94 protein-coding genes, 2 tRNA genes and 1 pseudogene (1 of these 97 running past the window's edge) are annotated in these 109,707 nt (G+C 66.9%); 32 read left to right on the forward strand and 65 right to left on the reverse strand.

What is annotated here, in order from left to right; translation table 11 throughout:
- Window positions 1-686, reverse strand: the 5' portion of a protein-coding gene (locus AC5P5R_RS10635; RefSeq protein WP_044570754.1) for an alpha/beta hydrolase. The gene continues 163 nt to the left of window position 1, outside the view; the window shows 686 of its 849 coding nt (coding positions 1-686); it begins with the start codon at window positions 684-686; the stop codon falls past the left edge of the window.
- 174 nt (window positions 687-860) lie between these two features.
- On the opposite strand from AC5P5R_RS10635, the gene AC5P5R_RS10640 reads away from it, so the two are divergent.
- The gene (locus tag AC5P5R_RS10640) at window positions 861-1,199 is read left to right on the forward strand and encodes a hypothetical protein (RefSeq protein WP_012481065.1); all 339 of its coding nucleotides are present in this window, start codon (window positions 861-863) and stop codon (window positions 1,197-1,199) included.
- 75 nt (window positions 1,200-1,274) lie between these two features.
- On the opposite strand, the gene AC5P5R_RS10645 is transcribed toward AC5P5R_RS10640, so the two are convergent.
- Window positions 1,275-1,350: transfer RNA gene (locus tag AC5P5R_RS10645), tRNA-Lys, on the reverse strand.
- A 178-nt stretch (window positions 1,351-1,528) separates the two neighbouring features.
- On the opposite strand from AC5P5R_RS10645, the gene AC5P5R_RS10650 reads away from it, so the two are divergent.
- The gene (locus AC5P5R_RS10650; RefSeq protein ID WP_049396253.1) at window positions 1,529-2,485 is read left to right on the forward strand and encodes a DUF2268 domain-containing putative Zn-dependent protease; all 957 of its coding nucleotides are present in this window, start codon (window positions 1,529-1,531) and stop codon (window positions 2,483-2,485) included.
- 184 nt (window positions 2,486-2,669) lie between these two features.
- Here AC5P5R_RS10650 and queC read toward each other — a convergent pair whose 3' ends face one another.
- The 18 genes from queC to aspS form a co-directional block, all read right to left on the reverse strand.
- Window positions 2,670-3,335 (reverse strand): 7-cyano-7-deazaguanine synthase QueC, encoded by a 666-nt coding sequence (gene queC / locus AC5P5R_RS10655; protein ID WP_012481067.1) that lies wholly within the window; start codon window positions 3,333-3,335, stop codon window positions 2,670-2,672.
- 78 nt (window positions 3,336-3,413) lie between these two features.
- A complete protein-coding gene (gene queE, locus AC5P5R_RS10660) occupies window positions 3,414-4,115 on the reverse strand; it encodes a 7-carboxy-7-deazaguanine synthase QueE (protein ID WP_012481068.1) in 702 nt (233 codons plus the stop codon).
- A gap of 139 nt (window positions 4,116-4,254) precedes the next feature.
- Window positions 4,255-5,073 carry a tol-pal system protein YbgF gene (gene ybgF / locus AC5P5R_RS10665; protein ID WP_005414274.1) on the reverse strand — a complete coding sequence of 273 codons (819 nt, stop codon included), beginning with the start codon at window positions 5,071-5,073 and terminating at the stop codon, window positions 4,255-4,257.
- Between the two features lie 3 nt (window positions 5,074-5,076).
- Window positions 5,077-5,595: a peptidoglycan-associated lipoprotein Pal gene (gene pal, locus AC5P5R_RS10670; protein ID WP_005410748.1), complete on the reverse strand. Its 519-nt coding sequence runs from the start codon at window positions 5,593-5,595 to the stop codon at window positions 5,077-5,079.
- Window positions 5,596-5,659: 64 nt separating this feature from the next.
- Window positions 5,660-6,979, reverse strand: a complete 1,320-nt coding sequence (gene tolB, locus AC5P5R_RS10675; RefSeq protein ID WP_005418511.1) for a Tol-Pal system beta propeller repeat protein TolB — start codon at window positions 6,977-6,979, stop codon at window positions 5,660-5,662.
- Between the two features lie 283 nt (window positions 6,980-7,262).
- On the reverse strand, window positions 7,263-8,318 hold the full coding sequence (gene tolA, locus AC5P5R_RS10680) for a cell envelope integrity protein TolA (protein WP_005410750.1): 1,056 nt from the start codon (window positions 8,316-8,318) through the stop codon (window positions 7,263-7,265).
- The gene (gene tolR / locus AC5P5R_RS10685) at window positions 8,308-8,736 is read right to left on the reverse strand and encodes a protein TolR (RefSeq protein WP_005410751.1); all 429 of its coding nucleotides are present in this window, start codon (window positions 8,734-8,736) and stop codon (window positions 8,308-8,310) included. Before tolR ends, tolA begins: the two co-directional genes overlap by 11 nt.
- Before the next feature lie 24 nt (window positions 8,737-8,760).
- Window positions 8,761-9,540 carry a protein TolQ gene (gene tolQ, locus AC5P5R_RS10690; protein WP_005410752.1) on the reverse strand — a complete coding sequence of 260 codons (780 nt, stop codon included), beginning with the start codon at window positions 9,538-9,540 and terminating at the stop codon, window positions 8,761-8,763.
- Window positions 9,541-9,550: 10 nt separating this feature from the next.
- Window positions 9,551-9,982: a tol-pal system-associated acyl-CoA thioesterase gene (ybgC, locus tag AC5P5R_RS10695; RefSeq protein ID WP_012481069.1), complete on the reverse strand. Its 432-nt coding sequence runs from the start codon at window positions 9,980-9,982 to the stop codon at window positions 9,551-9,553.
- Window positions 9,972-11,012: a Holliday junction branch migration DNA helicase RuvB gene (gene ruvB, locus AC5P5R_RS10700; protein ID WP_005410754.1), complete on the reverse strand. Its 1,041-nt coding sequence runs from the start codon at window positions 11,010-11,012 to the stop codon at window positions 9,972-9,974. The genes ybgC and ruvB overlap by 11 nt, the downstream gene beginning before the upstream one ends.
- Before the next feature lie 546 nt (window positions 11,013-11,558).
- Window positions 11,559-13,409, reverse strand: a complete 1,851-nt coding sequence (locus AC5P5R_RS10705) for a potassium transporter Kup (protein ID WP_171956640.1) — start codon at window positions 13,407-13,409, stop codon at window positions 11,559-11,561.
- Between the two features lie 118 nt (window positions 13,410-13,527).
- Window positions 13,528-14,121, reverse strand: a complete 594-nt coding sequence (ruvA, locus tag AC5P5R_RS10710) for a Holliday junction branch migration protein RuvA (RefSeq protein ID WP_005410756.1) — start codon at window positions 14,119-14,121, stop codon at window positions 13,528-13,530.
- Between the two features lie 13 nt (window positions 14,122-14,134).
- Window positions 14,135-14,656: a crossover junction endodeoxyribonuclease RuvC gene (gene ruvC, locus AC5P5R_RS10715; protein WP_005410757.1), complete on the reverse strand. Its 522-nt coding sequence runs from the start codon at window positions 14,654-14,656 to the stop codon at window positions 14,135-14,137.
- 105 nt (window positions 14,657-14,761) lie between these two features.
- Window positions 14,762-15,493: a YebC/PmpR family DNA-binding transcriptional regulator gene (locus AC5P5R_RS10720; RefSeq protein ID WP_005410758.1), complete on the reverse strand. Its 732-nt coding sequence runs from the start codon at window positions 15,491-15,493 to the stop codon at window positions 14,762-14,764.
- A gap of 208 nt (window positions 15,494-15,701) precedes the next feature.
- Window positions 15,702-16,334 carry an esterase/lipase family protein gene (locus AC5P5R_RS10725; RefSeq protein WP_099527673.1) on the reverse strand — a complete coding sequence of 211 codons (633 nt, stop codon included), beginning with the start codon at window positions 16,332-16,334 and terminating at the stop codon, window positions 15,702-15,704.
- Between the two features lie 75 nt (window positions 16,335-16,409).
- Window positions 16,410-16,931 carry a GNAT family N-acetyltransferase gene (locus AC5P5R_RS10730; RefSeq protein WP_005410760.1) on the reverse strand — a complete coding sequence of 174 codons (522 nt, stop codon included), beginning with the start codon at window positions 16,929-16,931 and terminating at the stop codon, window positions 16,410-16,412.
- A gap of 31 nt (window positions 16,932-16,962) precedes the next feature.
- Window positions 16,963-17,280, reverse strand: coding sequence for a hypothetical protein (locus tag AC5P5R_RS10735; protein ID WP_005410761.1), 318 nt, complete (start codon window positions 17,278-17,280; stop codon window positions 16,963-16,965).
- 16 nt (window positions 17,281-17,296) lie between these two features.
- A complete protein-coding gene (aspS, locus tag AC5P5R_RS10740; protein WP_164281662.1) occupies window positions 17,297-19,048 on the reverse strand; it encodes an aspartate--tRNA ligase in 1,752 nt (583 codons plus the stop codon).
- A 158-nt stretch (window positions 19,049-19,206) separates the two neighbouring features.
- Between aspS and AC5P5R_RS10745 the strand changes: the two genes are divergently transcribed.
- Window positions 19,207-19,950, forward strand: a complete 744-nt coding sequence (locus AC5P5R_RS10745; RefSeq protein WP_043035112.1) for a DUF3011 domain-containing protein — start codon at window positions 19,207-19,209, stop codon at window positions 19,948-19,950.
- A 49-nt stretch (window positions 19,951-19,999) separates the two neighbouring features.
- Here the strand turns inward: AC5P5R_RS10745 and AC5P5R_RS10750 are convergent, their stop codons facing one another.
- The 3 genes from AC5P5R_RS10750 to blaL2 all read right to left on the reverse strand — a co-directional run bounded on the left by AC5P5R_RS10750 (window position 20,000) and on the right by blaL2 (window position 22,906).
- Window positions 20,000-20,641 carry a hypothetical protein gene (locus AC5P5R_RS10750; RefSeq protein WP_043035113.1) on the reverse strand — a complete coding sequence of 214 codons (642 nt, stop codon included), beginning with the start codon at window positions 20,639-20,641 and terminating at the stop codon, window positions 20,000-20,002.
- 53 nt (window positions 20,642-20,694) lie between these two features.
- Window positions 20,695-21,909, reverse strand: coding sequence for a cation:proton antiporter (locus tag AC5P5R_RS10755; protein WP_005410765.1), 1,215 nt, complete (start codon window positions 21,907-21,909; stop codon window positions 20,695-20,697).
- An 85-nt stretch (window positions 21,910-21,994) separates the two neighbouring features.
- Entirely contained in the window at window positions 21,995-22,906 is a 912-nt protein-coding gene (gene blaL2, locus AC5P5R_RS10760; protein WP_012481073.1) for a L2 family extended-spectrum class A beta-lactamase, read from the reverse strand.
- Window positions 22,907-23,081: 175 nt separating this feature from the next.
- Between blaL2 and ampR the strand changes: the two genes are divergently transcribed.
- Window positions 23,082-23,948 carry a LysR family transcriptional regulator AmpR gene (gene ampR, locus AC5P5R_RS10765; RefSeq protein ID WP_005410767.1) on the forward strand — a complete coding sequence of 289 codons (867 nt, stop codon included), beginning with the start codon at window positions 23,082-23,084 and terminating at the stop codon, window positions 23,946-23,948.
- Window positions 23,949-24,026: 78 nt separating this feature from the next.
- On the opposite strand, the gene AC5P5R_RS10770 is transcribed toward ampR, so the two are convergent.
- On the reverse strand, window positions 24,027-25,892 hold the full coding sequence (locus AC5P5R_RS10770) for an ABC-F family ATP-binding cassette domain-containing protein (protein WP_005414284.1): 1,866 nt from the start codon (window positions 25,890-25,892) through the stop codon (window positions 24,027-24,029).
- A gap of 335 nt (window positions 25,893-26,227) precedes the next feature.
- Here AC5P5R_RS10770 and AC5P5R_RS10775 point away from each other — a divergent pair, with 335 nt between their 5' ends.
- On the forward strand, window positions 26,228-28,615 hold the full coding sequence (locus AC5P5R_RS10775; RefSeq protein WP_100438352.1) for a TonB-dependent receptor plug domain-containing protein: 2,388 nt from the start codon (window positions 26,228-26,230) through the stop codon (window positions 28,613-28,615).
- 237 nt (window positions 28,616-28,852) lie between these two features.
- Entirely contained in the window at window positions 28,853-30,550 is a 1,698-nt protein-coding gene (gene ybaL / locus AC5P5R_RS10780) for a YbaL family putative K(+) efflux transporter (protein WP_005414286.1), read from the forward strand.
- 330 nt (window positions 30,551-30,880) lie between these two features.
- On the opposite strand, the gene AC5P5R_RS10785 is transcribed toward ybaL, so the two are convergent.
- Window positions 30,881-32,167: an O-acetylhomoserine aminocarboxypropyltransferase/cysteine synthase family protein gene (locus AC5P5R_RS10785; protein WP_005410771.1), complete on the reverse strand. Its 1,287-nt coding sequence runs from the start codon at window positions 32,165-32,167 to the stop codon at window positions 30,881-30,883.
- Window positions 32,168-32,349: 182 nt separating this feature from the next.
- On the opposite strand from AC5P5R_RS10785, the gene AC5P5R_RS10790 reads away from it, so the two are divergent.
- The 3 genes from AC5P5R_RS10790 (at window position 32,350) to AC5P5R_RS10800 (ending at window position 35,314) form a co-directional block, all read left to right on the forward strand.
- The gene (locus AC5P5R_RS10790; protein ID WP_043035115.1) at window positions 32,350-33,087 is read left to right on the forward strand and encodes a winged helix-turn-helix domain-containing protein; all 738 of its coding nucleotides are present in this window, start codon (window positions 32,350-32,352) and stop codon (window positions 33,085-33,087) included.
- Window positions 33,084-34,373, forward strand: a complete 1,290-nt coding sequence (locus AC5P5R_RS10795) for an ATP-binding protein (protein ID WP_024957833.1) — start codon at window positions 33,084-33,086, stop codon at window positions 34,371-34,373. The genes AC5P5R_RS10790 and AC5P5R_RS10795 overlap by 4 nt, the downstream gene beginning before the upstream one ends.
- Window positions 34,374-34,513: 140 nt before the next feature.
- Window positions 34,514-35,314, forward strand: a complete 801-nt coding sequence (locus AC5P5R_RS10800) for a MipA/OmpV family protein (RefSeq protein ID WP_005410774.1) — start codon at window positions 34,514-34,516, stop codon at window positions 35,312-35,314.
- A gap of 72 nt (window positions 35,315-35,386) precedes the next feature.
- Here the strand turns inward: AC5P5R_RS10800 and clpB are convergent, their stop codons facing one another.
- Both clpB and AC5P5R_RS10810 read right to left on the reverse strand, forming a co-directional pair.
- Complete coding sequence (gene clpB / locus AC5P5R_RS10805; RefSeq protein ID WP_012481080.1) at window positions 35,387-37,972, reverse strand: ATP-dependent chaperone ClpB; 2,586 nt, start codon at window positions 37,970-37,972, stop codon at window positions 35,387-35,389.
- Window positions 37,973-38,153: 181 nt separating this feature from the next.
- Window positions 38,154-38,975 carry a DUF3014 domain-containing protein gene (locus tag AC5P5R_RS10810; protein ID WP_100438354.1) on the reverse strand — a complete coding sequence of 274 codons (822 nt, stop codon included), beginning with the start codon at window positions 38,973-38,975 and terminating at the stop codon, window positions 38,154-38,156.
- A gap of 170 nt (window positions 38,976-39,145) precedes the next feature.
- Here AC5P5R_RS10810 and AC5P5R_RS10815 point away from each other — a divergent pair, with 170 nt between their 5' ends.
- Window positions 39,146-39,856, forward strand: a complete 711-nt coding sequence (locus AC5P5R_RS10815; RefSeq protein WP_100438355.1) for a glutathione S-transferase — start codon at window positions 39,146-39,148, stop codon at window positions 39,854-39,856.
- Window positions 39,857-39,935: 79 nt separating this feature from the next.
- Here AC5P5R_RS10815 and AC5P5R_RS10820 read toward each other — a convergent pair whose 3' ends face one another.
- The 4 genes from AC5P5R_RS10820 to AC5P5R_RS10835 all read right to left on the reverse strand — a co-directional run bounded on the left by AC5P5R_RS10820 (window position 39,936) and on the right by AC5P5R_RS10835 (window position 45,370).
- Complete coding sequence (locus AC5P5R_RS10820) at window positions 39,936-41,540, reverse strand: SulP family inorganic anion transporter (RefSeq protein ID WP_100438356.1); 1,605 nt, start codon at window positions 41,538-41,540, stop codon at window positions 39,936-39,938.
- A gap of 603 nt (window positions 41,541-42,143) precedes the next feature.
- The gene (locus AC5P5R_RS10825; RefSeq protein WP_100438357.1) at window positions 42,144-43,862 is read right to left on the reverse strand and encodes a thiamine pyrophosphate-dependent enzyme; all 1,719 of its coding nucleotides are present in this window, start codon (window positions 43,860-43,862) and stop codon (window positions 42,144-42,146) included.
- Window positions 43,863-43,993: 131 nt separating this feature from the next.
- Window positions 43,994-44,851: an XAC2610-related protein gene (locus AC5P5R_RS10830; protein WP_100438362.1), complete on the reverse strand. Its 858-nt coding sequence runs from the start codon at window positions 44,849-44,851 to the stop codon at window positions 43,994-43,996.
- Window positions 44,852-44,887: 36 nt separating this feature from the next.
- On the reverse strand, window positions 44,888-45,370 hold the full coding sequence (locus AC5P5R_RS10835; RefSeq protein WP_005414295.1) for a DUF3574 domain-containing protein: 483 nt from the start codon (window positions 45,368-45,370) through the stop codon (window positions 44,888-44,890).
- A 215-nt stretch (window positions 45,371-45,585) separates the two neighbouring features.
- Here AC5P5R_RS10835 and AC5P5R_RS10840 point away from each other — a divergent pair, with 215 nt between their 5' ends.
- From AC5P5R_RS10840 to otsA, 4 genes are all read left to right on the forward strand, one after another.
- Window positions 45,586-48,021, forward strand: a complete 2,436-nt coding sequence (locus tag AC5P5R_RS10840) for a TonB-dependent receptor plug domain-containing protein (RefSeq protein ID WP_100438358.1) — start codon at window positions 45,586-45,588, stop codon at window positions 48,019-48,021.
- A 235-nt stretch (window positions 48,022-48,256) separates the two neighbouring features.
- The gene (otsB, locus tag AC5P5R_RS10845) at window positions 48,257-49,015 is read left to right on the forward strand and encodes a trehalose-phosphatase (RefSeq protein ID WP_005410783.1); all 759 of its coding nucleotides are present in this window, start codon (window positions 48,257-48,259) and stop codon (window positions 49,013-49,015) included.
- Between the two features lie 41 nt (window positions 49,016-49,056).
- Complete coding sequence (locus tag AC5P5R_RS10850; RefSeq protein ID WP_164281717.1) at window positions 49,057-50,838, forward strand: glycoside hydrolase family 15 protein; 1,782 nt, start codon at window positions 49,057-49,059, stop codon at window positions 50,836-50,838.
- Window positions 50,835-52,199 carry an alpha,alpha-trehalose-phosphate synthase (UDP-forming) gene (gene otsA / locus AC5P5R_RS10855; RefSeq protein ID WP_005410785.1) on the forward strand — a complete coding sequence of 455 codons (1,365 nt, stop codon included), beginning with the start codon at window positions 50,835-50,837 and terminating at the stop codon, window positions 52,197-52,199. The genes AC5P5R_RS10850 and otsA overlap by 4 nt, the downstream gene beginning before the upstream one ends.
- 72 nt (window positions 52,200-52,271) lie before the next feature.
- Here otsA and AC5P5R_RS10860 read toward each other — a convergent pair whose 3' ends face one another.
- Genes AC5P5R_RS10860 through rluD form a run of 4 tightly spaced genes read right to left on the reverse strand, consistent with a single transcriptional unit; the run spans window position 52,272 to window position 54,970 of the window.
- Window positions 52,272-52,709 (reverse strand): thiol-disulfide oxidoreductase DCC family protein, encoded by a 438-nt coding sequence (locus AC5P5R_RS10860; protein ID WP_100438359.1) that lies wholly within the window; start codon window positions 52,707-52,709, stop codon window positions 52,272-52,274.
- The gene (locus tag AC5P5R_RS10865) at window positions 52,684-53,208 is read right to left on the reverse strand and encodes a DUF4166 domain-containing protein (protein ID WP_049452820.1); all 525 of its coding nucleotides are present in this window, start codon (window positions 53,206-53,208) and stop codon (window positions 52,684-52,686) included. Before AC5P5R_RS10865 ends, AC5P5R_RS10860 begins: the two co-directional genes overlap by 26 nt.
- Before the next feature lie 2 nt (window positions 53,209-53,210).
- The gene (gene pgeF, locus AC5P5R_RS10870; RefSeq protein ID WP_049395382.1) at window positions 53,211-53,981 is read right to left on the reverse strand and encodes a peptidoglycan editing factor PgeF; all 771 of its coding nucleotides are present in this window, start codon (window positions 53,979-53,981) and stop codon (window positions 53,211-53,213) included.
- Window positions 53,981-54,970: a 23S rRNA pseudouridine(1911/1915/1917) synthase RluD gene (rluD, locus tag AC5P5R_RS10875; protein WP_005410789.1), complete on the reverse strand. Its 990-nt coding sequence runs from the start codon at window positions 54,968-54,970 to the stop codon at window positions 53,981-53,983. The genes pgeF and rluD overlap by 1 nt, the downstream gene beginning before the upstream one ends.
- Window positions 54,971-55,083: 113 nt before the next feature.
- Here rluD and AC5P5R_RS10880 point away from each other — a divergent pair, with 113 nt between their 5' ends.
- The gene (locus AC5P5R_RS10880; protein ID WP_024956778.1) at window positions 55,084-55,971 is read left to right on the forward strand and encodes an outer membrane protein assembly factor BamD; all 888 of its coding nucleotides are present in this window, start codon (window positions 55,084-55,086) and stop codon (window positions 55,969-55,971) included.
- A gap of 190 nt (window positions 55,972-56,161) precedes the next feature.
- The gene (locus tag AC5P5R_RS10885; RefSeq protein ID WP_100438360.1) at window positions 56,162-57,364 is read left to right on the forward strand and encodes a lipase family protein; all 1,203 of its coding nucleotides are present in this window, start codon (window positions 56,162-56,164) and stop codon (window positions 57,362-57,364) included.
- A 349-nt stretch (window positions 57,365-57,713) separates the two neighbouring features.
- Here AC5P5R_RS10885 and AC5P5R_RS10890 read toward each other — a convergent pair whose 3' ends face one another.
- The 3 genes from AC5P5R_RS10890 to sucC all read right to left on the reverse strand — a co-directional run bounded on the left by AC5P5R_RS10890 (window position 57,714) and on the right by sucC (window position 61,648).
- On the reverse strand, window positions 57,714-59,348 hold the full coding sequence (locus AC5P5R_RS10890) for an NAD+ synthase (RefSeq protein WP_100438363.1): 1,635 nt from the start codon (window positions 59,346-59,348) through the stop codon (window positions 57,714-57,716).
- Window positions 59,349-59,581: 233 nt separating this feature from the next.
- Complete coding sequence (sucD, locus tag AC5P5R_RS10895) at window positions 59,582-60,457, reverse strand: succinate--CoA ligase subunit alpha (RefSeq protein WP_005410793.1); 876 nt, start codon at window positions 60,455-60,457, stop codon at window positions 59,582-59,584.
- Between the two features lie 21 nt (window positions 60,458-60,478).
- A complete protein-coding gene (gene sucC / locus AC5P5R_RS10900; protein WP_004154430.1) occupies window positions 60,479-61,648 on the reverse strand; it encodes an ADP-forming succinate--CoA ligase subunit beta in 1,170 nt (389 codons plus the stop codon).
- A gap of 357 nt (window positions 61,649-62,005) precedes the next feature.
- Here sucC and AC5P5R_RS10905 point away from each other — a divergent pair, with 357 nt between their 5' ends.
- Together AC5P5R_RS10905 and AC5P5R_RS10910 are read left to right on the forward strand one after the other, a co-directional pair.
- A complete protein-coding gene (locus tag AC5P5R_RS10905; protein ID WP_060380148.1) occupies window positions 62,006-63,619 on the forward strand; it encodes a sensor histidine kinase in 1,614 nt (537 codons plus the stop codon).
- Between the two features lie 60 nt (window positions 63,620-63,679).
- Complete coding sequence (locus AC5P5R_RS10910; protein WP_005410795.1) at window positions 63,680-65,053, forward strand: sigma-54-dependent transcriptional regulator; 1,374 nt, start codon at window positions 63,680-63,682, stop codon at window positions 65,051-65,053.
- A gap of 125 nt (window positions 65,054-65,178) precedes the next feature.
- On the opposite strand, the gene pilB is transcribed toward AC5P5R_RS10910, so the two are convergent.
- The 3 genes from pilB to AC5P5R_RS10925 form a co-directional block, all read right to left on the reverse strand.
- Window positions 65,179-66,912, reverse strand: coding sequence for a type IV-A pilus assembly ATPase PilB (pilB, locus tag AC5P5R_RS10915; protein ID WP_005414305.1), 1,734 nt, complete (start codon window positions 66,910-66,912; stop codon window positions 65,179-65,181).
- A gap of 222 nt (window positions 66,913-67,134) precedes the next feature.
- Window positions 67,135-67,542 (reverse strand): pilin, encoded by a 408-nt coding sequence (locus AC5P5R_RS10920; protein ID WP_100438364.1) that lies wholly within the window; start codon window positions 67,540-67,542, stop codon window positions 67,135-67,137.
- A 151-nt stretch (window positions 67,543-67,693) separates the two neighbouring features.
- Window positions 67,694-68,125 (reverse strand): pilin, encoded by a 432-nt coding sequence (locus AC5P5R_RS10925; protein WP_100438365.1) that lies wholly within the window; start codon window positions 68,123-68,125, stop codon window positions 67,694-67,696.
- 352 nt (window positions 68,126-68,477) lie between these two features.
- Here AC5P5R_RS10925 and AC5P5R_RS10930 point away from each other — a divergent pair, with 352 nt between their 5' ends.
- Genes AC5P5R_RS10930 through coaE form a run of 3 tightly spaced genes read left to right on the forward strand, consistent with a single transcriptional unit; the run spans window position 68,478 to window position 71,231 of the window.
- Window positions 68,478-69,737, forward strand: coding sequence for a type II secretion system F family protein (locus AC5P5R_RS10930; protein ID WP_100438366.1), 1,260 nt, complete (start codon window positions 68,478-68,480; stop codon window positions 69,735-69,737).
- Between the two features lie 7 nt (window positions 69,738-69,744).
- Window positions 69,745-70,608 (forward strand): prepilin peptidase, encoded by an 864-nt coding sequence (locus AC5P5R_RS10935; protein WP_005410800.1) that lies wholly within the window; start codon window positions 69,745-69,747, stop codon window positions 70,606-70,608.
- Window positions 70,609-70,619: 11 nt separating this feature from the next.
- Window positions 70,620-71,231, forward strand: a complete 612-nt coding sequence (gene coaE / locus AC5P5R_RS10940; protein WP_100438367.1) for a dephospho-CoA kinase — start codon at window positions 70,620-70,622, stop codon at window positions 71,229-71,231.
- Window positions 71,232-71,496: 265 nt separating this feature from the next.
- On the opposite strand, the pseudogene AC5P5R_RS10945 reads toward coaE, so the two are convergent.
- The 6 genes and pseudogenes from AC5P5R_RS10945 to rimK all read right to left on the reverse strand — a co-directional run.
- Window positions 71,497-71,808, reverse strand: a pseudogene (locus AC5P5R_RS10945) (hypothetical protein); the annotation flags it as partial.
- Window positions 71,809-72,290: 482 nt separating this feature from the next.
- Window positions 72,291-73,658, reverse strand: a complete 1,368-nt coding sequence (locus tag AC5P5R_RS10950) for a sensor histidine kinase (RefSeq protein ID WP_043034309.1) — start codon at window positions 73,656-73,658, stop codon at window positions 72,291-72,293.
- The gene (locus tag AC5P5R_RS10955) at window positions 73,621-74,298 is read right to left on the reverse strand and encodes a response regulator transcription factor (protein WP_005410804.1); all 678 of its coding nucleotides are present in this window, start codon (window positions 74,296-74,298) and stop codon (window positions 73,621-73,623) included. The genes AC5P5R_RS10950 and AC5P5R_RS10955 overlap by 38 nt, the downstream gene beginning before the upstream one ends.
- A gap of 8 nt (window positions 74,299-74,306) precedes the next feature.
- A complete protein-coding gene (locus tag AC5P5R_RS10960) occupies window positions 74,307-74,777 on the reverse strand; it encodes a hypothetical protein (protein ID WP_005410805.1) in 471 nt (156 codons plus the stop codon).
- 89 nt (window positions 74,778-74,866) lie between these two features.
- A complete protein-coding gene (locus AC5P5R_RS10965; protein WP_005410806.1) occupies window positions 74,867-75,343 on the reverse strand; it encodes a hypothetical protein in 477 nt (158 codons plus the stop codon).
- A gap of 246 nt (window positions 75,344-75,589) precedes the next feature.
- Window positions 75,590-76,468, reverse strand: a complete 879-nt coding sequence (gene rimK, locus AC5P5R_RS10970; protein ID WP_005410807.1) for a 30S ribosomal protein S6--L-glutamate ligase — start codon at window positions 76,466-76,468, stop codon at window positions 75,590-75,592.
- Between the two features lie 129 nt (window positions 76,469-76,597).
- On the opposite strand from rimK, the gene AC5P5R_RS10975 reads away from it, so the two are divergent.
- Window positions 76,598-77,035: an acyl-CoA thioesterase gene (locus tag AC5P5R_RS10975; RefSeq protein WP_100438369.1), complete on the forward strand. Its 438-nt coding sequence runs from the start codon at window positions 76,598-76,600 to the stop codon at window positions 77,033-77,035.
- Here AC5P5R_RS10975 and AC5P5R_RS10980 read toward each other — a convergent pair whose 3' ends face one another.
- The 4 genes from AC5P5R_RS10980 to AC5P5R_RS10995 all read right to left on the reverse strand — a co-directional run bounded on the left by AC5P5R_RS10980 (window position 77,036) and on the right by AC5P5R_RS10995 (window position 81,004).
- Complete coding sequence (locus AC5P5R_RS10980; protein WP_100438370.1) at window positions 77,036-78,190, reverse strand: hypothetical protein; 1,155 nt, start codon at window positions 78,188-78,190, stop codon at window positions 77,036-77,038. It lies immediately after the preceding gene.
- 74 nt (window positions 78,191-78,264) lie between these two features.
- Window positions 78,265-78,669, reverse strand: coding sequence for a DUF805 domain-containing protein (locus AC5P5R_RS10985; RefSeq protein WP_100438371.1), 405 nt, complete (start codon window positions 78,667-78,669; stop codon window positions 78,265-78,267).
- Window positions 78,670-78,979: 310 nt separating this feature from the next.
- Window positions 78,980-79,053 (reverse strand) — tRNA-Gly (locus AC5P5R_RS10990).
- 115 nt (window positions 79,054-79,168) lie between these two features.
- Window positions 79,169-81,004: an autotransporter outer membrane beta-barrel domain-containing protein gene (locus AC5P5R_RS10995; RefSeq protein WP_100438373.1), complete on the reverse strand. Its 1,836-nt coding sequence runs from the start codon at window positions 81,002-81,004 to the stop codon at window positions 79,169-79,171.
- 206 nt (window positions 81,005-81,210) lie between these two features.
- Between AC5P5R_RS10995 and thiS the strand changes: the two genes are divergently transcribed.
- The 4 genes from thiS to AC5P5R_RS11015 all read left to right on the forward strand — a co-directional run bounded on the left by thiS (window position 81,211) and on the right by AC5P5R_RS11015 (window position 84,966).
- Window positions 81,211-81,411, forward strand: a complete 201-nt coding sequence (thiS, locus tag AC5P5R_RS11000; protein ID WP_005410812.1) for a sulfur carrier protein ThiS — start codon at window positions 81,211-81,213, stop codon at window positions 81,409-81,411.
- Window positions 81,412-81,562: 151 nt separating this feature from the next.
- The gene (locus AC5P5R_RS11005) at window positions 81,563-82,357 is read left to right on the forward strand and encodes a thiazole synthase (RefSeq protein ID WP_005410813.1); all 795 of its coding nucleotides are present in this window, start codon (window positions 81,563-81,565) and stop codon (window positions 82,355-82,357) included.
- Window positions 82,357-83,091, forward strand: a complete 735-nt coding sequence (gene trmB / locus AC5P5R_RS11010; protein WP_005410814.1) for a tRNA (guanosine(46)-N7)-methyltransferase TrmB — start codon at window positions 82,357-82,359, stop codon at window positions 83,089-83,091. The genes AC5P5R_RS11005 and trmB overlap by 1 nt, the downstream gene beginning before the upstream one ends.
- A 27-nt stretch (window positions 83,092-83,118) precedes the next feature.
- A complete protein-coding gene (locus tag AC5P5R_RS11015; RefSeq protein ID WP_099561921.1) occupies window positions 83,119-84,966 on the forward strand; it encodes an SLC13 family permease in 1,848 nt (615 codons plus the stop codon).
- A 364-nt stretch (window positions 84,967-85,330) separates the two neighbouring features.
- On the opposite strand, the gene AC5P5R_RS11020 is transcribed toward AC5P5R_RS11015, so the two are convergent.
- Window positions 85,331-85,666, reverse strand: coding sequence for a Rieske (2Fe-2S) protein (locus AC5P5R_RS11020; protein WP_062605770.1), 336 nt, complete (start codon window positions 85,664-85,666; stop codon window positions 85,331-85,333).
- A 178-nt stretch (window positions 85,667-85,844) separates the two neighbouring features.
- Between AC5P5R_RS11020 and AC5P5R_RS11025 the strand changes: the two genes are divergently transcribed.
- The 4 genes from AC5P5R_RS11025 (at window position 85,845) to AC5P5R_RS11040 (ending at window position 89,023) form a co-directional block, all read left to right on the forward strand.
- The gene (locus tag AC5P5R_RS11025; protein WP_005410817.1) at window positions 85,845-86,126 is read left to right on the forward strand and encodes a hypothetical protein; all 282 of its coding nucleotides are present in this window, start codon (window positions 85,845-85,847) and stop codon (window positions 86,124-86,126) included.
- Window positions 86,127-86,201: 75 nt separating this feature from the next.
- Window positions 86,202-86,918 carry a fumarylacetoacetate hydrolase family protein gene (locus AC5P5R_RS11030; RefSeq protein ID WP_100438374.1) on the forward strand — a complete coding sequence of 239 codons (717 nt, stop codon included), beginning with the start codon at window positions 86,202-86,204 and terminating at the stop codon, window positions 86,916-86,918.
- 54 nt (window positions 86,919-86,972) lie between these two features.
- Window positions 86,973-87,377 (forward strand): large-conductance mechanosensitive channel protein MscL, encoded by a 405-nt coding sequence (gene mscL / locus AC5P5R_RS11035; protein WP_014038282.1) that lies wholly within the window; start codon window positions 86,973-86,975, stop codon window positions 87,375-87,377.
- A 224-nt stretch (window positions 87,378-87,601) separates the two neighbouring features.
- A complete protein-coding gene (locus AC5P5R_RS11040; protein WP_100438375.1) occupies window positions 87,602-89,023 on the forward strand; it encodes a M28 family peptidase in 1,422 nt (473 codons plus the stop codon).
- 161 nt (window positions 89,024-89,184) lie between these two features.
- Here the strand turns inward: AC5P5R_RS11040 and AC5P5R_RS11045 are convergent, their stop codons facing one another.
- The 8 genes from AC5P5R_RS11045 to AC5P5R_RS11080 form a co-directional block, all read right to left on the reverse strand.
- A complete protein-coding gene (locus AC5P5R_RS11045) occupies window positions 89,185-90,018 on the reverse strand; it encodes a TrmH family RNA methyltransferase (protein ID WP_062605768.1) in 834 nt (277 codons plus the stop codon).
- The gene (locus AC5P5R_RS11050; RefSeq protein ID WP_005414320.1) at window positions 90,011-91,531 is read right to left on the reverse strand and encodes an alanine/glycine:cation symporter family protein; all 1,521 of its coding nucleotides are present in this window, start codon (window positions 91,529-91,531) and stop codon (window positions 90,011-90,013) included. The genes AC5P5R_RS11045 and AC5P5R_RS11050 overlap by 8 nt, the downstream gene beginning before the upstream one ends.
- Window positions 91,532-91,699: 168 nt before the next feature.
- The gene (locus AC5P5R_RS11055) at window positions 91,700-92,284 is read right to left on the reverse strand and encodes a GNAT family N-acetyltransferase (RefSeq protein ID WP_100438376.1); all 585 of its coding nucleotides are present in this window, start codon (window positions 92,282-92,284) and stop codon (window positions 91,700-91,702) included.
- Complete coding sequence (locus AC5P5R_RS11060) at window positions 92,277-95,402, reverse strand: efflux RND transporter permease subunit (RefSeq protein WP_100438377.1); 3,126 nt, start codon at window positions 95,400-95,402, stop codon at window positions 92,277-92,279. The genes AC5P5R_RS11055 and AC5P5R_RS11060 overlap by 8 nt, the downstream gene beginning before the upstream one ends.
- Entirely contained in the window at window positions 95,399-96,505 is a 1,107-nt protein-coding gene (locus AC5P5R_RS11065; RefSeq protein WP_060380122.1) for an efflux RND transporter periplasmic adaptor subunit, read from the reverse strand. The genes AC5P5R_RS11060 and AC5P5R_RS11065 overlap by 4 nt, the downstream gene beginning before the upstream one ends.
- 274 nt (window positions 96,506-96,779) lie before the next feature.
- Window positions 96,780-98,843 (reverse strand): TonB-dependent copper receptor, encoded by a 2,064-nt coding sequence (locus tag AC5P5R_RS11070; protein WP_100438378.1) that lies wholly within the window; start codon window positions 98,841-98,843, stop codon window positions 96,780-96,782.
- 71 nt (window positions 98,844-98,914) lie between these two features.
- Window positions 98,915-99,346: a DUF2946 domain-containing protein gene (locus AC5P5R_RS11075; RefSeq protein WP_012481122.1), complete on the reverse strand. Its 432-nt coding sequence runs from the start codon at window positions 99,344-99,346 to the stop codon at window positions 98,915-98,917.
- A 600-nt stretch (window positions 99,347-99,946) separates the two neighbouring features.
- A complete protein-coding gene (locus tag AC5P5R_RS11080) occupies window positions 99,947-100,930 on the reverse strand; it encodes a LysR family transcriptional regulator (RefSeq protein WP_005410828.1) in 984 nt (327 codons plus the stop codon).
- A 207-nt stretch (window positions 100,931-101,137) separates the two neighbouring features.
- Between AC5P5R_RS11080 and cysK the strand changes: the two genes are divergently transcribed.
- Complete coding sequence (cysK, locus tag AC5P5R_RS11085; RefSeq protein WP_005410829.1) at window positions 101,138-102,097, forward strand: cysteine synthase A; 960 nt, start codon at window positions 101,138-101,140, stop codon at window positions 102,095-102,097.
- A 212-nt stretch (window positions 102,098-102,309) separates the two neighbouring features.
- A complete protein-coding gene (locus AC5P5R_RS11090) occupies window positions 102,310-102,909 on the forward strand; it encodes an O-acetyl-ADP-ribose deacetylase (protein ID WP_005410830.1) in 600 nt (199 codons plus the stop codon).
- A gap of 92 nt (window positions 102,910-103,001) precedes the next feature.
- On the opposite strand, the gene AC5P5R_RS11095 is transcribed toward AC5P5R_RS11090, so the two are convergent.
- The 5 genes from AC5P5R_RS11095 to AC5P5R_RS11115 form a co-directional block, all read right to left on the reverse strand.
- Window positions 103,002-104,147, reverse strand: a complete 1,146-nt coding sequence (locus AC5P5R_RS11095) for a hypothetical protein (RefSeq protein WP_005410831.1) — start codon at window positions 104,145-104,147, stop codon at window positions 103,002-103,004.
- Window positions 104,148-104,276: 129 nt separating this feature from the next.
- A complete protein-coding gene (locus AC5P5R_RS11100; RefSeq protein WP_005410832.1) occupies window positions 104,277-105,281 on the reverse strand; it encodes a class I fructose-bisphosphate aldolase in 1,005 nt (334 codons plus the stop codon).
- A gap of 196 nt (window positions 105,282-105,477) precedes the next feature.
- Window positions 105,478-106,944 (reverse strand): pyruvate kinase, encoded by a 1,467-nt coding sequence (pyk, locus tag AC5P5R_RS11105; protein ID WP_005410833.1) that lies wholly within the window; start codon window positions 106,942-106,944, stop codon window positions 105,478-105,480.
- Window positions 106,945-107,160: 216 nt separating this feature from the next.
- The gene (locus tag AC5P5R_RS11110) at window positions 107,161-107,814 is read right to left on the reverse strand and encodes an HAD hydrolase-like protein (RefSeq protein WP_005410834.1); all 654 of its coding nucleotides are present in this window, start codon (window positions 107,812-107,814) and stop codon (window positions 107,161-107,163) included.
- Window positions 107,811-108,986 (reverse strand): phosphoglycerate kinase, encoded by a 1,176-nt coding sequence (locus AC5P5R_RS11115; RefSeq protein WP_005414330.1) that lies wholly within the window; start codon window positions 108,984-108,986, stop codon window positions 107,811-107,813. Before AC5P5R_RS11115 ends, AC5P5R_RS11110 begins: the two co-directional genes overlap by 4 nt.
- Window positions 108,987-109,707: the final 721 nt, after the last annotated feature.

The following is a 109,707-nucleotide window of genomic DNA, read 5'->3' on the forward strand; positions in this document are numbered from 1 at the left end:
GCCAGCTCCGGCTGACCACTGCTGGCCAGGAACACGCGCGGCTGCGCACGCGTCACCGCCGGCAGCTGTCTGGCCGCCCCGGCCAGCATTGCACCACGGTTCCACCACAGGCTGGGGTCCAACGCGATATAGCTGTTGAACAGCGTAGGCTCCTGCAGCAGCGTCTCGACCACGAACAGGCCGGCCAGCGACTCGCCGATCAGCGCGCGCTCCTCGGTGGTCGGGTAACGCTGACGCACCTGCGGCATCAGTTCATCGCGCAGGAAGGTACGGTAGGCCGCCGAGCCGCCGATGCGCGGTGCGATCTTCTGGTCCTGCGGGTCCTTGCTGGGGCCGGTCATGTCGCGGCGGCGCTCGGTGTTCTCGATGCCAACCAGCAGGAACGGACGCATGCTGCCGTTGCCGCTGAGCACCTGCACCAGCCCGGCCACATGCAGGAAGTCCTCGCCGATGCCGCCGTCGGGCATGTAGAGCACCGGTAGCGGTGCCTTCGGGTCCCGCCCCCACGGCTGCGGGCGGTAGACGTTGATACGACGGGTCTCGCCCAGCGCCTTCGACTCGATGGTGAAGGTCTCGCCGATGACCAGCGGCGTGGCGGCGGCGGGCGACGCGGATTCGGCGGCCATCAGCGGCGCGGCGGAGACGACGGACAACAACAGCGACAGCGACAGCACGATCAGACGCATGGGACGGCCCATCCTGGGAAAGATGCCGAGCATAGACCGCCGGAGGCACTGTCGTTCGCGGCACTTTGCCGATCTGCCGGAACTGGAGCACCATGGAGCCGGTGATGGTCATGCAACGGGCACCTTGGCTCAAGGACTGGTCGCCGCCACGCTCATATCCACAAGGAGGTTCCCATGTTGAGTGTATTGATCGCCACCACCCTTGCCGCCGCCTCACCGCAGTCCAGCAGCACTCCGCCAGCATCCGCAGCGTATGCGGACTGCCTGCTCGCCCACCTCCAACCGGGATTGTCCGACCACGCGATCCCGCTGCTGCAGCAGGCCTGCGTCGCGAAGTATCCGGAGAGCTACGTCGCATATTCAGAACTGGAACGCCGGATCAGCGCGCAGCGCCGGGCTGACTTTGACGCGGCTCAAGCGGAAGCCGTGCGTTCCGCGAATGCGGCAGCGACGGCCGCACAGCAAGCTGCCGACGCGGCGGCCGCAAAAGCCAAGGGAATGCGGGCGAACTAGAGGCCACGGACCAGGGCAACAAAAAAGGCACCGCATTACGGTGCCTTTCTGAATGACCTGGGTCATTGGATGCAATGGTGGGCCGTGAAGGATTCGAACCTTCGACCAAAAGATTAAAAGTCTTCTGCTCTACCGACTGAGCTAACGGCCCATTGCACTGCCCCAGCCTTTCGGCGGGGTGGGCATTCTACCCTACTTTACCGGGCCGAGTGAAACCCTGGTGCGTCGAGGTTGCCGGCCAGCGGCCGGCACTACCCGATCTGGTGAGCCCGCTTAAACCTTCTGGGCCTCACGCGCATCCCAGCTGTGATTCCTGGCCGGAGCCACGGATGCGCCTGCCCTTCTGCCTCATTGCCGCCCTGTTGCTGCCCTGTGCGGCACTGGCCGCCCCATCCCAGGTCGTCACCGACGACATCGGCCGCTTCTGGGCCACTTATGACGCTGTGCGCGCCGAGCCCGACGTTGAACGCCAGGTCGCACTGGTGCAGGAGCGCTACATCGATCCAGGCAGCCCCGGCCTGCATGCGCTGATGCAGGTCCGTAACTACACCGCCCGCGAATACGCCGAGGCCATGCGTGCGTGGCCGCGCTTCTGGACGTCGGTACGCCCATTGACCGCCAACGCGCAGCAGGCCAGCGCCACACTGGAACGGGACCTGGCCGCCTTCCGCACGCTCTACCCCGCCCTGCGCCCGGCCACCATCACCTATGCCGTGGGCGTGCTGCGTACTGGCGGGACCACGCTGGGTAACAAGGTACTGATCGGTGCGGAGATGGCGCTGGGCGATGAGCGCGTGGACGTGAGCGAGTTGCCGGAGCCGATGCGCAGCCGCCTGCGGATCTTCTACGACAGCCGTCCGGGGGCGAACAACGCGCAGAACAACCTGCACGAGTACGTGCATACCCAGCAGCGCGAAACTACCGGCAGCCTGGCGCAGTACGCGGTGCGCGAAGGCGTGGCGGAGTATGTGGCCGAACGGCTGAGCGGGCGTCGGCCAGCGTTGCCGCTGTACAGCTACGGGCCCGCGCACGAAGCGGAAATCCGCACGCGTTTCGTCGCTGAAATGGACGGCGGGGATCTGGACAACTGGCTGTACAACAGCGCCCGTAATCCGTTCGGGGTGGGTGATGTGGGGTACTACGCCGGCTACCGCATCGCGCAGGAGTACATGCGCCAGCAGAAGGATGAGAAGGCTGGGATCGCGCGGATGATCGAGCTGGATTATGCCGATCCGGGGGCGGTGCGGATGTTTATTGAAGCGTCGGGGTGGCTGCGGCAGCGGTAGCGCCGGGTTGTGTCCGGCGAAGAGCGTGCGAACCAACGGTTCGCACCCACCCGAGTAAGACCTCCCCGGCGGGTCAGGGAGTGCGAACCAAGGTTCGCACCCACCGAGGAGCAGTTAGCACCCACCATCTGGGAATTCACACCCATCAGGGAAGCCGGCCAGCGGCCGGCACTACCAGGGGCGATCAGGCGTACAGCGTCGGGTCCGGCACGCCGGCTTCGGCGAAGCCCTGCGCGCGCAGGCGGCAGGCATCACAGTGGCCGCAGGCGGCGCCGTTGGCGTCGGCGTTGTAGCAGGACACGGTCAGGCCGAAGTCCACGCCCAGGCGCACGCCTTCGCTGACGATCTGGCCCTTGCTGAGGAACTGCAGCGGCGCGTGTACCTTGATGCCCGCACCTTCCACGCCCGACTTGGTGGCCAGGTTGGCCAGCGCCTGGAACGCGGCCACGAACTCGGGGCGGCAGTCCGGATAGCCGGAATAATCCACGGCGTTGACGCCGCAGAAGATGTCGTTGGCACCGAGCACTTCGGCCCAGCCGAGGGCCAGCGACAGCATGATGGTGTTGCGCGCCGGTACGTAGGTGACCGGAATGCCGGCACCGCCGGCCTCGGGCACGTCGATGTCGTCGGTCAGTGCCGAGCCGCCGATGCTGCGCAGGTCCACGTCCACGATCTTGTGCGCGACCACGCCCTGGGCCTTGGCCACGCGGGCGGCAGCATCCAGTTCGGAGGTATGGCGCTGGCCGTAGCGCACGCTCAGGGCATGCACGGCGAAGCCCTGTTCCTGGGCCATGGCGATGACGGCGGCTGAATCCATGCCGCCGGAGAGAAGCACGACTGCCTTCTTCATGGGTAGAACATCCGGTTGGGAGGGGAAAGCCAGCACGCTGTCCCGCGCCGGAGCTACATCAGGGAACGCCGCGCGGGCTCATCGGCCCGGCTCGTCGTTCCACAGGATTTTATGCAACTGCATCTGGAAGCGCACCGGCAGGCGGTCTTCGACGATCCAGTCGGCCAGCTGCCGCGCGGTGATCTCGCCCTTGCTGGGCGAGAAGAACACGGTGCAGCGCTTCACCAGCTCGTGCTCGGCGACCAGAGCCTTGGCCCAGTCGTAGTCCCCGCGGCTGCAGATGACGAACTTGATCTGGTCGCGTGCGGTCAGCAGCGGCAGGTTTTCCCAGCGGTTGCGCGCCGCTTCGGCCGACCCCGGGGTCTTGATGTCGACCACGCGCGATACACGCGGGTCCACCGCGCTGACGTCCAGCGCGCCGGAGGTTTCCAGCGAGACGTCCATGCCGGCGTCGCACAGCTTCTGCAGCAGCACCAGGCAGCGTTTCTGCGCCAGCGGCTCGCCGCCGGTCACGCAGACGTGGCGCACGCCCTGGGCCAACACCTCGGCCACGATGTCGTCGATGTCCCACCAGGTGCCGCCATGGAAGGCATAGGCCGTATCGCAGTACTGGCAGCGCAGCGGGCAGCCAGTCAGGCGCACGAACACGGTCGGCCAGCCGGCGGTATCGGCTTCGCCCTGCAGCGAGGTGAAGATCTCGGTGATCTTCAGGCGCGGCAGCGGCGACTGCACGATGTCGCTGGGGGTGGCGACGGCGTTGGACGGGGTAACGGCGGTCATGGCAAACAATTCTTCATGGGACGGGCGACCGATTTATCGGCGCCGGAAACGAAAGCAGCCGAGCATGGGCTCGGCTCTACAGGAGGCTGCCGGAAATCAGCCCGGCGCCAGGGTACGCATTGTACCCCCGGTCAGCGGATCAACGGATCTGCTTGCCGAGGCGGATGGACTGCAGCCGATCCTGGGCGGTGCGCGCGGCGTCCGAGCCCGGGTACTGCGCCACGACGCTCTCCAGCGTCTGCTGGGCCTGGTCGACCTTGCCCTCGCCATACTGCGAGAGGCCAACCTTGAGCAGGCCGCCAGCGGCCTTGTCGTGGGTCGGATAGCGCGCGAGCAGTTCACGGAACTGGGTCTCGGCCATCGGGAAATTGCGGGTGGCGTAGTAGCTCTCGCCCAACCAGTACAGCGCGTTCGGCGCGTAGACGCCGTTCGGATACAGCTGCAGGAAGCTCAGGAAAAGCTGCGCCGAATCATCGTACTTGCCGGCCTTCAGCGAGTCGAAGGCGACGTTGTAGGAGGTGCGCTCGTCGCCGGTGGCGGCAAGGCTGCCGGCATCACCATGGACGGAAGGCGGCCGCTCGGAAGTGGCCGCCGCTGCGGGTTTTGCCGGGGCCGGTGCGGCCTTCGGCGCGCTCGCCGGAACGGGCGGCAGGGCCGGGGCCGCATTGCCCCCTTCCAACCGGTTCAGGCGGCTGTCCAGATCCAGGTACTGGTCCTGGGCGGACTGCTTGAGCTGGGCGTTGTCGTGCTGCAACTGCTCGATCGAGGCCTGCAGGCTGGTGACCTGCTGCCGCAGCTGGTTGATCTGGTTCAACAGGTCCTGGTTGGCACTGTTGTTGTACATCTGCTGCTCGAGCGCGCCGACACGGTCAGCCAGGCTCTGTCGCTGTGCATGCGCCGGTGCGGCAGCCACGAGGGCTGCCGCAACGACCAGCATCAGTTTGATGCCAATGCGCATGGATTACTGCGCGGTGTAGACGATTTCGACGCGACGGTTCTGCGACCAGCAGGACTCGTTCGACTCGGTGCAGACCGGACGCTCTTCACCGTAGGAAACGACGGTCAGCTGCGAAGCCGAGCCACCGTTGGCCTGCAGGGCCGAGTTGACGCCGTTGCCACGACGCTCACCCAGGGCCTGGTTGTACGCGCGCGAACCGCGCTCGTCGGTGTGACCCTGCAGGGTGATGCGCGAGGACGGACGGTCACGCAGGTACTTGGCGTGGCACGCCATGATGGCCTGGAATTCCGGCTTCACGTCTTCCTTGTCCAGGTCGAAGTAGACAACGCGCTGGCGCAGGCAAGCGTCGGTATCCAGGTCGCCCGGGCCGTACAGGCCCGAGGTCGACGGACCGGTCGGGGTGGTGGTCGAGGTGCCGGTGTCGACCGGGGCTGCCGGCTCTTCCTTCACCTTCTTCGAGCAACCGGCCAGGACGGCCACAGACAGCAGGGAAACAAGCAGAACGCGGGTGGACTTGTTCATGGCGATACCTTTGTGGCTCCTAGGCCGATGAGGGGTTCAAGACAACGAAAATATTAACACTCTTTTAGCGCTGGGTACGGTATGGGGACCATGCCGGCTCGCGCACATCACCATCGGCCAGGACCAGGCGCTGGCGAACCCGCGCATCGGCCGAGACGGCATACAACACACCACGGCCACCTTCGCGGGCGGCGTACAACACCATGCTCGCGTTGGGCGCAAAGCTCGGCGATTCATCCAGCGAGCCCGGGGACAGCGTGCTCCAGCGCGGCGAACCCAGCGAGCTGTCCATCATCGCGATCTTGTAGCTGTTGCCCGAGCCCTGGGCGACGGCGATCTTCTTGCCGTCGTAGGACACCGAGGGCTTGGCATTGTAGTTGCCCTGGAAGGTCACGCGCTCGGCGCTGCCGCCGCCCGCGCCGACCTTGTAGACCTGCGGACGGCCGCCGCGGTCGGAGGTGAAGTACACCGCGCTGCCGTCCGGCGCCCAGGTCGGCTCGGTATCGATGGCGAAGTGGTTGGTCAGCTGGGTCAGCTGCTTGCTGCCCAGGTCCATCACGTAGATTTCCGGGTTGCCCGAACGCGACAGGGTCAGGGCCAGCTTGCGGCCGTCCGGCGAGAACGCCGGGGCGCTGTTGATGCCGCGGAAGCTGGTGACGAGCTCACGCGCGCCGGTACCGATGTTCTGGATGTAGATGGCCGAATTGCCACGCTCGAAGCTGACGTAGGCCAGCTTGCTGCCATCCGGGCTCCACGACGGCGACAGCAGCGGCTCGGCCGAACGCACGATGGTCTGCGGATTGAAGCCATCGGAGTCGGCCACCATCAGCGCGTAGCGCATGGCGTCGCCCTTGCCGCTGGCGGTCACGTAGGCGATGCGGGTCCAGAAGGCGCCGCGCACACCGGTGATCTTTTCGTAGATGGCGTCGGCCATCTGGTGGGCAACGTCGCGCATGGCGTTGCCACGGGCGGTCATCGCCAGGCCCAGCAGGCGCTCGCCCTTGGGTACGTCGAACAGTTCGTACTCGACGCGGTAGGCGCCGGCACCGGCGTCGAGCACGCGGCCGACCACGATGTAGTTCTGCTTCAGCGCGCGCCAGGTGGCGAACTGGATGTCGCCGCCGCGCACCGGCTTCTCGACGATCTGCGCTTCGGGCAGCGTACGGAACTGGCCCGAACGCTCCAGGTCGGCACGGACCACGCCGGCGACGTCGGTCTGCGGTGCAGCCGACGACCCCTGGTAAGGCATCGGCACGATGGTGATCGGCAGCGCGGAAGCATTGCCGCCGATGATGTCGATATCCAGCCCCTTCTGCTGCGCGACGGCAGCAAAGGGCAGCAACAGGGCCGCAAACACGGCAAGCCAGCGAGGCATCTTTTTCATGGAGCGCTCAATAGGGGGAAACCGGAACGAGGGATAACAAAGCGGCAGTGAACCGCTTCGCAATCATGAACCAAGGGTACGTGAATTCCGGGTCAGTTCCAGCCCGTCCTCTCACGCACCGTTAACGTCGTGGCTAACATCGCGCCCATGTGCCCCGTCACGCCGCCCTGCGGGGCGGTGTCCGACAGCAGCCCACAGCCTGCCCGGCCGAGACCTGGCCTGCCAGAGGCAAGCGCGACATCCGTGGACGCGGGCAGCGGAGAGCCACCCTGCCCTGCCCGCCTCAGCGATCCTGGGCGGTGAAGGTGAAGTTGAGCGTGCGTGCGAACACCGACTCGAAGCCGCGGTACGGCAGCGGCTGCGCGTTGAGCACGGCGGCCTCGATCGAGCGCTTGCCGGCCTCGTCGTACGGGCAGTTCGGGCTGACCTTGGCCTGCATCACCGTACCACCCGGAATCTGGGTGATGGTGATCTGGCAGCGCTGGCCCAACGGCACCGTATCCGGGCGCACCCACTGCGACAGCACCTTGGCCTGGATGGCGGCTGCGTACTTGGCCGAAAGGTCGTCGCTGTTGCCACCGCCACCGGCGGCCGGCTGCGAGGCACCACTGGAACCGGCAGCGGCACTGCCGGCGGCATTGCGCGCGGCGGCCACCTGGCGCAGCTTCTGCTCGGCCAGCTTGGCTTCCTTCTCGGCCTGCTCGCGGCGGGCACGGATCTCGGCGATCTTCTTCTGCTTCTCGGCCTCGGCCTTGTCAGCGGCCACGCGCTCCTGCTCGGCCTGCTTCTTCTTCTCGTCCGCTTCCTGCTGCTTGGCCAGGCGCAGCTTCTGCTCGGCTTCTTCCTGGCGCTTGCGTTCGGTCAGGTCGATCTGTTCCTGTCGGCGCTTGGCTTCCTGTTCCTGCTTGGCCTTCTCCTGGGAGATGGCCAGCGCACTCACCGCTTCCTGGTCCTTGGTATCCGGCTGCGCGACACGCTCCTGCGCCTGTTGCTGCTGCGGCGTGGGCGCGTCCTGCGGGCGCGGTTCCGGGATCGGCTGCGGCGGCGGAATGGTGTCTTCCGGCACCGGGATGGGCTCGGCCACCGGCGGCGGCAGGTCTTCCAGCTTTTCCGACTGGCGCAGGGCCTGGCGCGCAGCGGAAGCCTCCGACGCGGACAGCGCCAGGCTGGCCTCGACCGACGGATCACCGGCGGCGGCGTCGGTGTTGCGCTCGGGCGACCAGAACCAGGCCACGATGAAGACCAGCGCGACCAGCAGGTGCACCAGCAACGCCAATGCCAGGGGCAGGCCCCAGCCGGGTTCGCGCTGATGCGGGGGTGGCAGGGCGTCAGCGTGCATCGGTGGCCAGGCCTACCTTGTCTACCTTGGCGCGCTTGATCACATCCATCGCGGCGATGACCTTTTCATAGGCCACGGCACGGTCGGCGGCGACGATCACGCGCACGCCCTTGTCCTGGGCGGCGATGCCGGCCAGGCGGCCTTCCAGTTCCTCGGCCGACACGGCGGTCGGTTCCTTGGCATCGGGCAGCTTCAGGCTGAGCTGGCCGTCCTGCCGCACCGAGACGATCACCGGGTCCTGCTTGCTCTCCAGCGCCTTGGCGTTGGACTGCGGCAGGTCGACGTCGAAGCTCAGGGTGAGCAGCGGCGCGGTGACCATGAAGATGATCAGCAGCACCAGCATGACGTCGATGTAGGGAACGACGTTGATTTCCGATTTCAGCTTGCGGCGCTTGCGGCGACCGATGGCAGCGGACATGGCTTGGACTCCCGGGTCAGGCGCTTACTCGTCGCCAGCGCTCTGGCGCTGCAGGATGGAGCTGAACTCTTCGGCAAAGGTCTCGAACCGCACCGACATGCGCTCAACGCGCGTGGTGAAGCGGTTGTAGGCCCACACCGCCGGGATCGCCACGAACAGGCCGATGGCGGTAGCGAACAGTGCCTCGGAGATGCCCGGCGCGACGGCGGCGATGCCAGCCTGCGCACCACTGCTGATCATGTCGTGCATGGTCACCATGATGCCGAACACGGTGCCGACCAGGCCCACGTACGGCGCGGTCGAACCGATGTTGGCCAGCAGTTCCAGGTTGCGCTCGAGCTGGTCCACTTCGCGGGTATAGGTGGTGCGCATCGCACGCTGCGCGCCTTCCAGCTGGGCGCGGCCATCCAGGCGGCGCTTGTCACGCAGGCGGGTGTATTCGCGGAACCCTGCTTCGAAGATGGCTTCCAGGCCGGTCACGCTGCGGCTGCGGTCGGTGGCCGCGCTGTACAGCTTGCCCAGGTCCGCGCCGGACCAGAAGCGGTTCTCGAACTCGTCGGCTTCGCGGGTGGCCTGCTTGAACACGCGGGCCTTGCGGAAAATGATCACCCAGCTGACGAACGAGCCGACCAGCAGCAGCAGCACGATGATCTTCACCGGCAGGCTGGCCTTGGCCATCAGTTCGAGGTAGTTGATGCCGCCGCCGGTGGTGGCCTGGGCAAGGGTCTGTGTCGCGGCGTTGCTGACGTCGGCCGGCAGTGCCTCGGTGACCGTGGCCTGCAGGGCCAGGAGCGTTGCGATCATCCGTTGTTCCTCAGTGTTCGGATTCGGGGTGGAGGTGGGGTTGCAGCACGGCAAGGACGGCCTCGTCCATGCCACGCGGGCGGAAACTGGCCGCGTCCAGTGCGGCGATGCGGACCTGGGCCGACAGCAGCAATTCGCCGTCGCGCAGGATCTGCTGGTCGAAGACCATGCTGGCCTTCTTCAGCTGGACCAGGCGGGCACTCACCTGCAGGGTGTCATCCAGCCGTGCCGGCCTGATGAAATCCATCTGCATCGAGCGCACCGCGAAGATCATCCCGTGCTCGGCGCGCATGCGCTCCTGGCCGTAGCCGAGCGAACGCATCCATTCGGTCCGGGCCCGTTCCATGAAGGCCACGTAGCGGGCGTGGTAGACCACGCCGCCAGCGTCGGTATCTTCCCAGTAAATGCGTGTCGGCCAACTGAATAGTGGCTCAACCGACATCGGGAACCTCCGCGAACAGGTCCTGCGGCGGGTTCTTCGGCTTCAGACCCATGTGCCGGTAGGCCTTATGGGTGGCCATGCGGCCACGCGCGGTACGCACCAGGAAGCCCTGCTGGATCAGGTACGGCTCGACCACGTCTTCCAGCGTGCCACGCTCTTCGGACAGCGCCGCGGCCAGCGATTCGATGCCGACCGGGCCACCGTCGAAGTAGTCCACCATCGTTTTCAGCAGGCGCCGGTCAAGCTCGTCGAAGCCTTCCGGGTCGACCTTGAGCATCTTCATCGCGGCCTGGGCCACGGGCTCGTCGATGTGGCCACCGGCCTTGACCTGCGCATAGTCGCGCACGCGTCGCAGCAGGCGGTTGGCGATACGCGGGGTACCACGCGCGCGGCGCGCGATCTCCCCTGCCCCATCGGCGGTGCAGTCGATGCCGAGGATGCTGGCGGAGCGGCGCACGATACGGGTCAGTTCCTCGACGCTGTAGAACTCCAGGCGCTGGACGATGCCGAAGCGGTCGCGCAGCGGCGCGGTCAGCAGGCCGGCGCGGGTGGTGGCGCCGATCAGGGTGAATGGCGGCAGGTCGATCTTGATCGAGCGGGCGGCGGGGCCCTCGCCGATCATGATGTCGATCTGGAAATCTTCCATCGCCGGGTACAGCACTTCCTCGACCACCGGCGACAGGCGATGGATCTCGTCGATGAACAGCACGTCGTGCGGCTGCAGGTTGGTCAGCAGCGCAGCCAGGTCGCCGGCCTTTTCGATCACCGGGCCGGAGGTCACGCGCAGGGCCACGCCCAGTTCGTTGGCGATGACATGGCTGAGGGTGGTCTTGCCCAGGCCCGGCGGCCCGAAGATCAGTACGTGGTCGAGCGCGTCGCCACGCCCCTTGGCCGCCTGGATGTAGATTTCCATCTGCTCGCGCACCGGCACCTGGCCGAGGTAGTCGGCAAGGCGCTTTGGGCGGATGCTGGCGTCGGCGGCGTCATCCTCGCGGGTGGCGCCGGCGCCGATGATGCGGTCGTCGGTCATGTGCTGATTATGCGGCAAAAGTACGGGTTTCGGCCGGGCTGCGCCCGGCACCCGCAGAGGCAACGTCAACGTCAACGTCAACGTCAATTGCGAATCTACTGGGGATGGCGGGGTGGGTCCGGTCGCGGGGGACGCCGTGAACCCGTCCTTGGGGGCTTGGCCGCGGCATCCATGCCGCGGACACCCCCGCAACCGGACCCACCCCGCCTTCGACAGTTTCCTGCGGTCTGTCGGAACGGCGTTCTGCTTTGGTGGGTGCCGACCGTTGGTCGGCACGGGGTCGGATCTGGTAGGTGTCGACCTTGGTCGACACGGTAGATCCGCGCCATGCGTGGATGGGACGGTGCAGCCGAGCGATGCCCAGCTGCTGGCGCGGAACACTTCGGGAAGCCAAACCCCCTTGTTGTTCAAGGGGGCGCGCCGACTGGCGGGGGGATAAGGTGGAATGCGCGGAACGCCGGCGCCAACGGCGCCTGCGTTTCAAGGAGGCGCGCCGATAGGCGGGGAGTAAGGTGGAATGCGTGTGGGGCGTAGCGCAGGTGGAGATTAAATCTCCACCTGCGCGCCGAGTTCCACCAGGCGGTTGCCCGGAATCCGGAAGAAGCCCGTGGCCGGGGCGGCGTTGCGATGCATCAGCGCGAACAGCTTGTCGCGCCAGATCGGCATGCCGCGGTTGGCGGTGGCCACAATGGTTTCGCGGCTGGCGAAGAAGGTGGTGTCCATCGGGTCGAAGTAGATGCCGCCGTGGTCACACGAGCGCATCAGCGCCAGCGGCACGTCCGGGGTTTCCATGAAACCGAAGCGCACATAGACCCGGTAGAACTCGTCGCCCACCGACTCGATCTTCAGCCGCTGCCCTTCCATCGCATAGGGAATGGGCAGGGTTTCCACGTGCAGGAACACGTTGCGCTCGTGCAGCACCTTGTTGTGCTTGAGGTTGTGCATCAGCGCGTGCGGGGCCACGGTCGGGTCGGCGGTGAGGAACACCGCGGTGCCCGGCACGCGTACCGGCGGTGCCAGCATCAGGCCCGGCAGGAAGGTGTCCAGGCGGATGCCGTCCTTGCGGATCTCATCACGCAGCAGCTCGCGGCCACGCCGCCAGGTGCGCATCATGGTGAACAGGAAGATACCCAGCACCACCGGGAACCAGGCGCCCTGCAGCAGCTTGGCGCCGTTGGCGATGACAAAGCCGAGGTCGATGATGAAGAACACCACGCACAGCGGCAGCAGCCAGGCGCGCGCCTTCGGCCACAGCGAGCGGGCGACCAGGGCCAGCAGCAGGGTATCGATCAGCATGGTGGCCGACACCGAGATGCCGTAGGCCACGGCCAGGTTGGACGAGCTGCGGAACGCCAGCACCAGGCCGATCACCATCACCGCGATGCCCCAGTTGATGCCCGGGATGTAGATCTGGCCGATGGTGTCGTGCGAGGTGTGCTTGATGCGCATGCGCGGGATGTAGCCCAGCTGCATGGCCTGGCGCGAGACCGAGAACGCGCCGGTGATGACCGACTGCGAGGCGATCACCGCCGCCATGGTGGCCAGGATGATCATCGGGTACAGTGCCCACGACGGCACGGCCTCGAAGAACGGGTTCTTCAGCGCCTCGGGATGGTTGAGCACCAGCGCGCCCTGCCCCAGGTAATTCAGCACCAGGCACGGCAGCACGAAGAAGTACCAGGCGTGGCGGATCGGCTTGGCGCCGAAATGGCCCATATCGGCGTACAGCGCTTCGCCGCCGGTCACCGCCAGTACCACCGCACCCAGGATGAAGATGCCGTGCCAGCCGTGCTCCATGAAGAAGCGGATCGCCCACCACGGGTTGAAGGCTTTCAGCACTTCCGGCGCGTCGACGATGTTGTAGATGCCGATCGCCGCCAGCGAAATGAACCAGACCGACGTGATCGGGCCGAACGCCTTGCCGATCTTCTCGGTGCCGAAGCGCTGCGCGGCGAACACCATCAACAGCACCACCACCGTGATCGGCACGATGAAGGCATGCAGGCCGGGGGCCGCCACCTCCAGGCCCTCAACCGCGCCCAGCACTGAAATGGCCGGGGTGATCACGCCGTCGCCGAAGAACAGCGAGGCGCCGAAGATGCCGAGGATGCCCACCACATAGGCCGAGCGCGACCCGTTGCGCAGGGTGCGCTGGGTCAGTGCCATCAGCGCCATGATGCCGCCCTCGCCGTCATTGTCGGCGCGCATGATGATGGTCACGTACTTCAGCGTGACCACGATGTTCAGCGCCCAGAACGCCAGCGACAGCACGCCCAGCACGGTGTCGTGGTCGCTGTTGAGCCCATAGTGCGGCGAGAACGCCTCCTTCAGGGTGTACAGCGGGCTGGTACCGATATCGCCGAAGACCACGCCGATCGCACCGATGATCAGCGCCATGCCTCCGGCTGGAGGAGCGTGACCGTGGCCGCCGGGGGCGGCTGCGTGCGGGGTTTGACTGCTGGACATGGGACTCCTGGCGAAGCTCAGGCGGTTTGTTGAAGGAAAGGAAGGCGGATCAACGCAGCGCCGACTGCAGCGCCTTGCGGATCACGGTGGCCACTTCGTCGCCTTCATTGAAGGCATCACGGGCCATGCGCGCGGCTTCGGCCGGCTTGTAGCCCAGCTGCTGCAGGGCCACGGTGGCGTCGGACAGCGGATCGGCCGGGGCCGGGCCGCTGCCGGTGGGCAGCGCGCCGCCGGCACCGAACTGGGCCGCGCGGTCACGCAGCTCCAGCACCATGCGCTCGGCGGTCTTCTTGCCGATGCCCGGAATGCGGGTCAGCGCGGTGATGTCACCGGCCTGGACCATGCGCGCGAACTCCTCGACGGTGACGCCGGACAGCACGGCCAGCGCGATCTTCGCGCCGATGCCGCTGACCTTCTGCACATCGCGGAACAGGCGCCGCTCGCCCTCGCGCAGGAAGCCGTACAGCGAGACGCTGTCTTCCTTCTGCGAGTAGTGGGTATACAGGGTGACCTCGCGGCCGAGCTCGGGCAGGTCGTAGAAGGTGCTCATCGGCGCCTCCAGTTCGTAGCCCACTCCGTTCACGTCCACCACCAGCCACGGCGGCGCCTTGTAGGCGACGATGCCGCGCAGTCGACCGATCATTGCGTGCAGCTCCTCATTTGCGGCCCCATGCCTGGCGGGCACTGAGCCCCAGGCGGTTGGCCGTCGCCCTTACGTGGGCATGGGTGATCGCCACCGCCAACGCGTCGGCCGCGTCGGCCTGCAGCTTGATTTTCAGGTTGAGCATGAGCCCGACCATGTGTTGAACCTGTTGCTTTTCGGCGCCACCGCGCCCGACAACCGCCAGCTTGATCTCGCTGGCAGCATATTCGTGCACCGGCAGGTCGCGCAGCACCACCGCCGAGATCGCCGCGCCACGGGCCTGGCCCAGCTTCAATGCCGAATCGGGGTTGCGGGCCATGAACACGCGTTCGATGGCCACTTCCTGCGGCTCATACTCGCGGCACAGGTCGGCCAGGCCCAGCACCAGCAGCTTCATGCGCTGCGGGAAGTCGTCAGCGCCCAGCAGCACCAGCGGCTGGTGGTGCACGTAGCTGACGCGGCCGGTGGCATCGACATCAATGATGCCGACCCCGGTCCGCTGCGAACCGGGGTCGATGCCGAGGATGCGGGTCATGCTGCACTCCTGGCGGGGCGGAACGGAATGCGCTGGCAGGCGTATGGGCTCATGACTGTCCGCGGTGACCGTTCAACGGCCCGCGCCCAGGCCGTCGAAGACGGCTCAGGCGTAGGCGTCGGCGCCGAGTTCGGCGTTGGAATACACGTCCTGCACGTCGTCCAGGTCTTCCAGCATGTCCAGCAGCTTCTTGACCTGCAGGGCGACCTCGCCCTCGACCTTGATGTCGTTGTCGGCGCGGAAGGTGATCTCGGCGTGGTCGGCGACATGGCCAGCGGCGGCCATCGCGTCCTTGACTGCGCTGAACGCGTCAGGGCTGGTGACCACATCGATCGAGCCATCGTCCGGATAGACCACGATGTCATCAGCGCCGGCCTCGATGGCCGCCTCGGTGATGGCTTCCTCGTCGGCACCCGGGGCGAAGCTGAGCACGCCCAGGCGCTTGAACATGAAGGCCACCGAGCCTTCGGTGCCCATGTTGCCGCCGCACTTGCTGAACGCATGGCGGACATCGGCCACGGTGCGCACGCGGTTGTCGGTCAGGCAGTCGACGATCACGGCCACGCCACCTGGGGCGTAGCCTTCGTAGCGGATTTCCTCGTAGTCGACGCCTTCCAGTTCACCGGTGGCCTTCTTGATGGCGCGCTCGATCACGTCCTTGGACATGTTCACGGCCAGACCCTTGTCCACCGCCACGCGCAGGCGCGGGTTGTTGTTGGGGTCGCCTCCACCGCCGCGCGCGGCAACGCCGATCTCGCGGATGATCTTGGTGAAAATCTTGCCGCGCTTCGCGTCGGACGCGTTCTTGCGGGCTTCGATGGAGGGGCCTCTACCCATGGGTGCTACCGTCTGGCTGCTTCAGGATCAAGGCGCGGATTCTACCTGATCGGGGGCGGCAACCGTGTCTAGGGCGGAGAGATGCCGTCGGGCATGGCCCGGCGAAGCGCGTGCGAACCAACGGTTCGCACCCACCGAGGTAGGCCGGTCGCACCCACCAGGGCAGGACGGTTCGCACCCACCAAGGCAGCCCGGTCGCCCAACCAGATTACGCGGCGGCGGCGTCGCGGCTGTGGTCGAACTGGCCGTGGCGCAGGAAATGCGCGGTCTGCCGCGCGGCATCCGGCGACACCACGAGGCCGCTGTGGCTGGTGCGCACCACGCAATGATCGGTCAGGCCCGGCAGGTGGGTTTCGGCCAGGGCCACAGTGCCATCGGAGGCGTCGTCCATCGCGCCCAGCAGGCTGCCCAGACCGTGCGGCACCGAACCGGCGATCAGCCCGACCTCGGCCTTGCCCTGCCAGTCCGGCAGGCCGTCCAGCAGCAGCTCGCTGCTGCGCCCCAGCGCCAGGCCCCAACCATGATCGGACAACGAGCGCGCGGTGCCACTGCCGCGCAGCGGTGAGCCCAGGCAGACCACGCGCTGCACCGGCAGCTGCGGATTGCGCCGCAGCGCTTCCAGCGCCAGCAGCCCGCCCAGGCTGTGGCCGACCAAACTCAGTGGGCCGGCGTCGGCCAGCCGCTCCAGCAGCTGCGGTACGGCCACGTCCGGGCCACCGAACACCGAGGAATAACCAAACGCGTGCACCTGGAAGCCGCGCGCGCGCAGGCGCCAGGCCAGCGGCCCGACCCAGGCGCGGGCGTTCCAGATGCCATGCAGCAGCAATACGGGGGGAGTCATGCAAACAGCCTGGCGGTCAGCGGGGCAGGAACGTACGGTGATTGAACACGCGCACGCAGCAAGCGGCAGTGAACATCAGGCCGCGCGCGGTGCGCGGCGCAGGATGAATTCGAGATCGTTCGTGTCGCCCACCGGGAACAGGTATTCGCCGGCCTTCTCGAACCCGTAGCGGGCGTAGAAGCGCTGTGCGCCGAAGTTCTCCGACCACACGCCCAACCACAGGGTGCGCGGGCCCTCGTGTTCCAGCCAGGCCAGCGCGGTTTCCAGCAGGCGGCTGCCCCAGCCGCAGCTTTGCTGCGTCTTGATCAGGTACAGGCGCTTGAGTTCGCCGTCACCGGGCTTCACGTCCGGGTGCGGCAGGCCACAGGGGCCGGCAGCGGCATGGCCGACCGCCTCCCCGTCCAGCTCCAGCAGCCACACCGCGTAATCCGGGTGGGCCAGGATCACGCGCTGGCGCTCGACCGTGTAGGCCTCCTCAAGGAAGGCCTGCAGGTCCTGCGGCGGATACAGATGGCCGAAGGTTTCGGTGAACGTGCGGGCGGCCAGCGCCGACAGGGTCGGCGCGTCGTCCACGGTGGCGCGGCGGATGGAATACATGCAGCAAGTTGACGTCAGCGCGAAGGGGCGGTCAAGCCTTTTCCGACGATTCCGCTTCTTCGTCTTCCTCGTCCTCTTCCTCGTATTCCTCTTCGTCCTCGTCTTCCTCGCCTTCCTCGTCCTCGTCGTACTCTTCCTCTTCGTCGTCCTCGTAATCCTCGACGCCGAAGTCTTCTCCATCCCAACGGCCTTCGCCGTCGGCGACGAAGGTCAGGGCCATCGCGGCCGGGTTGGTACCGACGCGGACCAGCCAACCGCCGAACACGCGTGCACGCTCGGTGACCAGGTTGGCCTCGGAGCCTTCATTGCCCAGCTTTTCCCACTCCAGCGAAAACGCAAACTCGGTCATTGCCTGGATCTCCTGATCAGTTGGTCTTGGGGCGAACCTGGATGTGCACTTCGGCCAGCTGCGCGTCGACGATCGGCGACGGCGCGTCGGTCATCAGATCCTGTGCACCAGTGGTCTTCGGGAACGGGATGACGTCGCGGATCGACTCGGTGCCGGCCATCAGCGCGGCGATGCGGTCGATGCCGAAGGCGATGCCACCGTGCGGCGGCGCGCCGTAGTTCAGCGCGTCGAGCAGGAAGCCGAACTTGGCACGGGCTTCTTCGGCACCGATGCCCAGCAGCTCGAACACCGCGCTCTGCATGTCCGGACGGTGGATACGGATCGAACCGCCGCCGATCTCATTGCCGTTGAGCACCATGTCGTAGCCGCGCGAAACGGCGGTACGGGCATTGGCGCGCAGGTCGGCGATGTCGTCCACGGCCGGTGCGGTGAAGGGGTGATGCAGGGCGACGTAGCGCTGTTCTTCCTCGTCCCACTCGAACATCGGGAAGTCGGTGACCCACAGCGGCGCCCAGCCGTCGGCGACCAGGCCGAAGTCCTTGCCGGCCTTCAGGCGCAGCGCGCCCATGAAGTCGGAGACCTTGTTGTAGCCGCCGGCACCGAAGAACACGATGTCGCCGTTGCCGGCGCCGACGTGGGCGACCAGCGCGGCGAACGACGCTTCGCTGAAGAACTTCTGGATCGGCGAGCTGATTTCGCCGTTGTCGGCGATCTTGATGTAGGCCAGGCCCTTGGCGCCGTACTTGGCGGCATGCGCGGCGTATTCGTCGATCTGCTTGCGCGACAGCGACGCACCGCCCGGGATGCGCAGCGCAGCGACGCGGCCCTCGGCATCATTGGCCGGGCCGGTGAACACCGGGAACTCGCTGTCCTTGACCAGTTCGGCCACGTCCACCAGCTCCAGCGCGATGCGCAGGTCCGGCTTGTCCGAGCCGTAGCGGCGCATGGCCTCGGCCCAGGTCATGCGCGGGAAGCTGGCGTCCAGCTGCACGTCCACCACTTCCTTGAAGATGGCGCGGATCATGTCCTCGACGAAATCCTGCACGTCGCGCTCGCGGACGAAGGCGAATTCCATGTCCAGCTGGGTGAACTCCAGCTGGCGATCGGCACGCAGGGCCTCGTCGCGGAAGCAGCGCGCGATCTGGTAGTAGCGGTCGAAGCCGGCCACCATCAGGATCTGCTTGAACAGCTGCGGGCTCTGCGGCAGTGCGTAGAACTCGCCTGGGTGCATGCGCGCCGGCACCAGGAAGTCGCGTGCGCCTTCCGGGGTGGCCTTGGTCAGGATCGGGGTTTCGATCTCCTGGAAGCCCTTTTCGTCCAGGTGGCGGCGCAGCGCCTGCACCAGCTTGATGCGGGTGCGCTGCATGCGCTGCATTTCCGGGCGGCGCAGGTCCAGGTAGCGGTACTTCAGGCGGGTTTCCTCGCCCGGGTTCTCGTGGGCGTGGAACGGCAGCGGCGCAGCCTTGTTCAGCACGGTGATGGCGGTGGCGATCACTTCCACCTTGCCGGTGCGCATCTTGTCGTTCACCGCGTGGCGGGCACGCACGACGCCTTCCACCTGCAGCACATCCTCGTAGCCCAACGACGCGGCCACCGCGAACACTTCGGCATTGTCGACCTCCACCGTCACCTGCACGATGCCTTCATGATCGCGGAGATCGATGAAGCAGACGCCGCCCTGGTTACGGGCCACGTCGGTCCAGCCGGCGAGGGTGACAGTCTGGCCAATCAGGGTCTCGTCGACCAGGCCGCAGAAGTGGGTACGCATGGGGGGAAGCTCCGCTGGAGAACGCCGGCACCGGATGGGGGCCGGAAAGCCTCGTATTCTGCGGCCGAGGCCCCGGCTGGGGCAAATCCGGCCAGTCACACCGGCTTGATCGTCCCCCTCCCTATAGTCGGGCACCTGCCACCGTATGGGATGCCGACATGAAACCGCTGTCCCTGGCCAGCCTGGCCGTGACCCTCAGCCTGGGTGCGCTGGGGACCCTTGCCCTGCCCGCCCCGTCCGCCTCTGCGCAGAACGGGGTGATCCGCTGCGAAAGCCAGAGCAACCGCGAACGGGTCTGCAACACCGGCTGGCGCGGCGCGCAGCTGGTCCGTCAGTTGTCTGGCAGCCCCTGCGAGGAAGGGCGCTCCTGGGGCAGCCGCAATGGCAGCATCTGGGTCACCAATGGTTGCCGCGCCGAGTTCGTCGAGGCCCGTGGTGGCTGGGGCGGCGGCAATGGCGGTGGCTGGGGAGGCAACAACGGTCGGCCCGGCGAGACCATCCGCTGCGAAAGCCAGAACAACCGCGAGCGCAGCTGCCCGGTCGGCTGGCGCAATGCCCGCCTGGTCCGCCAGTTGTCCGGCAGCCCTTGCGACGAAGGCCGCACCTGGGGCGTGCGCAACGGCGCGGTGTGGGTCAGCAGCGGCTGCCGCGCGGAGTTCGCCGAAGCCCGCGGCTGGGGCGGTGGTGGCGGTGGCTGGGGAGGCGGCAACAGCAACTATTCGATCACCTGCAGCAGCAACAACAACCGCTCGCAGACCTGCGACTGGGACGAGCGCCAGGGCCGGCCGGTGCTGCAGCAGCAGCTGTCGGGCAGCGCCTGCCAGGAAGGCCGCAGCTGGGGCTATTCGCGTGGCCAGGTGTGGGTGAGCAACGGCTGCCGGGCGCGCTTCGGCACGCGATGAGTGCAGGGTTGGGGTCAGAGCCCTCCGCAGGAGGGATCCGACCCCGGGATCACGGCGCGGGTGCTGTGTCGTCGCCCCACGGTGCAGGCGGCAGGTCGACCGGCTTGCTCAGGTCGAACTGCACGCGGAAGCGGCGGCCATCCGGGCGCGTCAGTTCGTAGACGAACGTCTGGTCCGGATCGATCTCCATCGCCCAGGTGTTGTGCGTGGAAGCCAGCATGTCGGCACGGCGGAACATCGCCACCGAATCGGCATCGGCCGGGAACTGCTGGCGCTCGGCGGTGCCCGGCGGCGTGCTGTCGCCACCGTACAGGGTGATCGCGTCGGGGCTGCCGTCTTCGTGGCGATGGTCGTGCTTCAGCCGCAGCCCGTTCGGCGTGCGGGTCAGCACCCAGGTCCGCGAGTGGTCATCACCGACATGGAACGGGATGCGCAGCTCGTGCGCCGGGTCGGCGCAGCCGCGCACATGCATGACCAGGCGCTGCCCGGCGAACGGATCCTTGGAGGTCGGTGCAGGCGTGTCCTCCACCACCTTGCCGACGTAGGCCTGGCCGCAATGTGCGGCGACGGCGGCCATGAACGCATCGGCCGGTGCGGTCGCCAGGTCATGAGCGACTGTATCGGAGCGCTGCGTGCACGCAGCGAGGCTGAGCAGGAGGGCGGCGGTAGTGGCAACGGCAATCGGTCTCATGCCCCAACCCTAACGGCCATGGACGATGGGCGCAAACCGCGCGCCAGTCCCGCTCAGCGCTCGGCAGACGGTGCTGCCGGCAGTGCTTCGGTCGCCGCCACCGGTGCGGCCTCGCCCTCGCCGGCCGGCTCCTGCTCCACCGGATCAACGTCAAACGGTGTACGGAACACCAGCGACGGCAGCAGCGTGGTCAGCGCCGCGTACAGCAGCAGCGCACCGAACAGCACCGCCGGAATCTGGAAGCGCTCACGCATGATCGCCGCCAGCACCAGGGTGAAGATCAGCGTCGGTGCCAGCGCCAGCGAGACCCGCAAGCTGCTGCGGAAGCTCTCGCCGAACATCACCCGGCGCTGCAGCCAGACCACGCCGATGCGCAGCGGCAGCACCACCAGGGTGATCACGATGCCCAGCCCCAGCGCCTCGAAGCTCAGCGCTTCGGCGGGCACCTTGGTGCCGGCGTTGAAGAAGTAGAACGGCACGAAGAACGAGGCGAACAGGCGCAGCGCGTGCAGGTTCTCGTGCGAGGCCAGCAGCGGCATGCGCTGGTGCAGCAGGCGCGCGACCAGGCCGGCGATGAACGCGCCAACCAGGTAGTACACGCCCAGCAGGTAGGTGATGTAGGCCGCCACCATGCCGACCATCACCAGCAGCGAGAATTCCGAGCCCGGCGCGTGCGGTGCCACCCAGCGGCCCAGCGCGATGAACAGCAGCGGCAGGCCGATCATCATCGCCAGCAGTGCCAGGCTGGACAACGCCATGTGCCCTGGATCACCGGCCTGCAGCACGATGAACAACGCCGCCAGCGCCAGCAGTTCACCGGCGATGGCCTTGCTGGTCACCCAGAACCGCTCGTCTTCGCTGAGGCCCAGCCGCGACAGCGAGTCCATGATGAAGCCCGTGGACGGCGTCAGCAGCGCCAGCGCCAGCAGGCCGGCGGCCTGCCACGGCAGCCCCGCATAACGCCAGGCCAGCCAGCCCACGCCGAACAGCGTGCCGGTACGGATCACCAGGTGCGCCAGCAGCGGCCACATGCCACGGCGCAGCGCCTGCAGGTCCACTTCCAGGCCGGCGAACAGGAACAGCGAGGAAATGCCCAGCGTGGCCAGCAGGCCGATCACCGCATCATGGGCCTGGTCGCCCAGCCAGAGCATGCCGATGATGCCGAACAGCAGGCAGGTCAGCGGCGCGGGCAGGCTGAAACGCTGCAGCGCGCGCGGGATCACCAGCAGCGCGAAGATCAGCAGCAGGTAGATCAGTTCATGGCTCATGGGGGACTTCCGTGTGGTTCGAACGCGCGCAGGATGCGCGCGCCGAACCGATCCGGCAAGCCACGTTTGAATGACCCCGGTTACCTCATCCGATCAACCGGTCGGCAATCCGCCCCACCTGTGCCAGCACGCTAGCGCGTTGCTCGTAGCTGATCGCACCTGCCTGCAGATAAGCCGTCAACACCCACGGGGCGCCCCCGGCTACGGGCCACAGCACGGCGATGTCGTTGCGCGCGTCTTCACCATTGCTGCCGGTCTTGTCACCCACGCGCCAGCGCTTGCCCAGGCCCGCGCGCAGGCAGGCGTCGCCGGTTTCGTTGTCGATCAGCCAGTCGGCCAGCTGCTGCCGCGAAGCCGGTTGCAGTACCTCGCCCAACACCACGCGCTGCAGGGTCGCGGCCATCGCCGCCGGCGTGGTGGTGTCGCGCGGGTCGCCCTTGGCAAAGCTGTTCAGCTCCGGCTCCAGGCGGTCACTGCGGCTCACCGTGTCGCCGCTGGCGCGCAGGAACGCGGTCACTGCGGGCGGGCCACCGACCACGCCGAACAGCAGGTTGGCGGCGGTGTTGTCGCTGGTGATGATCGTGGCACGGCACAGATCGCGCACGGTCATGTCCTTGCCGGCGTGGCGGCGGGTGACCGGTGCATGCGAGAGCAGATCGGCCTCGCCCACCGGCACGCGCCTGTCCAGCAATGCCGGCATGCGTTCGGCCTGGCTGAGCACGGTGGCCGCCAGCATGCTCTTGAAGGTGCTGCACATCGGGAAGCGCTCGTCCTGGCGATGACCGATGCGGCGACCGCTGGCAGTGTCCAGCAGGGTCACGCCGAGGCGTCCGGCGCAGGCCTTTTCCAGCGCGGCGAAATCACTGGCGGCGGTGATGGCGGCATCGGTGGGTGCGTTGGCGGTGGCCTTGCCCGCTGCACGTGCCAGCAGCGGCAAGGCAAGCGAGGAAGCCACGGCGGCAGCACTGAACTGCAGGAATCGGCGACGGGCGAGCATGCGGGTTCTCCTGGGGGACTGCTCGATTATTGAAGCCTTGATCGGGGGCGACCAGCGCAAAAAATCTGCGAGAGACATTAGTTCAATTAATGCCTGACGCATTCAACCCCTTAATTTTCCGAAATGTCTCGTTGAAGCGTTAGGATCATCCATCACTCCAGCTCACGACTGCGCGATGTTGCACCCTACCCTGCCACTGAACGCGCTGCGCGCCTTCGAGGCCGCCGCCCGCCACCAGAACTTCACCCGTGCCGCGCTGGAGCTGTGTGTCAGCCAGGCCGCACTGAGCCACCAGATCCGTGGGCTGGAGGACCGGCTCGGCATCCGCCTGTTCCATCGCCTCCCGCGCGGCGTGGCGCTCACCGATGAAGGCGCGGCCCTGTATCCGGTGCTCAACGAATCGTTCGAGCGCATCTCCGCCAGCATCGCGCGTTACACCGGCGGACCTGCGCGTGAAGTGCTGACCCTGGGCGTGGTCGGCACCTTCGCCACCGGCTGGCTGCTGCCACGGTTGGCCGCGTTCGAGGCAGCGCACCCGGACATCGAGCTGCGCCTGCAGACCCACAACAACCGCATCGACCTGGCCGGAGAAGGGCTGGACCTGGCGATCCGCTTTGGTGATGGCGACTGGCAGGGCCAGGCGTGCACGGCGATCCTCGACGCGCCGTTTGCACCGCTGTGCGCACCGGCGCTGGCGCGGCGCCTGAAACAGCCACGCGACCTGGGCACGCTGCCGCTGCTTCGTTCCTACCGCAGCGACGAATGGCCGCGCTGGCTGCAGGCGGCCGGGGTCAGCGGCGTGGAAGCGCGCGGGCCGGTATTCGATTCCTCGTTGACGGTCGCGATGGCGGCCGCCGGTGGCGCCGGTGTGGCCTTGCTGCCGCTGCGCATGTTCGAGCAGGAACTGGCCGAGGGTCGCCTGCTGCAGCCGTTCAGCACCACGCTGGAGCTGGGGCGCTACTGGCTGACGCGGCTGCGATCGCGTGCCGAACGTGAGCCGGCCAGGCGCTTCCGCGAATGGCTGCAGGCACAGGGCGGGTAGGCAGTGCCGGCCGCTGGCCGGCAATCCCTTGATCGTTGTGGGCGCATCGCGCTGCCGGCCAGCGGCCGGCACTACCGGTCAGGACTCGAGCAGTTCCATCCAGGCGGCTTCGGCCTTTTCCAGCTGCGCGGCGGCGGTTTCGCGATCGCGGCCAAGCACGGCCATGCGCGTGGCATCGGCGTAGTTGGCCGGGTCGGCCAGCTGGCGGTCCAGCTCGGCCAGGGCACCTTCCAGCTCGGCCACCTTGGCTTCAGCGGCGGCCAGCTTGTGCGGGTTCACCGGCTTCTTCTGCACCACCTGCGCCACCGGGGCGGTCTTGACCACCACCGGCTCTTCCACCTGTTCCATGCGCGCCTTGGTGCCCTGCGCCTGCGGGCGGGTACGCAGCCACGCGGCGTAGGCATCCAGGTCGCCATCGAACGGCTCGACCACGCCATCGGCCACGCGCCAGTAGGTATCGCAGACCAGGCCGATCAGATGGCGGTCGTGCGAGACCATCACGATCGCGCCTTCGAAGGTGGCCAATGCTTCGGCCAGCGCTTCGCGCATTTCCAGGTCAAGGTGGTTGGTCGGTTCGTCCAGCAGCAGCACGTTCGGCTGCTGCCAGGCGATCAGCGCCAGCGCCAGGCGTGCGCGCTCGCCACCGGAGAAGCCATCGACCGGCTCGAACGCGCGGTCACCCGGGAAGTTCCACTTGCCGAGGAAGTCGCGGAACGACTGGTTCGGTGCGTCCGGGGCGATCTCGCGGAAGTGCTCCATCGGCGACTGGCCTTCGTGCAGCGACTCCACCGTGTGCTGGGCGAAGTAGCCGATCTTCAGGTCCGGGTGCGCCATGCGCTCGCCGACGATCGGCGCCAGCTCGCCCACCAGGGTCTTCACCAGGGTGGTCTTGCCGGCACCGTTCGGGCCGAGCAGGCCAATGCGCTGGCCCGCTTCCAGACCAAAGCCGACGTTGTGCAGGATCACTGCATCCTTGCCGTAGCCGGCCTCGACATGGTTCAGGCGGATCAGCGAGAACGGCAGCTTGGCCGGCGGCGCGAACTCGATGCGGAACTCGCGCTCGGCGCGCACTGCTTCGGTGCCGGCCAGCTTGGCCAGGCGCTTCATGCGGCTCTGCGCCTGCGCGGCCTTGCTGGCCTGTGCCTTGAAGCGGTCGATGAAGCTCTGCAGGTGGGCGCGCTCGGCCTGTTCCTTCTCGTGCGCGATCTGCTGCTGGCGCAGCTGTTCGGCGCGCTGGCGCTCGAAATCGGTATAACCGCCCGGGTAGAGCTTGGCGCCGCCGCCGTGCAGGTGCAGGGTGTGGGTGGCCACGTTGTCGAGGAACTCGCGGTCATGCGAGATCAACAGCAGGGTGCCGGGGTACTTCAGCAGCCACTGCTCCAGCCAGTACACCGCGTCCAGGTCCAGGTGGTTGGTCGGTTCGTCCAGCAGCAACAGGTCGCTGGGCATCATCAGCGCGCGGGCCAGGTTCAGGCGTACGCGCCAGCCGCCGGAGAACGAGGACACCGCGCGGTGGTGGGTCTCGGCCGGGAAACCGAGGCCGTGCAGCAGCTTGCCGGCGCGCGCTTCGGCGTCGTAGGCCCCCATCTCGGCCATCTTCGTGTGCGCGTTGGCCACCGCCTCCCAATCTTCGCGCGCGGTTGCTTCAGCCTCTTCAGCCAGCACCGCAGCCACATCGGTATCCCCGCCCAGCACAAAGCTCAGCGCCGGGTCCGGCAGCGACGGGGTTTCCTGGGCCACGCTGGCGATACGGACCTTGCCGGGCAGGTCGACGTCACCCTTGTCGGCCTCCAGCTCGCCCTTCACCGCCGCGAACAGGCTGGACTTGCCAGCACCGTTGCGGCCGACCACGCCCACCCGGTAACCGGCGTGCAGGGTCAGGTCGACATTGGACAACAGCAGCCGCTCGCCGCGGCGCAAGGCGAAATTACGAAGGGAGATCATCGGGGGAGGGGTCCATATAACCGGATGGAATGTGCTGGTGAGCACTGTTCCTGCGACGTAATTCTAGCGTTAACGAATACTTGACGCGCCCCGGGATGCGCGGCGGCAGGCCAACTCTCTCCCTCGTCGGCCCCGCGCAGCCCCCGGGCCCCACCTCCCGCCGCTGCCCTCTGCCGCTAAATGGTTGCTGCTGCAACGTTTTTTCCTGTTGCAACCATTTGACAGGCACTGAATATCCCGTTAATTCCTGCCTTGCGCACCGCAACAACCGCCGTCCGCCTCACCCCCGTGATGTCGATTCCGGTGCCACCCCCGCCAACCGGAGCCCCATCCCGATGACCCGCAAGACCAGCCTGATCGCCGCCGCCGTCGCTGTCGCACTCGGTGGCTCTCCGTTCGTTGCCGATGCCCAGCAGGCCGGCACCGCCGCCAACACCCTGGACACGGTGATCGTCACCGGCACCCGCGTGGCCGACCGCACCGTCGCCGAATCGCAGTCGCCGATCGACATCATCACCCCTGAAGTGCTGCAGTCCACCGGCACCGGTGAACTGGCCACCGCACTGTCACGCGCCCTGCCCTCGCTGAACTTCCCGCGCCCGGCCTTGACCGACGGCACCAGTGGCGTGCGCCCGGCGCAGCTGCGCGGCCTGTCGCCGGACCAGGTGCTGGTGCTGGTCAACGGCAAGCGCCGCCATACCTCGGCGATGATCAACGTCAACGGCAGCATCGGCCGTGGCTCGTCGGCGGTGGACATCAATGCGATCCCGATCGCCGCCATCGAGCGCGTGGAAGTGCTGCGCGACGGTGCGTCGGCACAGTACGGCTCGGACGCCATTGCAGGCGTCATCAACATCGTGCTCAAGGGCAGCGGCCGTGGCGGCAGCCTGGCCGTGGACTACGGCCAGTACTCGGCCGGTGACGGCAACAAGTACCAGCTCTCCGGCGATACCGGCGTCGAGTTCGGCAACGGCCGTGGTCGCGTTCACGTGGCTGGCCAGATCAGCCAGCAGGACGAGAGCAACCGCGCCGGCCCGTACCGCGGCACCACCCCGAACACCGGCAACTTCCCCAGCATCGGCCAGAAGACCTTCATCGTCGGCGACCCGCGCGTGGATGCCACCGCCGCGTCGGCCAACGCCAGCTTCGACTTCAGCGACCACGTGACCGGCTACGCCAGCGCGCTGCTCAGCAACCGCGACATCACCTCGTTCGCGTTCTACCGTTCGCGCAACCACAGCGGGCAGAGCGCGCTGCTGGCACAGACCTACCCCGACGGCTTCGTGCCGGAGATCAACCAGTATTCGAAGGACCGCTCGCTGGTGGCCGGGGTCAAGGGCAACACCGACAACGGCTGGACCTGGGACCTGAGCCTGAACCACGGTGAGAACACCCTCGACTTCCACACCCGCAACAGCATCAACTACAGCCTCGGCGCAACCGGCCCGCGCTCGTTCTACGACGGCACGCTGAAGTACCAGCAGGACATCTTCAATGCCGACCTGACCAAGTCGCTGGACTGGGGCCTGGCCTACCCGGTCACGCTGTCCTTCGGTGGTGAGTACCGCAAGGAAAAGTGGGACCAGAACCCGGGCGAACTGAACTCGTACACCGGCAGCGGCGCGCAGGGCTTCGCGGGCTTCACCCCGACCAATGAAGTGCATGCCGACCGCCACAACTACGCGGTCTATGCTGGCCTGGAAGCGGACCTGACCGAGAAGTTCTCGGCCGGCATCACCGGCCGCTACGAGGACTACTCGGACTTCGGCGACCGCTTCTCCGGCAAGCTGTCGGCGCGCTATGCATTCACCGACAAGGTCGCGCTGCGGGCCACCGCCTCCAGTGGCTTCCGTGCACCGTCGCTGGCGCAGCAGGGCTACCAGGCGGTCACCAGCCAGTTCCTCAATGGCGTATTCGTCGAGCGTGGCACCTTCCCGACCACCAGCCCGGCCGCGCAGGCGCTGGGCGCCTCGCCGTTGAAGGCCGAAACCTCCACCTCCTACAGCCTGGGCCTGGTGCTGCAGCCGGCCGACCGCCTGTATATCACCGTCGACGCCTACCAGATCGACATCGATGACCGCATCGCATTGTCGTCCAGCATCACCACCAACGCGGCCACCAGCGCGCTGCTGGGCACCCTGGGCCTGCCGCAGGTGACCGCGTTCTCCTACTTCACCAACGGCCTGGATACGCGCACCCGTGGCGTCGACTTCGTGTCCAGCTATACGGTGCCGTTCAACGCCAGCAGCCTGGAGCTGACCGCTGCATACAGCTACAACGACACCGAAGTGCGCCGCGTTGGCGGCACCCCGGCGGTGTTCGGAACGCTGGGCCTGACCCAGTCGCTGATCGGTCGCGACGAAATTGGCCGCATCGAGGACAGCTACCCGCGCGACAAGGCGATCCTGAGCGGCACCTGGCGTTCGGACCACTGGGAACTGGGCCTGGCCGCCACCCGCTACGGCAAATTCACCGTGCGCAACTCGGCCACCGCGCTGCGTGACCAGACCTACGGCGACGCCTGGGTGGTGGATGCCTCGGCCAGCTACAAGCCGAGCAGCAACTGGACCCTGACCGTGGGCGCCGACAACCTGCTGGACAAGTACCCGGACCGCACCGAAGACCTGCAGAACTCGACCTTCGGCATGCTGCCGTACAGCAACTACTCGCCGTTCGGCTTCAACGGCGCGTATGTGTACGGGCGGATCAAGTACACCTGGTAAGCGGTAACGGGCGTGCCGGGCCCTGCCCGGCGCCGCTCTGGTAGTGCCGGCCGCTGGCCGGCATCCCCTCGCCGCATCTGGAGGAGAGCCCCTTCTTGTTGAAGGGGCGCTCCGAAGGCGGGGGTAGAAGAGAAATGCGTGGGCAAACCCTCCGGCCACGGCACGTGGACGGCGGGTTTGCCGTATCTGGCCGCTTCGGTGAAAATCGGGGTATCCCCCTGCTTTCTGCGAGTGCCGATGCACCATGACACCGACCTGATCAACATCGTGGCCGTTGGCCTGGGGCTCGCCTTCATCTTCGGCGCGCTGGCCAACAAGCTCCGCTTGTCTCCCCTGGTCGGTTACCTGGTTGCTGGCATCTGCGTAGGTCCGTTCACCCCCGGCTTCGTCGCCGACCAGGCGCTGGCCAACCAGCTGGCCGAACTGGGCGTGATGCTGCTGATGTTCGGTGTCGGCCTGCACTTCTCGCTGAAGGACCTGATGGCGGTCAAGGCCATCGCCATTCCCGGTGCCATTGGGCAGATCGCAGTGGCCACCCTGCTCGGCTGGGGCGTGGCCTCGCTGATGGGCTGGCCGGCCATCCATGGCGTCATCTTCGGTTTCTCGCTGGCCACCGCCAGCACCGTGGTGCTGCTACGGGCGATGGAAGAACGCCGCCTGCTGGAGACGATGCGCGGCAAGATCGCGGTCGGCTGGCTGATCGTCGAAGACCTGGCCTGCGTGCTGGCACTGGTGATGATGCCGGTGATGGCCGGCGTGTTCGGCCCCGACGCGGCCAAGGAATCGCACTCGCTGGGCAGCGTGCTGGCCGACATCGGCTGGACCTTCGTGCAGCTGGGCCTGTTCGTGGCGGTGATGCTGGTGGTCGGGCGCCGGGTCATCCCGTGGATCCTGGAACGCATCGCCGGTACCGGTTCGCGTGAGCTGTTCACCCTGTCCGTGCTGGCGATCGCGCTGGGCGTGGCGTTCGGCTCGGCGATGCTGTTCGGCGTCTCGTTCGCGCTGGGCGCGTTCTTTGCCGGCATGCTGCTCAACGAATCGGAGCTGAGCCACAAGGCCGCGCATGATTCGCTGCCGCTGCGCGATGCGTTCGCGGTGTTGTTCTTTGTGTCGGTCGGCATGCTGTTCGACCCCAACATCATCGTGCAGCACCCGTGGCAGGTGCTGGCCACGGTGCTGATCATCATGTTCGGCAAGTCGGCCGCCGCGTTCTTCATCGTGCGTGCGTTCGGCCACCCGACCAGCACCGCGCTGACCATCTCGGCCAGCCTGGCGCAGATCGGCGAGTTCGCCTTCATCATCGCCGGCCTCGGCGTGGCGCTGCAGATCCTGCCGAAGGAAGGCCAGTCGCTGGTGCTGGCCGGGGCACTGGTGTCGATCATGCTCAACCCGCTGGTGTTCGGCCTGCTCGACCGTTGGCAGGCCAAGCAGGAGCAGTCTCCGCAGGTACCCGAGCCGCCCGAAGCGATCGGCCCGTCGCGCGACCTGCATGACCACGCCATCGTGATCGGCTATGGCCGGGTGGGCAGCGAACTGGCGCAGGTGCTGCGCGACCGTGGCGTGCCGGTGCTGGTGATCGATGACAACAAGGAACACGTCGAGCAGGCGCACGCCAAGGGCCTGGCGGCGATCCGCGGCAGTGCCGCTGCCGACCGGGTGCTGGCCGAGGCCCATCCGGAGCGGGCCAAGATCGCGGTGCTGGCGATTCCGCAGCCGCTGGAAGCCGGTGAGGCGCTGGCCAAGCTGCGGGCGATCAACCCGGACCTGACCCTGCTGGCGCGTGCGCACAGCGACGCCGAGGTGAAGCATCTGCTGGAGCATGGCGCCGATGGCACGGTGATGGCCGAGCGCGAGCTGGCGTATTCGCTGGCGGAGATGGTGATGGCCACGCCGCCGTATCGCGGGTTGGGCCAGCACAGTATTCCGGTGGTGTGAGGGGTGTGCGTGCGGCAGGGCTTGCAGCCCTGCACCTGCCGAATCAACGTCAACGGCAACGGCAAAAGCTCACTCTCCGTTGGATGGCGGGGCGCGTCCCGGCTGCTGTTGGTGGGTGTCGACCTTGGTCGACACGGCGGCGCATGGGGTCAGATCCGTTTTCCACAGGAAAACGGATCTGACCCCGGAAACAAAAAAATCCCCGGTCGACCCGCATCGACCGGGGATCTGGATCGCCACGTTGCCACGCCTTGGAGAGGCAGTTCCACCGTAACCCATCGCGGCGCCGGTGGTGATCGCCTGTGGCGATGACGACCAAGCGTGTGGCTATCAGGCGCCGGCCAGGGCCTGCTCCAGGTCGGCACGCAGGTCGCCGATATGTTCGATGCCGATCGACAGCCGCACGGTGTCTTCACTGACGCCGGCCTTGGCCAGCTCCGCCGCATCCAACTGGCGGTGGGTGGTCGAGGCGGGATGGGTGGCCAGTGACTTCGCATCGCCCAGGTTGACCAGGCGGGTGAACAATTTCAGCGCGTCAAGGAAACGTGCGCCTGCCTCGCGCCCGCCCGGCAGGCCGAAGGTCAGCACGCCCGAGCCGTGCCCACCCAGATAGCGCTGCGCGGCGGCGTGCTCGGGATCGTCGGCCAGCCCGGCATAGCGCACCCAAGCCACCTTTGCGTGTGACTTCAGGAACTGCGCGACGGCCAGTGCGTTGGCGTTGATGCGTTCCATGCGCAGGGCCAGGGTCTCGATGCCCTGCAGGATCAGGAACGCATTGAACGGCGACAACGCAGCGCCGGTATTGCGCAGCGGCACCACCCGCGCGCGGCCGATGTAGGCCGCTGGCCCCAGGGCTTCGGTATAGACCACGCCGTGGTAGCTGGGGTCGGGCTGGTTGAGCCGCGCGAAGCGTTGGGGCTGTGCGGTCCAGTCGAAGCGGCCGGAATCGATGATCGCGCCGCCGAGGCTGGTGCCGTGGCCGCCCAGGTACTTGGTCAGCGAATGCACCACGATGTCGGCGCCGTGCTCGAATGGGCGCAGCAGGAACGGCGTGGCCACGGTGTTGTCGACGATCAGCGGCACGCCAGCGGCGTGCGCGACCTCCGCAATCGCAGCGATGTCGGTGACGTTGCCGCGCGGGTTGCCGATCGATTCGACGAACACCGCCTTGGTGCGCTCGTCGATCAGCGCGGCGAACGCAGAAGGATCAGCCGGATCAGCAAAGCGCGCTTGGATGCCGTATTGCGGCAGCGTGTGCGCCAGCAGGTTGAGGCTGCCGCCGTACAGCGCGCTGGAGGCAACGATGTTGTCGCCGGCCTCTGCAATGGTCTGGATGGCATAGGTGATCGCGGCCTGCCCCGAGGCCAGCGCCAGCGCACCGATGCCGCCTTCCAGCGCGGCCAGGCGCTGCTCCAGCACGTCGGTGGTGGGGTTCATGATGCGCGTATAGATATTGCCCGGTACCTTCAGGTCGAACAGGTCGGCGCCGTGCTGGGTGTCATCGAAGGCATACGCCACCGTCTGGTAGATCGGCACCGCCACCGCGCGGGTAGTCGGGTCGGGACGGTAGCCGCCGTGTACGGCCAGGGTTTCCAGTTGCCACTGCGGGTCGCTCATTGCGCCAGGCTCCATCCGGGGAAACCGCCACCATAGGCCAGCCGTCGCCGGCCGCTGAAAGCTGCTGGCGATGACGTCCATACCGGGGGTTATCAGGTTGGCCGCGATTCAGGCAGCGGTCACGGGGCGTTGATAGGCTTCGCCGCCGGGCGCTCCTGCCCGGGCACGGAGGCCCCACGCGCATGCAGCCATCCCCTTGGACACCCACCGCCAACGGTACCCCGACCCAGGTCTTGTTGGTGGAGGACGACCGTCGCCTGGCCGAACTGGTCAGCGACTATCTCCACGAACATGGTTTCGCCGTGCAGCATGTGGCGCGCGGTGACCTTGCCGGCGCGGCCTGCCGCCAGCATGCGCCCGAGCTGGTGGTACTGGACCTGATGCTGCCCGGCCTCGGCGGCATCGACGTGTGCCGGCAGATCCGCGGTTTCTCCGACGTGCCGATCCTGATGCTGACCGCCTGCGAAGACGACATCGAGCAGGTGCTGGGCCTGGAATCGGGCGCCGATGACTATGTGCACAAACCGATCGAGCCGCGCCTGCTGCTGGCCCGCCTGCGCGCCCTGCTGCGCCGCCGTCATGGCAGCAGCAACACCGGTACACCCAGCCGTCTGATGCATGGCGAACTGCTGATCGACCGCATGCAGCGCGAAGTGCACCTGCACGGTCAGCCGGTCGAGCTGGGCACCACGGAATTCGAGATCCTGTGGCTGCTGGCCAGCCAGCCGGGGCAGATCCTTTCGCGCGACCAGATCCTGCAGGCGGTGCGCGGCATCGGCTTTGACGGCCTGGACCGCAGTGTCGATGTCAGCATCGGCAAGCTGCGCCGCAAGCTCGGCGATGATGCGCGCGAACCGCGGCGGATCAAGACCGTGTGGGGCCGTGGCTACCAGTTCAATCCGTCGGCCTGGACGGCATGAAGCGGCTGTTCCTGTGGTTGTGGTTTATCACGGGTGCCTGCTTCCTGGTGTCGGTGTTCTTCCTCAACCACATCCTGGACGGCATCTACACGCCCGTGCAGGATCGCGTCTTCGTCCAGCAGGTGCGTGGTCAGGTGTACGCCCTGCGCAGTGGCCTGGCCGGCCTGGATGCCGACCAGCAGCGTGAGCGCCTGCAGCAGTGGCAGCCACACTACGGCATCGCCCTGACCCTGCTCGACAAACCTCCCGCACTCGACGCGCAGGAACAGGTGGCCGTGAAGGCCGATGGTTTCATCGTGCGCGATCAATACCAGCAGGTCCTGCTGCCCATCGAGGGCAGCGATGGCCGCTGGCTGCACCTGCGCCTGCCTGGCGCGGTGCAGATGACGACGTACATGACCATCGCCGCCTACCTCAGCATCCTGCTGCTGGTGGGCGCCAGCCTGTACGCGTGGGTGCGCCTGCTCTGGCGCGACCTGGAAGCGCTGCGCCGGCATGCCGACCGCATCGGTTCGGGCGATCTGCAGGCACGTGCCCAGGTCTCGCCACGCTCGCAGATCCGGGTCATCGTCGACCACTCCAACCGCATGGCGGCACGCGTGGCCGAACTGGTGCAGCGCCAGCGCGACCTGACCCATGCGATCTCCCACGAGCTGCGCACGCCGATCGCGCGCGTGGCCTTCGGCCTGGACCTGATGCAGGACAGCGATGACCGCGAACGCCGCGAACGGCTGGCGCGGGGCCTGCACGGTGACCTGGCCGAGCTCAACCGGCTGGTCAGCGAACTGCTGGCTTATGAACGGCTGGAGCATCCCAGCGAGGGCGAGCCGATGCAGCGCATCGAAGCCAACGACTGGCTGCAGGCCTGCCTGGCCGATGCGCGCCGTGATGCCGAACGTGCCGGGGTGGTACTGCGCGTGCAGCCCAGTGCGTTGCCGCGGGTGGATGCCGAACCACGCCTGCTGCAGCTGGCACTCAGCAATCTGGTGGGCAATGCGCTGCGCCATGCGCGTTCGCAGGTGGAAGTCTCGCTGGTCGGTGTCAGCGGCCGTGCCTGCCTGCGTGTGGATGACGACGGTCCCGGCATTGCCGAAGCCGATCGCGAGAAGGTGATGCGCCCGTTCACCCGCCTGGATGACAGCCGCAGCCGCGATACCGGGGGCTTCGGCCTGGGCCTGGCCATCGTCAGCCGCATTGCCGTCCGCCACGGCGGCGAACTTCGCATCAGCCGCGCCACGTTGGGCGGCGCGCGCATGGAAATGCACTGGCCGCTGGCTGCCAGCTGAACGCCCCTGGGCGCGATTACAGTTGATTACAACTCCCGCACAACTGCGGACGGATCGGTCGCCGGCGTATCGCCACGCTAGCGACCCTGCAGCACTCGCCGGATGCGCGCGCTGCCTTCCTCCCATTGTCGAGAGTTTCCATGTCCCAGCTCCGCCGTTCCCCCGCCCTGCTCTGCCTGGCCCTGTTGCCGCTGTTCGCCGCACCGATCGCCCACGCCAAGGATGACCACTGGACCTTCGAGGTCGCTGCCGGCGGTGGCGTGGCGCCGCGCTACAGCGGCAGCGAGGAGTATCGTGCGACGCCGTCGTTGTCCTTTGATGTCACCTCGCCGGGTGGATGGTTTCTGGGCACCAGTGGCATTGGCTGGGGCACCTCCATCGGCGAGCACACCCGCGTGCGCGCGTATGTCGGCGCCAGCGGCATCCGCAAGGAAAAGGACTCGCTGCTCGGCGGTTCCGACTTCCTGCGCGGCATGGGTGATATCGATGCCCGTCCCCTGGTCGGCGTCTCGGCTGGTTATACGCTGGGCGAAGCCGTGCTGAGCGGCTCCTGGCAGTTCACCCGCAAGGACGAGGACAAGGCAGAGAACGGCCTGGCCACCCAGCAGATCCATCTGAACCTGAGCATGCCGCTGTTCGACCTGGCCGGCGGCGTGGTCAGCGGCAGCGTGTCCACCGACTACGGCAACCGCGGCTACATGCAGACCTGGTACGGCGTCAGCCCGGAACAGGCGGCGCGTACCGGCTTTGCCGAGCACAAGCCAAAAGCCGGCCTGGTCAGTGCCGGTGTCGGCCTGAAGTGGAGCCACCGCGTGGGCCGCAACGGCAACTGGTACATCTCGGCCGAAGGCACGCGCCTGCTCGGTGATGCCGCCGACAGCCCGATCGTGCAGAAGGCGAACCAGTTCGGCTTGATGAGCGGCTATACGCACCGCTTCTGAGTGAGCGCCGGGCATGGCCCGGCATACTTCGCAGGAAACGGGGCGCTGCGGCCAGGCGGCGCCCCGTGTGAATCACGCTTTGGCGAACACCAGGCGGCCGCCGTCGTTTCCGACTTCGATGGTATCGCCGTTGACGAAAGCACCCGACAGGATCTGCTGTGCCAGCGGATTCTCCAGCTGCGACTGGATTGCACGCTTCAACGGGCGCGCGCCATAGACCGGATCGAAGCCGACGTTGCCGAGCAGGTCGAACGCCGCATCGGAGACCGCCAGCTTCAACCCGCGCTCGGCCAGCCGCTTCTCAAGCCCACGCATCTGGATGCGCGCGATCTGCTTGATCTGCTGCTTGTCCAGCGGGTGGAACACCACGATGTCGTCCAGGCGGTTGATGAACTCCGGACGGAAGTGCGCCTGTACCACGCCCATCACCGCCGCCTTCATCTGCGTGTAGGCCTCCGGACTGTCGTCGGCGCTCATGTCCTGGATCTGGTGCGAGCCCAGGTTCGAGGTCATCACGATGACAGTGTTGCGGAAGTCCACGGTACGGCCCTGTCCATCGGTCAGGCGGCCATCGTCCAGCACCTGCAGCAGGATGTTGAACACATCCGGATGCGCCTTCTCCACTTCGTCCAGCAGTATCAGCGAGTACGGACGGCGACGCACGGCCTCGGTCAGGTAGCCACCTTCCTCGTAGCCGACGTAGCCCGGAGGCGCGCCGATCAGGCGGGCCACGCTGTGCTTCTCCATGAATTCGCTCATGTCGATGCGGATCATCGCGTCGGCACTGTCGAACAGGAATTCGGCCAGCGACTTGCACAGCTCGGTCTTGCCGACACCGGTCGGGCCGAGGAACAGGAACGAGCCGGCCGGGCGATTCGGATCGGACAGGCCCGCACGCGAACGGCGCACGGCATCGGAGACGACCTTGATCGCTTCTTCCTGGCCGACCACGCGGTTGTGCAGCACCTCTTCCATGCGCAACAGCTTGTCGCGCTCGCCTTCGAGCATCTTGTTGACCGGGATGCCGGTCCAGCGCGATACGACCTCGGCGATCTCCTCGTCGGTCACGCGGTCCTGCACCAGCTTGAAGTCCTTGTGCTCGGCCTCCTGGGCCGCGGCCAGCTGCTTTTCCAGCTGCGGCAGCAGCCCGTACTGGATCTCGCTCATCTTGGCGAAATCCTGGCGGCGCTGCGCGGCCTCCAGCTCCAGCTTGGCCTGCTCGACCTGTTCCTTGATCTTGGTCGCGCCCTGCAGCGCGGCCTTCTCCGACTTCCAGATTTCATTGAGGTCGGAGAACTCGCGCTCCAGCCCGTCGATGTCGTTTTCCAGGTCGGCCAGGCGCTGCCGCGAGGCTTCGTCCTTCTCCTTCTTCAGCATCTCGCGCTGGATCTTCAGCTGGATCACCCGGCGCTCAAGGCGGTCCAGCTCTTCCGGCTTGGAGTCGATCTCCATGCGCAGTCGCGAGGCGGCTTCGTCCATCAGGTCGATGGCCTTGTCCGGCAGCTGGCGGTCGGTGATGTAGCGGTTGGACAACGTCGCAGCCGCGACGATGGCCGGATCGGTGATCTCCACGCCGTGGTGCACGGCGTACTTTTCCTTCAGGCCGCGCAGGATCGCGATGGTGTCCTCCACCGACGGCTCGCCCACGAACACCTTCTGGAAACGACGCTCCAGCGCAGCATCCTTCTCGATGTACTTGCGGTATTCGTCCAGCGTGGTGGCGCCGATGCAGTGCAGCTCGCCGCGTGCCAGCGCTGGCTTCAGCATGTTGCCGGCATCCATCGCGCCATCGGCCTTGCCGGCGCCGACCATGGTGTGCAGTTCGTCGATGAACAGGATGATCTGGCCTTCGTTCTTGGCCAGGTCGTTGAGCACGCCCTTCAGGCGCTCCTCGAATTCGCCGCGGAACTTGGCCCCGGCAATCAGCGCGCCCATGTCCAGCGACAGCACGCGCTTGCCGCGCAGGCCTTCGGGCACTTCGTCGTTGATGATGCGCTGGGCCAGCCCTTCCACGATCGCGGTCTTGCCCACGCCGGGTTCGCCGATCAGCACCGGGTTGTTCTTGGTCCGGCGCTGCAGCACCTGGATGGTGCGGCGGATTTCCTCGTCACGGCCGATCACCGGGTCGAGCTTGCCGCTCTCGGCACGCGCGGTCAGGTCGATGGTGTATTTCTCCAGCGCCTGGCGCTGTTCCTCGGCATTCTCCGACTGCACGTTCTCGCCGCCGCGCAGCTTGTCGATCGCCGCCTGCAGGCGGGTCTTGTCGGCACCGGCGGCGCGCAGCGCCATGCCCAGCGTGCCGCCGTCGTCCAGCGCCGCCAGCACGAACCACTCGCTGGCAATGAAGGCATCCCCGTGCTGCTGGGCCAGCTTGTCGGTCTGGTTCAGCAGGCGCCCCAGGTCGTTGCCCATCGAGACGTTGCCAGCCTGGCCGGACACCTTCGGCAGCGCATCCAGCGCCTCGGTCAGGCGCTCGCGCAGCACCGGCACGTTCACCCCGGCCTGGGCCAGCAGCGGACGCGTGCTGCCGCCCTGCTGGTCCAGCAGCGCGCTGAACAGGTGAACGGGTTCGATGATGCTGTTGTCGCGGCCCACGGCCAGCGACTGTGCGTCTGCCAGCGCCTGCTGGAAACGCGAGGTGAGCTTGTCCATCCGCATTGCGAATCCTCATCGGTCATCAGGGCCGGCCCGCGCCGGCGATGCTGGAAAGATGCGGTTGCCCCACCCGGTTTCAAGGGTGGCTGCGACTGCACCCCGAGGCCAGTCAGGCTTCGGCCAGCATGCCGGAACCGGTGTGGTCGGCGCGTTGATCCCGATCAGTTCCACGCGGTGAACGGGCTCAGCGGGTGATCGCGCTGCGGATCGCCCGCAGCTGCTGCTTGACCGCCCGCGCCTGGGCGGCATCCATCCGCAGCAGCGCCTTCTGCCCGATCGAGCGCGACTGCAGGGTGGGATCGACAAAGCGGTAGCGGCCGCGTTCATCGCGCTGTACCACTGGGGGCTGGGCCAGTTCCGGGGTGTCCAGCAGGTGGTCGATCACCGCGACCAGGCGGTCGTTGAAGTACCCGTCGGGCCGGCCCAGGTCCACATAGGCCTGCTGGATCAGCGGATAGAAGCGCTTGTAGGCGGTGGCCGTTGCCGCCGGGTCCAGCGCGGTGAAGGCCTGCACGTAGGGCGCGTAGCGCGCCGCGTTGCTGGCGGCGATGCGTTCGCCGCCCTCGGCGGGTTCGACCTGCAGGCTGCCCGGCAGCGGCCGCGCGGCCAGCGCGGTCGGCGGCACGCTGGGCTTGTCCAGGTTGTCGAGCTGGGTAACCAGGCGCTGGATCAGGTGGTCGCGCAGCAGCAGGGTCAGTGGCCCCTCGCCCTGGAACAGCTGGCTCAATGCGCCCCAGGCCGCCGCATCGCTATCGGCCAGCGTTGGCAGCGCCGGGTCGGCCGCGGCCTCGGTATCCAGCGGATGCCTGATCGGCGGTGGTGCCGGCGCGGGCTGCGCGGCCGCCTGCGGTTGTGGCGGCGCGCCGGTACTGGCGGGGGTTGATTGCACCGGCACCGAAACACCGTCTGCCAGGCGCTTCAGCTGATCGCGGAACAGCCAACCACCGGCACCACCGATCACCACCACGCCCAACACCCAGGGCCATACCGCCTTTCCACTCTGCATGATGCAGCACCTCGTTCCATACGCATGGTGAAGGTGTGACCCCACCGATTGCAGCCGGTTCCCCGCCTGTTCCGCTGCCGTTCGGGTTGAGGCCTGCAGCAAGGCCGTGCTCACACTTGCTTTGCATGCAGCGCGCGAGGCTGTGAGCCTTGTTCTGTGGAGGCACTGCCATGCAGTACGCGCTGTATTACTGGACCGGCATCCAGGGCCGTGGCGAGTTCGTGCGGCTTGCGCTGGAGGACGCCGGTGCCGACTACATCGACATGGCGCGGGTGCACGGCGATGCGGTGATGCAGCCGTTTCTCGATGGCGGCAGTGAAGGTGCGCAGCCTTTCGCGCCGCCATTCCTGAAGGCGGGCCGCCAGGTCATTGCACAGGTCGCCGCGATCCTGGATTTTCTCGGCCCGCCGCTGGACCTGGTGCCGCAGGCGGCCTCGCGGCGGGTGCAGGCGCTGCACTTGCAGCTGACCATCGCTGATCTGGTAGCCGAGGTGCACGACACCCACCATCCGATCGCCGCATCGAAGTACTACGAAGAGCAGAAGACCGAAGCCAAGGCACGGGCCGCCTCCCTGCGTGGCGAACGGCTGCCGAAGTTCCTCGGCTACTTCGAGCAGGTGCTGGCCGCCAATGGTGGCCGCCACGCACTGCGCGAGCATTCCTATGTGGATCTGTCGCTGTTCCAGCTGCTGAGCGGACTGGACTACATGTTCCCGCGCCGCATGCAGGCACTGGCGCCGACCCTGCCCCTGCTGCGTGCGCTGCAGGAGCGGGTGGCAAAGCGGCCGAACATCGCCGCCTATCTGGCCTCGGAGCGGCGGTTGCCGTTCAACACCAACGGCATCTTCCGCCACTACCCGGAACTGGATGGAGAGCGGTAGTGCCGGCCGCTGGCCGGCAGCTGCACGATCCGACCGAAGCCCATGAGGATGCCGGCCAGCGGCCGGCACTACCGTTGGGTCAGTTGCTTTCACCCAGCGGCTGCACCGGCTGCTTCTGCAGCGAAAGCAACCCCAGCAGCAACGCCAGTGCCACGTAGGCACCAGCGAACTGCCAGCTGATGATGCGCGCCAGGCCGTCCAGCTCCCACGGCAGGTAGATGCCACCGCGCGGATCCACCGAGTGGATCAGCCCGAACAGGGTCAGCACCGCAGCCACCAGCAGGAAGCCGCAGGCACGGCGCAGGCGGCCATCGACCATCGCCGCCACCGCCGAAATCCACAGCATCGAGGTGATGATGAAGCCGTTGCCGAGGGTGAAGATCACCGCCAGCTCGGGCAGGCCATGGCCGTCGAGCTTGGTCAGCAGCTGCGGCAGCTGGTCCGGCGCGATCCAGCCGGGTGCCTTGATCGCCAGCAGGTACGCCACCGACGGCAGGAAACCGAACACCATCGCACCGGTGTGGTGACGCGGCGTGGCCTGGAAGGCCTGGGTAGTGATATCGATGGCCACGTACACGATGATCGGTGCCAGCACCGCCAGCGGCAGCCACTGCACCAGCCCGGAGATGATGCCGAGCATGCCGCCGATGCCGACGAACAGGCCGGTCAGCAGCGTATAGCCGCTGCGCGCACCCATGTGCTTGTACGCCGGCTGGCCGATGTAGGGCGTGGTCTGCGCCACGCCGCCACAGACGCCGGCCACCAGCGTGGCCACCGCTTCCACCAGCAGGATGTCGCGGGTGCGGTAGTCGTCGCCGGCTGCGCGCGCGCTTTCAGAGACGTTGATGCCACCGACCACCATCAGCAGGCCGAACGGCAGCAGCAGCGGCAGGTAGGTCATCGCGGTGGGCAGGCCGTCGAGGAAGCCCAGTGTCGGCAGCGGCAGCACCACCTGCGGCGGCACCCACTCCGGTACATGGAAGCCGGGTGCGCCCAGCCCGGCCAGGCCGAGGCCGTAGTACAGCACGGTGCCGAACACGAAGGCCAGCAGCACGCCCGGGCCACGCACCGGCAGCTTGCCCTTGGCGATCAGCACGTACAGCAGCAAACCGAGCGTGGTGAAGCCGACCAGCGGCGAGCGCAGCGTTTCCAGCAGCGGCAGCAGACCCATCAGCACCAGCGCGATGCCGGCGATGGAACCCAGCAGCGCGGCTCGCGGCAGCGCGCGGGTAACCGCTTCGCCGAAGAACGACAACACGAACTTGAGCACGCCCATGATGACCAGCGCGGCCATGCCCAGCTGCCAGGTGGCGATGCCCGCAGCATGCGGGTCCATGCCCTGCTGCTTGAACGCGAGGAAGGCCGGGCCGAGCACCAGCAGCGCCATGCCGATGCTGGTCGGTGCATCCAGGCCCAGCGGCATGGCGGTGACGTCGTCGCGGCCGGTACGCGCGGCCAGCCGGCGCGCCATCAGGGTGTACAGCAGGTTGCCGACCAGCACGCCGAAGGCGGTGCCGGGGAACATGCGGCCGAACACCACGTCGGCAGGGAACTGGAAGATCCCGACCAGGGCCATGGCGATGAAGCCGAGGATGGAGAGGTTGTCGACGACCAGGCCGAAGAAGCCGTTGAAGTCGCCGGCGACGAACCAGCGACGCGGTGCGGCGGAAGCGGGAGCGGACATGGAAGGGGCGGTGGGGGTGGGGACCGCCGATGGTAGGCCCAGCGGGGCCAGCGCGCCAATTCCGTCGTGGAATGATGGGTTCCAGCCAACGGCGGGGCCCCTCGTGGCTGGGGGGGGGCGTCAAAAGCAGCTTTATCGGAGTGGGCCGGTCGGGATGGGCTGCGCAGGACACGCCGTAAACCCATCCCTGGGGGCTCGATGGCGCCATCCATGGCGCCAACGGTCCTGCGCAGCCCATCCCGACCGGCCCCTGATAATTCCTTGCGCGTGCCAGCCACGGAAAGGAATCAAAGGATCAAAAGCAAAAGCGGGTCGCTTCGCTCTGAGCCGAGCATGGCTCGGCTCTACACGAACAATTCGATCATTTCCACGCTATCCACGCAGGGCGTGGATCTACCGACAGATCGCAGGAAACTGTCGAAGGTGGGGTGGGTCCGGTTGCGGGGGTGTCCGCGGCATGGATGCCGCGGCCAAGCCCCCAGGGACGGGTTTACGGCGTCCCCCGCAACCGGACCCACCCCGCCATCCCTCAGGAAGCCCGCTTCTGCTCTGGCTCCGGCTCGTAGCGGGTGCAGGGCGCAGCCCTGCATCAAACCCACCCCGTTACTTCTTCAGGAAGTTGTCCACCAGCAGATGCTTCACGTCGTCGAAGCGGCCGTTCAACACCGCCTTGGCTGCATACAGCGCGGTACCGGCCACCTGCTTGGCCTCGATCTGCGGCGGCATCACCAGCTCGGCGCGGCTGGTATGCACGTCCAGCAGCGCCGGGCCACGCTGCGACAGGAAATCCTGCACCGCTTCTTCCAGATCCTCGCTGCGCGTCACCGTGCGGCCGTGGAAGCCGATCACTTCGGCAAGGCGGCCAAAATCCGGGTTCTTCAGGTCGGTGTAGTTGTCCAGCAGGCCTTCCACCTTCTGCTCCAGCTCGACGAAGTTCAGCGAGCCATTGTTGAACACCACCACCTTGATCGGCAGGTTCTCCTGCACGGCCGTCAGCAGGTCGCCCAGCAGCATCGCCAGGCCGCCATCGCCGGACAGCGAAATCACCTGCCGGCCGGGGAACGCCTTCTGCAGGCCCAGTGCCTGCGGCATTGCATTGGCCATCGTGCCGTGCAGCAGGCTGGTCAGCGTGCGGCGGCGACCGTTGACGCGGATATGCCGCAGCACCCAGACCATCGGCGAGCCGCCGTCAGCGGTGAACAGCGCATCGTCGCTGGCGTACTTCGACAGCAGCGCGGTCAGATGCTGCGGGTGGATAAGCTCGCCCTCGCCCGGCTGTTCTTCCTGCTCGCGCTTCTTCAGCGCCTTGTCGCGACGTTCGATACATTCGTCCAGGAAACTGCTGTCCTCGCGCGGCGGCAACATCGGCAGCAAGGCATCCAGCGTCGGTGCGATATCACCGACCACGCCAAGGTTCACCGGGTGGCGGCGGCCGAGATGGCTGCCATCGCGGTCGACCTGGATGATCGTGGCCTTGTCCGGGTAGAACTGGCCCCAGGCGAAGTCGGCGCCGAGCAGCAGCAGCGTGTCGCACTCCATCAGCGTGTGGAAGCCGGATTCGATGCCGAAGATGCCGGTCATGCCCATGTTGTACGGGTTGTCCGGCTCAACGAAATCCTTGGCGCGCGAGGTGTGCGCGATCGGTGCCTGCAGGCGCCGGGCCAGTTCCAGCAGCTGTGCGTGCGCCCCCTGGCAACCGGCGCCGGCGTAGATGCCGATGCGCTTGCCCTGCCCCAGCAGCTCGGCGATGCGCTGCAGCTCAGCATCCGACGGGCGCAGTACCGGCTGGGTGTAATGCACCGAGAACGGCACATCGTGCTTCACTTCGGCCTGGCTGATATCGGCGGGCAGGATCGCCACCGCCACGCCACGGCGGCTGATCGCGGCCTGGCAGGCCAGGGTGACCACGCGACGCGCCTGCTCGGCGCTGTGCACCTGCTCGCAGAACACCGAACAACTGGCGTACACCGCCTTGAAGTCCACTTCCTGCGGAAATTCCATGCCCAGCTCGCTGGTCACCACCTGGCTGGCGATCAGCACCATCGGCGCGCGGTTGCGGTTGCTCTCGAACACGCCATTGATGAAATGCAGGCTGCCGGGGCCGCAGGAGCCGGCGCAGGCGGTCAGTTCGCCGCTCACCAGCGAATCGGCGCCTGCGGCAAAGGCTGCTACTTCCTCATGCCGCACATGCACCCATGCGATCTCGCTGCCATGCATCGCATCGGTCACGTGGTTGAGCGTATCGCCCACGATGCCATAGCAACGGCGGACACCGGCCTGCTGCAGGGCATCCACCACGATTTCGGCCACGCGCTTGCTCATCGGATACATCCTCGAACGGGGGAACGTCCGAGGCTAGACCCGATGAAGTGATGCCTCCGCAAAAAAAGGGGACGGAGGGAATCAAGTCGTATGTGCCGCAAACGACTTGATTCCCTCCGTCCCCTTTTTCTTCAATCGTTGACGTTGATCCAGCCCACCACCGCGCCCTGCTTCACGTTGCGGTAGCGCAGCTTCACCCAGCCGTCCTGTTCATCCAGCAGGTCCACGCGATCACCCTGCACCAGGTAACGCTTGGTGCTGGACGCGCCGGGTCGGTCGAACAGGAACAGGCGCGCGGGTACCACGGTCGCCTGCTGCCCCTGCAACGGCCCATCCGGCGGTGCGCCCATGCCATCGGCAATCGCGCTCTCCAGCACACGGCCGGCCGGATCATACGTGCGCCAGACCGCCAACGGGCCCTGCTCGTCGGTCTGTTCCCACTGCAGCGCGGCGTTCAAGGTATCGCCCAGCATCAGCACGCTCTCAGAGCGATACAGATGGAGCTTCGCGCCTGCAAACCGGTACTGGTCGGTGTACCACATCGGGCCACTGCGGCAGCTGCTGGTCAGCGTTCGAGTGGCAGCATCCACGCTCAACCCCATCAGGTCACCGCAACTGTCCTTGCCGTGGGTGTCGGCCTGCAGCGCGCGGAACCCCGCACTGGCCGGATCGAACCGGTACACCGTCACCGCTTCGTTGACCATGCCCACCGAGGCGCGTGCGACCAGTTCCGGGTAGCCATCGAAATCGACATCTTCGAGCGACCATCGCGAACTGCCATCGGCATCCGCCGCGCCCTCAAGCGTCTGGCGCTTGCCCGACGGTGACAGCTGCACGGCGATGCTGCCGTCCTGCTGCGGATCGGCGTGCGCCTGCACATGCGCGGCCACCTGGAACCGCAGCGTTTCGCCGTCGTCGCCACTTGCCTGCGCCGACGGTGCCAGCACGCCCGCCAGCACCAGGCCCAGCACGCATTCCCTGCAATTCATCATTGCTCCCTGCGGCACCGCGGCGGCACCTTCAACTCAGAACGATACCTCGACCGGCTGCCGCGACCACAGCACCGATTGATGCTTGGTCTGCTGCTTCCACGCCAGGCGGATCGCTTCGATATCGGCGCGGCGCTGCTGGGTGTCCTCGTGCAGCACCACCAGCACCTTGGTGCGCAGGCGGTTGGGCGCGGCATCACCGCGGAACAGCCATTGGCCATAGGCATCGAACACGGTCAGGCCATCCGGGAAGCGCGGAGTGACTTCCTTGTCCAGGAAGGTGCGCCACTGCGCCTCGCTGATGGTATCGGCCTGCGGGCGGTTGCCGGCGCCCTGCTCCTCGCCCACGCCGAAATACAGCTCGCTGCGCACCCAGCCGTGGCCGGCGGACGGGCGTGCAGCATCGCCCTTCAGTTCGGCGGTGGTGGCCGTGGCATAGGCGCTGGGCGCCTGCGAGGACAGGCTGGCGCAGCCACTGGTGGCCAGCAGCACGGCGAAGACGAGGCCAAGGTGTTTCATCGATACAGCTCCGGGGAAGGGGGACAAGGCGAGCCGGCAGCGTACAGCGCCACCGGCCCGGCGTGCTGATGCCAGCAGGGCATCAACTCATGCCGGACCGGCAGGGGCTTGCATCGGCACCGGTCATCACGCGAAGATAATATATCGCTTCATCCGGATGGATGTAAGTGAAACCATCTCCCCCCTTCCCCGTCGTCGTTGTTGCTGGAGCCCCCATGTCCGTCCGCCTGCCCGCGTCGCCGCTCGGCCTCGCCATCGCCCTCGCGCTTTCCTCCGCCGCCGTCCCGGCCCTGGCCCAGGACGCCACCAACCTGGACACCGTTATCGTCACCGGCACCCGTGCCGCCGACCGCACCGTGCTCGAATCCACCTCGCCGGTGGATGTGCTCACCGCCGAGGACATCCGCAAGGCCGGCGTGGTCAACGGCGAGCTGGGCAGCGCGCTGCAGGCGCTGTTGCCGTCGTTCAACTTCCCGCGCCAGTCCAACTCCGGTGGCGCCGACCATGTGCGCGCCGCACAGTTGCGCGGCCTGTCGCCGGACCAGGTGCTGGTGCTGGTCAATGGCAAGCGCCGCCACCACACCGCGCTGGTCAACACCGACAGCAAGATCGGCAAGGGCACCACCCCGGTTGATTTCAATTCGATCCCGGTCAGCGCGATCAAGCGCATCGAAGTACTGCGTGATGGCGCTGGTGCGCTGTATGGCTCGGATGCGGTGGCCGGTGTGATCAACGTGATCCTCGACAACGGCGGCGACGGTGGCGAGATCGAGGCCAGCTACGGCGCCAACCACACCGACCTCAAGCCGATCGGCCGTACCCTCACCGACGGCCAGACCGGCAACATCAGCGCCAAGGTCGGCACCTCGCTGGGCGAGGACGGCGGCTTCCTGCGCCTCGGCCTGGAATACAAGCACCGCAACGGTACCAACCGCGCCGGCTTCGACCAGATTCCGCCGTGGGACCAGACCCCGGGCAACCTGGCGCTGCAGGGCAAGCGCAACTATGTGCTGGGCGATGGCAAGAGCAAGGACATCAACCTGTGGCTGAACACCGAGATCCCGATCGGCCAGACCTCGACATTCTATGCGTTCGGCACCTTCAACCAGCGCGATACCGAAGGCGCGAACTACTACCGCTACCCCGATGGCGATGCCAACTGGAAGGAGGTCTATCCGAATGGGTACCGGCCGATCTCCGAGGGCGAGAACCGCGACGTGCAGGCCGTGGCCGGCGTGCGCGGGCAGTGGGGCGAATGGAGCTACGACGGCAGCCTGGACTACGGCCAGAACGACTTCACCTACCGCCTGCGTGATTCGCTCAACGCCTCGCTGGGCCCGACCAGCCCGACCCGCTTCAAGACCGCCGATTACGAATACGCACAGACCGTGGGCAACTTCGACCTGAGCCGCGTGTTCACCCAGAACGACAGCATCAGCCACACCCTGGGCCTGGGCGTGGAAGCGCGCCATGAGCGCTACCAGACCCGTCCCGGCGACCCGGCCAGCTATGCGGCCGGCCCGTACACCGACCGCCCGACCGGTTCGCAGGCCGGTGGCGGCTTGACCCCGCAGGACGCGGCCACCCTGTCGCGCGACGTCGCCAGCGCCTACGCCAGCCTGTCCAGTCAGTTCGGCGAGAAGTTCTCCACCGATCTGGCCGCGCGCTACGAGCACAACGACGACTTCGGCGGTGAACTGACCGGCAAACTCGGCCTGCGCTATGAATTCACCCCGGCGTTCGCGCTGCGCGGTGCCATCTCCAACAACTTCCGTGCGCCGTCGCTGGCACAGATCGGCTACGAATCCACCTCCACCGGCTACAACGCTGGCGGCCAGCTGGTGCAGGGCCGCCTGTTGTCGGTCAACAACCCGATCGCGCGTGGCCTCGGTGCGCAGAACCTGAAGCCGGAGAAGTCGATCAATACCTCGCTGGGCTTCACCAGCCGAATTGGCGAGCACTTCGACCTGTCACTGGACTTCTTCCAGATCGACATCGACGATCGCATCGCGCTGTCGGAGAGCATCACCGGCGATGCACTGACCGACTACGTGGCCGCCAACTACGGCGTCAGCGGCCTGCAGAGCGCCAGCTTCTTCGTCAACGCCGCCGATACCCGCACCCGCGGCGCCGAGCTGGTGAGCAACTGGCGCCAGTCGCTGGGTGATGGCCAGCTGCTGCTGACCGGCACCTATGCATACACCAAGACCACGCTGAAGAACGTGCTGGCCACCCCGGCCCAGCTGCGCGCGCTGAACCCGGACTACGTGCTGTTCGGCATCGAAGAGACCAACACGCTTACCGATGCCACGCCGCGTACCCGCGGCAGCTTCTCTGCCGCGTGGAGCAACGACCACTGGTCGCTGAGCACCCGTGTGAACCGCTACGGCAGCGCCACCCGCGTGTTCAACTTCGGTGACGGCTACATCCCGCGCCAGACCTACCAGGCCGAGTGGCAGCTGGATGCGGAGGTCGAATACCGCATCACTCCGCGCTGGAGCGTGGCCATCGGCGGCCAGAACCTGACCGACAACTACCCGGATCGATCCAACAGCGATATCCACTACTTCGGCAACCTGCCGTATGACGTGCTGTCGCCGATCGGCAGCAACGGCGCGTACTACTACGGTCGCGTCCGCTATACGTTCTGATCGCATTGGGCGGGTGCGGACCGTTGGTCCGCACGACACGGTAGTGCCGGCCGCTGGCCGGCAACTTCGTGATCCGGGTGCGGATCTGCTTTGGGGGGGGCGGACCGTTGGCCCGCACTGTTTGAGCTGGATGCAGGCTGACCTGCCGTGCCGACCAACGGTCGGCACCCACCGAAGCAGGGCCGTAGCCTGCCCTCGACCCCGCGTACACGCCCACGCTGGCAAGCTGGGCGTCATGGCTGAACCGCTCCCCCTGCGTCCGCCACCGCCATTGCTGGACGACGCCTGTGCGTTGTTCCTCGATGTCGATGGCACCCTGATCGAATTCGCTGCACGCCCGGATGCCGTGCAGCTGCTGCCGGATGTGCGTGAAGCCATCGGCCGCATCAGCGACCGCCTGGAAGGTGCCGTGGCACTGGTCAGTGGTCGCCCGCTTGAACAGCTGGATCAACTGTTCGCCCCCCTGCAACTACCCGCCGCCGGCCTGCACGGCCATGAGCTGCGTGGCGAAGACGGTCGTGTGCTGCGCGACGAACACGACGACGACACGGCCGAATGGCTGCACGCGCTGCACCAGCAGGCGATGCGCTTCGCCCATGGGCATCCTGGCGTGCTGGTGGAAGACAAGGGCGTCGGCCTGGCCTTGCACTGGCGTGGTGCGCCGCACGCCGCCAGCGATGTCCGCGCGTTCGCTGACCGCCACGTGCGCGGCCGCACCAGCTACCGCCTGCAGCCTGGCGACCATGTGGTCGAGTTCGTGCCTGTCGGCACCGACAAGGGCCGTGCCGTGCGCCGGATGATGCAGTACCTGCCCTTCCGCGGCCGCCTGCCGGTGTTCCTCGGTGATGACCTCACCGACGAATTCGGCTTCGATGCCGCCAACGGCCAGCATGGCTGGAGCGTGCTGGTGGGTGAACGTGAACCCAGTGCGGCCGTGTTCGCGCTGCCCGACATACGCAGCGTGCACGCCTGGCTGCGTGAGAATGCCTATTGACCCGGCCAACCCCCACGGCCGCAACCGAGATGTACCGCGTGATGACCCAACCCGATCTTGATCTGGGCGTGGTCGGCAACGGCAGCTTCGGCGCCCTGGTCGACAAACATGCCCGCGTTGTCTGGAGCTGCCTGCCCACCTTCGACGGCGACCCCACCTTCTGCGCCCTGCTCGGCCCCAACCAGCAGACCGGCGGCGACTTCGCCATCGAGCTGGAGGACTTCGCGAGCAGCGAGCAGGAATACCTCACCAACACTGCGATCCTGCGCACCGTGCTGCGTGACACGCAGGGCGGCGCATTGGAAATCCTCGATTTCGCCCCGCGCTGGCGGCAGAACGATCGCTTCTACCGCCCGGTCAGCCTGATCCGCCAGGTGCGTCCGCTGGCTGGCAGCCCGCGCATCACCGTGCGTGCGCGCCCGCTGGCCGACTGGGGCGCACGCGTGCCCGAATCCACCTGGGGCAGCAACCATGTGCGTTGGATCCTGCCCGAACACGTGCTGCGGCTGACCACCGATGTGCCGGTGCGCTTCGTGCGCGACGGTCTGCCGTTCGTGCTCAGCCATCCCATCCACCTGATCCTGGGCGTGGATGAGTCACTCAACCGCTCGATCAGCGGCTACGTGCAGGAAGCCTTCCAGCGCACCCGCGACTACTGGCGCGAGTGGGTGCGCTACCTGTCCATTCCACTGGAATGGCAGGACGCGGTCATCCGCAGCGCGATCACGTTGAAGCTGTGCCAGTACGAGGACAGCGGCGCGATCATCGCGGCGATGACCACTTCCATTCCGGAAGCACCCGGCAGCGTGCGCAACTGGGACTACCGCTACTGCTGGCTGCGCGACGCGGCCTTCGTGGTGCGGGCGCTGAACCGTCTCGGCGCCACGCGCACGATGGAACAGTTCCTCGGCTACATCTTCAACCTGGCCACCACCGACGGCACGCTGCAGCCGCTGTATGGCATCGGCTTCGAGGCCAAGCTGGACGAAGACGAAGTGCCCAGCCTGTCCGGTTATCGCGGCATGGGCCCGGTAAGGCGCGGCAACCTGGCCTGGGTGCAGCGCCAGCACGATGTCTACGGCAGCGTGGTGCTGGCCTCCACGCAGCTGTTCTTCGACCGGCGCCTGCAGGACCCGGGTGATGCACACACCTTCGCCCGCCTGGAACCCCTGGGCGAACAGGCCTTCGCCCTGCACGACGTACCCGATGCCGGCCTGTGGGAATTCCGCGGCCGCACCGAAGTGCACACCTACACCAGCGCGATGTGCTGGGCTGCCTGCGACCGCCTGTGCAAGATCGCCGTGCGCCTGAAGCGCGATGACCGCGCGCATTACTGGCGCGAGCGCGCCGACACCATCCACGCGCGCATCATGGCCGAATCCTGGAACGAGGAGCTGGGCCACTTCACCGATACCTTCGACGGCCATCGGCTGGATGCCTCGCTGCTGCTGCTGGCCGATATCGGTTTCATCGACGCGCTGGACGCCCGCTTCATCGCCACCGTCGATGCCATCGGCCGCGACCTCAAGCATGGCAATTCGCTGTACCGCTATGTCGCGCCGGATGACTTCGGTGAACCGGAAACCAGCTTCACCATCTGCACATTCTGGTACATCGACGCGCTGGCCGCGATCGGGCGCATGGATGAAGCACGTGAGATGTTCGAGCTGCTGCTGAAGCAGCGCAATCACCTGGGCCTGCTGTCGGAGGATCTGGCCTTCGACAGCGGCGAGGCCTGGGGCAATTTCCCGCAGACCTATTCGCACGTCGGCCTGATCACCGCCGCAATGCGCCTGTCGCGGTCCTGGCAGGAGGCATCGTGAGTCGTCTGGTCGTGGTTTCAAACCGTGTGGCCGTGCCCGGCGAGAACCGCGCCGGCGGCCTGGCTGTCGGCCTGCTGGCTGCCCTGAAGGAACGCGGTGGCCTGTGGTTCGGCTGGAGTGGCAAGACGGTGAAGGAAGGCAGCGGCACGCTGCACCGGCAGAAAGACGGTGACATCGACTACGTCACCATGGACCTGAGCAAGCGTGAGGTCGATGGCTACTACAACGGCTTCGCCAACCGCACCTTGTGGCCGCTGCTGCACTTCCGCCTGGATCTGGTCGACTACGACCGCGGCACCCGCGAGACCTACCACAAGGTCAACGCGCTGTTCGCCGACAAGCTCGCGCCACTGCTGCGCGAGGACGACATCGTCTGGATCCACGACTACCACCTGATCCCCCTCGGTGCGCTGCTGCGCGAGCGCGGCATCGGTTGTCGCATAGGCTTCTTCCTGCATATCCCGATGCCGTCTGCCGACCTGCTGCAGGCGATGCCCGACCACCTGCGGCTGTTCTCCGCGCTGTACGCCTACGACCTGGTCGGCTTCCAGACCCAGCGCGACGCTGATCGCTTCCAGACCTACCTGCGCCTGTTCGGCGGCGGCCGCGTGCTCGACAACGGCGAGCTGGAAGCACCGGGCGGGCGCCGCTTCCGTGCCGCCGCCTTCCCGATCGGCATCGACACCGAGCTGATCGCACGCCAGGCCGGCACCGCGGCCACCAAGGCCGCCGTGAAGAACCTGCGCGCCAGCCTGCGCGATCGCCAGCTGGCGATCGGCGTGGATCGCCTGGACTATTCCAAGGGCCTGCCCGAACGCTTCCTTGGCTTCGAGCGCTATCTTGAGCGCCACCCCGACCAGCGCGGCTCGCTGACCTACCTGCAGATCGCCCCGGTCTCGCGCGGCGATGTCACCGAGTACCGGCAGCTGCGCAGCCAGCTGGAACAGATCGCCGGCCACATCAACGGTGGCCACGCCGAACCTGACTGGACGCCGCTGCGCTACGTCAACCAGAACTTCACCCATGCCACCCTCACCGGCTTCTACCGGGCGGCGGCGGTCGGCCTGGTCACGCCGTTGCGCGATGGCATGAACCTGGTGGCCAAGGAATACGTGGCGTCGCAGGACCCGGAAGATCCCGGCGTGCTGGTGTTGTCGCTGCTGGCCGGCGCTGCCGACGAACTCAAGCAGGCATTGCTGGTGAACCCGCACGATCTGGACGGCGTGGCCGACGCCATCGCCACGGCAGCAACGATGTCACTGAGCAGGCGCAAGGAACGCTGGCACGCGATGATGGATCACCTGCGCACCTACGACATCAATCACTGGCGCCGCAGCTATCTGGACGCGCTGGAAGGTTGAGGAAAAAAGGGGACGGAGGGGATCAAGGCAGTTGTGCACAGACGCCTTGATCCCCTCCGTCCCCTTTTTCCTTCAATCCAGGAATCGCGCTGCCTGCTCCGGTGCGGGCAGATGACAGGCGTCGTGCCGTCCGAACCAGCGGTAGCGGTTGCGCGCCAGCACGCGGTACGCGGCATCACGCCAGCCGCGCGGCACTGCCCGTAGTACGCCGGTCAGGCGCCAGGCGCCGCCCAGCCCCGCCAGCACGCGGAGGATCGCATCGGTATCGGTCCAGGCACCCTGCGCGTCCAGCAGCAGGAACGACATCGGCTCCTGCGGGTCCAGCCCGTGCGCGCGCAACATCGCGCTGCCCTGCTGCCCCTGCATCGCCGCAAAGCGGTAGCGCCCCGCGCGGTCGAAACGCAGCAGGAAGCGCACCCAGCGGTTGCACAGCGCGCATACGCCATCGAATACGATCACCGCGCTACCCGCCTCGGCGGCGGCCTCACTGCGGTTCGAGCCAACCTTCATAGCGGATCAGGGCTCCCGCCCAGGGCAGCGTCACATCGACCAGGAAAGTGTAACGCTCGCCCTGCCAGGCTTCGCGGCAACGTACGCCACCAAACCAGCGCCTCGGCAACGGCAGCAGCCCGAACGCCCAGACCCGGCGCACCGACCAGTCGATGCCACCCTCGCGGGCCTGCAGATCAAACTCGAAGCGCACCGCGCCCAACTGCTCGCGCAGGCAGCCCTCGTGCGCCCATAGCCGCGACACCATCGGCCAGCGGCCAAAACGCCGCGCCCACTGCTCGCCCTGCCCGTGTGCACTGAACGCCACTTCGGTCGGCAACGCTCCACCGTCCTTCGGCAGCCGCGCCAACGCGGCCAACAGCGGCACCAGCCAGTGCCGCCCCCTCACGATACGCGCCTGCCCCACGTAGCGGCAGGGCAACGGCGCGGCATGCAACGCCTGCACCGGCGCGGCCAGGGTGGCGAAGGCCGGCCCCAGCACGCGCGCGAACAGCGGCAAGGTCAGGGCGCGATCCAGGCCAGCGTCGCCATGCGCCCGGTGCGACGGTCGCGCCGGTGCGAATACAGGTCCGGATCGGCCATGGTCGACACCGTGCCGCCATGGACCTGCGCCGGGTCCATGCCCGCCGCCTGCAACCGCTGCCGCGCCAGCGCGAACAGGTCCACCTTCCAATGGCCTGCGCGGGTGGCCACGAACGCCGCCTCGGCGGCCGGATCATGGCCGACGAAGGCGTGGTAGACCTCCTCGCCGATCTCGTAGTCGGCCGGTCCGGCGGCCGGGCCCAGCCAAGCCCGCAGCTGCGCCGGCGGCGTCTGCATGGCGGCCACGGTGGCCTCCAGCATGCCATCGGCCAAGCCACGCCAGCCTGCGTGGGCCGCGCCCACCTCACTGCCATCGGCGGCGGCAAACACCACGGGCAGGCAGTCGGCAGTCAGGATCGCCAGCACCACGCCCGGCACCGAGGTCACTGCGGCATCGGCCACCGGCTCGCTTGCGCCGGGCACCGGCGGCGCGGTGAAGCGCAGCACGGTGCTGCTGTGCACCTGGCGCAGCCAGTGCGGTGTCGAGGGCAGCCCCAGCCCCTGCTGCAGCAGCTGGCGGTTGTGCTCTACGTTGGCTGGGGTATCACCGTCGGCCGCGTGCCGGTTGCCCAGGTTGAACTGCGCGAACGGCGCCGGCGAAATGCCCGCACCGTGCCGACGCGTGGTCAACGCATGGACGCCCGGCGGCGCCGGCCAGTCCGCCTGCAGCACGGGCAGCGCGGCGGCCATCACCAGCGGTCCCGCTCGCGCGCGGCGAAGGCCTCGCTGTCTTCGCGCAGCACCTTCATCAGGTGCAGCATGTCCTCCGGCACCGGCGCGGTGTTGCGCACCAGCTCACCGGTGATCGGGTGCGTGAACTCCAGGGTTTCCGCGTGCAGGGCCTGGCGCTTGAAGCCACGCAGCGCGGCCACCAGCTCATCGCTGGCCCCCTTGGGCAGCTTCAGCGCACCGCCGTACAGCGGGTCACCGATGATCGGATGGCGCACATGCGCCATGTGCACGCGGATCTGGTGGGTACGGCCGGTTTCCAGGCGGCACTCCAGCGCGGTGTGCGCACGGAAGCGCTCGCGCAGGCGGTAGTGGGTGATCGCTTCCTTGCCGTCCTCGCGCACCGCCATCTTCAGGCGGTCGCGCGGGTGGCGGTCGATCGGGGCATCAGCGGTACCGCCGGCCACCAGCGCACCCATCACGATGGCCAGGTACTGGCGGTGCACGTCGCGTGCGGCCAGCTGCTCGACCAGCGCGGTCTGCGCTTCCAGGGTCTTGGCCACCACCATCACGCCACTGGTGTCCTTGTCCAGGCGGTGCACGATGCCCGCGCGCGGCAGCACCGCCACCGACGGGTCGCGGAACAGCAGGGCGTTGACCAGGGTGCCGCTGTGGTTGCCCGCGCCCGGGTGCACCACCAGGCCGACCGGCTTGTTGATCACCAGCAGGTGCTCGTCCTCGAACAGCACGTCCAGCGGGATGTCCTCCGGCTGGGCGTCGGTCTGGGTTTCCAGCACCACGTTGAGGGTCACCACCTCGCCACCGCGCAGCGGATCGCGCGGGCGCACCTGGGCGCCGTCCAGCAGGACCTCCCCGGCCTTGATCCACTCGGTCAGGCGCGAACGCGAGTATTCGGGGAACAGTTCGGCCACCACGGCGTCGAAACGGCGGCCGGCAGCGGTGTCGGGGACGATGGCCTGGCGGGCCGATTCAGAGGGTTGTTCAGACATGGCAGGGGGCATTCTTTGAAATTTTGGGGTCCCGGCGGCCGGTTTCAGTCGCTGGACAGGACACTAGGCTATCATCGACCCTTCGTATTCCAGCCGCGTCCCGCCTCGACCTCATGATCCGACGCTCCTCCATGCTCTCCGCGCCCGTCCGCCTCACCGCCCTGCTGCTGGTGCTGGTCATCGCCGCCACCGGCTGCCACCGTGGCGCCAAGAAGGGCGATCGCCCCGATGAAGGGACGCCGGTCGAACAGTTGTACGAGAAGAGCCACAAGCTGATGCAGGGTGGCAACTGGAGCGGGGCTGAAACCAGCTTCCGCCGCCTCGTGGCCCAGTATCCGTACGGCCCGTATACCGAACAGGCGATGATCGAAACCGCCTACGCGCAGTACAAGGCCGGCAAGCACGACGATGCGGTGTCCAGCATCGACCGCTTCATCCGTACCTACCCGACCCATCGCAACATCGCGTACCTGTACTACCTGCGCGGCCTGGCCAACTCCAACCGCAGTACGGTTTTCCTGCGTCGCGTATGGTCGCTGGATGCCAGCCGCCGCGACCTGTCCACGCCGCACCAGGCGTATTCGGACTTCAACATCGTGGTCGACCGTTACCCGAACAGCCGCTACGCCGCCGATGCGCGCCAGCGCATGCTGGAGCTGCGTGACGTGTTCGCCCAGCATGAGCTGGACAACGCCCTGTACTACATGCGCCGCGGCGCCTGGGTCTCGGCCGCCGGCCGCGCCAACTACCTGCTGGAAACCTATCCGCAGAGCGCGTTCCAGTACGATGCCGTCGCCGTCCTGGCCGATTCCTACACCCACCTGGGCAACAAGACCCTGGCCGACGACGCCCGCCGCGTCCTGCAGCTGAACCAGCCGGACCACCCGTGGCTGGAAGGCAAGTGGCCGAAGTACCCGTGGATGATCCGCAAGCTGAACCCGTTCGCTGGCGAAAAGTCCGCCAGCACCGGCCAGCGCAACGCGCGACTGGAAAAGAAGTAAAAGAAGGCCCCGAAAGGGGCCTTTTCTTTGTCGGCAGATCCACGCCATGCGTGGAGGGTTCGCGCGCCCATGGACCACGACACTAGGAATTCTACGAATCCCCGGCGGATGCGACGCCGGTCCCAATCGGCGTAGGCGAGGCCCTCCACACTGCGGCGCAACGGCCATCCCGGTCGTGAAGGAGCGCCCCATGACCCCACCGCCCCGCCGTTTCCACCCGCTCGCCTGCATCCTCGCCACTGCCCTGCTGGCGCTGTCCTCGGGCCCCGTGGCGGCTGCCTCACCCGCACCGGGCGATCTGCTGTCTGCTGCCCCCTATCGCGCGTCATGGGTGCCGTCCAAGGCCGCGCAGGCCTACAAGCTGCACTACCGCACCCCGGATCATCGCGGCCAGCTGGCCGAAGGCACCGGCCTGCTGTACCTGCCCGCCGGCGCGGCGCCTGCAGGCGGCTGGCCGGTGGTGTCCTGGGCACATGGCACCCAGGGCATCGCGGATCACTGTGCGCCCTCGGTGTCCGGCCCCTACCAACCCGAACGCGACGGCCGCTTCCTCGATCAGTTCCTGGCACAGGGCTATGCGGTGGTTGCTGCGGACTACCAGGGCCTCGGCGGTCCAGGTGACCATGCCTATCTGCATGTGCGCACTGCCGCGCGCAATGCCATCGACCTCGTCAAAGCCAGCCGCCAGTATCTGGGCACCGCAACGCTGTCGCCGCGCTGGGTCTCGGTCGGCCATTCGCAGGGTGGTGCCGCCGCGCTCACTGCCGGGCATCTGGCGCCCACCTATGCTGGCCCGTCGCTGCACTACCGCGGCAGCTTCACCACCGGCACGCCCACCGCCGTCGAGCTGACCGCACTGGTGATGAAGCCGGACAACCGCACCACCAATCCTGGCGCGCTCAACGCGTATCACGCGTATCTGCTCGATGGTCTGTTGCAGGTTGCGCCGCAGGTCAACCGCGTCCTCAGCGACACCGGCCGCGCTCGCGTGGCAGTGGCACGCGAGCAGTGCCTGGGCGAACTGGCCACCACGCTGGACGGCGCGGATACCGGCAGCATGTTCACCGCACCGCTGACCAGCGTGCCAGGCATCTGGGCCGTGTTGTACGACTATCTCGGCGTACCGCGCCGCGGTTTCAGCCAACCGCTGATGCTGGGCCACGGCAGCGAGGACCGCGACGTGCCCTATCTGACCACCCTGCTGTATGCCGCAGGCCTGGCGCTGCGCGGCGAGCCGGTAGCGTTCCGGCGCTACCCGGTCGACCATCGCGGCACGCTGGACGCTGCGGCGGCGGATGGCCTGGCATTCGTACGGGCCCGGCTGGGGGACGGCCACTTCAACGACGCTGCGGAAACCGCCGACCTCGAACAGCTGCTCGACGACGCCCGGTAGATCCACGCCATGCGTGGATGCGCGGGATACGGGTTGCCGGCCAGCGGCCGGCACTACCAAAGGCAGTAGCTCCACGCCATGCGTGGATGCGCGGGATACGGGTTGCCGGCCAGCGGCCGGCACTACCGGAGGCAGTAGATCCGAGCCATGCGTGGATACGCGGGGTACGGGTTGCCGGCCAGCGGCCGGCACTACCGGAGGCAGTAGATCCACGCCATGCGTGGATGCGCGGGATACGGGTTGCCGGCCAGCGGCCGGCACTACCAAAGGCAGTAGATCCACGCCATGCGTGGATGCGCGGCATACGGCGTTGCCGGCCAGCGGCCGGCACTACCTGCCAACGGCTACCTCAACCCTTGTAGCCGTTGCTGATCGGGTAGCGACGCTCGCGACCGAAAGCGCGGCGCGACACCTTCGGGCCTGGCGCGGCTTGGTGCCGCTTCCACTCGCTGATGCGCACCAGGCGCAGCACGCGGTCGACCACGGCCGCGTCATAACCGGCCGCCACGATCTCCGTGCGCGACTGCTCCTGGTCGATGTAGCGGTACAGGATGCCGTCCAGCACGTCATAGGCCGGCAGCGAGTCCTGGTCCAGCTGGTTCTCGCGCAGTTCGGCCGACGGCGGGCGGCTGATCACCGCCGGCGGGATCACCGGCGCACCGCCCACGGTATTGCGCCACTTGGACAGGCCGAACACCTCGGTCTTGTACAGGTCCTTCAACGGCGCATAGCCACCGCACATGTCGCCATAGATGGTGGCATACCCGACGGCGTACTCGCTCTTGTTGCCGGTGGTCAGCAGCAGGCCACCGAACTTGTTGGCCAGTGCCATCAGGATCACGCCACGGCTGCGCGACTGCAGGTTCTCCTCGGTCACGTCCGGCGCAGTACCTTCGAACATCGGCGCCAGCGATTCCATCAGGCCCTTGAACGCCGGCTCGATCGAGACCGCTTCCAGCTTCACGCCCAGTGCCTGGCACTGCTCGGCGGCCAGGTCGTTGGACATGCCGGCGGTGTAGCGCGACGGCAGGCGCACAGCGGTGACGTTCTCGGCGCCGAGCGCGTCGACCGCCAGCGCCAGTACCAGCGCCGAATCGATGCCACCGGACAGGCCCAGCCAGACCTTCTTGAAACCGTTCTTGCGGCAGTAGTCCTGGATGCCACGGGTCACCGCGCGCCAGGCCAGCGCGTCCATGCTCTCGTCGCCGTCGTCCATCCACACGTGCGGCATGAAGCGGCGCGTTTCGCCGTCGTACTCCACCACCAGCCACTGGTCGACGAAGGCGGCGGCGGCGGGGTGCACCGTGCCATCACCATCGGCCACCACCGAGGCGCCATCAAACACCAGCGCATCCTGGCCACCGACCACATTGAGATAGGCAATCGCTGCCCCGCTCTCGCGGGTGCGTGCGGCCAGCACCGCATCGCGCTGGGCGTGCTTGCCGCGCTCGTACGGCGAGGCATTGGGTACCACCACCAGCTGCGCGCCGGCGCGCACGGTGTCGGCCAGCGGCTCGGCGAACCACAGGTCCTCGCAGATCAGCAAACCCACCGGAATGCCGTTGACCTCGAAGACGCAGCTGCCACCGTCCGGATCAACATCGAAGTAGCGGCGTTCGTCGAACACGGCGTAATTGGGCAGCTCACGCTTGCGGTAGGTCTGCTCGACCAGGCCATCGCGCAGCGCGCTGGCGGCGTTGTAGACCACCGCGCCAGCCGCCTGCGGCCAGCCGACCACCGCGGTGATGCCGCGGCAGGCTGCGGCGATGCGCATCATTGCCTGCTCGCACTCGTACAGGAAGCCCGGGCGCAGCAGCAGGTCTTCCGGCGGATAACCGCTCACCGCCAGCTCGGGGAACATCACCAGCTCGGCGCCGTACTCGTCGCGCGCCTGGCCGATCATCTCGATGATGCGCTCGGTGTTGCCGGCGACGTCGCCGACCGGGAAGTCGAACTGCGCCATCGCGATGCGGATCGAAGCCATGGGAATCCAGCCTGTGGTTGCAATGCCGCCATTGTAGCGCTGCGCCATGCGCGCGCCGGGCGCGCTCGCTGCGTGGACAGCCCCGGCTCAGTAGATCCACGCCATGCGTGGATGAGCTTGCCGGAATGGCCAGGGCGCCAGACGCAGAAAGGCCGCCCGGAGGCGGCCTTTCTGTTTTCAAGCAGCCGGCCAGCGGCCGGCTCTACAGCATCGTCTGCCGGAGGCAGTCGATCTTATTTCACCAGCTTGGCGATGGCAGCGCCCAGGTCGCCCGGCGAGCGGACGGTGACAACACCGGCCGCTTCCATGGCGGCGAACTTGCCTTCGGCAGTGCCCTTGCCGCCCGAGGCGATCGCACCGGCGTGGCCCATGCGCTTGCCGGCCGGAGCCGACGCACCGGCGATGAAACCGACGACCGGCTTCTTCACGTGGTTCTTGATGTACTCGGCGCCGGCTTCTTCGGCGTCGCCGCCGATTTCGCCAACCATGATGATGCCTTCGGTCTGCGGGTCTTCGTTGAACAGCTTCAGGCAGTCGACGAAGTTCAGGCCGTTGATCGGGTCACCACCGATGCCGATGCAGGTGGACTGGCCCAGGCCGACTTCGGTGGTCTGCTTGACCGCTTCATAGGTCAGGGTGCCCGAACGCGACACGATGCCGATCTTGCCCGGCTGATGGATGTGGCCCGGCATGATGCCGATCTTGCACTCACCCGGGGTGATGACGCCCGGGCAGTTCGGCCCGATCAGCACGGTGTCCGGATGCGAACGGGTCAGCACGTTCTTGACGCGCAGCATGTCCAGCACCGGGATGCCTTCGGTGATGCAGACGATAACCTTGATGCCGGCAGCAGCGGCTTCCAGGATCGCGTCAGCCGCGTACGGCGGCGGCACGTAGATGACCGAGGCGTTGGCGCCGGTGCTCTGCACGGCGTCGGCAACGGTGTTGAAGACCGGCAGGTCGATATGGGTGGTGCCACCCTTGCCCGGGGTCACGCCGCCGACAACCTGGGTGCCGTACTCGATCATCTGAGTGGCGTGGAAGGTGCCCTGCTGGCCGGTGAAGCCCTGCACGATCACCTTGGTGTTCTTGTTGATCAAAACAGACATTGGAATTCCTTGGTGTCGGTATCAGGCGGCGTTCTTGACAGCTTCAACGATCTTCTTGGCGCCATCGTTGATGTTGTCAGCCGGGATGATGGCCATGCCGCTGTCACGCAGCAGCTGCTTGCCTTCTTCCACGTTGGTGCCTTCCAGGCGCACCACGACCGGAACCTTGACGCCCACTTCCTTCACGGCGGCGATGATGCCTTCGGCAATCATGTCGCAGCGGACGATGCCGCCGAAGATGTTGACGAAAATGCCTTCGACCTTGTCCGAGGACAGGATCAGCTTGAAGGCTTCGATGACGCGCTGCTTGTTGGCACCGCCGCCCACGTCCAGGAAGTTCGCCGGCTCGCCGCCGTTGAGCTTGATGACGTCCATGGTGGCCATGGCCAGGCCGGCGCCGTTCACCATGCAGCCGATGTTGCCGTCCATGGTGACGTAGTTGATGTCCAGTTCCGAAGCGATCACTTCGGTCGGATCTTCCTGGGTCTTGTCGCGCATGGCGACCAGGGCCTTCTGGCGGAACGCGGCGTTGTCGTCGCTGTCGAACTTGCCGTCCAGCGCGTACAGGTTGCCGTCGTCCAGGATGGCCAGCGGGTTGATTTCAACCAGGGCCAGGTCCTTTTCGTTGAACAGGCGGTACAGGTTCACCATGATGCTGGCGAACTGGCCGGCCTGCTTGGCGGTCAGGCCCAGCTTGAAGCCGAAATCGCGGCCGTGGTAACCCTGCACGCCTTCGACGAAGTCGACGTTCAGCGAGTGGATCAGCTCCGGGGTTTCAGCAGCGACCTGCTCGATCTCCACGCCGCCTTCCGAAGAGGCGATGTAGGTGATGGTCTTGGTGCCACGGTCGACCAGCACCGACAGGTACAGTTCCTTGACGATCTCGCCGGCGGTGGTCACCAGCACCAGGTTGACCGGCAGTTCAACGCCAGCGGTCTGGTAGGTGGCCATCTTGGTGCCGAGCATCTTGGCCGCAGCGGCCTTCACGTCGTCGGTGGTCTTGCAGAACTTGACGCCGCCAGCCTTGCCGCGGCCGCCAGCGTGGATCTGCGCCTTGACCATCCAGGGGCCCTGGCCCAGGGAGTTGGCAGCGGCAACCGCTTCGTCCGGGGTCGCAGCGACCTTGCCGGCCGGGACCGGGATGCCGTACTCGGCAAGCAGTTGTTTTGACTGGTATTCGTGGAAATTCATGCGTCACCGTGGGAATAGGAACGACCGCACGCAATTCCTCAGGGCCCCGGCGGGGCGCCGGCATGGACCGCGGCGGGCCCACTATTGTGGCCGAGCCAGCGCCGGGGCGCAAAGAAGTCTGTACAAAACGCCAGACGCGGGCAGATTTCCACCGTCATTCAGACAGTTGCACCCGGGCCGGGGCTGGCCACCGGTGTCCGCAACGGGCCAAATGCGCGATCCGGACCACTTCGGCGGCGCCCGGCCGGGGGCCCTATACTGCCCTTCGCAAACGCGACGTGCCGGCCCGACTTCAGGGGACGCCGGACAGGCCCGCCGCAGAATCCAGACCCAGGCAGCCAGAAGGGGAGTTCCGGCGTGTCACCCAGTGCTTCATTGATTGACCGCATCGAATCGATTCCGCGGCGTGAACTGTATTTCTTCGCGCTGTACCGGGTGCTGATCGCTACGGTCATTGCCGCCCTGCTCTACAGCCCGTTGTCGGCCATGGTCGGCGAAGCCCACCACCCGCGGCTGGCCGATGTCGTTGCGGTCATCTACCTGGCCCTGTCGCTGCTGGCCCTGGTGGTCGGCCGCAACGAACGCTGGCTGCGCCCGATCGTGGTCACTGGCGTGCTGGTGGATATCGTGGCCGCCACCCTGCTGTCGCACGCCCTGCCCGGCGCCAGTGCCGGCATCTCGATGTCGCTGCTGTTCAACATCGCCGCCGCCGCCACCCTGCTACCGCTCAGCCTGGGACTGGGCCTGGCGCTGGCCGCCAGCCTGGCCACCGGCGTCGAGTACACCTGGAAGCTGCTGGAAGGCGGCGACCCCACCCGCACCCTCGCCGAACTGGCGATGTTCGCCACCAGCTACCTGGCACTGGCCTTCATCAGCTACCAGGTGGGCAACCGCGCCCGCCGCAACCAGCAGCTGGCCAACCAGCGCGGCGATGAAGTCGCCAACCTGTTCCAGATCAACGAACTGATCATCCGCCGCATGCGCACCGGCGTGCTGGTGGTGGACGCCGACAACCGCATCACCCTGGCCAACGAAGCCGCCTCGATGCTGCTGGGCGACAACGACGGCAACGGCGAAAGCGGGCGCCTGGACCTGGCCAGTGCCGCACCGGAACTGGCGCGCCGGCTGCAGCGCTGGCGCAATGGCTGGGCACAGGACGAACTGCCGCTGCAGCTCAACCCCGACCAGCCGGAAGTGCAGCCACGCTTTGCCCGCCTGCTGGCCGGCAGCGACCTTGCGCTGGTGTTCCTGGACGATTCCAGCGTGGTCTCGCGCCGCGCCGAATCGCTCACTCTGTCGGCCATGGGCCGCTTCTCGGCCAGCCTGGCGCACGAGATCCGCAATCCGCTGGCGGCGATCAACTATGCCGTGCAGCTGCTCGAGGAAGGCACCGGCTTCAACGAAAGCGACCGCCGCCTGCTGCAGATCATCCGCCAGCAGTGCCAGCGCACCAACGGCATCGTCGAGAGCGTGCTGGGCCTGGCACGGCGCGAACGCGCCACGCCCGAGAACGTGGACCTGGTCGCCTTCGTGCGCCGCTTCGTGCTGGAGTACAAGCAGGGCCAGACCCTGGAGACCGACAGCATCGAACCGATCATCAGCGACACATCGGTGATGGCCCAGGTCGACGCCAAGCATCTCTACCAGGTGCTGACCGTGCTGGTGCACAACGCACTGAAGTACGGCCGCATCGGCCAGCAGCCTGCACGGGTGCGGCTGCGCGTGGCCCAGCACGAACGCAGCGCGGTGATCGACGTGATGGACCGTGGCCCGGGTATCCCGGAGAGCGTGGCTGCGCAGCTGTTCCGGCCCTTCTTCACCACGTCCGAGCATGGCACGGGACTGGGCCTGTACATCGCGCGCGAGCTGTGCAGGGCCAACCAGGCCCGCCTGGACTACATCGCGGTGCCGGCCGGTGGCTCCTGCTTCCGCCTGGTGCTGCCCGGTCCACATACGCTGCTGCCGAGCTGATCCCCATTCTGTGCGTCAAACATTTGTCGCTTCCAGCCCCCTCGTTTATCTTTCACGCCCATGAATGAAACCCGCAGCGCCCTCGTCGTCGACGACGAACGCGACATCCGCGAACTGCTGGTGCTGACCCTCGGCCGCATGGGGCTGCGCATCAGTACCGCCGCCAACCTGGCCGAGGCACGTGAGCTGCTGGCCAGCAATCCGTACGACCTGTGCATCACCGACATGCGCCTGCCCGATGGCAACGGCATCGAGCTGGTCAGCGAGATCGCCCAGCACTACCCGCGCACGCCGGTGGCGATGATCACCGCATTCGGCAGCATGGATCTCGCTGTGGAGGCACTGAAGGCCGGTGCGTTCGATTTCGTCAGCAAGCCGGTGGACATCTCGGTGCTGCGCGGACTGGTCAAGCACGCGCTGGAACTCAACAACGCCGAGCGCCCGGCACCGGGCCCCAACGCCGAACAGGGCGGGCGCCTGCTGGGCCACTCGCAGGCCATGGATGTGCTGCGCACCACCATCGGCAAGGTCGCGCGCAGCCAGGCGCCGGTCTACATCCTCGGCGAGTCGGGCGTCGGCAAGGAGCTGGTTGCACGCACCATCCATGCCCAGGGCGCGCGCGCGGCCGGCCCGTTCGTGCCGGTCAACTGCGGTGCCATTCCCGGCGAGCTGATGGAGAGCGAATTCTTCGGCCACCGCAAGGGCAGTTTCAGCGGCGCACACGCTGACAAGCCTGGCCTGTTCCAGGCTGCGCACGGCGGCACCCTGTTCCTGGACGAAGTGGCTGAACTGCCGCTGCAGATGCAGGTGAAGCTGCTGCGCGCGATCCAGGAAAAGTCGGTGCGCGCGGTGGGCGCGGCCAACGAGGAGCCGGTGGATGTCCGCATCCTCTCGGCCACCCACAAGGACCTGGCCGAGCTGGTCGAGGACGGGCGCTTCCGCCACGACCTGTACTACCGCATCAACGTGATCGAACTGAAGGTGCCGCCACTGCGCGAACGCCGCCAGGACCTGCCCGAACTGGCCGCCGCCGTGCTGGCCCGCCTGGCCCGCAGCCACGGCCGCGCCACCCCGCTGCTGGCGCCCTCGGCGCTGGAAGCACTGGCGCAGTATGCATTCCCGGGCAATGTGCGCGAGCTGGAGAACATCCTGGAACGTGCGCTGGCCCTGGCCGAGGAAGACTGCATCGGCGCCGATGACCTGCGCCTGCCGCAGCACGCGCCGCGTGCACCTGGCAGTGCGGCGCCCGCCGAAGCGGTGGCCGACCTGCAGCCGGGCAGCGCCGCCCTGCCCTCCTACATCGAGCAGCTCGAGCGCAGCGCCATCCAGCGTGCGCTGGAAGAGAACCGCTGGAACAAGACCCGTACCGCCGCGCAGCTGGGCATCACCTTCCGTGCGCTGCGCTACAAGCTGAAGAAGCTGGGGATGGAGTAAACCCGGGGTCGGATCCCTTTCCAAAGGAAAGGGCTCTGACCCGGCGCGTACCACCGACCTGGTAGTGCCGGCCGCTGGCCGGCAACCTCATGCATCGCGTCATCCACGCATGGCGTGGATCTACCTCAATCCTTGGTGACGCGGTTGATCTCGGCCAGGCTGGTGATGCCCGCCGCCGCCTTCTTCAATGCCGACTGGCGCAGGTCATTCACCCCGATCTGCTGCGCCGCCTCGGCAATCTGCAGCGCATTGCCACCGGCCAGCACGATGGTGGCGATCTCATCGGTCATCGGCATGACCTGGTAGACGCCGGTCCGGCCCTTGTAGCCCTCGGTGCATTCGTCGCAGCCCACGGCCTCGTACAGCTCGATGCCCGCATCCAGCTGCGCCTGGGTGAAGCCTTCGGCCAGCAGCGCATGTTCGGGCAGGCTGGACGGACGCTTGCAGTTGCCGCACAGGCGACGCGCCAGGCGCTGGGCGATCACCAGCGTCACCGAGCTGGTGATGTTGTAGGGCGCGATACCCATGTTCATCAGGCGCGCGATGGTCTGCGGCGCATCGTTGGTATGCAGCGTGGACAGCACCATGTGGCCGGTCTGCGCGGCCTTGATCGCGATCTCCGCTGTTTCCAGGTCGCGGATTTCGCCGACCATGATGATGTCCGGGTCCTGTCGCAGGAACGAGCGCAGCGCCGCGGCGAAGGTCATGCCGCGCTTGTTGTTCTGCTGCACCTGGTTGACGCCGGGCAGGCGGATTTCCACCGGGTCTTCGGCGGTGGAGATGTTGCGCGTCTCGTCGTTGAGGATGCCCAGCGCGGTATACAGCGACACTGTCTTGCCCGAACCGGTCGGGCCGGTCACCAGCACCATGCCGTAGGGCTTGTGGATGGCATCCAGGAACAGCTTCTGCTGGTCCGGTTCGTAACCCAGCTTGTCGATGCCCAGCTTGGCCGCGCTGCCATCGAGGATACGCAGCACCACCTTCTCGCCGAACAGGGTCGGCAGCGTGCTGACGCGGAAGTCGATCTGCTTGGTCTTGGACAGGTTGAGCTTGATGCGGCCGTCCTGCGGGACGCGCTTCTCGGCGATGTCCAGCTGTGCCATCACCTTCAGGCGCGCGGCGATGCGCTGGTTCAGCTTCACCGGTGCGCGCGCCACCATCTTCAGCAGGCCGTCGATGCGCAGGCGCACGCGGTAATCGTCTTCGTAGGGCTCGAAGTGGATGTCCGAGGCGCCCTTGCGGATCGCATCGACCAGCACCTTGTTGACGAACTTCACCACCGGGGTGTCGTCACCCTTGGCGTCGATGCCGGAATCGCCGCCGGTGGCGCCGAGATCCTCGTCGCCGGCCGCCACGTCCAGGTTGCCCATGCCATCGTCATCGCCACCCAGGGCGTCGCCGAGGGTGTCATGGCTGGCGTGCCACTGTTCCAGCGTGCGCCGGATCTGGTCTTCGTCGACCAGGATCGGCTCGACCACCAGGTTGGTATGGAACTTGATCTCGTCCAGCGAGTGGGTCGGGTTGCTGGTGCCGACGAACAGCTTGCCACCGCGCTTGAACAGCGGCAGCACGTTGTGCTTGCGCAGCAGCTCCTCGCTGACCAGGCTCATCGCGTTCTGGCTGGCGTCGAAGGTGGACACGTCGAACAGCGGCATGCCGAACTCGACCGCGTTGGCGGCGGCCAACTGCGAGGCATTGACCAGCTTGTTCTGCGCGAACCAGGTCGGCAATGGCTGGCGCGCGGCGGCGGCCTTGGCCATGGCGTCGCGGGCGGTGGCCTCGTCCAGGGCCCCGTCCTGCACCAGGCGACGGGCCAGGCCGGTGATGCCGACAAGATTGGCGGTGGTGACAGCGTTCATATGAATCCTTGGCTCATGGGGTCATGCCATGCCGTGCGTCTTGCACGGACACCGCACGGGGCAGCAGAACCCGCCGCGACCCAATGGCCACCGGCATCGCCAATCCATGAGCAACACTGCCTTGCCCGGCACTCCCGGCCCGGCAGGCACGATCCTGACTCCCCCGGGGATGATAGCCCCGTCAAGGGGCAGCCAGCATCCCATCGGAGCGCTGAAGTGTGATCAGCAGCCGGTCGGGCGATAGCGCGCTTCGAACGCGCTGCCATCGCAGCTCCAGATGCCCTCGGCGGAGCGGCGCAGGATCAGGTCCTTGCCGTCCAGCACGCTGTGACCCTTCAGGGTGCAGCTGATGTGGCCGACACCGGAGTCGCTGAGTTCGGCTTCGACGTTGGAGCAGTGGGCGTTCTGGGCACCGCCGATGAACTCGGGGGTGACCAGGCTGGCCGAGCGGTTTTCATAGACGACCGTTTCAACCAGCATCTTGCCCGGGCTGATATCGGCCAGCGCGGCCGTCAGCTGGGTACGAATGATGTAAGGCTGAAATACGACTGTCCCGATCGCTGCCAGGATGGCGATGATGACCACAACGATCATCAGTTCGATGAGCGTGAAGCCCTTCTGTGTGTTCATGACTCCCCCTGTTTGATCCAGCAATCCCCATTGCTGCGTGCTGACCGGAATTCGTACTCCAGTCAGCACAAGGCCCGCCGAAGCGGGCCTTGTGTCTACTACCCAAAAAGTACGAAGGCTTGGACCTTCGCAGTTCTTCTAAGCAGATGAATTACTCAGTGCAACCCGCCGGACGGTACTTTTCCTTCACGTCCGTGACCTTGCAGCTGAAACCGCCGGCCTTGGTGATTGCGCCCTTGTCGTCCACAGCAGCTTCAGCGTATGCCAGCTTGAGGGTGGAAGCATCACCAATACGGCCCGGATCACGAATGGTGCAGGTCATGCCATCCTTGTCGACAGCGATTTCCTTGCAGCTACCGGTTTCCTTGCTCTGGAAACCAGCGGTTTCCAGCTTGGGAACGTTGCCGTTGCTGACTTCCATCTCGAACTGGGTCTTGTGCGAGGCCAGGTCGGCCAGCGCAGCGGTGACCTTCGACTTCGAGGTGTAGTCCTGGTAGGCCGGCAGCGCGATGGCGGCCAGGATGGCGATGATCGCGACGACGATCATCAGTTCGATAAGGGTGAAGCCCTTCTGGTTCTTCATTGGTACATCCCCAAGATAGTGGTGGTTGAGTTCAGTGCACGGAATCGGACCGGACAGCGCCGGTTGAGCGGGCTCCATGCCCTGCGGGTGGATCAACGCAGGTTGCGTGCCAACCCCGGCACGCCTCCCCCTGGATTTCCCCACGCCCATGATGGCAGCAATTTCGCGGATGGGAACCCCCCGCTTCCGAATCTGCGATGAACGCGGCAATGTGACGCAGTGCGTCACCTTTGGTCGGCACCCGGCACGAAATCGCACGCTGGGCCGCCTGCCAACTGCCCATCCGCCCTTGAACCCGCTACCATCGATGGCTAGTTACCCGCCTGGGGATGGCGGGTCTTGGGGAGCCAACATGTCTGTCAGTCGCAGTGCGATCAAGAAAGAGCCGGTGGCGCGCGCCACCATGGAACTTCAGCCGTTTGTCTGGGAGGGGACCGACAAGCGGGGCGTGAAGATGAAGGGCGAGCAGCTGGCCAAGAACGCCAACCTGCTGCGCGCCGAGCTGCGCCGCCAGGGCATCAACCCGGGCCAGGTCAAGCCCAAGTCGAAGCCGCTGTTCGGCGCCGCCGGCAGCCCGATCAAGCCCAAGGACATCGCCTTCTTCAGCCGGCAGATGGCCACGATGATGAAATCCGGCGTGCCGATCGTGTCGGCGCTGGACATCATCGCCAGCGGGCACAAGAACCCGCGGATGAAGAAGCTGGTCGACACCATCCGCACCGACATCGAGGGCGGCTCCTCGATGCATGAGGCGATCAGCAAGCACCCGGTGCAGTTCGACGAGCTGTACCGCAACCTGGTGCGGGCCGGTGAAGGCGCCGGCGTGCTGGAAACCGTGCTGGACACGGTGGCCACCTACAAGGAGAACATCGAAGCGCTGAAGGGCAAGATCAAGAAAGCGCTGTTCTACCCGATCATGGTGGTGGTGGTGGCCATGCTGGTCAGCGGCATCATGCTGGTGTTCGTGGTGCCGCAGTTCGAGGACGTGTTCAAGAGCTTCGGTGCCGAGCTGCCCGCCTTCACCCAGATGGTGGTGAATCTCTCGCGGTTCATGGTGTCGTGGTGGTGGCTGATGCTGCTGGTCGCGATCGGTACGGCGGTCGCTCTGGTCATGTCCTACAAGCGCTCGCCGAAGATGCAGCATGCGATGGACCGGTTCGTGCTGAAGGTGCCGGTGATCGGGCAGATCATGCACAACAGCGCCATCGCCCGCTTCTCGCGCACCACCGCGGTGACCTTCAAGGCCGGCGTGCCGCTGGTGGAGGCGCTGGGCATCGTGGCCGGTGCTACGGGCAACACCGTGTACGAAGAGGCGGTGCTGCGCATGCGCGACGACGTCTCGGTGGGTTACCCGGTGAACATGTCGATGAAGCAGACCAACCTGTTCCCGCACATGGTCATCCAGATGACCGGCATCGGCGAAGAGGCTGGTGCGCTGGACGCCATGCTGTTCAAGGTGGCCGAGTACTATGAGCAGGAGGTCAACAATTCGGTGGATGCCCTGAGCAGCCTGCTGGAACCGATGATCATGGTGTTCATTGGTACCATTGTGGGCGGCATGGTGATTGCCATGTACCTTCCCATCTTCAAACTCGGCGCCGTCGTCGGATAACACATACATGGCTTTTCTCGACCAGCATCCTGGCCTCGGCTACCCCGCCGCGGCCGCCTTCGGACTGCTGCTGGGCAGTTTCCTGAACGTCGTCATCCTGCGCCTGCCCAAGCGGCTGGAATGGCAGTGGAAGCGCGATGCGCGCGAAGTCCTGGAGGAACCGGACTTCTATGAGCCGCCCCCACCGGGGATCGTGGTCGAGCCGTCGCACTGCCCGCACTGCAAGCACAAGCTGAGCTGGTACGAGAACATCCCGCTGTTCAGCTGGATCATCCAGGGCGGCAAGTGCCGCCACTGCAAGGCACCGATCTCGCTGCAGTACCCGCTGGTGGAGGCGCTGACCTCACTGCTGGTGGTGGCCTGCGTCTGGCAGTTCGGCTTCGGCTGGCAGGGTTTCGGCGCCATCGTGCTGACCTGCTTCCTGATCGCGCTGTCCGGCATCGACCTGCGCACCCAGCTGCTGCCGGACCAGCTCACCCTGCCGCTGATGTGGCTGGGGCTGATAGGCAGCATCGACAACCTGTACATGCCGGCCAAGCCCGCCCTGGTGGGCGCGGCGGTGGGCTATCTGTCGCTGTGGACGGTCTGGTGGCTGTTCAAGCAGCTGACCGGCAAGGAGGGCATGGGCCACGGCGATTTCAAGCTGCTGGCAGCGCTGGGCGCCTGGTGCGGGCTGAAGGGCATCCTGCCGATCATCCTGCTGTCGTCGGTGCTGGGCGCCATTATCGGCTCGATCTGGCTGTACAGCCGGGGCCGTGACCGCGCCACGCCGATTCCGTTCGGCCCTTACCTGGCCATTGCCGGCTGGTTGTACTTCATGTGGGGTGCGCCGCTGGTGGAGCAGTACATGGTGATGAGCGGGCTGCGCTGAGGGGAGTCCCCATGAGCCGCTATGTGGTTGGCCTGACCGGTGGCATCGCCTCGGGCAAGAGTGAAGTGACCCGGCGCTTCGAAGCGCTGGGCATCGTGGTGGCCGACGCCGACCTGGCCGCCCGGGCCGTGGTGGCTGCCGACAGCCCGGCGCTGGCCCGCATTGCCGAGCGTTTCGGCGCCGACATGCTACTGGCCAACGGCGGCCTGGACCGGGCCCGCCTGCGCGCCCACGTCTTTGCCGATCCGGCCGAGCGGACGGCGCTGGAAGCCATCACCCACCCGGCCATCCGCCTGCTGATGCAACAGCAGTGCGAGCAGGCTGAGAGCCCCTATGCGATTGCGGCCATTCCGCTGCTGACCGAGGTGGGCGGGCGGAAGGCCTACCCTTGGTTGGACCGGGTATTGCTGGTGGATGCACCGGAAGCCGTGCAGCATGCCCGGCTGATGCAGCGCGACGGCATTGATGCTGCGCTGGCCGACCGGATGATTGCTGCGCAGGCCAGCCGTGCGCAGCGCTTGGCACTGGCCGATGACGTAGTGGTCAATGATGGGCAGCCGGAGGACCTGCAGGTGCAGGTGGAACAGCTGCATGCGCGGTATCTGGGCTTGGCCGGGGCTTGAGGCCTGGTTGCCGGCCAGCGGCCGGCACTACCAAAGCGCATCCACGCGTGGCGTGGATCTACTGGCCGATTCGATTGCCGGCCAGCGGCCGGCACTACCAAAGCGCGTCCATGCGTGGCGTGGATCTACTGGCCGATTCGATTGCCGGCCAGCGGCCGGCACTACCAAAGCGCATCCATGCGTGACGTGGATCTACTGGCCGATTCGATTGCCGGCCAGCGGCCGGCACTACCAAAGCGCATCCATGCGTGGCGTGGATCTACTCCAGCTGCTGGCGGGCGCCACCCTGCTCCCGCGCGATTTCGGCAGCGTGCAGCAGCTGGATCAGGGTATTCAGGCCGGCAAGCGTGCGGCTGAGACCAGCCATCGTGGCGGCCTGCGCCGGGCTGGCACCCTGCACATCCAGCCGCTGGCCGTCGGCGGCGTCGCGGCCATCCATGCGCGCCAGAAGGGCGGGCAGCAGGTCCCTGGGGTCATCCAGCAGAACTTCGGCCCGCTCGGCGACGTCGGCAGGCAGCAGGTGGGCGGCATCGCCGATCAGGGCGTGCAACTGGGGGAACAGCGGGCGGGTGGACATGATGAAGCTCCTCGCAGACGGCAGGCCACCTGCAGATGCAAGGTGGCGGACGGTGCGGGTTGGCGTACCGGACAACTCCCAGATGGATGGAAACTCCGGCGGATTCCCGGGAATCCCCACGCACCGCCCGCCATGAAGCGAGCACAGTGCATTGTCCGCGATGCCGCGCGAGGCATCGGAAGTTTTCCATCTGACAGTTGATTTCAGGACGCCAATCCCGGCCAAGGCACCTGCCCCGGCCAGGTCATCAGGCCATCACCGCGCACGGCGATCTGTAAGGAAATTCCCAAGTGCGGCGCGGGCTTGCGAATGCGTGCGTTGGAACACGCGCCGGGCGCGGCAGCGATCACGGTGGTGTCGTGTCGGGCCTGTGATGCAATGTCCGCGTGCAGGGGATTCAGTGTCACAAGCGACACAGGGCGTGATGCAAGGTCGGCAGGGTCCGTGCCGACCAAGGTCGGCACCCACCAAAGCAGGGGTGCTTACAACGGCTTCGGCGAGAACGTCAGGGTGGCGATCACGCCACGCTCGCCACCGGGACGCACGCTCACCTGCCAGCCGTACAGGTCGCACAGACGGCTGACGATCGACAGGCCGATGCCGCCGCCCTGCGAATGACCGGCGTGCGTGCCGCGGTAGCCACGCTGGAACAGCTTGGCCGCGTCTTCCTCGCTCAGGCCCGGGCCGCTGTCGGTCACCGACACCGAATTGGCGCCCACGAAGACGCGTACTTCGCCATCCTGCGAGTACTTCACCGCGTTGCCGATCAGGTTGCCCAGCGCCACCGACAGCGCCGCCTCGGGTGCATCGATCACCAGGTTGCGCTCGCCTTCCAGCAGCAGCTCCAGCGGCTTGCCACCCAGCTGCGCGCGGTGCGCATCCAGCAGCTGCTCGGCCACGCGGGCCACGTTGCTGGTGCCCTGCCCGCGCTCGTTGCGCGACAGCAGCAGCAGTGCGCCGATCAGGTCGCTGCACTGTTGCTCGGCACGCTGGATACGCTGCAGGCGCTGCAGCACCTTCTCGTCCAGGCCGGGCCGGGTCAGCAGCAGCTCGGTGGCACCGCGGATCACTGCCAGCGGCGTGCGCAGTTCATGGCTGACGTCTGCATTGAACTCGCGATCGCGCTGCACCACTTCGGTCAGCCGCGAGGAATAGTCGTCCAGCGCCTGTGCCAGCTGCCCCACCTCGTCATCGGGGAAGCGCGGTGCCAAGGGCTCGGGCTCACTGGTACCGCCGCGGTACGCACGCAGCCGCGCGGCCAGGTCCGACACCGGCTTCATCACCTTCGAGGCCGACCACCAGCCCAGCACCAGCGACAGCACACTGAACACCAGCACCGACAACACCAGCGCGCGGTTGAGCTGCTTGCCGCCGCGCACGCTGTCGGTCATGTCATAGGCGAGGAAGAACCAGGCGTCGGGCGTCTTCCGCACGGCCAGCTTGTAGGAATAGGGTTCGCCGTGTTCGTCGCCGCTGACGCTGTGGATGCCATCGGAGAAGCCCGCCCACTGCGCGCGTTCTTCGCGCACCCGGTCGAACTTGTCCTTGGAATAGGCATACGCACGGATCTGCAGCACCGGCGCGTCCGGGTTGTGGCCCGGGTGTTCGTAGTAGCGCCGCGCGTACTCGTCGATGTTGCGGTTCATCAGCTCTTCCACCAGCTGGTTTTCCACGCGCAGGCGGGCCCAGTTGGTGGCGAACGCGAACAGTGTCGTCAGGCAGAAGCCCAACAACACGAACGAGACGATGATGCGGCTGCGCAGGCGCCGCCGGTATGGCGTGCGCCGGCGCTCCCCCTTGGCTGCCACGGAATCAGGCTTCCGGGGTGGCGATGCGGTATCCGATGCCATGGCGGGTCTGGATCAGCGGCACTTCAAACGGCTTGTCGACCACCGCACGCAGGCCATGGATATGCACGCGCAGCGAATCCGAATCGGGCAGTTCCTCGCCCCACACGCGGGTTTCCAGCTCCTGGCGGGTCACCACCGCGGGTGCCGCTTCCATCAGCGCCTGCAGGATCTTCAGCGCGGTCGGGTTGAGCTGCAGCAGCTTGCCCTGGCGGCGCACTTCCAGCGTATCCAGGTTGTATTCCAGGTCGCCGGTTTCCAGCACGCGGGTCTGCACGCCCTTGCCGCGGCGCGACAGGGCGTTCAGACGCACTTCCACTTCCTGCAGCGCGAACGGCTTGATCAGGTAGTCATCGGCACCGGAATCGAAGCCGGCCAGCTTGTTGTCCAGCGAATCGCGGGCCGTCAGCATCAGCACCGGGGTCTGCTTGCGCGCTTCATTGCGCAGCTTGCGGCAGACTTCGATGCCGTCCATGCCTGGCAGGTTGAGATCCAGCACGATCGCGTCGAACTCGTGCACCACGGCCAGATGCAGGCCGGTGACCCCGTCAGCCGCGAAGTCCACCGTATGCCCCCGGTCCTCCAGATAGTCGCCCAGGTTGGCCGCAATGTCGCTGTTGTCTTCGATTACCAGGATTCTCACTGTCACCTCTAATTGACTGTACTGCCGGCGCGCATGACCTGCCTCATGTCCTGCTGTGCCCGTTCCTTCTGCCGAGCGCGCTCGGCAACGGTCATGCACTGCGTCGTGGTCCGGTTGGAACCGATGGGCTTTTCACGTTGGCATATTAGACGACTATCTTCACGCGCCTGTGTCAAAACCGTGTTCACGACCTGCTGATCGTTGAAGACCTGGGTTTGCACCGGTTCAGGCATGGAATCGCGTGCCGGGTACTGCTCCACCGCTGCGCGCATGCGTGCCAGGGCGTCGTTGACGCGGGTGCGCTCGTCCTGCTTGAGTTCCGAATAGGTTTCGCCGTCCTTGAGCTCCACCTCGATACGCGCGATCTGCTGCTGCAGCGGCTGGCCGGGCACGAACACGTCCTTGCCCCTGGATGCCGATGCGGTACTGACCAGGGCGAGTCCTGACAACAGGACGGCCGACATCAAAGCCTGTTTCATGGCAAACAAATCCTTGTCTGTGGCGAATCCCGACTCTATTCGCACCCCCTTCACGCCAGCAAGTGCCAATGGTCGGGGCAGCGGAAGCCCTACCGCGAGCTGGCAGGGTTGAAGTTGTTGAAGGTGCGCTGGTCGTTCAACAGCGCCTTGCCCTTTTCCTCGATCCGGCGGCGCTCGGCCACCGTCAGGCAGCGGCTTTTGGGCATGTTGCTGCCGGTGCTGCGCGTGTGCTGGCAGATCTGCCGGCTGTCCTCGTGGGCACGGGTGAGCAGGGTATTGATCCGCTCCTGGTCGTTGAAGACCTCCCCCTGCACCTGCGGCGGCAGTTCCTGCACGCTCTGGTGGCCGCCCATCCGCGCGGTGATCCGGGCCAGCGCTTCGCGCACGGTGCTGCGGTCATCAGCGGAAATCTCGCTGTAATCGCCATCATCCAGGGCTTTTTCGACCTGGCGCACCTGCTCGGCCACCGGCGACTGCCGGTCCATCTGCACAACGGATTTCTCCGGCTTGGCCGCAGCAGATCCGGCCAGGCCCAGCAACAACGCGATCATCGTGATGCGGTACATCGCCAGCCTCCGATCCATCCAGGAACGATGGGGGCCACTCTACGGCCGTCACGCCACCCCCACAAGGGACAGCGGGCAGGCATAAAAAAGACCCAGGCGGTGCCCCCGCCTAGGTCTGAAGTTGTATCCCGATACCGATCCTGCTGAGAGGCAGAGCTGCGGTTCGCTGAAGCCTACGCGTGGGCCGATTAAAGGCTTGTTAAAGCCGGCCTCATCCGCCCGTGAGAATCTCAAGCCGCTGAATAATCAGGGTTTTTTAAGCTTCTCGACGTGCTCGATGATGCGCGTGGCCACGTCCACCCCGCAGGCGGCCTCGATCCCTTCCAGCCCCGGCGTTGAATTGACCTCCAGCACCAGCGGGCCGCGCGCGGAGCGGATCAGGTCCACCCCGCACACCGACAGTCCCAGCGCCTTGGCCGACCGCACCGCCACCTGCTGCTCGGCACGGCTGGCCTTGGCCGCCACCGCCGTACCCCCGGCATGCAGGTTGGAGCGGAAGTCACCTTCCGGCGCCTGCCGCTGCATCGAGGCAACCACCTGGTCACCGACCACGAAGCAGCGCAGATCGGCGCCCTTGGCCTCGCCGATGAATTCCTGCATCAGGAAATTGGCGTACAACCCGCGCAGGGCCTCGACAATGCCGCGCGAGGCGCTGGCCTTCTCGGTAAGGATCACGCCGCGCCCCTGGGTACCCTCATTGAGCTTCACCACATGCGGCGGTGGGCCCAGCATGGACAACAGGTCGACGGTGTCGTCGGGGTTGTCGCCGAACACAGTGACCGGCATGTCGATGCCCTTGGCCGCCAGCAGCTGGTGTGCGCGCAGCTTGTCGCGCGAACGCAGGATCGCGTCGGACGGATTCGGGGTGCGTGCACCCATCAGTTCGAACTGGCGCAGCACGGCCGTGCCATAGCGGGTGATCGAGGCACCGATGCGCGGGATGACCATGTCCACGCCGGTCATCGGCCGGCCCTTGTAATGCATCGAAAAGCCATCGGCGGCAATGCGCATGTAGCAGCGCAGCGGATCGAGGATGCGCACGGTGTGGCCGCGCGCGCGCGCCGCCTCGACCAGCCGGCGGGTGGAATACAGGGAACTGTTGCGGGACAGGATGGCGAGCTTCATCGCGGCAGGATCGGGCGGCAGGCGCGCAGCATAGCGCGGGCGTGTGGCGGGTGGATGATGCCCTGCGGCGTGGCTTGCTCAGGCGCAGGCGGCACACTGCGGGGGCAGGCCAGACCGCAAGGAAACCCGATGTCGATCACCGTATTCCCGCGCTTCTCCGAAGTGGATGTACTCGGCCACGTCACCAACACCGCCCTGCCCGTCTGGTTCGAGGAAGGCCGCCAGGAGATCTTCCGGCATTTCAGCCACGAGGCCAGCATGCGCGACCTGGCACTGATCCTGCGCCGCTACGAGATCGACTTCCTGCAGCAGATACAGGCGGGACACGAAGTGCGCATCGAGACCTGGATCGAGAGCATTGGCCGCTCCTCGCTGTCGATCGTGCAGCAGGCGTTCCAGTTCGAGGCCCTGGTAGCCAGCGGGCGCTGCGTGATGGTTCATTTCGACTACACGGCCAACGCCTCGCGCGAGATCGATGCGGAGCAGCGCCAGGCGTTGTCGGGGCTGTTCACCGAGGAATATGCACAGTCGCTGCGGGAAACGAGCGCGCGCGCCGCCGAGGCCTGATCAGCGCGAGGGAAGGCGCAGCCTGAAGCGCCCATCCCGGGCGCGCAGCGCCAACCCGGTTTCCCGCCATTCCACAGGCAGCTCCAAGGCCGTGTGGCGCGTGGGGTATCGATGGACGGCATCGAACTCCCAGCGTTCCTCATAGGCTTCGCACTGCAGTGTGCCGTCATCGTCAGCATCGATCACATTGATCCAGGCCATGCTCCGGGCCTTGCCGAAGCCCCCCATCGCATGACGGGCAAAGGCTTGCCAACGACCCTGCCAGCAGACAAGCCACACGCCCTCGATGGGTCGCAGGTTTTCATCAAGCACACTGCCGGCCACCACCAGGCAGCGTCCCGACGGGCTTGCGATCACGGTCTCCAGATCACAGGCATGGCGACCACTGGAGATCTCGTCAAGGTAAAGGGCATACGGGCAGATGCACGCGAACAGGGCCGGATGCGCAGTCACGCGCAGATCATCGGGAAGCAGCGGGACCGCGCGCAGCACCCGGGCATCAGGCAGGACGTGCCTCAGCTCCCGCGGCAATCCGGCGGCCAGCGCCGGATGTCCGTGCTCCAACCATAGGCCTCGGCAGGAATGCAGCTGGGTCACGCCGCCGGACTGGCTGCGCAGCCACGCCGCCGCCCCCGCCTCCCCATCGGTCTGCAGGCGCTCGCCCAGCTGCTGCCGGAACTGGCCGGGATCAGCCGCAAGCACCTGCACCGTCTTTTGGCGCTCGTCGTAGACGATCACTGCTTCGCATCGATCAACATACCCGCTGGCCAGGCGCAGCGCGCCTCCCGGCAGGTCCTGCCATTCACCACTGGCATCACGACTGCCTCCAGTGGATACGCCTTCGACGATGGCGCCATCGCGCAGCATCTGCGTGCTGTACGCCGGTCCGCCCATGCCCAGCTCGCCCCAATCCAACAGCACATCATGTGCGGGCGGCCGTTCGGCAAAGGGCTTCATCGATTGCGAGCGCAGTCGTGAACCGCCCACGGCATTGCCGACCAGATCGATTCGCTGCAGCGCGCCCCCCAACGCAAGGCACACGGCAAGGCCGGCAATCACTCCCAGAGGCGACCACCAGGCCACACAGACGGCGACCAGGGCCAGGAACGGCAACCACTGGGTGTAGCGCCGCAGGGCGGTTCGATCAAGGGACATGCGGATGAGAGAGGCGCCCCAGCGAACTGTCCACGTCTTCAAGGCGGATCCGATCGATTGCGGCCGATGCCGGTTCAAGCATCCTGCGCTCCTGGAACTGCGCCAAATCGATTCTCTTCCTCGCTCCCGGGAAGCAGCATGACCGGAAAGAGGACGAACACCCCCAAGGGAATGAACGCGATCACCGTGTACCAGCCTGACTCGTCGATGTCGTGCAATCTCCTCACGGTCAGGGCCAGCATCGGAGGCAGGAAGACGAAGACAGCGCAGACGGTCATGACCCATCCCACCTTCCACAGGATCTCGGACGTTTCCCAATCCAATGACAGGTACCCGACCAGCCAGTAACCGCGATCCATCACGCTGTAGCTCACCGCCATCACGAACCCGGCCAGCAGCGAATACGACCAGAACTCCCGCCGGTCGGATCGTCCGGAAAAATCAAGGCATCGCCTGATAGGCACAAGTGCAGCGATCATTCACGCTCCGGGCAACGGATGTTGGGCGTCAACAGCTGACGATCTTCTAGCATTGCGAAGCCAAGCATCAACTGAACCCCGCAGCTCGACCGGGCCCGGGAGGCCACAGCAGCCGCAGCTGCAGCGGGGCAGTTCCTGTCCTGCAGGCTCAGCGCAAGGATGCATTCGGACTCGACCGATCCGGCCAAGGGATGTTTGCGAAGCCACGTCCAGCCCTGGCATTCACCGGGCATCTCGACCGGGATCCATGCGCGGAAAAGCGGGGTGCGGATATCGCGGAGCGTCTGCCTGATACAGACCGCTGGAGACATGGAGCGGGCGATGGGAATCGAACCCACGTCAGTAGCTTGGGAAGCTACAGCTCTACCATTGAGCTACGCCCGCGTTGCGGTGGGAAGTCTATGCGCTGGGCCCCGTGTTGCGCAATGGTGCCCATCGCATCAGGCCGGGGGTCAAAGCCCTCTCGTTGCCGAGAGGGCCGACCCCGCCTGGTTTCTGCTTAGAAGGTGCCGCTGAAGTTGGCGAACAGCGTTGCGTCTTGGGCACGCTTCTGCCCGGCCGAAGCGCTCAGGCCGAAGTTGCTCTGCAGCCCGAACAGTTCGGTGCGGGCGCCCAGCACGACGGTCGCGTAGTCCTTGTCGAACTTCAGGCCCGGCACACGGTAGCTGCCCAGTTCCGGCAGGGTCTGCAGCCACGCGCTGCCCTGCTTGGTGTCTTCGAACTCATGGTCGTAGGTCAGCTGCGCGTACGGCTTGAGGGTGCCGCCATCGAAGTGGGCCTGCCAACCGATGCGACCAACGGTCGAATCAACGTTCTGGCGGTCGTAACCCAGCGCGGTAGCCAGGGTGCCGGCCGCAGCGCTTTCGGTGTAACCATCGATCTTCACCTTCTGCCAGATCACCGAAGCGATCGGGCCGTGGCGGAAGCCGCCTTCGGTGCCGAACTCGTAACCGGCGTTCAGGGCGGCGGTCAGGTTGCTGCCGTCCGGCGAACCACCGTGTTCGCGGGTGGCCGGGCCGAGCTGGACCTTGCGGTTCACGTCATACGACAGCCAGGTGTAGCTGACCTGGCCGTTCACCCAGATGCGATCGCCGTACCAGCCGGCGAACAGACCGGCGGTGGTGTCCTTCTGGGTGAAATCGCCACGGCTGTTGCCGAAGTCGGCGTTGAGGCGGCCGAAACCGGCGAAGCCGCCGACCACCATGCCGTCGCGCGCCCAGTCGATGCCGAACAGGCCGGCCGGCGCCAGGCCGTCGTACAGATCCGCGTGGTCGTAGCGCTGCAGGTCACCGCGGACGCCGCCCCACCAGGACAGGCCGTCGGCCGGACGACCGCCCAGGTGCATGCTGACCTGATCGGCACGCGAACGACCGATGGTCTGTGCCGAGTGGCTCAGCACCTGCTGCAGGCGCGGGGCTTCCAGCACCGAGACCGCGTATTGGCCCAGCAGCTGGTGGCCCGCCGTGGTCGGATGCACGCCATCGGCGAACAGATAGGTGTTGGCCGCATCCGGGCTGACGTAGCTGGTCGGATTGCAGGTCAGGATGCTCTGGGTCGAATTGGCCGGATCGATCTTGCAGGCGGTGCTGGTGACGTTGGTGAAGCCGTACATGGCCGGATTGGCGGCGACTTCGCCCAGCACGGTGAAGGTATCGAGCGGGATGAACTCGATGCCGGCCTGCTTCAGGCCACCATAAAGAGCCTTGTTGTAGCCGGCTGACAGCGCGGTGGCGGTGGCCGCGTTCGGGCCGCGGAAGGCCGGAGTCAGGCCGACGTTCGGCAGGTTCGGCACCAGCACGTACTGCGCACCGGCCTGCTTCAGCGCACCCACCAGAGCGATCTGGTCGGTGACGGCGGCGCCGATGATGGCCTGTGCCTGCGCCGGCGCAGCTGCGGCGGCGAACAGGTCATTGGCGCCGCCCCACACCGTGTACAGGACATTGCCGTCAGCCTTGCCGCCGTTGGCGGCCAGATAACGGGCCGCCTGCGACTTCAGCGAGGGGATAGTCCCCATTGCGCTCGGCACGTCCACGCCAACGCGGGCACCACCGACCGCGTAATTGTCACCGTTCTGGCCGTTGCCATTGGCGGCGCCATTGAGGCCATAGTAGTTGGCGACCTGCTGCGACCACACCCAGCCCGGGTTGGTGGTGAACTGGCCGGTCACCGGACGCACATCGGCCGGCAGCAGCGGGCGGAAATAGCCGGCATCGGTCAGGCTGTCGCCGAAGAACACGGCCTTGGAATACGGGGATTCGCCTGCCATGGCCGGAAGCGCGGCCAGCGCGATCGCGGCCGCCATCAGGGTGCGGATCGGGCGTTTGCTGAGCAGCATGAAAAAACTCCTGTGGGGATATCGTTGAGGACCCGGCGGACGTACGCCGGCGCACGGTGAATGGTTTCACTGCGCCGCGTTTTGCTCACGCTGCGCCGCCGCATGGATTGTCGCCCGATCGCCGGGAAACCTGCTGTGCCGGAGCTGGCGCCCCGTTCAATTTGCAAGTGTTCCGATCCCGGCGGGCTATCGGCGACAATGCACGGATGAACATCCAGCTCAATGGCGAACCCCGCGCCCTGCCCGCTTCGGCAACCCTCCACGACCTGCTCGAGGCCGAACAGTTGCTGCAGCGCCGGGTGGCGGTCGAGGTCAACGGCGAGATCGTCAGCCGCAGCCGCCACGGCGAGCACGTCCTGGCCGAAGGCGACGTGGTGGAGATCGTGCACGCGTTGGGCGGGGGCTGAGACCTCCGGGTGGTGCCGGCCGCTGGCCGGCAATCCGACGCTGTCAGGCACCCTGCATGTGCCGGCCAGCGGCCGGCACTACCCTCGCCCTCCTGCGGACAGCACCGCCTTGCGTGATCCCATCTTCAGGCGGATAGGCGATAATCGCGCCATGAACGTTCATGTCTCCCCCGATTCGCTGGTGATCGCCGGCAAGACCTATGGCTCGCGGCTGCTGACCGGCACCGGCAAGTTCAAGGATCTGGAAGAAACCCGCCTGGCCACCGAGGCCGCGGGCGCCCAGATCGTCACCGTGGCGATCCGCCGCACCAACATCGGGCAGAACCCGGGCGAGCCGAACCTGCTCGACGTGCTGCCGCCGGAGCGCTACACCATCCTGCCCAACACCGCCGGCTGCTACACCGCCGAAGACGCCGTGCGCACCTGCCGCCTGGCCCGTGAGCTGCTGGACGGCCATAACCTGACCAAGCTGGAAGTGCTGGGCGACCAGAAGTCGCTGTACCCGGACGTGGTGCAGACCCTCAAGGCTGCCGAGCAGCTGGTCAAGGACGGCTTCGAAGTGATGGTCTACACCTCTGACGATCCGATCCTGGCCAAGCGCCTGGAAGAGATCGGCTGCGCTGCGGTGATGCCGCTGGCCGCGCCGATCGGTTCGGGCCTGGGCATCCAGAACAAGTACAACCTGCTGCAGATCATCGAAGACGCCAAGGTGCCGATCATCGTCGACGCCGGCGTCGGTACCGCGTCGGATGCCGCGATTGCGATGGAGCTGGGCTGCGACGGCGTGCTGATGAACACGGCCATTGCCGGTGCGCGCCACCCGGTGCTGATGGCCAGTGCCATGCGCAAGGCGGTCGAGGCCGGCCGCGAGGCCTTCCTGGCCGGGCGCATCCCGCGCAAGCGCTACGCCAGCGCCTCCTCCCCGGTGGATGGGCTGATCGGCTGATGACCAATCCTTTCGACAGCGCCGGTTCCAAGGCTCCGCCCAAGCCCTTCACCGTAAGCGAGGGCCGCCGCGAGGTGCGCAGCTTCGTGTTGCGCCAAGGCCGCTTCACCCCCGCCCAGCAGCGCGCGTTCGACGAACGCTGGCCGCGCTTCGGCCTCGACTACACCGGCCAACCGCGTGACCTGGACGCCACCTTCGGCCGCCCGGCACACAAGGTGCTGGAAATCGGCTTCGGCAACGGTGCCGCGCTGCGCTTCGCCGCCCAGCACGACCCGTCACGCGATTACATCGGCATCGAAGTGCACGCCCCGGGCGTGGGCCGGCTGCTGAACGCGCTGGCCGACGACAATGCCGACCACGTGCGCCTGTACCACCACGACGCGGTGGAAGTGCTGCAGAACGAGATCGCCGATGGCGCGCTCGATGAAGTGCGCATCTACTTCCCGGACCCGTGGCACAAGAAGCGCCACAACAAGCGCCGCCTGCTGCAGCCGGCGTTCGCCGAACTGCTGGTGCGCAAGCTGCGCCCGGGCGGCCGCCTGCACTGTGCCACCGACTGGGAGGACTACGCCGAGCAGATGTGGGACGTGCTCGATGCCACCGCCGGCCTGGTCAACCGTGCCGGCCCGCGTGGCAGCGTGCCGCGCCCGGACTGGCGCCCGCAGACCCACTTCGAGACCCGCGGCCAGAAGCTCGGCCATGGCGTCTGGGACCTGCTGTACGACCGCACCTGACGATCGCCTGAGGATGCCGCGCCCCACATGGATACCGCGCTGACGCTGACCAACGACATGAAGCTCGTGCTCGGGCTGGTCGGCTTCACGATGGCGATGTTCCTGTTCGAGCGCATCCGCGCCGACGTGGTCGCGCTGGTGGTGCTGGTGGTGCTCGGTGTCACCGGGCTGATCGCGCCGGAGGAAATCTTCGGCGGCTTCTCCGGTAACGCGGTGATGAGCATCATCGCCACCACCATCCTCGGTGCCGGCCTGGACCGCACCGGGGCGCTGAACCGGCTGGCCGCGTGGCTGCTGCGACGCGGTCATGGCGTCGAGCAGCGGTTGCTGATGATGACCACGGCCATTGCCGGCCTGAACTCGTCCTTCATGCAGAACCCGTCGGTGATGGCGCTGTACCTGCCGGTGGCTTCGCGACTGGCAGCGCGCACCGGCCTGACCCTGCAGCGCCTGCTGCTGCCGATTTCGGCGGCGATCGTGATGGGCGGTGCGCTGACCATGGTCGGCAATTCACCGCTGATCCTGCTGAACGACCTGCTGGCCTCGGCCAACAACAACCTGCCCTCGGGCCTGGCCACCATCGAGCCGCTGCGCATGTTCGCGCCGCTGCCGATCGGCGTGGCGCTGCTGATTGCGTCACTGCTGTACTTCCGCTACTACGGCGACCGCAAGCTGATCGAGGAAGAGAACCTGGTCAACGACGGGGTCACCCCGGCGCGCACCGAGAGCTACTTTGCCAAGACCTATGGCATCGAAGGCGATGTGTTCGAGCTGGTGGTCAGTGCCGAAAGCCCGCTGGTGGGCATGACCCTGGGCGAGGCCGAGAACCTGCACGATGCCCCGCTGCTGCTGGCCCTGAAGACCGGCAACGACACCCGCCTGGCGCCGCCGGCGGAGATGCGCATCTGGGTGGGCAGCGTGCTCGGCGCAATGGGTCCGCGCGAGCAGATCAACGACTTCGCGCAGAACCAGTTCCTGCGCATGTCTTCGCGCCTGAAGCACCTGGGTGACCTGTTCAACCCGAGCCGCGCCGGTATTTCCGAGGCGGTGGTACCGCCGACCTCGAACGTGATCGGCAAGAGCGCGGCCGACCTGCGCCTGCGCAAGGAGCGCGGCATCAGCCTGCTGGCGATCAACCGCGACAAGCAGGTGATCCGCGAGGACGTGCGCGACGTGCAGTTGCGCGCCGGCGACATGCTGGTCTTCCACAGCATCTGGACCGACCTGGCACAGGCGGCCAAGAGCCGCGACTTCGTGGTGGTGACCGACTACCCGACCGGCGAACAACGCCCGCACAAGTTCAAGATCGCCATGGCGATCTTCGCGTTGACCATCCTGATCGCGCTGACCAGCAAGCTGCCGGTGGCGCTGACGCTGATGACCGGCGTGGCCGGCATGCTGCTGACCGGCGTGCTGCGCATGGACGAGGCCTATGCCTCGATCAACTGGAAGACGGTGTTCATGATGGCCGGGCTGATTCCGCTCGGCTGGGCGATGGACTCCAGTGGTGCGGCGGCATGGGTGGCCGGCCACACCATCGACAAGCTGCCCACCGGCATCCCGGTGTGGGTGCTGGAGGTGGCGCTGGCGCTGCTGACCACGGCGTTCTCGCTGGTGATCAGCCATGTGGGCGCGACCATCGTGATGGTGCCGATCGCGGTGAACCTGGCACTGGCGGCGGGCGGCAACCCGACCGCGTTCGCGCTGATTGTGGCGCTGTCGGCGTCCAACAATCTGATGACGGCCTCCAACCCGGTGATCTCGATGATCACCGGCCCGGCCAACTACACCCCGCGCGAGATGTGGCGGGTCGGCGGACCGCTGTCGCTGATCTACACCTGCGTGGTGGTGTTGATGATCAACCTGATGTTCTGAGGGTTGGGTTTGTTGGCAGGGCTGCGCCCTGCACCCGCAGAATCAACGTCAACGTCAAAGGCTGGCAATCCGTGGGATGGCGGGGTGGGTCCGGTTGCGGGGGACGCCGTAAACCCGTCCGTGGGGGCTTGGCCGCGGCATCCATGCCGCGGACACCCCCGCAACCGGACCCACCCCGCCTTCGACAGTTTCACGCGGCTGGTGGTGGGTGCCGACCGTTGGTCGGCACCGATCTCGCTCTGGTAGCTGTCGACTTGGTCGACACCGTAGATCCACGCCATGCGTGGATGAATCTCTGGATACCCATTGATGTGGATACCCATTGATCCTGTGGGTGCGAACCTTGGTTCGCACACCGGTTGCCTCAAGCCAGGTAAACCTGCCCGTCGCGCACGTCCACCGGCACCGCGCGCAGGCGGTCGCCCTTGCAGGGGCCGGCGACGCAGTCGCCGCTGTCCAGCGCGAACGAGGCGCCATGCGCGGCGCAGACCAGGTGGCCTTCACGGCTCTTCAGGAACTGGCCCGGGGCCCAGTCCAGGCGGCGGCCGGCGTGCGGGCAGATGTTCAGGAACGCGCGCACCTGCGCACCGTCGCGGTACAGCACCAGCGATTCGGCATCGCCATCAACCACTGCTTCGACCTCGGCAAACGCGCCATCGGCAATGGCATCAAGGGCGATCAGGGCGGCAGGGGCAGTCATGGCGAAGGCTCGGACAGTAAACCCGCATTGTCGCACGCCCACTCAGGTGACTGGCTGCGACATGAACACAAGTCATTGATCCGTAATAAGCACAGGCTATATTTAACGAGTTTTTCACTCAATGACAGTGGCGCGTCCCGATACTCTGGTTTCGCTGATCCCAGCCTATCGAGCCGCCATGTTCAATCGCGCATCCGCCTTCAACCAGTTCCGCACCCTGTTCGCGCCGCGCAAGCCGCGCCATCCGTTGGTGCGCGTTGCCGTGGGCCTGCTTGGCCTGGCGATCCTGGCCGCGATGGTGTTCATCGGCGTGTTCGTCGGTGCGGCGATGATCCTGGTGGGCCTGGCGTGGAAGCTGCTGGCCTCGCGCAAGCCGGGTGTTGCCCGTCCGGTCGACCCGACCGTGGTCGAAGGCGAGTACCGCGTGGTGCGCAAGCCGGTGCTGCCGGCCTCGCGCTGATCCAGGTCTTCCGCGCCCGCTGACGGCGGGCGCCATGCGTTCTAGACTGCGGGCACGCCCTTCCTGGATGCCCGCATGTCCGATGTCTCCGATGTGATCCCTGCCGTAGCCCTGCCGCGTGTCCCGGTAGTGGGCGGTGGCAGTTTCCCCGTGCACCGCATCTACTGCGTCGGCCGCAACTTCGCCGACCACGCCCGCGAAATGGGCGCGGCGGTGCCGACGGTCGATGACCGTGGCCGCCCGATGTTCTTCAGCAAGCCGGCCGATGCGATCGTGATCGGCCATGACGACGTCATCCCCTACCCGTCGGCGACCGCCAACCTTCACCACGAAGTGGAGCTGGTGGTGGCGATCGGCCGTGATGCGCCCGCAGGCGAACTGGCCGTGGCCGATGCCGAAGCACTGGTCTACGGCTACGCCGTCGGCCTGGACCTGACCCGCCGCGACCTGCAGGCTGCGGCCAAGGACAAGGGCCACCCGTGGGATGCCGCAAAGGGCTTCGACGCCTCCGCGCCGATCAGCGAAATCGTCCACGCCGAAGAGGTCGGCGACCTGGCCGCGCTCAACCTGTCGCTGGAGGTCAACGGCGAGGTGCGCCAGCAGGCGCTGCTGGACCAGATGATCTGGAACGTGCCGGAGATCCTGCACGAGCTGTCCAAGCTGTGGCAGCTGCGTGCCGGCGACCTGGTGTTCATGGGCACCCCGTCAGGCGTGGCTGCACTGAAGCCCGGCGACCGCTTCAGCGCGCGCCTGGAAAACGTGGCCGAGCGCCACGGCGTGATCGCCGGCTGACACTACCTGCGCTACCCTGCGCGCTGTCCACTTCCCCACCGGAGAAAAACAACAATGGGAATGCTCACCGAGTTCAAGGAATTCGCGATGCGCGGCAACGTCATCGACCTCGCCGTCGGCGTGGTGATCGGCGCGGCCTTCGGCAAGATCGTGACGGCGCTGGTCGAGAAGATCATCATGCCGCCGCTGGGCTACCTGATCGGCCGCGTGGACTTCTCCAGCCTGGCCTGGACCCTGTCGCCGGCCCACCTGGGTCCGGATGGCAAGGAGATTCCGGCCGTGGTGGTTGGCTACGGCGACTTCATCAATACCATCATCCAGTTCGTGATCGTGGCCTTCGCCATCTTCATCGTGGTCAAGGCGATCAACCGCCTCTCGCGCAAGCAGGAGGCTGCACCGGCCGCACCGGCCGAGGAAGTGGTGCTGCTGCGCGAGATCCGCGACAGCCTGAAGAAATAAGGCGGCAGAACGGTAGTGCCGGCCGCTGGCCGGCAATGTCGGAACATGCGGAAGCCGGCCAGCGGCCGGCACTACCGCGACTGCGCGAAAGCCCCGCTCCGGCGGGGCTTTCGCTTTGCCGGACATGGCGGAAAACAGCGTTCGCGCCAGCCATGACCTCCCGCCCATGCGCCGGACTGAACGACTGTTAAGCTCCAAGGCTTGGTCCCTTCCCGGAGCTGTCCATGCGTCGCCGCGTCCTTGCCATCGCATCCTCCCTCGCCCTGCTGGCCGCCCCGGCCTTCGCGGCGCCGCATACCACCACCCTGCCCCCGGCGTCGCTGGCCACCGCCGCACAGCTGCGCGACCAGGCGCTGGCCGATGACACCGGCTGGAAGGTGGTCGAATCGCTCACCACCGAAATCGGCCCGCGCATCGCCGGCAGCGAGGCCGACGCCCGCGCCGTGGCCTGGGCCGAAGCCAAGTTCAAGGCATTGGGCTTCGACAAGGTGTGGAAGGAACCGGTGACCTTCCCGAAGTGGGAGCGCCGCAGTGAACACGCTGCCGTGACCGGCAGGAACCCGCAGCCGCTGCAGATCACTGCGCTGGGCGGCAGCCCGGGCGGCACGGTGGAAGCGGAGGTGGTGCGCTTCGCCGATCTGGCCGCCCTGCAGGCGGCACCGGCCGGTTCGCTGAAGGGCAAGATCGCCTTCGTCGATTACCAGATGCTGCCGTTCCGCGATGGCCGCGACTACGGCCGCGGCGGTGCAATCCGCAGCAAGGGACCGTCAGAAGCGATCCGCAAGGGCGCGGTGGGCTTCCTGATGCGCTCGGCCGGTACCGACTCCCACCGCGTGCCGCACACCGGCATCACCCGTTTCGATGATGGTTTGACCCCGGTGCCGTCGGCGGCACTGTCGGTGCCCGATGCCGACCAGCTGGCGCGCCTGCTGGCCCGTGGCAGCACCACGGTGAAGGTGGCGCTGGACTGTGGCTGGGATGGTACGGCGACCTCGTACAACGTGATCGGCGAGATCACCGGCCGCAGACTGCCGAAGGAAGTTGTGGTGATCGGCGGCCATCTGGATTCGTGGGACCTGGGCACCGGCGCGGTCGATGACGGCGCGGGCGTGGGCATCACCATGGCCGCCGGCCACCTGATCGGCCAGCTCAAGCAGGCACCGAAGCGCACCATCCGCGTGATCGCCTTCGCCAACGAGGAACAGGGCCTCTACGGCGGCAAGGCCTATGCCGAGGCACACGCCAAGGACGTGGCCCTGCACCAGCTGGCCGCCGAGAGCGACTTCGGCGCAGGCCGCATCTACGCCTTCAATACCGGTTCACCGAATCCGGAAGGCTCACGTGAAGCGACCAGGCAGATTGCCGAAGTAATGAAGCCGCTGGGCATCGAGTACCAGGCCGACAAGGGCGGCCCGGGCCCGGACGTCGGCCCGCTGGCCGCCAAGGGCGGTGCGTGGGCGTGGCTGGCGCAGGACGGCTCGGACTACTTCCACCTGCACCACACCGCCGACGACACGCTGGACAAGATCGACCCGAAGGCGCTGGCGCAGAACGTGGCCGCGTATACGGTGTTCGCGTACCTGGCGGCGGAAGCCGATGGCAGTTTCGGCAGCGAAGCCAAGGCGACCACGCCTCCGAACGAATGATGCGGTAGTGCCGGGCCATGCCCGGCGAGCGCAGCGGCAGGAGCGGTGCGAACCAAGGTTCGCACCCACCAAGGCGGGTCCTGAATCAGGAACCCGGCAGGGTCAGAGCCCTCGCCTGCGGCGAGGGATCCGACCCCGATCATGCGACCCCGGATACGGGATCACCCGCGGCGACTTGCCCACTGCGCCAGCAGCACGGCCGTGGCCGAGGCCACGTTCAGGCTCTCCACCGCGCCACTGCCGGGAATCGAGACCCGCATGTCGCATTCGCTGGCCAGGCCGCGGTCCATGCCCTCGCCTTCAGCGCCCATCACGTACACAAGGCGCGACGGCAGCGACGCGCGGAACACGTCATCACCGCCCTCGACCAGGGTTGCGGCCAGGCCGAAACCGGCACTGCGCAGCTGCGCCATCGCCTCTGCAGTCTCCGGCAGCTGCACCAGCGGCACCGACTCCGCCCCGCCTTCGGCCACGCGTGCGGCAGCACCGGACAGCGCCAGCGTGCTGCCGGCCGGCAGCAGCAGCGCCTTGACGCCGAAATGCGCGGCCGAGCGCAGGATCGCGCCGAAGTTGTGCGGGTTGCCGACACCATCCAGCCACAACGCCAGCACCGGGCCCTGCTCCAGATCGGCCAGCCACTGCGCCAGCGGCACGACCGGCGCACGCAGCACGTCGGCCACCAGGCCCTCGTGATGGGTCGTGGCAGCCAGCTTGTTGAGATCGCCTTCCTCCACCACGCGATAGCCCACGCGGTTGGCCACGCACCACTTCAGCACCGGCTGCATGCGCGGAATCAGCGCGTCCACCAGGTACAGCTTGCGCAGCGCCTGCGGGCGCTTGGCGAACAGCGCCTGTACGGCGTTCCAGCCATACAGGCGCAGTTCGTCGTTGCCGCGCCCCGGCGGCGGCGGGGTGCCGCCCTCACGCGGTGGCAGCGGGGTGGCCCGCGGCGGTCGCGACGACGGGCGGCGGGCATTCTTCCAGGGATCATTCACTACGGGACAACTCCAGCTTGCGTTGACGCCAGAAATCGGCGTTCTTGATGCCCAGGGCATCGGGGTCGAAGATTGGATCGAGGCCGAGCTTCTTCTGTCGTTCGTAATCACGCAGGGCGAGCATGGCCGGCTTCTGGATGATGAGGATGGCAATGATGTTCAGCCAGGCCATCAGGCCGACGCCGATGTCACCCAGCGCCCAGGCCAGAGTCGCATTATGGAACGCGCCGAACACCACCATGCCGATGATGCCCAGGCGCAGCACCAGCACGGTCAGCGGGCGCTTCCTGTTGTGGTTCACATAGCTGAGGTTGGTCTCGGCCATGTAGTAGTACGCCATGATGGTGGTGAAGGCGAAGAAGAAGATGGCGATGGACACGAACGCCGAACCCCAGCCCGGCAGCACGGCTTCCACGCCGGCCTGGGCGTAACCGGCGCCTTCGGGAATGCCGGCCAGGCCCTGGAAGATCGGCGGGGCGCCGGCACCTGCCGGCGAGTACACGTTGTAGGTGCCGCTGGCCAGGATCAGGAACGCGGTGGCGGTGCACACCATCATGGTGTCGAAGTAGATGGCGAAGGCCTGCACGTAGCCCTGCTTGGCCGGGTGCGAGACTTCCGAGGCGGCCGCTGCATGCGGGCCCGAACCCTGGCCGGCTTCGTTGGCGTAGATGCCGCGCTTGATGCCCCACTCCACTGCCAGGCCCATCATCGCGCCGAACGCGGCGTGGGTGCCGAAGGCGCTGCTGAAGATGATGTTGAACATCTCCGGCACGCGGTCGTAGTTGATGATCATGATGACGATGGCCATCAGGATGAAGCCGGCGGCCATGAACGGCACCACCACTTCGGCGAAGTTGGCGATGCGCTTGACGCCACCGAAGATCACCACGCCCAGCAGCAGCGCGACCACGATGCCGATGCCCAGCTTCAGCGCCTGCACCGATTCCATGCCGAAGGCCTGGCCGTCGAGCGGACCGCACAGGGCAGTACCGCGGCAGGCGTTGATGATGCTGTCGGCGATCGCGTTGGCCTGCACGCCCGGCATCAGGAAGCCGGCGGCGATGATCGTGGCGATGGCGAAGGCCAGCGCGTACCACTTCAGGCCCATGGCCTTTTCGATGTAGTAGGCCGGGCCACCGCGGTAGCGGCCTTCAGCGTCCTTGGTCTTGTAGATCTGCGCCAGGGTGCATTCCACGTACGAGGTGGACGCGCCGAGGAAGCCCATCACCCACATCCAGAAGATCGCACCGGGGCCGCCGAAGGCGATGGCGGTGGCCACGCCGGCGATGTTGCCGATGCCCATGCGGCCGGCCATCGACATGGCCAGGGCCTGGAACGAGGACACGCCGGCGTCGGATTTCTCACCCTTGACGGTGAGGCGGCACATCTCGAGGAAGCCGCGGATCTGCATGAAGCGCGTGCGCAGGCTGAAGAACAGGCCGGCGCCCAGGCACACGAAGATCAGTGCCTTGCTCCAGATGATGCTGTTGATGAAATGTACGGTTGCTTCCACGCGCGCTCTCTCCAGTCGGCGGGTTGTAAGGACGTCCCGTCGGCTGGAAGGGACCGGTCGATTCTCCCTGATCGAAGGCCGCTGCGGTAGCGCCAAGAGGATGGGGTCGGATCCCTTGCGCGCCGCGCAAGGGCTCCGACCCCAGTTCGCCCGTGTGGCAGGTTGGGGTCAGGGCAGCTGGGTGCGTACCCGGGCGAAGCGGCGCAGGTCGTGCAGGACGCCGCGCTTGTAGACCGCACAGCGCTCCACGCCCTCTTCCTGGAAGCCGTTCTTCTCCAGTACACGGGCCGAGCCGAGGTTGAAGTCGACCACGGTGGCCTGCAGCCTGAACAGGCGCAGTTCGTCCATCACCCACGGTGCGAACAGGCCAACCACGCGGGTCATCACGCCCTGCCCCCAGTAGGCCTGGCCGAGCCAGTAACCCAGTTCGGCGGTATGCCCACGCTCGGCCACGCCCTGCTGGGCACCGACGCTGCCGCAGGCCTGGCCGTCGATCTCGATGGCCAGGTTCAGGGTTCCGGGGGCAAGCACGCGGCCGGCGAGGAAGGCCTCGCCATCCTCGCGCGTGTACGGGTACGGAAAGCGATCACGCAGGCCCCGCGACACCTCGGCGTCGTCGGCATGCCGCAGCAGGGATTCCAGGTCTTCCGGGCGCCAGGGGCGCAGGCGGAAACCTTCTCCCTGTAGTGGCGGGGTCAGAGCCCTTTCCCTTTGGGAAAGGGATCCGACCCCGTCGGCGTGCCGGTCAGGCATGGCCACCCACCGAGGGCGATTCGGCTTCCTGCTTCTCCAGCTCTCGCTTCACCGCTTCCGGCGAGCGGGTGTACGGGGCCAGCCGCGCGTAGAACGCCGGCACCACGAACAGCGACAGGAACGTCGAAAGAGTCACGCCGAAGATGATCACGATGCCGATCGTGCCACGGCTGGCCGAGCCGGGGCCACCGGCCACCACCAGCGGAATCGCGCCGACCACGGTGGCGATCGAGGTCATCAGGATCGGGCGCAGGCGCACCATCGCCGATTCGATGATCGCCTCGCGCACGGTTCTTCCGTCGTCGCGCAGCTGGTTGGCGAATTCGACGATGAGGATGCCGTTCTTCGCTGCCAGGCCGACCAGCATGACGATGCCGATCTGGCTGAACAGGTTCACCGTGCCGCCGCTCACCCACAACCCGACCAAGGCACCGAGCACGCCCAGCGGCACGGTCAGCATGATGGTGAGCGGGTGGATGAAGCTCTCGAACTGCGCGGCCAGCACCAGGTAAACCACCAGCAGGGCCATGGCGAAGGTCAGCAGCACCGCGCCACCCGCACTCTGGTACTCGCGCGATTCGCCCTTCCAGTTCACCTGCGCGTACTGCGGCAGTTCCTCGCGGGCCACGTTCTGCGCCCAGGCGATGGCCTCGCCCAGCGGATAGCCCGGTGCCAGGCCGGCGGTGATGGTGATCGAGCGCAGGCGGTTGAAGCGGTTCAGCGTGCCCGCCTCGGCCACTTCACTGAGCGTGACCAGGTTGGACAGCGGCACCAGTTCGCCGGAGGTGGCGCGCACGCGGATCGCGGCCAGGTCGGCCGGGCTGGCACGGCCATCGCGACCGGCCTGCACCAGCACGTCGTACTCCTCGCCGTTGTCGACGAAGGTGGTAACGCGACGCGAACCCATCATGGTTTCCAGCGCCGAACCGATCGCGGTGACCGGCACGCCGAGATCCGCCGCACGCTGGCGGTCGATGTTCACCCGCATCTGCGGCCGGGTTTCCTTGTAGTCCGAATCCGGGCCGACCAGGCCGGGATTGTCGGCCATGCGCAGCAGGATGCGGTCACGCCACTGCGCGATCTCGGCGTATTCCGGGCCGCCCAGCACGATCTGGAATGGCTGGCCGCCACTGCGCACCAGCCCGCCGCCCACCTGCGTACGCACGCGCACGCCGCGGATGGTGTCCAGTTCCTTCTGCAGTGCGTTGGCCACGTCCGGCGTGGCCTCGCTGCGCTGGCGCCACGGCTGCAGGAAGATGCTGACGCGGCCGGTGTGCATTTCCTCGCTGGCACCGAAGCCGCCGGGCACGCGGGGGTTGGCACGCACGATCGGCTTGTCCGGGCCGACGTGAGGGGCCAGCAGCGCTTCCACCTGCTGTACCTGCTGCACGGTGTAGTCGTAGCCGGCGCCTTCCGGGCCGTCGATCATGATCTGGAACGAACCGCGGTCTTCGGCCGGCGCCAGCTCCGACGGCAGCAGTTTCAGCAGGCCCCAGCTGGCGGCCAGCGCGGCCACCATCACCAGCAGGTAGATCCAGGTGCGGTCCACGTGATGGTCGAGCACGCGACCATAGCCGGAGGCCAGGCGCTCCAGGTTGCGGTTGACGAAGCCATGCAGGCCGCGCGGTGCCTGCCCGGTGTGCGGCTTGAGCAGTTTGGAGGCCATCATCGGCGTCAGCGTCAGCGCCACGAACGCGGACAACGCAACCGCTGCCGCCAGCGCCACCGCCAGTTCGCGGAACAGGCGGCCGGTATTGCCTTCCAGGAAACCGACCGGCAGGAACACCGCCACCAGCACGGCGGTGGTGGCGATCACCGCGAAGGCGACCTGCGTGGTACCGCGCTTGGAGGCCACCAGCGGGGGCTCGCCCAGGTCGATGCGGCGCTGCACGTTTTCCACCACCACGATCGCATCGTCCACCACCAGGCCGATGCACAGCACCAGGGCCAGCAGGGTCAGCAGGTTGATCGAGAAATCGAACGCATACAGCGCGATGAACGCCGCGACCAGGCAGACCGGCACGGTCACGGCCGGAATCAGCGCAGCGCGGAAACTGCCAAGGAACAGCCAGATCACCGCCAGCACCAGGATCATCGCTTCCACCAGCGTGGCGTAGACGCGATCCACCGCCGCTTCGATGAAGGTGGTGTTGTCGAAGGCGACGAAGATCTGCGTGCCCTTGGGCAGGGTCAGCGCCACCCGCTCGGCTTCAGCGCGCGCGGTACGCGCCACGTCCAGCGAGTTGGCAGTGGAGGTCTTGACGATGCCCAGGCCGATGCCCGGCTCGCCGTTGCTGCGGTAGTACGCGCGACGCTCGGCCGAAGCCAGTTCGATCTTCGCCACGTCGCCCATGCGCACCACGTAACCGTCGCGGCCCTTGCCCAGCGGGATGGTCGCAAAGTCTTCCGGCTTGATGTAGCTGCGCTCCACGCGCAGGGTGAAGTCACGGTCGGTCGACTCGATGCGGCCGGCCGGCAATTCCACGTTCTCGTTGCGCAGTGCGGTTTCCACATCGCCAGTGGTCAGCCCGCGCGCGGCCAGCTGGTCACGGTCCAGCCAGATGCGCATCGCATAGCGCTGGCGGCCACCGATGCGGACCTGGGCCACGCCATCGAGGCTGGAGAAACGATCGACCACGTAGCGGTCGGCGTAGTCGCTCAGCTCCAGCGTGTCCATGGTCGAGGAGACCATGTTGAACCAGATGATCGGGTCGGCATCGCTCTCGACCTTGGCGATTTCCGGCGGACGCGCTTCTTCGGGCATGCGGTCGGCGACGCGGCTGACCGCATCGCGCACGTCATTGGCCGCCGCTTCGATATCGCGGTTGGAGGTGAACTCGATGCTGACCTGCGAGCGGCCGTTGGTGCTGCGCGCATTGATCGTATCGATGCCTTCGATGCCGGCCAGCGCATCTTCCAGCACCTGGGTGATGCGGCTTTCGATGACCGCCGCCGAGGCGCCGGTGTAGTCCACCGACACCGACACGATCGGCGGATCGATGGCGGGCAGTTCGCGCAGGGTCAGGCGGGTGAAGGACATCACGCCCAGCACCAGCAGCAACAGGCTCATCACCACGGCGAACACCGGCCGCTGGATGGAGATGTCGGACAGCTTCATCCGCCGTGGCCCTCGGCCGCGACCGGCGCCGGTGCATCCGCCGGCTTGGCACCGCTGGCCGGCGCCGCATCCTTGGCCGCGACCTTCAGGCCCGGGCGCAGCTTGCCGGTGCCATCGACCACGATGCGCTGGCCGGCTTCCAGGCCCTGCTTGATCTCAACCACGCCGGCACGGCGCGCACCGGTCACCACGTCCACGCGCTCGACGCTGTCGTCGCTCTTGATGCGGTACACGAACGTGTCGCGGCCCACCTGCACCACGGCAATTTCCGGCACCACCAGCGCCGGGCGCTCGGGGCGGAACAGGCGCACGTCCAGCAGCATGCCCGGGCGCAGCGCGTGGTCGCTGTTGGCGAAATCGCCGCGCACGGTCACCGCACGGGTCGCCGGGTCGATGCGTGCGTCGATGGTGCTGACCACGCCCTCGAAGGTGCGGCCCGGCCACGCCACGCTGGTGGCGCTGACCTTGTCACCGACGCCCAGTGCGGCCAGTTCCACTTCCGGCACCTGGAAATCGATGTGCATGTGCTCGATGTCGTCGAGCGTAGCAATGACCGTGGTCGGGGTCACCAGCGAGCCTGGGCTGACCTGGCGGATGCCGAGCACGCCGGCGAACGGTGCGCGCACACGGCGATCACCGATGTCGGCCTGCATCTGCATCACGCGCGCCTCGGCGGCATCACGGATCGACTTCTGCGTATCCAGCGTGGCGCTGGACACCAACCGCTGGGAGGCCAGCTCGCGCTGGCGCTTGTACAACTGGTCGGCCTCGTGGAAGGTGGCCTGCGCCTGAACCAGCGCCGCTTCCTGGGCCTGCCCGCGCAGCGTCACGATCGGTGCGCCGGCGGCGATGTGCTGGCCGCTTTCGAAATGCACCTTCTCGACGATTTCGCTGACCTTGGCGGTGACGCTGATCGACTCGCGCGCCTTGGCCGTGCCCAGCGCCTGCAGGGTGTCGTTCCACTGCGTGGGCTGCACCACCTGCGCCGTGACCGGCACTGCTTCGCCCTGCCGACGCGCGGCGGCCTCCTGTTTGCCTGCGCACCCGGCCAACACGGCCAGGCTGAGGCCAAGGGCCAGGGTCGAAGCGATACGAGCCAGCATGAATGGTCCTGATTGATCCACGGCCGCCGAGTGTAGGCAAGGCCCCGCAAAAGCGGTATGTGCCAAGCGTTTACCATCGTGGAACCGAAGCCGTGATAGCGCCTTGAACCCGTTCCGTGCAAGGCTGCCCTTGGCGGTGTCGGCGTGTGTCGGGTTGTATCCAGCCGTGCACCACGGGCGTTGCCATCGTAGAGTCGAAGCTGCCCGACAGAGGGCGTCGGGCGGGGACGGATCCTGGCGGGGATCCGGCCCCGGTTTTTTTTCACCCGGCGGATCAGTACCGGTAGTTCACCTTCATCCACAGGCTGCGCCCGGGCTCGTTGATGCGCTCAGGGTCGGCCGGGAAGCCGAAGTCGGCACTGCCGGCCAGGTTCAGGTGCTCGCTGTAGGCGCGGTCGAACAGGTTGTCGACGCCCGCGCTGAGCTGCAGCTGCGAACTGAAACGGTACGCGGCGTTGAGCGCGAACGTGGCGAAACCTGCACTCGGCCCGAGGTCCTGTGCGACCACGTTGCCCTGGCCCTCGGCCACGCGGTGCTGGTGGGTCACCGCACGCAGCAGTGCCCCGGCACTCCAGCGCTGGCCTTCCCAGTTCGCGCTCAGGCGTGCTTCCAGTGGTGGCATCTGCGGCAGCGGACGCTGCTGGTCGCGGTTCTCGCCCCAGGCATAGGCCAGCGTGCCGCCCAGCTTCCACTGCCCGGCCAGGCTCACTTCCAGGCCCGCCTCGGCACCGGCGATGCGCGCGTCGACATTGCGGGCCTGGCTCATGCCCATCATGCCGCTGCCGTGGTACGTGAACAGGATGTAGTCCTGGACCTGCCCGGCGTACGCCGAAACCCACGCCTGCACGCGCGGTCCCTTGTACTGCAGGCCGACGTCGAGCTGGGTGGTGCGTTCGGGCTGCACGCCGGTGAACGCGTTCACTGCGCCGGCCGGGCCGTGGTTGGGCGAGAACAGCTCCCAGTAGTCGGGCATGCGTTCACTGTGGCCGAGCCCGGCGTACCAGGTCAGGCCGTCGGCCAGGTCCTGCTCGTAACGCAGGAAACCACTGCCGAGCCATTCCTTGCGGCGCTGGCCCGCAGTCGGATTGGGCCTGTTCCCCATCATTCCGCGGATCGATTGCCGCTCATCGCGGACGCTGGCGCGGTCGATGCGCAGGCCACTGATCCACCGCTGATCGGTGCCGGCGCCGAGGGTCAACTCGGTGAACACGCCGTAGCGGCGGAACTTGGCATCGGTCTCCCAGGCGGCCTGGCGGTAGGTGTTGCGGCCCATGCCCATGCGGCCACGATGGCGGCTGTCTTCGCCGTCCACACCCGCCACCAGTTGCACGTCCTGCCAGTGCCACTCGGAACTGACCCGGCCGCCCTGGGTACGGCGGTCCACGTTCGACGCCATCGGCATCGGCATCATGCTGTTGGGATTCGGCGTGCGCAGCGTGTAGTTGTCCATCGCGTGGTCGGCTTCGTTGTAGTACACGTTGGCCTGCAACGTGTCCCACGCACCGGGCAGGTTTCGTTTTTCGAAGCGCGCGGCATAGCTGGTGCGTTCGAACGCGGCACCGTCCATGCCGCGCCCGGCGTAACGCGCGATGGCATCGCCGGCACCGGCGGAAATCTCCAGCAGCGTGTCGGCATCCGGCGTCCAGCCGATGGCCACGTCACCGTTCCACTTGCGCCACTTCGACGGCACCACGTCACCGTGGCCGTCCTTGTAGTCATCGGCCTCGGAGCGGTTGCCGCTGGCGCGTACATGGCCGGTTGGATTGCCCAGGGTCAGGTCCAGCACCTGGTCATTGCGGTTGCGCGAACCGACCAGCGCACTGGCATCGGCACGCAGGCCGGGTTCATCGAAGCGCGGCGTGTCGCGCTCGAAGCGCACGGTACCGGCCGAGGCACCTGCGCCCCAGCGCACGCTCTGCGGGCCCTTGATGATGGTCAACCGGTCGAAGCTTTCCGGCGCGATGTAGGACAGCGGATTGTCCATGCGCGACGGGCAGGCACCGATCAGGTTGCCGTCGTTGCTGAGGATGTTCAGGCGCGAACCGAACATGCCGCGCAGCACCGGGTCGCCGTTGGTGCCGCCATTGCGGACGGCAGAGAAGCCGGGAACGGTTTTCAGGTAATCGGCACCATCACTGGCCGGCACCGGCTGCCGCGGCAGGCGCGGATCGGTCACCCAGTGCAGCGGCGAGGATGGTGCGGCGGCGGTGACCACCATCGTGTCGAGGGTGCGCGCCTCTTCGGCGGGCGCAGCGTAGGCCAGTGACGTGGCCACGGCCAGGCCAAGGGCAACCGGCAGGCGCGCGCAGGCGCCCGCGGGGCGGGAAGTCATTTTCATCGGAACAGCTCCAAGGTACGCACGCGCGCACGGCGCCCGGTCAGGCGTCGTGCGGCAGATTCACGGGGATATCAGCGGACGATGGAGACGCGCGGTGGCCCACGTGCGGCGTGTGCGGGCCAGTGCGGTACGGGCAGCACCTGTTGCGACCACGGGAACACCAGGCGCGGCCGCCACAGCAACGGCAACAGCAGCACCAGCACCGCCAGCCCTGACAGCAGGCGCATGGCCAGTACACAGTATTCGCAGGCTTCGCCATGCATGGCGTGGGGATCGGCCGCGGGGCTGGGCGCTGCCGGCGCGGCGCCGTGCTGATCGTGCCCGGCCATGGCCATGGCGTGCATGTCATGGCCCATCGCGGCATGGTCCATGCCCGCCATCGCGGCGTGCTCCATCGGCTGTGCCTGCAGCGCGCGGCTGACCAGCGGCGCAAGCACCATCAGCAGCGTCGCCAGGATGGCGAGCTGGAGCAGAAGACGCTGCGGGCGGGACAGGCGGGTCACCCCGCTAGTGTAGAGGCGGGTCCAGGGTTACCCGTGCGACGAACCGTCGCAGGAGGGGGTTTATCGGCAGGGCTGCGCCCTGCACCCGCTGCGAGCTGGAGCAACAGCAAGAGCCGAAGCAACATCAAAAGCTGGCTTCCTGTGAGTTAGGCGGGGTGGGTCCGGTTGCGGGGGGCGCTGCAAGTACGTCCATGTAAGCTCGGTCGCCGCATCCATGCGGCTCACGCCCCCGCAACCGGACCCACCCCGCCTTCGACAGATCTCTGCGATCTGCAGTAGATCCACGCCATGCGTGGATGAATCTCCATCGGAATCGAATATTTCGAACTGGAATCGAAAAGCATCCACGCATGGCGTGGATCTATCGTGTCGACCAAGGTCGACACCTACCAACAGCCGCCGGAATCTGTCAGAGGTGGGGCGGTGTGGGCAGGCAGGACCGTTGGCGCCATGGATGGCGCCATCGAGCCCCCAGGGATGGGTTTACGGCGTGTCCTGCCTGCCCACACCGCCCCGCCCCCCCACGGAAGCCAGCTGTTGCTTCGGCTGTTGCCATTGATTCGGCGGGTGCAGGGCTGCAAGCCCTGCTCGCCCCCCCCCTCACACCGTGATGGTCTGGGTCAGTGACTCCCAGGTCGGTGGCACCGGCCACGCGGCGGCCTGGTTGCCATCCAGCACCCTGCGCAGATCGCGCGGATCAATCTGCGGTGCCAGCACGTGCACCAGCTCCAGCGCGTAATCGCGCAGCACCCGGTCGCGCGGCAACACCGCCCAGGCAATGCACTCGCTGATCGGGTCTGGCGCCGGCCACGAGCGCAGGTCTTCGTCGCTGGAACTGACCGCCATCTCCGCCAGCAGGCCTACGCCCAGCCCGGTACGCACATAGGTCTTGATCAGGTCCGCATCGAGCGCGGTCAGCGCCAGGTCCGGCGCCAGGCCGTTGGCAGCGAAGGCGCGCTGCAACGAGGAATTCGGGCGGGTTGAGGATTCGTAGCTGATCAGCGGCTGCCGGGCCAACGCGGCCAGGTCCGGTGCGCGGCCGGCGCGGTCCAGCGGGTGCCCCTTGGGTACCACCACCAGGCGTCGCCAGCGGAACAGCGGCACCGCGATGCCATCGGTGGGCTCACTGCCGGCGGTGCTGATGATCGCGATATCCGCGTCACCCTGGTTCAAGCGGTCCAGCGCGTCGGTTTCACCGGCCTGCTGCAGGTGCACGCTCACCTGGGGATAGGCCTGCTTGATCGCTGCCACCGCCGGCGGCAGGACGAAGCGCGCCTGGGTGTGGGTGGTGGTCAGGATCAGCTGGCCCTGGCTCTCGCGGCGCTGGTTGGCCGCGTAGGTGCGGATGTTGTTGGCCTCGGCCAGCACCGCGCGGGCGCGGGCGATGACCTCGGTGCCGGCCGGGGTGACCGACTCCAGGCTGCGGCCCTTGCGCACGAACAACAGGAAGCCGAGCTCGTCTTCCAGCTGCTTGAGCTGCTTGGACAGGCCGGGCTGGGTGGCGTGCACGCGCGAGGCGGCCAGCGTGATGTTCAGCTCGGCGTCGGCGATGGCGACCAGGTAGCGCAGCTGGGTCAGCGTCATGGGAGGCGGGCGGCGTGGGGCGGAGGTCCACTCTAGGGTCAATTGCCGTCACCAGCTTATAACCAAAGGTTGTTTAAGAAAGGTATCTGGTCATTTCCGGGCGTCATATGCCGGCGCTACGGTCAGCCGGCAGCCGCTGGCCTGAACAGCCAGCCCTCCCCTTCTGCCCGCCGGCGTCCGGCGCGGCCCTGTTTCCGGAGCGCTTCCATGGCCCTGTACGACTCCATCCTCGACACCGTCGGCAATACCCCCATCGTCAAGCTGCAGCGCCTGGCGCCGCCGCAGGTCAGCGTCTACGCCAAGGTCGAGTCGTTCAACCCGGGCGGCTCGGTCAAGGACCGCCTGGCGCTGGCGATCATCCTCGACGCCGAAGCGCGTGGCCTGCTCAAGCCGGGCGACACCATCGTCGAAGCCACTTCTGGCAACACCGGCGTGGCGCTGGCGATGGTCGCCGCCGCGCGCGGCTACAAGTTCGTGGCGACCATGGTCGAGACCTTCTCGGTGGAGCGCCGCAAGCTGATGCGCGCCTATGGCGCCAAGGTGATCCTGACCCCGGCCGCCGAACGCGGCAGCGGCATGGTGCGCAAGGCGCGCGAACTGGCCGAGCAGCACGGCTGGTTCCTGGCCAGCCAGTTCGCCAACCCGGCCAATCCGGCGTATCACCGCAACACCACCGCCGCCGAGATCCTGCGCGACTTCGCCGGCAAGCGGCTGGACTACTTCGTCAGCGGCTGGGGCACGGGCGGCACGCTCACCGGCGTGGGCGAAGTGCTGAAGGTCGCGCGTCCGCAGACCCGCATCATCGCCACCGAGCCAGCCGGCGCCGCACTGCTGAAGGGCGATGACTGGAAGCCGCACAAGATCCAGGGCTGGACCCCGGACTTCGTGCCCGACGTGCTCAACCGTGATGTGGTGGATGAACTGCTGACGGTGGAAGATGACCGCGCGATCGCCACCGCGCGCCGACTGGCCGCCGAGGAAGGCATCTTCGTCGGCATCTCCGCCGGCGCTACCGTGGCCAGCGCACTGGACGTGGCCGCACGTGCCGAACCGGGTTCAGTGATCCTGGCGATGCTGCCGGACACCGGTGAACGCTACTTCTCCACGCCGCTGTTTGCCGACGTGAACGAGGGTTCCGACGACGACTGGCTGGCCGGCCTGCCGTGACACCCCGGGGTCGGATCCCTTTTCCGCAGGGAAAGGGCTCCGACCCCCTTCTGCTTCAGCCTGCATGAAGGCGTCGCCCGCCATCGTGCGTGAAGGCCGTCGGATCGCAGCGCGTGAGACGGTCATGACGCAGTATCCATGCCCTGTCCCCTACCGTGGGAACAGCCGGCGCAGATGCTGCGCGGATCACCTCACAGGCAGGAGACGGACGCATGAAGATCGAAGTTTGGCAGGGCGACATCACGACCCTGGCGGTGGATGCGATCGTCAACGCGGCCAATGAAACGCTGCTCGGTGGTGGCGGTGTCGACGGCGCGATCCATCGTGCGGCCGGGCCCGCGTTGCTGGCCGAATGCGAGCAGCTGCCGGAGCTGCGCCCGGGCGTACGTTGCCCGACCGGCGAAGTGCGCGCCACCAGTGCTTACGCTTTGCCTGCACGCTACGTACTGCACACGGTGGGCCCGGTCTGGCACGACGGCCAGCGCGATGAACCGGCGTTGCTCGCCAACTGCTACTGGAAGTCGCTGCAGCTGGCCGAATCGCTGGGCGTGCAGTCGATCGCATTCCCAGCCATCAGCTGCGGCGTATACGGCTATCCGCTGTACCAGGCCGCGCAGATCGCAGTGACCGAAACACTGGCCTGGCAGCGCAGCCATGCGCAACCGATGCGCATCGTGCTGGTGGCGTTCAATACCGCTACGGCCAAGGCCTACCAGCAGGCGTTGAGTGCCGCCGGGCAAAGCGCCGACAGCGAACCGCGCGGGTCGATGCTGCCGCCCCTGGGTGACGCGGGTTTTGCCGCCGCGCATTGAATCGCGATGCAGCGCGAAAAGGAAAAGGCCGGGCATTGCCCGGCCTTCTCAGTTGCACCATTGATGTCATCCACGCATGGCGTGGATCACGCTCAACGACTGGCAGCTTCCACCGCAGCGGCGTCATCGGCCACGGCGGCTGCAGCGTCGGCAGCGGCACGTGCAGCCGAGGCGGCAGCGCCATCGGCGCTGGCCCCTTCCACCTGCACGCGCACCTCGACCATGCCTGCGCCATTGTTCAGGCTGGACACGTCGACGGTGTAATGACCGGCCGGCAGAGTCTCTTCCAGGCGCGAGTTGGTACCGTTGCCACCGTCGTCGTCGGTCAGCTCGACATCGCCACCGACCACGCGCAGCACGGTATCGACCTGGCTGGAAATCGCATCCAGGCGCACGTCGGCCGGCCGGTCCAGGGTCAGCAGGAAGCGGCGACGGCCTTCGTTGTCCAGCATGGTGTACACGCTGCCCGACTTCGGCAGGGCGGTGCCATCGCGCTCGACCAGATTCCCCGGCAGTTCGATGCGGGTGGCAGACAGGGTGAACATGCCATTGACACCGCTGCCGAGGCCGCGCGCGGTCAGGGTGTACTTGCCCGGCTTCAGCGACAGGGTCAGCCGCGAGTTGGTGCTGTCGTTGCCATCGTCGTTTTCGGCTTCAACGCCCTGGCCCGACAGCTTCAGCACCGGATCGAAGACATCCGACACCAGGCGGATTTCGTACAGGCCGGCCTTGTCCACCTGCAGGGTGTAGTCCTGCGAATCACTGGCCAGCATGTCCACGATTTCGCCACTGCCCGCCAACGGCTTGCCGTCGTAAGGTTTCAGCTTCTCGGCTCGCAGGCGATACGGACCAAAGGCGGTCGGGCCATCGGCATTGACCGCCACCTGGTAGGTGCCGCCGCCATTGGCACGGAACGCCAGCGAGACGTCGCCTTCGCGTTCGTAACCGGTGTTGCTGGTGGAAACAAGACTGCCGTTGTTGAACACGGCGATCGAGCCGCTGAGGGCACCAGTAAGTTTCAGGCCGACCAGATCCTTGTCTTCCAGCTTGATCTGGTAGAGCTGGTGATGGCTGCCATCATTGAAGTTGATGCCGCTGCGCGAGGTGATCTCGCCGGACACCGGCTTGTCGAAATCGAGCGACGCGGCCTTGCCTGCCTCTGCGCCGCCGCCGATGCGGTTGCACCCGCCGGCGACCAGGACCGTGGCTACGGCCAGTGTGATTGCTGCCAAACGCATGTTGTTTCTCCTTGGCCTTCCATGTGGTTCCCGCGTACCGGCCGGGCACGCGGGGGCGGAAAAGATACCCGCAAAAGCAAACGCCGGCGTGATGCCGGCGCTGCCTTGTTCATCCAGCGATGGGACGGATCAACCGTTCCACTTGCCCAGCGCAGCCAGGCCGTTGTCCTTGGCACGCTCGTACACGGTCTTCTGGGCGGCTGCGTAGTTGCCCTTCATGTCCTTGGCCCACAGCTTCAGCGCGGCCTGCTGCATGGCGCGACCGTAGGAGAAGCTCAGCGGCCACGGCAGGTTGCCCAGCTGGTTCATCGCGTTCAGGTGCTCGGTGGACTGCTCGTCGCTCTGGCCACCGGACAGGAACACCACGCCCGGCAGGATGGCCGGCACGGTGCTCTTCAGGCACATCACGGTCGACTCGGCCACTTCCTCGACGTCGGCCTGCTCATCGCAGTTCTTGCCGGAGATGACCATGGACGCCTTCAGGATGGTGCCTTCCAGCAGCACGTTCTGCTGGTACAGCGCGTCGAACAGCGAACGCAGGGTGGCTTCGGTGACTTCGTAGCAGGTCTCGATGTCGTGGTCGCCGTCCATGATCACTTCCGGCTCGACCATCGGCACCAGGCCGCATTCCTGGCACAGGGCGGCATAACGGGCCAGCGCATGGGCGTTGGACTCGATGCAGGTGCCCGACGGAATGCTCTCGCCGATGTTGATGACCGCACGCCACTTGGCGAAGCGCGCACCCAGCTTGTAGTACTCCTGCAGGCGCTCGCGCAGGCCGTCCAGGCCTTCGGTGACCAGCTCGCCCGGGCAGCCGGCCAGCGGGTGCGCACCCTTGTCCACCTTGATGCCCGGAATCATGCCGTGGTCGGCCATGTACTTGGCGAACGGCACGCCGTCCCTGGTCGACTGGCGGATGGTTTCGTCGTACAGGATGGCGCCGGAAATGTGCTCGTTGAGCTTCGGCGTGGTCAGCAGCAGCTCGCGGTAGGCACGACGGTTCTCCTCGGTGTTCTCGATACCGACGCCGGCGAAACGCTTGGCGATGGTAGCGGTGGATTCGTCGATCGCGATGATGCCCTTGCCCGGGGCGACCATGGCCTGGGCGGTTTCGGCCAGCTGTTCGATGCTCATGTATTTCCTGTGGCGGGTGCGGGAAAAACGTAAGTATAGCCCCGCCGCCCGTTGCCCCGGTGTCGAGGCCAGGATGGAAACGATTCCAATGTCCACGCAGGACAAGGGATGTCCTGCGGCATGGGGTCAGAGCCCCTTTGGGGATCTGACCCCGGGTCGGATGCGCGCAGCGGCTCCGACCCGAGGCCGACTGGGTTTACAGATCGCCCAGCCCAATGGCGCGGCCGTCTTCACCCACTTCCAGCAGGCGCAGGGTATTGGTGGCACCGTGGGTTTCCATGTGCTCGCCGCTGGTGAACACGACGCGGTCACCGGCCTGCAGCAGTTCGGCTTCCACCAGCAGGCGGATGCTGCCGCGCGCGGCTTCGCGCGGGGTCAGGCCGCGGCTGTCGAAGTTGATCGGGAACACATCGCGCATCAGCGCCATCTGCCGGCGCGCGCCGTCATGGCGGGTCACCGCGAACACCGGCGCCTTGGCGCGGAAACGCGACAGGTAACGCGCGGTGCCACCGGACTCGGTCATTGCCACGATCGCGCGCACGCCCACGTGCTGGGACAAGAACATGGTGGCCATGGCAATGGCCTGGTCGGCACGCTCGAGGTTGCGCGGCGAAGCGTTGAAGTCGGTCTCGGTCTGGAACTGGCGCTCGGCCCCCAGGCAGATGCGCGCCATTGCTTCGACCGCCTTGACCGGCCAGGCACCTGCAGCGGTCTCGGCCGACAGCATCACCGCATCGGTGCCGTCGATGACCGAGTTGGCCACGTCCAGCACTTCGGCACGGGTCGGAATCGGGCTTTCCACCATCGACTGCAGCATCTGCGTGGCGGTGATCACCACCTTGTTCTGTGCCAGCGAGGCCTTGATGATCTTCTTCTGCAGGCCCGGCAGTTCGGCATCGCCGATCTCCACGCCAAGGTCGCCACGGGCGACCATCACCACGTCGCTGGCCTCGACGATTTCTTCCAGGTTCTCGATGGCCTCGGTGCGCTCGATCTTCGACACCAGCGCAGCATCACAGCCATGCGAGCGGGCGATGTCACGCGCATCGTTCATGTCCTGTGCGTTGCGGCAGAACGACACGGCGATGAAGTCGACACCGATCTTGGCGACGATGCCGATCAGCTCCTTGTCGCGCTCGGTCAGCGCGCCCAGCGAGAGGCCGCCGCCCTGCTTGTTCAGGCCCTTGCGGTCGGACAGCACACCGTCGTTCAGTACGGTATTGATGATGCGTTCGCCCTGCACCTCCACCACCTGCAGCTGCATCAGGCCGTCGTCGAGCAGCAGGACGTCGCCCGGACCCACGTCCTGCGGCAGGCCGAGGTAGCTCACACCCACCTGGGTGGCATCACCCGGGCCGGCGCTGGTGCTGGCGATCAGGTCGAAGCGGTTGCCCGCCTTCAGCTGCACCTTGCCTTCTGCGAAGCGCTCGATGCGGATCTTCGGGCCCGGCAGGTCGGCCAGGATGCCCACTTCCACGCCGACGCGGGCGGCGGCGGCACGCACTTCGGCGGCACGCTTGGCCTGGCCGGACGGGTCACCATGGCTGAAGTTGAGGCGCACCACGTTGACGCCGGCGCGGAAAAGATCCTCCAGCACGCCCGGCGGATCAGTGGCCGGACCGAGGGTGGCAAGGATCTTGGTGCGACGCTGACGCTCGAACATGGTGAATGGGCCTCTCCCGATAAAGAACGGAAATTAGCACATCCTTCACGCCGCATGTATACGGTTACAGCCTTGTGCTGCCTGACTTCGCGGGTCATGGAACGGACATCACCCGGACATACGCTGGCGCAGGGTGTTCTGTAGAGCCGGGCCATGCCCGGCTGCACCGTGGGCCGCAATCAGCCGAGCATGGGGCCAGCTCTCCAGGCGGGGCGGCTAGGCCAACAGCGTCGTCAGCTGTGCCGGCTCGCGAGCCAGCTGGCCCGCACCGGCTTCGGTCAGTTCGGCCTCACCGCCAAAGCCCCACAGCACCCCCACGCTGCGCAGGCCGTGGTGGCGTGCGCCCTCGATGTCCATGCGGCGGTCGCCGATCATCCAGCACTGTGCGGGCTGCAGCTGCAGGCGGCGCAGTGCCTCCCCGACCAGCTCGGGCTTGTGGCTGCGCGAGCCGTCCAGGGTCGAACCGACGATCTCCTCGAACAGCCCGCCAAACGGCAGGTGCGCAAGGATGCGGCGCGCATGCGGCTCGTTCTTGGCGGTGACCACCGCCAGGCGGTGGCCTCGGCCATGCAGCGTGCGCAGGGTGTCTTCCACCTGCGGGTACACCGTGTGTTCGCGCCAGCCTTCGGCGTCGAAGCGCTCGCGGTAATAGCCCACCGCCTGCTCCACCCGCGCTGGTTCGACGAACAGTGGCGTGAAGGTGGTACGCAGCGAAGGACCGATCCAGCCCAGCAGCGTTTCCTGCGGCGGCACCGGATGGTCCATCTTCTGCAGCGCATAGGCGATGCAGGCGGTGATGCCCACCTGCGAGTCGATCAGCGTGCCGTCCAGGTCGAAGAACAGGACATCCTTGCCGTGCCCGGCACTCATGCGCCGCGCGCGTCGAGTGCGGCGACCGCCGGCAGGGTCTTGCCTTCCAGGAACTCCAGGAACGCGCCGCCGCCGGTGGAGATGTAGCTGACCTGCTGGGCGATATCGAACTTGTCGACCGCCGCCAGGGTGTCGCCGCCACCGGCGATGGAGAACGCCTTGGAGCTGGCGATGGCGCGGGCCAGCGCTTCGGTGCCCTTGCTGAAGGCCTCGAACTCGAACACACCGACCGGGCCGTTCCAGACCACGGTACCGGCCTTGTCGATCAGCTGCGCGTACTGCGCCGCGGTCTGCGGGCCGATGTCCAGGATCAGATCATCTTCGGCAACGGCGTCGACCGCCTTCACCTCGGCGACCGCGTCGGGCATGAACTGCTTGGCGGTCACCACGTCCACCGGCAGCGGGATGTCGGCGCCGCGCGCCTTGGCATCGGCCACGATCTTCTTCGCGGTGTCCAGCAGGTCCGGCTCGTACAGCGACTTGCCGACGTTGTAGCCGGCGGCAGCGATGAAGGTGTTGGCGATGCCACCACCGACGATCAGCTGGTCGACCTTGCCGACCAGGTTGGCCAGCAGTTCCAGCTTGGTGCTGACCTTGCTGCCGGCGACGATGGCCAGCAGCGGCTTGGCCGGTGCATCCAGCGCCTGCGCCAGCGCGTCCAGTTCGGCCATCAGCAGCGGGCCACCGGCAGCAACCGGGGCGAAGCGGATGACACCGTGTGTGGAGGCCTGCGCACGGTGCGCGGTGCCGAAGGCGTCCATCACGAACACATCGCACAGGGCGGCGTACTTCTTCGACAGGGCTTCATCGTCCTTGCCCTCGCCGACGTTCATGCGGCAGTTTTCCAGCAGCACCAGCTGGCCCGGCTGGACCTCGACGCCGTCGACCCAGTCGCGCACCAGCGGAACCTCGCGACCGAGCAGCTCGGACAGGCGCTGGGCCACCGGCGCCAGCGAATCGGCTTCGCTCCACACACCTTCCTTCGGGCGCCCCAGGTGCGAGGTGACCATCACCGCCGCGCCCTGCTCCAGCGCGCGCTTGAGCGTCGGCAGCGAAGCGGTGATGCGCTGTTCGGAAGTGATGCGGCCATTCTCGATCGGCACGTTCAGATCCTGGCGGATCAGCACGCGCTTGCCGGAGAGGTCGAGGTCGGTCATGCGGACGATGGACATGGGCAACTCTTTGGCTCGGGGACAGGATGCCGGGATGCGGCAGGCGGTCATTGTATCGGGTGCGGGTGGTGGGAGGGTCCATGCCTGTGGCAGACAGAGGCACAACTGCAACTGCAGCAGCAACAGCAACAGCAACAGCACAGCCAGAGCCAAAGCGCTGGCGGTTCGTGGTGCCGTGAGTGGGCCGGGGCGGTGCGGGCTGGCAGGGGACGCCGTGAATCCGTCCGTGGAGGCTTGGCAGCCGCATCCATGCGGCTGACACCCCTGCCAACCCGCACCGCCCCGGCCTCGACAGGTTCATGTGACGGAGCGGATGGCAAAGGCAAGAGCGGTTTCTGATGTCGGATGGAGAAAGAAGGGGTCAGATCCGTTTTCCTGCGGAAAACGGATCTGACCCCGAGGGCCCCGCTGTTCTGTAGAGCCGAGCCCATGCTCGGCTGGAGATTTCGCGGAGAGCAGCCGAGCGTGGGCTCGGCTCTACAAGAAGCGCCCAGCGAAGCTGCTTTGCTCTTGCTCTTCTTCTTTCTCTTCCGTGGGTGGAAGCAACCGGAAACTGTCAGAGGCCGGGCGGGGTGGGTTCGCGGGGGTGTCTGATCTGGCCCCCTGAAAACGGACGCCATGAAGCCGTTTCAGGCGGCAGCCCGGAGCTGCCGGGCGTAGTTGTTAGGCGAGTGGTAGCCCAGCGCCGAGTGTAGCCGGGCTGGATTGTAGAAGCCGTGGA

It is taken from the genome of Stenotrophomonas sp. YJH_SMC_19 (assembly GCF_059367915.1).

Coding starts and splice junctions, on each gene's coding strand:
- AC5P5R_RS10640 (WP_012481065.1), top strand. CDS start 861: ATGTTGAGTGTATTGATCGCCACCACCCTTGCCGCCGCCTCACCGCAG.
- AC5P5R_RS10650 (WP_049396253.1), top strand. CDS start 1,529: ATGCGCCTGCCCTTCTGCCTCATTGCCGCCCTGTTGCTGCCCTGTGCG.
- queC (WP_012481067.1), bottom strand. CDS start 3,335: ATGAAGAAGGCAGTCGTGCTTCTCTCCGGCGGCATGGATTCAGCCGCC.
- queE (WP_012481068.1), bottom strand. CDS start 4,115: ATGACCGCCGTTACCCCGTCCAACGCCGTCGCCACCCCCAGCGACATC.
- ybgF (WP_005414274.1), bottom strand. CDS start 5,073: ATGCGCATTGGCATCAAACTGATGCTGGTCGTTGCGGCAGCCCTCGTG.
- pal (WP_005410748.1), bottom strand. CDS start 5,595: ATGAACAAGTCCACCCGCGTTCTGCTTGTTTCCCTGCTGTCTGTGGCC.
- tolB (WP_005418511.1), bottom strand. CDS start 6,979: ATGAAAAAGATGCCTCGCTGGCTTGCCGTGTTTGCGGCCCTGTTGCTG.
- tolA (WP_005410750.1), bottom strand. CDS start 8,318: ATGCACGCTGACGCCCTGCCACCCCCGCATCAGCGCGAACCCGGCTGG.
- tolR (WP_005410751.1), bottom strand. CDS start 8,736: ATGTCCGCTGCCATCGGTCGCCGCAAGCGCCGCAAGCTGAAATCGGAA.
- tolQ (WP_005410752.1), bottom strand. CDS start 9,540: ATGATCGCAACGCTCCTGGCCCTGCAGGCCACGGTCACCGAGGCACTG.
- ybgC (WP_012481069.1), bottom strand. CDS start 9,982: ATGTCGGTTGAGCCACTATTCAGTTGGCCGACACGCATTTACTGGGAA.
- ruvB (WP_005410754.1), bottom strand. CDS start 11,012: ATGACCGACGACCGCATCATCGGCGCCGGCGCCACCCGCGAGGATGAC.
- AC5P5R_RS10705 (WP_171956640.1), bottom strand. CDS start 13,409: ATGGCGCTGATCATCGGTGCGATCGGCGTGGTCTTCGGCGATATCGGT.
- ruvA (WP_005410756.1), bottom strand. CDS start 14,121: ATGATCGGTCGACTGCGCGGCATCGTCGCCTACAAGGCGCCGCCGTGG.
- ruvC (WP_005410757.1), bottom strand. CDS start 14,656: ATGACCCGCATCCTCGGCATCGACCCCGGTTCGCAGCGGACCGGGGTC.
- AC5P5R_RS10720 (WP_005410758.1), bottom strand. CDS start 15,493: ATGGGTAGAGGCCCCTCCATCGAAGCCCGCAAGAACGCGTCCGACGCG.
- AC5P5R_RS10725 (WP_099527673.1), bottom strand. CDS start 16,334: ATGACTCCCCCCGTATTGCTGCTGCATGGCATCTGGAACGCCCGCGCC.
- AC5P5R_RS10730 (WP_005410760.1), bottom strand. CDS start 16,931: ATGTATTCCATCCGCCGCGCCACCGTGGACGACGCGCCGACCCTGTCG.
- AC5P5R_RS10735 (WP_005410761.1), bottom strand. CDS start 17,280: ATGACCGAGTTTGCGTTTTCGCTGGAGTGGGAAAAGCTGGGCAATGAA.
- aspS (WP_164281662.1), bottom strand. CDS start 19,048: ATGCGTACCCACTTCTGCGGCCTGGTCGACGAGACCCTGATTGGCCAG.
- AC5P5R_RS10745 (WP_043035112.1), top strand. CDS start 19,207: ATGAAACCGCTGTCCCTGGCCAGCCTGGCCGTGACCCTCAGCCTGGGT.
- AC5P5R_RS10750 (WP_043035113.1), bottom strand. CDS start 20,641: ATGAGACCGATTGCCGTTGCCACTACCGCCGCCCTCCTGCTCAGCCTC.
- AC5P5R_RS10755 (WP_005410765.1), bottom strand. CDS start 21,909: ATGAGCCATGAACTGATCTACCTGCTGCTGATCTTCGCGCTGCTGGTG.
- blaL2 (WP_012481073.1), bottom strand. CDS start 22,906: ATGCTCGCCCGTCGCCGATTCCTGCAGTTCAGTGCTGCCGCCGTGGCT.
- ampR (WP_005410767.1), top strand. CDS start 23,082: ATGTTGCACCCTACCCTGCCACTGAACGCGCTGCGCGCCTTCGAGGCC.
- AC5P5R_RS10770 (WP_005414284.1), bottom strand. CDS start 25,892: ATGATCTCCCTTCGTAATTTCGCCTTGCGCCGCGGCGAGCGGCTGCTG.
- AC5P5R_RS10775 (WP_100438352.1), top strand. CDS start 26,228: ATGACCCGCAAGACCAGCCTGATCGCCGCCGCCGTCGCTGTCGCACTC.
- ybaL (WP_005414286.1), top strand. CDS start 28,853: ATGCACCATGACACCGACCTGATCAACATCGTGGCCGTTGGCCTGGGG.
- AC5P5R_RS10785 (WP_005410771.1), bottom strand. CDS start 32,167: ATGAGCGACCCGCAGTGGCAACTGGAAACCCTGGCCGTACACGGCGGC.
- AC5P5R_RS10790 (WP_043035115.1), top strand. CDS start 32,350: ATGCAGCCATCCCCTTGGACACCCACCGCCAACGGTACCCCGACCCAG.
- AC5P5R_RS10795 (WP_024957833.1), top strand. CDS start 33,084: ATGAAGCGGCTGTTCCTGTGGTTGTGGTTTATCACGGGTGCCTGCTTC.
- AC5P5R_RS10800 (WP_005410774.1), top strand. CDS start 34,514: ATGTCCCAGCTCCGCCGTTCCCCCGCCCTGCTCTGCCTGGCCCTGTTG.
- clpB (WP_012481080.1), bottom strand. CDS start 37,972: ATGCGGATGGACAAGCTCACCTCGCGTTTCCAGCAGGCGCTGGCAGAC.
- AC5P5R_RS10810 (WP_100438354.1), bottom strand. CDS start 38,975: ATGCAGAGTGGAAAGGCGGTATGGCCCTGGGTGTTGGGCGTGGTGGTG.
- AC5P5R_RS10815 (WP_100438355.1), top strand. CDS start 39,146: ATGCAGTACGCGCTGTATTACTGGACCGGCATCCAGGGCCGTGGCGAG.
- AC5P5R_RS10820 (WP_100438356.1), bottom strand. CDS start 41,540: ATGTCCGCTCCCGCTTCCGCCGCACCGCGTCGCTGGTTCGTCGCCGGC.
- AC5P5R_RS10825 (WP_100438357.1), bottom strand. CDS start 43,862: ATGAGCAAGCGCGTGGCCGAAATCGTGGTGGATGCCCTGCAGCAGGCC.
- AC5P5R_RS10830 (WP_100438362.1), bottom strand. CDS start 44,851: ATGAATTGCAGGGAATGCGTGCTGGGCCTGGTGCTGGCGGGCGTGCTG.
- AC5P5R_RS10835 (WP_005414295.1), bottom strand. CDS start 45,370: ATGAAACACCTTGGCCTCGTCTTCGCCGTGCTGCTGGCCACCAGTGGC.
- AC5P5R_RS10840 (WP_100438358.1), top strand. CDS start 45,586: ATGTCCGTCCGCCTGCCCGCGTCGCCGCTCGGCCTCGCCATCGCCCTC.
- otsB (WP_005410783.1), top strand. CDS start 48,257: ATGGCTGAACCGCTCCCCCTGCGTCCGCCACCGCCATTGCTGGACGAC.
- AC5P5R_RS10850 (WP_164281717.1), top strand. CDS start 49,057: ATGACCCAACCCGATCTTGATCTGGGCGTGGTCGGCAACGGCAGCTTC.
- AC5P5R_RS10860 (WP_100438359.1), bottom strand. CDS start 52,709: ATGAAGGTTGGCTCGAACCGCAGTGAGGCCGCCGCCGAGGCGGGTAGC.
- pgeF (WP_049395382.1), bottom strand. CDS start 53,981: ATGGCCGCCGCGCTGCCCGTGCTGCAGGCGGACTGGCCGGCGCCGCCG.
- rluD (WP_005410789.1), bottom strand. CDS start 54,970: ATGTCTGAACAACCCTCTGAATCGGCCCGCCAGGCCATCGTCCCCGAC.
- AC5P5R_RS10880 (WP_024956778.1), top strand. CDS start 55,084: ATGATCCGACGCTCCTCCATGCTCTCCGCGCCCGTCCGCCTCACCGCC.
- AC5P5R_RS10885 (WP_100438360.1), top strand. CDS start 56,162: ATGACCCCACCGCCCCGCCGTTTCCACCCGCTCGCCTGCATCCTCGCC.
- AC5P5R_RS10890 (WP_100438363.1), bottom strand. CDS start 59,348: ATGGCTTCGATCCGCATCGCGATGGCGCAGTTCGACTTCCCGGTCGGC.
- sucD (WP_005410793.1), bottom strand. CDS start 60,457: ATGTCTGTTTTGATCAACAAGAACACCAAGGTGATCGTGCAGGGCTTC.
- sucC (WP_004154430.1), bottom strand. CDS start 61,648: ATGAATTTCCACGAATACCAGTCAAAACAACTGCTTGCCGAGTACGGC.
- AC5P5R_RS10910 (WP_005410795.1), top strand. CDS start 63,680: ATGAATGAAACCCGCAGCGCCCTCGTCGTCGACGACGAACGCGACATC.
- pilB (WP_005414305.1), bottom strand. CDS start 66,912: ATGAACGCTGTCACCACCGCCAATCTTGTCGGCATCACCGGCCTGGCC.
- AC5P5R_RS10920 (WP_100438364.1), bottom strand. CDS start 67,542: ATGAACACACAGAAGGGCTTCACGCTCATCGAACTGATGATCGTTGTG.
- AC5P5R_RS10925 (WP_100438365.1), bottom strand. CDS start 68,125: ATGAAGAACCAGAAGGGCTTCACCCTTATCGAACTGATGATCGTCGTC.
- AC5P5R_RS10930 (WP_100438366.1), top strand. CDS start 68,478: ATGTCTGTCAGTCGCAGTGCGATCAAGAAAGAGCCGGTGGCGCGCGCC.
- AC5P5R_RS10935 (WP_005410800.1), top strand. CDS start 69,745: ATGGCTTTTCTCGACCAGCATCCTGGCCTCGGCTACCCCGCCGCGGCC.
- coaE (WP_100438367.1), top strand. CDS start 70,620: ATGAGCCGCTATGTGGTTGGCCTGACCGGTGGCATCGCCTCGGGCAAG.
- AC5P5R_RS10950 (WP_043034309.1), bottom strand. CDS start 73,658: ATGGCATCGGATACCGCATCGCCACCCCGGAAGCCTGATTCCGTGGCA.
- AC5P5R_RS10960 (WP_005410805.1), bottom strand. CDS start 74,777: ATGAAACAGGCTTTGATGTCGGCCGTCCTGTTGTCAGGACTCGCCCTG.
- AC5P5R_RS10965 (WP_005410806.1), bottom strand. CDS start 75,343: ATGTACCGCATCACGATGATCGCGTTGTTGCTGGGCCTGGCCGGATCT.
- rimK (WP_005410807.1), bottom strand. CDS start 76,468: ATGAAGCTCGCCATCCTGTCCCGCAACAGTTCCCTGTATTCCACCCGC.
- AC5P5R_RS10975 (WP_100438369.1), top strand. CDS start 76,598: ATGTCGATCACCGTATTCCCGCGCTTCTCCGAAGTGGATGTACTCGGC.
- AC5P5R_RS10980 (WP_100438370.1), bottom strand. CDS start 78,190: ATGTCCCTTGATCGAACCGCCCTGCGGCGCTACACCCAGTGGTTGCCG.
- AC5P5R_RS10985 (WP_100438371.1), bottom strand. CDS start 78,669: ATGATCGCTGCACTTGTGCCTATCAGGCGATGCCTTGATTTTTCCGGA.
- AC5P5R_RS10995 (WP_100438373.1), bottom strand. CDS start 81,004: ATGCTGCTCAGCAAACGCCCGATCCGCACCCTGATGGCGGCCGCGATC.
- thiS (WP_005410812.1), top strand. CDS start 81,211: ATGAACATCCAGCTCAATGGCGAACCCCGCGCCCTGCCCGCTTCGGCA.
- AC5P5R_RS11005 (WP_005410813.1), top strand. CDS start 81,563: ATGAACGTTCATGTCTCCCCCGATTCGCTGGTGATCGCCGGCAAGACC.
- trmB (WP_005410814.1), top strand. CDS start 82,357: ATGACCAATCCTTTCGACAGCGCCGGTTCCAAGGCTCCGCCCAAGCCC.
- AC5P5R_RS11015 (WP_099561921.1), top strand. CDS start 83,119: ATGGATACCGCGCTGACGCTGACCAACGACATGAAGCTCGTGCTCGGG.
- AC5P5R_RS11020 (WP_062605770.1), bottom strand. CDS start 85,666: ATGACTGCCCCTGCCGCCCTGATCGCCCTTGATGCCATTGCCGATGGC.
- AC5P5R_RS11025 (WP_005410817.1), top strand. CDS start 85,845: ATGTTCAATCGCGCATCCGCCTTCAACCAGTTCCGCACCCTGTTCGCG.
- AC5P5R_RS11030 (WP_100438374.1), top strand. CDS start 86,202: ATGTCCGATGTCTCCGATGTGATCCCTGCCGTAGCCCTGCCGCGTGTC.
- mscL (WP_014038282.1), top strand. CDS start 86,973: ATGGGAATGCTCACCGAGTTCAAGGAATTCGCGATGCGCGGCAACGTC.
- AC5P5R_RS11040 (WP_100438375.1), top strand. CDS start 87,602: ATGCGTCGCCGCGTCCTTGCCATCGCATCCTCCCTCGCCCTGCTGGCC.
- AC5P5R_RS11055 (WP_100438376.1), bottom strand. CDS start 92,284: ATGCCTGACCGGCACGCCGACGGGGTCGGATCCCTTTCCCAAAGGGAA.
- AC5P5R_RS11060 (WP_100438377.1), bottom strand. CDS start 95,402: ATGAAGCTGTCCGACATCTCCATCCAGCGGCCGGTGTTCGCCGTGGTG.
- AC5P5R_RS11065 (WP_060380122.1), bottom strand. CDS start 96,505: ATGCTGGCTCGTATCGCTTCGACCCTGGCCCTTGGCCTCAGCCTGGCC.
- AC5P5R_RS11070 (WP_100438378.1), bottom strand. CDS start 98,843: ATGAAAATGACTTCCCGCCCCGCGGGCGCCTGCGCGCGCCTGCCGGTT.
- AC5P5R_RS11080 (WP_005410828.1), bottom strand. CDS start 100,930: ATGACGCTGACCCAGCTGCGCTACCTGGTCGCCATCGCCGACGCCGAG.
- cysK (WP_005410829.1), top strand. CDS start 101,138: ATGGCCCTGTACGACTCCATCCTCGACACCGTCGGCAATACCCCCATC.
- AC5P5R_RS11090 (WP_005410830.1), top strand. CDS start 102,310: ATGAAGATCGAAGTTTGGCAGGGCGACATCACGACCCTGGCGGTGGAT.
- AC5P5R_RS11095 (WP_005410831.1), bottom strand. CDS start 104,147: ATGCGTTTGGCAGCAATCACACTGGCCGTAGCCACGGTCCTGGTCGCC.
- AC5P5R_RS11100 (WP_005410832.1), bottom strand. CDS start 105,281: ATGAGCATCGAACAGCTGGCCGAAACCGCCCAGGCCATGGTCGCCCCG.
- pyk (WP_005410833.1), bottom strand. CDS start 106,944: ATGTTCGAGCGTCAGCGTCGCACCAAGATCCTTGCCACCCTCGGTCCG.
- AC5P5R_RS11110 (WP_005410834.1), bottom strand. CDS start 107,814: ATGAGTGCCGGGCACGGCAAGGATGTCCTGTTCTTCGACCTGGACGGC.
- AC5P5R_RS11115 (WP_005414330.1), bottom strand. CDS start 108,986: ATGTCCATCGTCCGCATGACCGACCTCGACCTCTCCGGCAAGCGCGTG.